Source organism: Stenotrophomonas sp. GW821-FHT01H02A (genome assembly GCF_059422145.1).
Genome location: NZ_JBWKWI010000010.1, coordinates 1 through 112,904 on the forward strand (window position 1 = coordinate 1; position 112,904 = coordinate 112,904).

107 protein-coding genes, 1 other RNA gene and 1 riboswitch are annotated in these 112,904 nt (G+C 67.2%); of the genes, 70 read left to right on the forward strand and 38 right to left on the reverse strand.

The genetic code is table 11. The annotated features are described in order from the left end of the window. Positions 1-73: 73 nt before the first annotated feature. Positions 74-1,642: a BCCT family transporter gene (locus AC07WC_RS14830; protein ID WP_495210682.1), complete on the reverse strand. Its 1,569-nt coding sequence runs from the start codon at positions 1,640-1,642 to the stop codon at positions 74-76. A 232-nt stretch (positions 1,643-1,874) separates the two neighbouring features. Further along, positions 1,875-1,976, forward strand: a riboswitch (TPP riboswitch). A gap of 140 nt (positions 1,977-2,116) precedes the next feature. On the opposite strand from AC07WC_RS14830, the gene thiC reads away from it, so the two are divergent. The 6 genes from thiC to AC07WC_RS14860 all read left to right on the forward strand — a co-directional run bounded on the left by thiC (position 2,117) and on the right by AC07WC_RS14860 (position 11,646). Next, a complete protein-coding gene (gene thiC, locus AC07WC_RS14835; protein ID WP_495210683.1) occupies positions 2,117-3,994 on the forward strand; it encodes a phosphomethylpyrimidine synthase ThiC in 1,878 nt (625 codons plus the stop codon). A 93-nt stretch (positions 3,995-4,087) separates the two neighbouring features. After that, positions 4,088-4,765 (forward strand): ion channel, encoded by a 678-nt coding sequence (locus AC07WC_RS14840; RefSeq protein ID WP_495210684.1) that lies wholly within the window; start codon positions 4,088-4,090, stop codon positions 4,763-4,765. Between the two features lie 250 nt (positions 4,766-5,015). Further along, on the forward strand, positions 5,016-7,349 hold the full coding sequence (locus AC07WC_RS14845; protein WP_495210685.1) for a winged helix-turn-helix domain-containing protein: 2,334 nt from the start codon (positions 5,016-5,018) through the stop codon (positions 7,347-7,349). A gap of 114 nt (positions 7,350-7,463) precedes the next feature. Next, positions 7,464-8,345, forward strand: a complete 882-nt coding sequence (locus tag AC07WC_RS14850; protein ID WP_421099033.1) for a helix-turn-helix transcriptional regulator — start codon at positions 7,464-7,466, stop codon at positions 8,343-8,345. Between the two features lie 68 nt (positions 8,346-8,413). Continuing rightward, entirely contained in the window at positions 8,414-11,266 is a 2,853-nt protein-coding gene (locus AC07WC_RS14855) for a TonB-dependent receptor plug domain-containing protein (protein WP_495210686.1), read from the forward strand. 179 nt (positions 11,267-11,445) lie between these two features. After that, a complete protein-coding gene (locus AC07WC_RS14860; protein WP_495210687.1) occupies positions 11,446-11,646 on the forward strand; it encodes a hypothetical protein in 201 nt (66 codons plus the stop codon). A 62-nt stretch (positions 11,647-11,708) separates the two neighbouring features. Here the strand turns inward: AC07WC_RS14860 and AC07WC_RS14865 are convergent, their stop codons facing one another. Next, complete coding sequence (locus AC07WC_RS14865) at positions 11,709-12,827, reverse strand: HDOD domain-containing protein (RefSeq protein ID WP_495210688.1); 1,119 nt, start codon at positions 12,825-12,827, stop codon at positions 11,709-11,711. Positions 12,828-12,980: 153 nt separating this feature from the next. Further along, positions 12,981-13,517 carry an inorganic diphosphatase gene (ppa, locus tag AC07WC_RS14870; RefSeq protein WP_019183821.1) on the reverse strand — a complete coding sequence of 179 codons (537 nt, stop codon included), beginning with the start codon at positions 13,515-13,517 and terminating at the stop codon, positions 12,981-12,983. A 228-nt stretch (positions 13,518-13,745) separates the two neighbouring features. On the opposite strand from ppa, the gene AC07WC_RS14875 reads away from it, so the two are divergent. The 5 genes from AC07WC_RS14875 (at position 13,746) to AC07WC_RS14895 (ending at position 19,537) form a co-directional block, all read left to right on the forward strand. Further along, entirely contained in the window at positions 13,746-14,240 is a 495-nt protein-coding gene (locus AC07WC_RS14875; RefSeq protein ID WP_495210689.1) for a hypothetical protein, read from the forward strand. 34 nt (positions 14,241-14,274) lie between these two features. Continuing rightward, on the forward strand, positions 14,275-14,751 hold the full coding sequence (locus tag AC07WC_RS14880; protein WP_495210690.1) for a hypothetical protein: 477 nt from the start codon (positions 14,275-14,277) through the stop codon (positions 14,749-14,751). Between the two features lie 108 nt (positions 14,752-14,859). Further along, positions 14,860-15,360, forward strand: a complete 501-nt coding sequence (locus tag AC07WC_RS14885; RefSeq protein WP_495210691.1) for an RNA polymerase sigma factor — start codon at positions 14,860-14,862, stop codon at positions 15,358-15,360. Positions 15,361-15,494: 134 nt separating this feature from the next. Beyond that, on the forward strand, positions 15,495-16,442 hold the full coding sequence (locus tag AC07WC_RS14890; RefSeq protein WP_495210692.1) for a FecR family protein: 948 nt from the start codon (positions 15,495-15,497) through the stop codon (positions 16,440-16,442). A gap of 179 nt (positions 16,443-16,621) precedes the next feature. Then, on the forward strand, positions 16,622-19,537 hold the full coding sequence (locus AC07WC_RS14895) for a TonB-dependent receptor (RefSeq protein ID WP_495210693.1): 2,916 nt from the start codon (positions 16,622-16,624) through the stop codon (positions 19,535-19,537). 91 nt (positions 19,538-19,628) lie between these two features. Here AC07WC_RS14895 and AC07WC_RS14900 read toward each other — a convergent pair whose 3' ends face one another. Continuing rightward, positions 19,629-19,886 carry a DUF2789 domain-containing protein gene (locus AC07WC_RS14900; RefSeq protein ID WP_495210694.1) on the reverse strand — a complete coding sequence of 86 codons (258 nt, stop codon included), beginning with the start codon at positions 19,884-19,886 and terminating at the stop codon, positions 19,629-19,631. Between the two features lie 165 nt (positions 19,887-20,051). Between AC07WC_RS14900 and AC07WC_RS14905 the strand changes: the two genes are divergently transcribed. The 5 genes from AC07WC_RS14905 (at position 20,052) to AC07WC_RS14925 (ending at position 23,084) form a co-directional block, all read left to right on the forward strand. Continuing rightward, positions 20,052-20,636 carry a biliverdin-producing heme oxygenase gene (locus tag AC07WC_RS14905; RefSeq protein ID WP_495210695.1) on the forward strand — a complete coding sequence of 195 codons (585 nt, stop codon included), beginning with the start codon at positions 20,052-20,054 and terminating at the stop codon, positions 20,634-20,636. Between the two features lie 49 nt (positions 20,637-20,685). Continuing rightward, a complete protein-coding gene (locus tag AC07WC_RS14910) occupies positions 20,686-21,078 on the forward strand; it encodes a YbaN family protein (protein ID WP_495210696.1) in 393 nt (130 codons plus the stop codon). A gap of 113 nt (positions 21,079-21,191) precedes the next feature. Then, positions 21,192-21,923, forward strand: a complete 732-nt coding sequence (gene exbB / locus AC07WC_RS14915) for a tonB-system energizer ExbB (protein ID WP_495210697.1) — start codon at positions 21,192-21,194, stop codon at positions 21,921-21,923. 10 nt (positions 21,924-21,933) lie between these two features. Further along, entirely contained in the window at positions 21,934-22,359 is a 426-nt protein-coding gene (exbD, locus tag AC07WC_RS14920) for a TonB system transport protein ExbD (RefSeq protein WP_495210698.1), read from the forward strand. Next, positions 22,356-23,084, forward strand: a complete 729-nt coding sequence (locus tag AC07WC_RS14925; RefSeq protein WP_495210699.1) for an energy transducer TonB — start codon at positions 22,356-22,358, stop codon at positions 23,082-23,084. Before exbD ends, AC07WC_RS14925 begins: the two co-directional genes overlap by 4 nt. 60 nt (positions 23,085-23,144) lie before the next feature. Here the strand turns inward: AC07WC_RS14925 and AC07WC_RS14930 are convergent, their stop codons facing one another. Continuing rightward, positions 23,145-25,172 carry a sodium-translocating pyrophosphatase gene (locus AC07WC_RS14930; protein ID WP_495210700.1) on the reverse strand — a complete coding sequence of 676 codons (2,028 nt, stop codon included), beginning with the start codon at positions 25,170-25,172 and terminating at the stop codon, positions 23,145-23,147. 362 nt (positions 25,173-25,534) lie between these two features. Here AC07WC_RS14930 and AC07WC_RS14935 point away from each other — a divergent pair, with 362 nt between their 5' ends. Beyond that, on the forward strand, positions 25,535-26,038 hold the full coding sequence (locus AC07WC_RS14935) for a hypothetical protein (protein ID WP_495210701.1): 504 nt from the start codon (positions 25,535-25,537) through the stop codon (positions 26,036-26,038). Between the two features lie 97 nt (positions 26,039-26,135). On the opposite strand, the gene AC07WC_RS14940 is transcribed toward AC07WC_RS14935, so the two are convergent. Next, a complete protein-coding gene (locus tag AC07WC_RS14940; RefSeq protein WP_495210702.1) occupies positions 26,136-27,392 on the reverse strand; it encodes a 6-phosphofructokinase in 1,257 nt (418 codons plus the stop codon). 141 nt (positions 27,393-27,533) lie between these two features. On the opposite strand from AC07WC_RS14940, the gene AC07WC_RS14945 reads away from it, so the two are divergent. The 3 genes from AC07WC_RS14945 to AC07WC_RS14955 all read left to right on the forward strand — a co-directional run bounded on the left by AC07WC_RS14945 (position 27,534) and on the right by AC07WC_RS14955 (position 30,388). Continuing rightward, on the forward strand, positions 27,534-28,097 hold the full coding sequence (locus tag AC07WC_RS14945) for an adenylate kinase (protein WP_176988293.1): 564 nt from the start codon (positions 27,534-27,536) through the stop codon (positions 28,095-28,097). A gap of 335 nt (positions 28,098-28,432) precedes the next feature. Then, positions 28,433-29,797: a UDP-N-acetylmuramate:L-alanyl-gamma-D-glutamyl-meso-diaminopimelate ligase gene (gene mpl / locus AC07WC_RS14950; RefSeq protein ID WP_495210703.1), complete on the forward strand. Its 1,365-nt coding sequence runs from the start codon at positions 28,433-28,435 to the stop codon at positions 29,795-29,797. Between the two features lie 12 nt (positions 29,798-29,809). Continuing rightward, a complete protein-coding gene (locus AC07WC_RS14955) occupies positions 29,810-30,388 on the forward strand; it encodes an LON peptidase substrate-binding domain-containing protein (RefSeq protein ID WP_495210704.1) in 579 nt (192 codons plus the stop codon). A gap of 51 nt (positions 30,389-30,439) precedes the next feature. On the opposite strand, the gene AC07WC_RS14960 is transcribed toward AC07WC_RS14955, so the two are convergent. After that, positions 30,440-32,443 carry a bifunctional DedA family/phosphatase PAP2 family protein gene (locus AC07WC_RS14960; RefSeq protein WP_495210705.1) on the reverse strand — a complete coding sequence of 668 codons (2,004 nt, stop codon included), beginning with the start codon at positions 32,441-32,443 and terminating at the stop codon, positions 30,440-30,442. A gap of 102 nt (positions 32,444-32,545) precedes the next feature. Here AC07WC_RS14960 and AC07WC_RS14965 point away from each other — a divergent pair, with 102 nt between their 5' ends. The 5 genes from AC07WC_RS14965 (at position 32,546) to AC07WC_RS14985 (ending at position 35,885) form a co-directional block, all read left to right on the forward strand. Continuing rightward, positions 32,546-33,208, forward strand: coding sequence for a protein kinase family protein (locus AC07WC_RS14965; protein WP_495210706.1), 663 nt, complete (start codon positions 32,546-32,548; stop codon positions 33,206-33,208). Positions 33,209-33,222: 14 nt separating this feature from the next. Next, positions 33,223-33,711, forward strand: a complete 489-nt coding sequence (locus tag AC07WC_RS14970) for a DUF2867 domain-containing protein (RefSeq protein ID WP_495210707.1) — start codon at positions 33,223-33,225, stop codon at positions 33,709-33,711. A gap of 173 nt (positions 33,712-33,884) precedes the next feature. Next, positions 33,885-34,310 carry a hypothetical protein gene (locus tag AC07WC_RS14975; protein WP_495210708.1) on the forward strand — a complete coding sequence of 142 codons (426 nt, stop codon included), beginning with the start codon at positions 33,885-33,887 and terminating at the stop codon, positions 34,308-34,310. Between the two features lie 493 nt (positions 34,311-34,803). Continuing rightward, positions 34,804-35,019, forward strand: coding sequence for a DUF4288 domain-containing protein (locus tag AC07WC_RS14980; RefSeq protein WP_495210709.1), 216 nt, complete (start codon positions 34,804-34,806; stop codon positions 35,017-35,019). 377 nt (positions 35,020-35,396) lie between these two features. Further along, on the forward strand, positions 35,397-35,885 hold the full coding sequence (locus tag AC07WC_RS14985; protein WP_495210710.1) for a hypothetical protein: 489 nt from the start codon (positions 35,397-35,399) through the stop codon (positions 35,883-35,885). Between the two features lie 100 nt (positions 35,886-35,985). Here the strand turns inward: AC07WC_RS14985 and AC07WC_RS14990 are convergent, their stop codons facing one another. Further along, a complete protein-coding gene (locus AC07WC_RS14990) occupies positions 35,986-36,288 on the reverse strand; it encodes a hypothetical protein (RefSeq protein WP_495210711.1) in 303 nt (100 codons plus the stop codon). A 214-nt stretch (positions 36,289-36,502) separates the two neighbouring features. On the opposite strand from AC07WC_RS14990, the gene AC07WC_RS14995 reads away from it, so the two are divergent. Continuing rightward, complete coding sequence (locus AC07WC_RS14995) at positions 36,503-36,865, forward strand: DUF4288 domain-containing protein (protein WP_495210712.1); 363 nt, start codon at positions 36,503-36,505, stop codon at positions 36,863-36,865. Positions 36,866-36,981: 116 nt separating this feature from the next. Here the strand turns inward: AC07WC_RS14995 and AC07WC_RS15000 are convergent, their stop codons facing one another. Beyond that, positions 36,982-37,662, reverse strand: coding sequence for a hypothetical protein (locus AC07WC_RS15000; protein ID WP_495210713.1), 681 nt, complete (start codon positions 37,660-37,662; stop codon positions 36,982-36,984). Positions 37,663-37,746: 84 nt separating this feature from the next. Here AC07WC_RS15000 and AC07WC_RS15005 point away from each other — a divergent pair, with 84 nt between their 5' ends. After that, entirely contained in the window at positions 37,747-38,589 is an 843-nt protein-coding gene (locus AC07WC_RS15005) for an SDR family oxidoreductase (RefSeq protein ID WP_495210714.1), read from the forward strand. Between the two features lie 91 nt (positions 38,590-38,680). Further along, on the forward strand, positions 38,681-39,646 hold the full coding sequence (locus tag AC07WC_RS15010) for a YiiG family protein (protein ID WP_495210715.1): 966 nt from the start codon (positions 38,681-38,683) through the stop codon (positions 39,644-39,646). 42 nt (positions 39,647-39,688) lie between these two features. On the opposite strand, the gene AC07WC_RS15015 is transcribed toward AC07WC_RS15010, so the two are convergent. Continuing rightward, positions 39,689-40,561, reverse strand: a complete 873-nt coding sequence (locus AC07WC_RS15015; protein ID WP_495210716.1) for an ion transporter — start codon at positions 40,559-40,561, stop codon at positions 39,689-39,691. 65 nt (positions 40,562-40,626) lie between these two features. Between AC07WC_RS15015 and AC07WC_RS15020 the strand changes: the two genes are divergently transcribed. Further along, on the forward strand, positions 40,627-41,856 hold the full coding sequence (locus AC07WC_RS15020; protein ID WP_495210717.1) for an acetylornithine transaminase: 1,230 nt from the start codon (positions 40,627-40,629) through the stop codon (positions 41,854-41,856). Positions 41,857-41,928: 72 nt separating this feature from the next. On the opposite strand, the gene AC07WC_RS15025 is transcribed toward AC07WC_RS15020, so the two are convergent. Beyond that, complete coding sequence (locus tag AC07WC_RS15025; protein WP_495210718.1) at positions 41,929-42,540, reverse strand: HAD-IA family hydrolase; 612 nt, start codon at positions 42,538-42,540, stop codon at positions 41,929-41,931. A gap of 112 nt (positions 42,541-42,652) precedes the next feature. On the opposite strand from AC07WC_RS15025, the gene azu reads away from it, so the two are divergent. Continuing rightward, entirely contained in the window at positions 42,653-43,111 is a 459-nt protein-coding gene (gene azu, locus AC07WC_RS15030; protein WP_495210719.1) for an azurin, read from the forward strand. A gap of 63 nt (positions 43,112-43,174) precedes the next feature. On the opposite strand, the gene hemL is transcribed toward azu, so the two are convergent. Further along, the gene (hemL, locus tag AC07WC_RS15035) at positions 43,175-44,464 is read right to left on the reverse strand and encodes a glutamate-1-semialdehyde 2,1-aminomutase (RefSeq protein ID WP_495210720.1); all 1,290 of its coding nucleotides are present in this window, start codon (positions 44,462-44,464) and stop codon (positions 43,175-43,177) included. Further along, positions 44,461-45,105, reverse strand: coding sequence for a thiamine phosphate synthase (gene thiE / locus AC07WC_RS15040; RefSeq protein ID WP_495210721.1), 645 nt, complete (start codon positions 45,103-45,105; stop codon positions 44,461-44,463). Before thiE ends, hemL begins: the two co-directional genes overlap by 4 nt. 72 nt (positions 45,106-45,177) lie before the next feature. Here thiE and AC07WC_RS15045 point away from each other — a divergent pair, with 72 nt between their 5' ends. Beyond that, positions 45,178-45,369 carry a rubredoxin gene (locus AC07WC_RS15045; protein ID WP_495210722.1) on the forward strand — a complete coding sequence of 64 codons (192 nt, stop codon included), beginning with the start codon at positions 45,178-45,180 and terminating at the stop codon, positions 45,367-45,369. 30 nt (positions 45,370-45,399) lie between these two features. On the opposite strand, the gene AC07WC_RS15050 is transcribed toward AC07WC_RS15045, so the two are convergent. From AC07WC_RS15050 to AC07WC_RS15085, 8 genes are all read right to left on the reverse strand, one after another. Beyond that, a complete protein-coding gene (locus AC07WC_RS15050; protein ID WP_088432662.1) occupies positions 45,400-46,245 on the reverse strand; it encodes a SirB1 family protein in 846 nt (281 codons plus the stop codon). Between the two features lie 62 nt (positions 46,246-46,307). Next, on the reverse strand, positions 46,308-46,760 hold the full coding sequence (locus AC07WC_RS15055; RefSeq protein WP_088432663.1) for a DUF192 domain-containing protein: 453 nt from the start codon (positions 46,758-46,760) through the stop codon (positions 46,308-46,310). A gap of 46 nt (positions 46,761-46,806) precedes the next feature. Continuing rightward, a complete protein-coding gene (gene rpiA / locus AC07WC_RS15060; protein WP_088432664.1) occupies positions 46,807-47,454 on the reverse strand; it encodes a ribose-5-phosphate isomerase RpiA in 648 nt (215 codons plus the stop codon). 27 nt (positions 47,455-47,481) lie between these two features. Beyond that, complete coding sequence (locus AC07WC_RS15065) at positions 47,482-47,958, reverse strand: EVE domain-containing protein (RefSeq protein WP_293984626.1); 477 nt, start codon at positions 47,956-47,958, stop codon at positions 47,482-47,484. 8 nt (positions 47,959-47,966) lie between these two features. Beyond that, a complete protein-coding gene (locus tag AC07WC_RS15070) occupies positions 47,967-48,569 on the reverse strand; it encodes a 5-formyltetrahydrofolate cyclo-ligase (RefSeq protein WP_495210723.1) in 603 nt (200 codons plus the stop codon). Positions 48,570-48,648: 79 nt separating this feature from the next. Further along, positions 48,649-48,833: non-coding RNA, 6S RNA (gene ssrS / locus AC07WC_RS15075), on the reverse strand. Between the two features lie 132 nt (positions 48,834-48,965). Then, on the reverse strand, positions 48,966-49,265 hold the full coding sequence (locus tag AC07WC_RS15080) for a cell division protein ZapA (RefSeq protein WP_088432667.1): 300 nt from the start codon (positions 49,263-49,265) through the stop codon (positions 48,966-48,968). After that, positions 49,262-49,483, reverse strand: a complete 222-nt coding sequence (locus AC07WC_RS15085; RefSeq protein ID WP_019183857.1) for a TIGR02449 family protein — start codon at positions 49,481-49,483, stop codon at positions 49,262-49,264. The genes AC07WC_RS15080 and AC07WC_RS15085 overlap by 4 nt, the downstream gene beginning before the upstream one ends. Positions 49,484-49,648: 165 nt before the next feature. Here AC07WC_RS15085 and AC07WC_RS15090 point away from each other — a divergent pair, with 165 nt between their 5' ends. Together AC07WC_RS15090 and AC07WC_RS15095 are read left to right on the forward strand one after the other, a co-directional pair. Continuing rightward, the gene (locus AC07WC_RS15090) at positions 49,649-50,197 is read left to right on the forward strand and encodes a UPF0149 family protein (protein ID WP_088432668.1); all 549 of its coding nucleotides are present in this window, start codon (positions 49,649-49,651) and stop codon (positions 50,195-50,197) included. Between the two features lie 7 nt (positions 50,198-50,204). Further along, positions 50,205-51,530: an aminopeptidase P N-terminal domain-containing protein gene (locus AC07WC_RS15095; protein WP_495210844.1), complete on the forward strand. Its 1,326-nt coding sequence runs from the start codon at positions 50,205-50,207 to the stop codon at positions 51,528-51,530. Between the two features lie 156 nt (positions 51,531-51,686). Here AC07WC_RS15095 and pepQ read toward each other — a convergent pair whose 3' ends face one another. From pepQ to rph, 7 genes are all read right to left on the reverse strand, one after another. Then, entirely contained in the window at positions 51,687-53,015 is a 1,329-nt protein-coding gene (gene pepQ, locus AC07WC_RS15100) for a Xaa-Pro dipeptidase (RefSeq protein ID WP_495210724.1), read from the reverse strand. 82 nt (positions 53,016-53,097) lie between these two features. Further along, positions 53,098-53,448, reverse strand: coding sequence for a PilZ domain-containing protein (locus AC07WC_RS15105; protein ID WP_088432670.1), 351 nt, complete (start codon positions 53,446-53,448; stop codon positions 53,098-53,100). Next, entirely contained in the window at positions 53,445-55,916 is a 2,472-nt protein-coding gene (locus AC07WC_RS15110) for a DUF1631 domain-containing protein (RefSeq protein ID WP_495210725.1), read from the reverse strand. The genes AC07WC_RS15105 and AC07WC_RS15110 overlap by 4 nt, the downstream gene beginning before the upstream one ends. Positions 55,917-56,028: 112 nt before the next feature. Then, complete coding sequence (gene hemW, locus AC07WC_RS15115; RefSeq protein WP_495210726.1) at positions 56,029-57,252, reverse strand: radical SAM family heme chaperone HemW; 1,224 nt, start codon at positions 57,250-57,252, stop codon at positions 56,029-56,031. Continuing rightward, a complete protein-coding gene (gene rdgB / locus AC07WC_RS15120) occupies positions 57,252-57,845 on the reverse strand; it encodes an RdgB/HAM1 family non-canonical purine NTP pyrophosphatase (RefSeq protein WP_495210727.1) in 594 nt (197 codons plus the stop codon). The genes hemW and rdgB overlap by 1 nt, the downstream gene beginning before the upstream one ends. Next, complete coding sequence (locus tag AC07WC_RS15125) at positions 57,842-58,231, reverse strand: VOC family protein (protein ID WP_495210728.1); 390 nt, start codon at positions 58,229-58,231, stop codon at positions 57,842-57,844. The genes rdgB and AC07WC_RS15125 overlap by 4 nt, the downstream gene beginning before the upstream one ends. Next, entirely contained in the window at positions 58,228-58,956 is a 729-nt protein-coding gene (gene rph / locus AC07WC_RS15130; RefSeq protein WP_088432674.1) for a ribonuclease PH, read from the reverse strand. Before rph ends, AC07WC_RS15125 begins: the two co-directional genes overlap by 4 nt. Before the next feature lie 120 nt (positions 58,957-59,076). Here rph and AC07WC_RS15135 point away from each other — a divergent pair, with 120 nt between their 5' ends. From AC07WC_RS15135 to AC07WC_RS15175, 9 genes are all read left to right on the forward strand, one after another. Then, positions 59,077-59,937: a YicC/YloC family endoribonuclease gene (locus tag AC07WC_RS15135; RefSeq protein WP_088432675.1), complete on the forward strand. Its 861-nt coding sequence runs from the start codon at positions 59,077-59,079 to the stop codon at positions 59,935-59,937. Beyond that, positions 59,934-60,599, forward strand: coding sequence for a guanylate kinase (gene gmk, locus AC07WC_RS15140; protein WP_495210729.1), 666 nt, complete (start codon positions 59,934-59,936; stop codon positions 60,597-60,599). The genes AC07WC_RS15135 and gmk overlap by 4 nt, the downstream gene beginning before the upstream one ends. A 112-nt stretch (positions 60,600-60,711) precedes the next feature. After that, positions 60,712-61,011, forward strand: a complete 300-nt coding sequence (rpoZ, locus tag AC07WC_RS15145) for a DNA-directed RNA polymerase subunit omega (RefSeq protein WP_005410877.1) — start codon at positions 60,712-60,714, stop codon at positions 61,009-61,011. A 157-nt stretch (positions 61,012-61,168) separates the two neighbouring features. Next, positions 61,169-63,328 carry a RelA/SpoT family protein gene (locus AC07WC_RS15150; protein ID WP_495210730.1) on the forward strand — a complete coding sequence of 720 codons (2,160 nt, stop codon included), beginning with the start codon at positions 61,169-61,171 and terminating at the stop codon, positions 63,326-63,328. 129 nt (positions 63,329-63,457) lie between these two features. Continuing rightward, positions 63,458-63,850: a RidA family protein gene (locus AC07WC_RS15155; RefSeq protein WP_019183870.1), complete on the forward strand. Its 393-nt coding sequence runs from the start codon at positions 63,458-63,460 to the stop codon at positions 63,848-63,850. Between the two features lies 1 nt (position 63,851). Next, positions 63,852-65,963, forward strand: coding sequence for an ATP-dependent DNA helicase RecG (gene recG / locus AC07WC_RS15160; RefSeq protein WP_495210731.1), 2,112 nt, complete (start codon positions 63,852-63,854; stop codon positions 65,961-65,963). An 87-nt stretch (positions 65,964-66,050) separates the two neighbouring features. Then, positions 66,051-66,986, forward strand: coding sequence for a nucleoside hydrolase (locus AC07WC_RS15165; RefSeq protein WP_495210732.1), 936 nt, complete (start codon positions 66,051-66,053; stop codon positions 66,984-66,986). A gap of 112 nt (positions 66,987-67,098) precedes the next feature. Then, entirely contained in the window at positions 67,099-67,359 is a 261-nt protein-coding gene (locus tag AC07WC_RS15170) for a type B 50S ribosomal protein L31 (protein WP_019183873.1), read from the forward strand. 226 nt (positions 67,360-67,585) lie between these two features. After that, positions 67,586-68,953, forward strand: a complete 1,368-nt coding sequence (locus AC07WC_RS15175; protein WP_495210733.1) for a citrate synthase — start codon at positions 67,586-67,588, stop codon at positions 68,951-68,953. A gap of 103 nt (positions 68,954-69,056) precedes the next feature. Here the strand turns inward: AC07WC_RS15175 and AC07WC_RS15180 are convergent, their stop codons facing one another. Beyond that, a complete protein-coding gene (locus AC07WC_RS15180; protein ID WP_495210734.1) occupies positions 69,057-69,842 on the reverse strand; it encodes an AraC family transcriptional regulator in 786 nt (261 codons plus the stop codon). A 91-nt stretch (positions 69,843-69,933) separates the two neighbouring features. On the opposite strand from AC07WC_RS15180, the gene AC07WC_RS15185 reads away from it, so the two are divergent. Further along, a complete protein-coding gene (locus AC07WC_RS15185; protein WP_495210735.1) occupies positions 69,934-70,695 on the forward strand; it encodes an alpha/beta fold hydrolase in 762 nt (253 codons plus the stop codon). Between the two features lie 28 nt (positions 70,696-70,723). On the opposite strand, the gene AC07WC_RS15190 is transcribed toward AC07WC_RS15185, so the two are convergent. Then, entirely contained in the window at positions 70,724-71,371 is a 648-nt protein-coding gene (locus AC07WC_RS15190; protein WP_495210736.1) for a hypothetical protein, read from the reverse strand. A 140-nt stretch (positions 71,372-71,511) separates the two neighbouring features. Then, a complete protein-coding gene (locus tag AC07WC_RS15195) occupies positions 71,512-73,935 on the reverse strand; it encodes a penicillin-binding protein 1A (RefSeq protein ID WP_495210737.1) in 2,424 nt (807 codons plus the stop codon). Positions 73,936-74,158: 223 nt separating this feature from the next. On the opposite strand from AC07WC_RS15195, the gene AC07WC_RS15200 reads away from it, so the two are divergent. The 13 genes from AC07WC_RS15200 (at position 74,159) to tkt (ending at position 89,859) form a co-directional block, all read left to right on the forward strand. Further along, a complete protein-coding gene (locus tag AC07WC_RS15200) occupies positions 74,159-75,217 on the forward strand; it encodes a pilus assembly protein PilM (RefSeq protein ID WP_019183880.1) in 1,059 nt (352 codons plus the stop codon). Next, the gene (locus AC07WC_RS15205; protein ID WP_495210738.1) at positions 75,217-76,062 is read left to right on the forward strand and encodes a PilN domain-containing protein; all 846 of its coding nucleotides are present in this window, start codon (positions 75,217-75,219) and stop codon (positions 76,060-76,062) included. Before AC07WC_RS15200 ends, AC07WC_RS15205 begins: the two co-directional genes overlap by 1 nt. Then, positions 76,059-76,736, forward strand: coding sequence for a type IV pilus inner membrane component PilO (locus tag AC07WC_RS15210; protein ID WP_495210739.1), 678 nt, complete (start codon positions 76,059-76,061; stop codon positions 76,734-76,736). Before AC07WC_RS15205 ends, AC07WC_RS15210 begins: the two co-directional genes overlap by 4 nt. A 38-nt stretch (positions 76,737-76,774) precedes the next feature. Next, entirely contained in the window at positions 76,775-77,269 is a 495-nt protein-coding gene (locus AC07WC_RS15215; protein WP_495210845.1) for a pilus assembly protein PilP, read from the forward strand. A 20-nt stretch (positions 77,270-77,289) separates the two neighbouring features. Next, complete coding sequence (locus AC07WC_RS15220) at positions 77,290-79,266, forward strand: type IV pilus secretin PilQ (RefSeq protein WP_495210740.1); 1,977 nt, start codon at positions 77,290-77,292, stop codon at positions 79,264-79,266. Positions 79,267-79,405: 139 nt separating this feature from the next. Continuing rightward, positions 79,406-80,449, forward strand: a complete 1,044-nt coding sequence (locus tag AC07WC_RS15225; RefSeq protein ID WP_495210741.1) for an AAA family ATPase — start codon at positions 79,406-79,408, stop codon at positions 80,447-80,449. Between the two features lie 5 nt (positions 80,450-80,454). After that, on the forward strand, positions 80,455-81,378 hold the full coding sequence (locus tag AC07WC_RS15230) for a DUF58 domain-containing protein (RefSeq protein ID WP_495210742.1): 924 nt from the start codon (positions 80,455-80,457) through the stop codon (positions 81,376-81,378). Beyond that, on the forward strand, positions 81,375-81,836 hold the full coding sequence (locus tag AC07WC_RS15235) for a DUF4381 domain-containing protein (protein ID WP_495210743.1): 462 nt from the start codon (positions 81,375-81,377) through the stop codon (positions 81,834-81,836). Before AC07WC_RS15230 ends, AC07WC_RS15235 begins: the two co-directional genes overlap by 4 nt. Further along, positions 81,833-82,840, forward strand: a complete 1,008-nt coding sequence (locus tag AC07WC_RS15240; protein ID WP_495210744.1) for a vWA domain-containing protein — start codon at positions 81,833-81,835, stop codon at positions 82,838-82,840. The genes AC07WC_RS15235 and AC07WC_RS15240 overlap by 4 nt, the downstream gene beginning before the upstream one ends. After that, the gene (locus tag AC07WC_RS15245; RefSeq protein ID WP_495210745.1) at positions 82,837-84,588 is read left to right on the forward strand and encodes a VWA domain-containing protein; all 1,752 of its coding nucleotides are present in this window, start codon (positions 82,837-82,839) and stop codon (positions 84,586-84,588) included. Before AC07WC_RS15240 ends, AC07WC_RS15245 begins: the two co-directional genes overlap by 4 nt. Continuing rightward, positions 84,585-86,288: a BatD family protein gene (locus AC07WC_RS15250; protein WP_495210746.1), complete on the forward strand. Its 1,704-nt coding sequence runs from the start codon at positions 84,585-84,587 to the stop codon at positions 86,286-86,288. Before AC07WC_RS15245 ends, AC07WC_RS15250 begins: the two co-directional genes overlap by 4 nt. Positions 86,289-86,354: 66 nt before the next feature. Continuing rightward, a complete protein-coding gene (locus tag AC07WC_RS15255) occupies positions 86,355-87,698 on the forward strand; it encodes a dicarboxylate/amino acid:cation symporter (RefSeq protein ID WP_495210747.1) in 1,344 nt (447 codons plus the stop codon). 151 nt (positions 87,699-87,849) lie between these two features. After that, entirely contained in the window at positions 87,850-89,859 is a 2,010-nt protein-coding gene (tkt, locus tag AC07WC_RS15260) for a transketolase (protein ID WP_495210748.1), read from the forward strand. 168 nt (positions 89,860-90,027) lie between these two features. On the opposite strand, the gene AC07WC_RS15265 is transcribed toward tkt, so the two are convergent. Then, on the reverse strand, positions 90,028-91,974 hold the full coding sequence (locus AC07WC_RS15265; protein WP_495210749.1) for an acetyl-CoA hydrolase/transferase C-terminal domain-containing protein: 1,947 nt from the start codon (positions 91,972-91,974) through the stop codon (positions 90,028-90,030). Between the two features lie 31 nt (positions 91,975-92,005). Beyond that, positions 92,006-92,563, reverse strand: a complete 558-nt coding sequence (locus AC07WC_RS15270; RefSeq protein WP_495210750.1) for a flavin reductase family protein — start codon at positions 92,561-92,563, stop codon at positions 92,006-92,008. 118 nt (positions 92,564-92,681) lie between these two features. On the opposite strand from AC07WC_RS15270, the gene AC07WC_RS15275 reads away from it, so the two are divergent. Genes AC07WC_RS15275 through AC07WC_RS15285 form a run of 3 tightly spaced genes read left to right on the forward strand, consistent with a single transcriptional unit; the run spans position 92,682 to position 94,787 of the window. Further along, complete coding sequence (locus tag AC07WC_RS15275; RefSeq protein ID WP_495210751.1) at positions 92,682-93,047, forward strand: BlaI/MecI/CopY family transcriptional regulator; 366 nt, start codon at positions 92,682-92,684, stop codon at positions 93,045-93,047. Then, positions 93,040-94,218, forward strand: a complete 1,179-nt coding sequence (locus AC07WC_RS15280) for a M56 family metallopeptidase (protein WP_495210752.1) — start codon at positions 93,040-93,042, stop codon at positions 94,216-94,218. Before AC07WC_RS15275 ends, AC07WC_RS15280 begins: the two co-directional genes overlap by 8 nt. Further along, on the forward strand, positions 94,215-94,787 hold the full coding sequence (locus tag AC07WC_RS15285) for a hypothetical protein (protein WP_495210753.1): 573 nt from the start codon (positions 94,215-94,217) through the stop codon (positions 94,785-94,787). Before AC07WC_RS15280 ends, AC07WC_RS15285 begins: the two co-directional genes overlap by 4 nt. Before the next feature lie 32 nt (positions 94,788-94,819). Here the strand turns inward: AC07WC_RS15285 and AC07WC_RS15290 are convergent, their stop codons facing one another. Together AC07WC_RS15290 and AC07WC_RS15295 are read right to left on the reverse strand one after the other, a co-directional pair. Then, positions 94,820-95,632, reverse strand: a complete 813-nt coding sequence (locus AC07WC_RS15290) for an MBL fold metallo-hydrolase (RefSeq protein ID WP_495210754.1) — start codon at positions 95,630-95,632, stop codon at positions 94,820-94,822. Between the two features lie 10 nt (positions 95,633-95,642). Then, positions 95,643-96,458 (reverse strand): S1/P1 nuclease, encoded by an 816-nt coding sequence (locus AC07WC_RS15295; protein WP_495210755.1) that lies wholly within the window; start codon positions 96,456-96,458, stop codon positions 95,643-95,645. A 122-nt stretch (positions 96,459-96,580) separates the two neighbouring features. On the opposite strand from AC07WC_RS15295, the gene AC07WC_RS15300 reads away from it, so the two are divergent. After that, positions 96,581-97,279: an aspartate/glutamate racemase family protein gene (locus tag AC07WC_RS15300; RefSeq protein ID WP_495210756.1), complete on the forward strand. Its 699-nt coding sequence runs from the start codon at positions 96,581-96,583 to the stop codon at positions 97,277-97,279. 77 nt (positions 97,280-97,356) lie between these two features. Here the strand turns inward: AC07WC_RS15300 and AC07WC_RS15305 are convergent, their stop codons facing one another. Then, positions 97,357-97,986 (reverse strand): OmpW/AlkL family protein, encoded by a 630-nt coding sequence (locus AC07WC_RS15305; RefSeq protein WP_495210757.1) that lies wholly within the window; start codon positions 97,984-97,986, stop codon positions 97,357-97,359. A 200-nt stretch (positions 97,987-98,186) separates the two neighbouring features. Here AC07WC_RS15305 and gap point away from each other — a divergent pair, with 200 nt between their 5' ends. From gap to AC07WC_RS15350, 9 genes are all read left to right on the forward strand, one after another. Beyond that, positions 98,187-99,188 (forward strand): type I glyceraldehyde-3-phosphate dehydrogenase, encoded by a 1,002-nt coding sequence (gene gap / locus AC07WC_RS15310; RefSeq protein ID WP_019183902.1) that lies wholly within the window; start codon positions 98,187-98,189, stop codon positions 99,186-99,188. 179 nt (positions 99,189-99,367) lie between these two features. Further along, positions 99,368-102,052 (forward strand): DUF2339 domain-containing protein, encoded by a 2,685-nt coding sequence (locus AC07WC_RS15315; RefSeq protein WP_495210758.1) that lies wholly within the window; start codon positions 99,368-99,370, stop codon positions 102,050-102,052. Beyond that, positions 102,049-103,416, forward strand: a complete 1,368-nt coding sequence (locus AC07WC_RS15320; RefSeq protein WP_495210759.1) for a DUF3999 domain-containing protein — start codon at positions 102,049-102,051, stop codon at positions 103,414-103,416. Before AC07WC_RS15315 ends, AC07WC_RS15320 begins: the two co-directional genes overlap by 4 nt. 137 nt (positions 103,417-103,553) lie before the next feature. Beyond that, complete coding sequence (locus tag AC07WC_RS15325) at positions 103,554-104,729, forward strand: phosphoglycerate kinase (RefSeq protein ID WP_495210760.1); 1,176 nt, start codon at positions 103,554-103,556, stop codon at positions 104,727-104,729. Further along, positions 104,726-105,367, forward strand: coding sequence for an HAD hydrolase-like protein (locus tag AC07WC_RS15330; protein WP_495210761.1), 642 nt, complete (start codon positions 104,726-104,728; stop codon positions 105,365-105,367). Before AC07WC_RS15325 ends, AC07WC_RS15330 begins: the two co-directional genes overlap by 4 nt. A 213-nt stretch (positions 105,368-105,580) precedes the next feature. Then, on the forward strand, positions 105,581-107,047 hold the full coding sequence (gene pyk / locus AC07WC_RS15335; RefSeq protein ID WP_019183907.1) for a pyruvate kinase: 1,467 nt from the start codon (positions 105,581-105,583) through the stop codon (positions 107,045-107,047). Positions 107,048-107,293: 246 nt separating this feature from the next. Beyond that, the gene (locus tag AC07WC_RS15340; protein WP_019183908.1) at positions 107,294-108,298 is read left to right on the forward strand and encodes a class I fructose-bisphosphate aldolase; all 1,005 of its coding nucleotides are present in this window, start codon (positions 107,294-107,296) and stop codon (positions 108,296-108,298) included. A 127-nt stretch (positions 108,299-108,425) separates the two neighbouring features. Further along, positions 108,426-109,235, forward strand: coding sequence for a gluzincin family metallopeptidase (locus AC07WC_RS15345; protein ID WP_495210762.1), 810 nt, complete (start codon positions 108,426-108,428; stop codon positions 109,233-109,235). Continuing rightward, positions 109,193-109,741, forward strand: a complete 549-nt coding sequence (locus AC07WC_RS15350; RefSeq protein WP_495210763.1) for a M1 family aminopeptidase — start codon at positions 109,193-109,195, stop codon at positions 109,739-109,741. The genes AC07WC_RS15345 and AC07WC_RS15350 overlap by 43 nt, the downstream gene beginning before the upstream one ends. Positions 109,742-109,745: 4 nt before the next feature. On the opposite strand, the gene AC07WC_RS15355 is transcribed toward AC07WC_RS15350, so the two are convergent. Both AC07WC_RS15355 and cysK read right to left on the reverse strand, forming a co-directional pair. After that, positions 109,746-110,345, reverse strand: coding sequence for an O-acetyl-ADP-ribose deacetylase (locus AC07WC_RS15355; protein ID WP_495210764.1), 600 nt, complete (start codon positions 110,343-110,345; stop codon positions 109,746-109,748). Between the two features lie 237 nt (positions 110,346-110,582). Continuing rightward, positions 110,583-111,542: a cysteine synthase A gene (cysK, locus tag AC07WC_RS15360; RefSeq protein WP_495210765.1), complete on the reverse strand. Its 960-nt coding sequence runs from the start codon at positions 111,540-111,542 to the stop codon at positions 110,583-110,585. A gap of 238 nt (positions 111,543-111,780) precedes the next feature. Here cysK and AC07WC_RS15365 point away from each other — a divergent pair, with 238 nt between their 5' ends. After that, positions 111,781-112,764, forward strand: coding sequence for a LysR family transcriptional regulator (locus tag AC07WC_RS15365; protein ID WP_495210766.1), 984 nt, complete (start codon positions 111,781-111,783; stop codon positions 112,762-112,764). Positions 112,765-112,904 lie beyond the last annotated feature (140 nt).

The following is a 112,904-nucleotide window of genomic DNA, read 5'->3' on the forward strand; positions in this document are numbered from 1 at the left end:
CGTGTCCCGCCAACCCACCCGCCCCGGCCCGCCCACCGATAGCCCGGAAGGCGGGACGCTCCAAGCGTTTAGCTCAAGGCGCTCGAGCCGCCTCATCGCGCGTCTCTTCCTGCGCCGCGATCTCCCGCTCGATCCACTCATCCATCAACCGCCGCGCACGCTGCGCACGGCGCCGCTGCAGCGCATGCTCCATGTCCAGCACCCGGTACAACGACCACATCACCGCCAACATCAACAGCGCAAACGGCAACGCCGCGATCGTGATCATCCCCTGCAGCGCAGTGAGCCCACCGGCCAGCAACAGCACGCCCGCGATCAGCGCGATCGCCACGCCCCACACCATCCGGCGCGCCAGCGGCGGATCGCCGGATTCCTCGGTCGACATCGTCGCCAGCACCAGTACCGCCGAATCGGCCGAGGTCACGAAGAAGATCATCAACAGCACCAGCGCGATCACCGACAACACCGTCGGCATCGGCAGGCTGTCGAACATCGTGAACAACACCGTCTCGTACCCATTGCCCAATGCCTGGGCCAGGTCCACGTGGCCGAAGATCTGCGACCACAGCGCAGTGCCGCCGAACACCGAGAACCACAGGAAGCCGAGCACGCTCGGCGCGATCACCACGCCCAGCACGAACTCGCGGATGCTGCGCCCGCGCGAGACCCGCGCGATGAACGAGCCCACGAAGGGCGCCCACGCAATCCACCAGGCCCAGTAGAAGATCGTCCAGTCGGCCACCCAGGTGCTGCCCGAGAACGGCGACATGCGCAGGCTCATCGTCACCAGGGAATTGAGGTACGAACCGATGGTCGTGGTGAACGTATCGAAGATGAAGCCGGTCGGCCCCAGCACCAGGATCAGCGCGAGCAGCAGGGCGGCCAGGCCAAGGTTGAAGTTCGACAGCCACTTGATGCCGCGGTGCACGCCACTGGTGGTGGAGGCCATGTACAGCACGAAGGCCACCGCGATGATGGTCAGCTGCACCGGCACCGAGGCACGCAGGCCGAACACCCGCTCAAGACCGGCGGCGATCTGGATCGTGCCGAAGCCCAGCGTGGTGGCGACGCCGATGGCCGTGGCCACCACCGCGGCCACGTTGACGATCGTGCCCATCCAGCCACGATGGTGCGCGCCGATCAGCGGCTGCAGCAGGTCACTGATCAGTCCGCGGCCATTGCGGTTGAACTGGAACCACGCCATCGCCAGGCCGATCAGGGCATAGATCGCCCAGGGATGCAGGCCCCAGTGGAAGAACGCATACCGCATCGATGCGCGTGCCGCCTCCATGCTCTGCGGCGCCAAGCCCTCCGGAGGCTTCACGAAGTGCGAGATCGGTTCGGCCGCGCCCCAGAACACCAGGCCGATGCCCATGCCGGCGGCGAACAGCATCGACATCCAACTGGCGTTGGAAAAATCCGGTTCGGCATCTTCGCCGCCGATGCGCAGCGAGCCGAAGCGGCCGAAGGCCAGATACATCAGGAATGACAGGGTGATGAACACCACCAGCAGGTACAACCAGCCGGTGCTGCGGATGATGGTGGACAGGCCGCTCTGGACCACGTCGTTGAAGGGGCCCGGCGCGAGGCCGGCGATCAGCACCAGCAGTGCGACCAGTGCAATGGAAATGCGGAACACCATGCAGGCGTGTCTCCGATCAGTAGGGGCGAGCCGAGGCTGCAATCTCCAGCGGCACAGCGGCAGCGACTGGGGCGGAACAAGCCGGTCGAGGCCGGTCAGCGCTTCACCCCCCTGACCGCACCGCATACCGCGCTGCAGCATGGTAGTGCATCGGGCGTCGGTGCTTTGTTCACACGCTAGGCGATCCACATCCGCCCGGTGCGCCCGGCTGCATCGCTTTGTGCTCTAATTCGCCCCGAAGCGGGGGTACCGCGGCCCAGTGGCCAAGGTTGAGACAGTCCCTTCGAACCTGATCCGGTTGATACCGGCGTAGGGAAGCTTCGCATCTGCAGATGCATTGCGTGCAGGGTCCCCATGCCCGTCAACCGCCCGTGATCCGTCCGTCGAGCGCCGCCGTTTCGTCCCTCCCATGCGAATCCCTCGCATAGCACCGCACAGTCCCTGTGCGTGGATTGAACCTAGGACGATGCCTCGATGAACGCACAGCCCTCCGCCCTGCAGCAACAGGCCCAGCAACTCTCCAGTTCCGTCACCCGGCCGATTCCCGGCTCGCACAAGATCCACGTGCAGGGCTCGCGCAGCGACCTGCAGGTGCCGATGCGCGAGATCACGCTGACCCGCACGCCCACCCTGTTCGGGGGCGAGGAGAATGCGCCGGTCACCGTTTACGACACGTCCGGTCCATATACCGATCCCGCTGTCGCCATCGATCTGTCGCGCGGTCTTCCCGCACTGCGTGCGGCCTGGGTGGCCGAACGCGGCGACACCGAAGTGCTGGATGGCCTGAGCTCGGCTTTCGGCCGTTCGCGCGAAACCGATGCGCGGCTTGATGCCGTGCGTTTCCCGGCGCGGCTGCAGCCGCGGCGCGCGTTGGCCGGTGCCAACGTCACCCAGATGCATTACGCGCGCCGCGGCATCATCACCCCCGAGATGGAGTTCGTGGCGATCCGCGAGAACCAGCGCCTGGAGGCCATCCGTGACGCCACATTGCTCAGGCAGCATCCCGGCGAATCGTTCGGCGCCTCGATCCCGACGGTCATCACGCCCGAGTTCGTCCGCGACGAGATCGCGCGCGGGCGTGCGGTGCTGCCCAACAACATCAATCACCCGGAAAGCGAGCCGATGATCATCGGCCGCAACTTCCTCACCAAGATCAACGCCAACATCGGCAACAGCGCGGTGTCATCGGGCATCGCCGAAGAAGTGGAAAAACTGGTGTGGGCGATCCGCTGGGGCGGCGATACCGTGATGGACCTGTCCACCGGCAAGCACATCCACGAAACCCGTGAGTGGATCGTGCGCAACTCGCCGGTGGCGATCGGCACCGTGCCGATCTACCAGGCACTGGAGAAAGTCGATGGCCGTGCCGAGGCGCTGACCTGGGAGATCTTCCGCGACACCCTGATCGAGCAGGCCGAGCAGGGCGTGGACTACTTCACCATCCATGCCGGGGTGTTGCTGCGCTACGTGCCGCTGACCGCCAAGCGCGTGACCGGCATCGTCTCGCGCGGTGGCTCGATCATGGCCAAGTGGTGCCTGGCGCACCACAAGGAGAACTTCCTCTACACGCACTTCGAGGACATCTGCGAGATCATGAAGGCGTACGACGTCACCTTCTCGCTGGGCGATGGCCTGCGCCCGGGGTGCATCGCCGATGCCAACGATGCCGCGCAGTTCGGTGAGCTGGAAACGCTGGGCGAGTTGACCAGGATCGCGTGGAAACACGATGTGCAGACCATGATCGAAGGCCCCGGCCACGTGCCGATGCAGCTGATCAAGGAGAACATGGACAAACAGCTGCGCGAGTGCGGTGAAGCACCGTTCTATACGCTGGGCCCGCTCACCACCGATATCGCGCCGGGTTACGACCACATCACCAGCGCGATCGGTGCGGCCATGATCGGCTGGTACGGCACCGCGATGCTCTGCTATGTCACCCCGAAGGAGCACCTGGGGCTGCCCAACCGCCAGGACGTGCGCGACGGCATCATGGCCTACCGCATCGCCGCGCACGCCTCGGACCTGGCCAAGGGCCACCCCGGTGCGCAGGTACGCGACAACGCCCTGAGCAAGGCGCGCTTCGAGTTCCGCTGGGAGGACCAGTTCCACCTGGGGCTGGATCCGGAGAAGGCCAAGGAGTTCCACGACGAGACCCTCCCCAAGGACGCGCACAAGCTGGCGCACTTCTGCTCGATGTGCGGGCCGCACTTCTGTTCGATGAAGATCACCCAGGACGTGCGTGACTACGCGGCCGGGCAGGGCATGGAGGCGCACCAGGCGCTGGAGGCCGGCATGGCCGAGAAGGCGGTGCAGTTCCGTGAGCTCGGCGCCGAGGTCTATCGCCAGGAGTGACGTGCCGGCCGGGGCGGTACGCGCTGCCCCGGCCATCATCCAGTGCGCGCATGATTCCGGCTAAGCTCGGCGCGACCAGGCAGGGGGAAGATGATGGCGATAGCACGCAGCACCAAATGGCTGGCCATCGCGCGCCGGCATCCCTCGGCGTGGTTGCTGGCCGTGCAGCTGCTCGGCGTGCTGCTGTACCCGGCGATGGACGAGGCCGGTGCCAGCCGCGCGCTGTTCGGCGCGTTCGGGATCGCCGTGCTCGGCCTGGCGTTGTGGGTGGTGCGGCGCAGTCCGCTCGGGATGTGGGTGGCGTTGCTGCTGGCGATCCCCTCGGTGGTGTTCTCCGTCTCAGGGGCCCTGTTGGAGCGCCCCGCCCTGGTCACTACCGCGCAGCTGCTGGAGTGCCTGCTGTACTTCTATACGGCCGGCAGCCTGATCGCTTACATGCTGCAGGACCACAAGGTCACCCGCGACGAACTGTTCGCGGCGGGGGCCACCTTCACCTTGCTGGCCTGGGCGTTCGCCTTTGCGTTCGCGGTCTGCCAGCAGTGGTACCCGGGCAGTTTCGTGGCGACCAGCGAGAGCGAACTGCGGACGTGGATGGAGTTGCTTTATCTGAGCTTCAGCTTGCTGTCCGGCGTCGGACTGAGCGATGTGGTGCCCATCCATGCGCAGGCACGCGCCCTGGTGATGCTGGAGCAGTTCGCAGGCGTGATGTACGTAGCGCTCGTGGTCTCGCGGCTGGTGGGGCTCACGATGATTCGTCGTATACAAAACTGAATCCCACATAAAAAATTCGCGCCCGAAGGCGCGAATGCTGAATCTATTTATGTGAGTTCGTCGGCGAGAGAGAGCCTGATGTTGGCCACACGCACAGGTGCGGTTAACCCACATAGGCTAGTATTCGCGCGCTTCAGTGTTTTTGCGCTTTGCGCTGATGCCTTGTGCGGAATCTGGCGGTTCGTTCGGTCGTTGTCGATTGTGATGAATGCTGCGTTCCAGTAGTCCTGCATTCACTCGTGTCACCGGAATGATCATCAACGACAGTGAGCGACCGTCAGCCGATGTAGTTCGAATCGGCGATTGCACCGTCATTCTTTCCTCGCGGGAAGTGATGGTGGTGGGCGTGCGTCGTCCGCGTCGGCTCACGCCGAAGGCGCTGGGCGTGCTCAAGGCACTGATGCGTTCCCCGGGCGCAGTGGTCACGCGTGATGAGCTGTTCGCCGAGGTGTGGCCCGATACGCTGCCCACCAACGATGTCCTGACCCAGGCCGTCACCCAGCTGCGTAAGGCCTTCGCCACCGACGAAGAGGCTGGTACCGCCTATATCGAAACCATTGCCAAGACCGGTTATCGCCTGCTGGTCCCGGTCAGTGTGGTCGAGGAGGTGCGCGGCCTGGCGGCGCTGGATGGCATACCCCCCGACCCGGTGGACGATGCCACAGTGTTGCCGCCGGTGACGCCGCCCCCGCGCAAACGCGTGGACAGTCCGCTGCGGCGGCAGTGGCGCCGCACCCGGCGCTACATCCTGCTGGCCATCGGCGTGGCGATGTTGATCGCCCTGCTGGTCATGGCCGCCTTGCTGATCCAGCGCGAACAGCCTGCCTCGGCACTGGACGCGGCGGTCGAAGACGGCACGCGGGTGATCGGCAGCCCGCAACGCCCGTATCGGTTGATCACCGCGACGGCCGGGTTCGAGACGTATCCCACGCTGTCGCCGGATGGCTCGCAGGTCGCCTACGAGGCCGACGTTCCTTCCCGCAAGGGCAGCGTCATCAAAGTGCAGACGTCCGGCAACGCACCCGCACGCGTGCTGATGGAGACGCCCGCCACGTATTCGGACCGGTTCCCGAACTGGTCACCCAACGGGCGGGACATCGCGTTCGCCCGGTTTGGCCCGGACGGCAGCTGCGAAGTCATCATCGCCAGCGCCACCGGCGGGGCGCTCCGGCATGTCACCCGCTGCGATGGGACCGAGCTGCTCAGTTTCGACTGGACGCCGGACGGTCGTGGCCTGCTGTTCGGCTCCCTGTCCGGCAAGTATGCGCACCGCGGCATCCGTACCCTGACCATCGCCAGCGGCAGCTGGACCGCGCTGGATTACGAGATCGATCCGGACAGTTTCGAGTACGCACCGCGTTATTCGCCCGATGGGCGCTGGATCGTGTTCGTGCGCAACCCGCAGGTCGGTGATCTGTGGCGCATCCCGGCCGAGGGGGGCAAGCCCGAACAGCTGACCAACGATTCGGCCGAGATCCGCGGCTGGGCCTGGCGCAGCGACAGTCGCCACATCGTGTTTGGCCGCCGCGTGGACAGCGAAGCGCGGCTGTATGAACTGGATACCCGCACGCGCACGCTGCGCGACCTCGGGCTCGACGATGCCCAGTCCCCCGCGTTGTCGCGCAGCAACAACATGCTGGCCTTCATGCACCGTCGTGCCCAGTTCGGCCTGTTCAAGGTACCGATCGGTCCCAACGGTCCCGGTGCTCCCGAGCGGCTGTTCGCCTCGGGCGGGCGCGATGCCCAGCCGGTGATCGCGCCGGACGGCCGCCAACTGGTTTTCAGCTCCAATCGTTCCGGCAGCTATGCGCTGTGGTGGGCCGACCTGCAGCGTCCTGAATCGCTGCGGCCGATCGAAGGCCTGCGCCCGGAAACCCGCCAGATTCCAGACTGGTCGCACGACGGTCGCCATCTGCTGGTACTCGGGCGGGATGAGCATGCCAATCCGGCGATCTTCGAAGTGTCGCCGCGGGACGAACAGACGGTGCGCCTGACAGTGCCGGTGGCGCAGCCGCTGCAGGCCCTGTACGGGCAGCAGCCGGAACACCTGCTGGTGGTCGAGCGGGACCCGGATGAGCGCATGCGGTTGTCGCTGTTCGATCGCAGTGTCTCGCCCTGGCGCCTGCTGGGCAGCATCGATGGCGTATCCCAGGCCCGGTATGACGTGGCCGGCCAGCGTGTGCTGTTCACCCGCTTGTCGGCCAGTGGCCTGTGGTCGGCCGATGCCATGCTCACCCCGCAGAGCGTCCGCCAGGTGCGGGGCGATCAGCCGTCGCGGTGGCGCTACCGCGCATGGGCCGTGTCCGGCGACGGGCAGATCGATTACCTGGCCAATCGTGCCGACTGCGCGACGGTGTTCGCCCGCCTCAGTGCCAGGTCCGCTGACAACACCTACTGTCTCGATGCCGATCGCCTGGGTACCGGCAATGGATTCAGCGCAAGTCCGGACGGACGTGCCGTGTATGTAGCGCTGGCGGTGGCCGATGGGTCCGACATCGGCCTCATGAGCCTGCCCCAACCGACCGCCCCGTTCTTCCCGGCCTTCTCCAACCTGCTGTTTATGAAGGGAAAAGATCCTTCGTAAGTTCTTCGTGAGGTTCTCGTGGCGAATTCGGATCAATCTCGCCCAGACGTCCTGAGAGCAGTGACCTGATTTGGCAAAACTGCACGCCAGCAAAGGCAAACACACGGTGCAGTCATGCGTCAGCTCTCCCTGGCCGATCGCGGTCAATCTCTTTCCCTGGACAAGGCCATCGACGACGGTGCGCTGCCCAACTGCCTGGGCGTTGCCCGGCTCGGCAGCCTGCAGACCGCCGGCACCACGTTCACGGTCTGGATGCAGGTGCGTGGCAGTGCCTGGGTGGAATCCAAGGAGGGCAAGTTCCGTCTGCGCCAGCGTGAGTGGATCGCCTTCGAGAAAGATTCCAAGCCGATGGTCCAGGCCGGGCGCGATGGGCTGTGCATCGGCTTGAGCCTGTCGCCGGATGCGCTGCGCGCGCTTGGCGAACTGGCCGACTGCAACCTGTATGCCGGCCGCGGCACGATGACGCGCGGCGAGATGCGGGTTGCGATGCGCCTGTGGCGCGATGCGCTGACCAGCGACCGGCCGATGCAGGGCCTGCGTCCGGCGCTGCTGCATCTGGCTGCCCTGCAGCAGGGCATGGCCACCGGCGTACAGCGTTGCCCGGGCCGTTCGCGCAGCCGCAAGCGCCAGGTGTTCGGTCGCATGCAGCGCGCGCGTCTCTATCTGGAAGGCAACAGCCACCGCGTGGTGCGCATCGGTGAGCTGGCCGAGCTCACCAACTTCTCCAGCTGGTATCTGTCCAAGACGTTCCAGAGCCTGTATGCAGAGAGTCCGCAGTCGCTCTCCGCGCGGCTGCGGCTGGAGCGCGCGGCCGATCTGCTGCGTGATACCGACATGATGGTGGGCGAGGTGGCGGCTGCCAGCGGGTTTGACAACTGCTGCAGCTTCGCGCGGGCGTTTCGGGCCCGTTTCGGGTTGTCTGCGTCACGCTACCGTGAGGCGGGTGCGAACCTGTCGCCAGAATCGGCAAAGTCTTCGGTTGCATCACGCAAATAATTAACTGCAACGCAATCGTAACTTTCCGAGGCGGTTTAACACGCTACTAACGTACCTCGGAGAGATAAATGAATTTTCGTACTCCTGCAGTGCGGCTGGGCCTTCTGCCCGCCGGCATTGCGCTTGCGCTGACGCCGACCTTCGCCTCGGCGCAGGAAGCTGCTGCCGGCACCACTGACCTGGATCGCATCTCGGTCACCGGCTCGCGCATCCGCGGCGCCAACATGGAGACCCAGCAGCCGATCCTGACGATGACGCGTGAAGCCCTGGAAAAGCAGGGTTTCTCGAACGTCGCAGACGTGCTGAACAACCTGACCTCGGCCGGCTCGCCGGCCATCTCGCGTTCGGAGTCGCTGGCATCGGGCGAGAACGTGGGCGGCTACTACGTCGACATCCGTAACCTGGGCGCCCAGCGCACCCTGGTGCTGATGAACGGCAAGCGCCTCGGCGCATCCACCTCCGGCCTGCAGGATCTGAGCCAGATCCCGATGTCGGCCGTCGAGCGCATCGAGATCCTGAAGGACGGCGCGTCCTCGATCTACGGTTCGGACGCCATCGCCGGCGTGGTCAACGTGATCACCCGCAAGAACATCGACGGCGGCGAAGCCAGCGTCCGCGTTGGCCAGTACGGCAACGGCGACGGTGACGAGCAGCAGTACTCGATGACCCTGGGTGCCAAGGGCGAGCGCGGCAGCCTGACCCTGTCGGCTGAATACTCCAAGCAGGATCCGGTGTGGGCCAAGGACCGCTGGTACAGCCGTGACGGCTCGCTGGGTCCGAACTCGACCAGCGACGACTGGAGCCCGATCAGCCAGAACGGCAGCTGGTGCAACCCGACCCTGAACGACTGCACCAAGGGCACTGCCGTGTGGCAGACCCTGAACCCGGGCGGCGACCCGAAGAACGCAGCCGATTACCACGAGCTGACCGCCGACGAATTCGCCAACGCCAATGAGCAGATGACCCTGCTGACCGGCGTCAAGCGCAAGTCGGTGTACATCAACGGCACCTACGACTTCACCGACTCCATCAGCCTGAACACCGACCTGCTCTACAACGAGCGTCAGACGTTCCAGCAGATTGCCGGCTACCCGTACCAGTCCGCTGCATCGAACATCAACACCCCGCTGTCCGGTTCCAGCGCGTTCAACCCGCTGAGCCAGGACGTCAGCTTCCGCCGTCGCCTGTGGGAAGTGCCGCGTACCACCGACAGCCAGCTGAAGACCCTGCGCTTCGCACCGACCGTCAGCGGCTTCTTCGAGCTGGCCGGCAAGACCTTCGACTGGGACGTCGGCGCCCTGTGGAACCGCAATGAGTCGATCAAGACCCAGCGCGGCGACATGAGCCTGATCGCTTCGCAGCAGGCCCTCGGCCCGTCGTTCATCGACGCCGGTGGCGTTGCCCGTTGCGGCACCGCCGCCAACCCGATCCTGGGCGATTGCCGTCCGTGGAACCCGCTGCTGCCGTACGGCGTCTCGGGCCAGGGTTCGCTGGCTGACCAGGAACTGCAGGACTTCCTGTTCCCGACCTTCACCACCCGCGGCGTGACCAAGACCACCAGCTTCACCGCCAACCTGGCCGGTTCCATCGTGACCCTGCCGGCCGGTGACCTGGGCTTCGCCATGGGCGTTGAACACCGCAAGGAAGAAGGCAACTACGTGCCGGACGCCTTCGCGCAGTCGGGCCGTTCCACCGGCCTGGGCCAGAAGCCGACCCAGGGTGAGTACGATCTGAACGAGGTCTACCTCGAACTGAACGTGCCGATCCTGGCCGACATGGCGTTCGCCAAGGAACTGACCTTCAACGTTGCCAGCCGTTATTCGGACTACAGCAACTTCGGTGGCACCACCAACAGCAAGTTCGGCCTGACCTGGCGTCCGATGGACGAGCTGCTGGTCCGCGGCACCTATGCCGAGGGCTTCCGCGCCCCGACCATCAGCGACCTGTACGGTGGCCTGAGCTCGAGCTTCGAGTCGTACATCGATCCGTGCGGCGTCACCGCACCGGGCAGCGTTGCCGGCAACGGCCCGTGCTCGGCCGCAGGCGTTCCGGCCGACTACGTGCAGATCGGCCAGGGCAACAAGGTCTGCTCGACCCTGCCGTGCCAGTCGGGTGACCAGTTCATCTCCGGCGCCAACCCGAACCTGAAGCCGGAAACCTCCAAGAGCAAGACCGTCGGTCTGGTCTGGAGCCCGCGTTGGGTGCAGGGCCTGGACCTCTCGCTGGATTGGTACCGCTACGAGATCAACGACATGATCATCGAGGACAGCGTCGACCGCATCCTCCGTGATTGCTACGTGCTGGGTAACTCGGCCCGTTGCGAAGGCGTTGTCCGCGCTGCGGATGGCCACGTCAGCGCGCTGACCTACGGCACCGCCAACCTCGGCAAGATGGTCACCGAAGGTTACGACCTGGGCGTCAAGTACCGCCTGCCGGAACTGGCCATCGGCCAGTTCAGCATCGATTGGCAGACCAGCTACCTGTCCAAGTACGACGAAGCCGGTGAAAACAGCAACGGCGACCCGATCATGATCGGCATGGTTGGCCAGTCGGGCGACACCACGCTGTTCCGCGTGCGTTCGAACCTGGGCGTCAACTGGGCGATGGGTGACTTCGGTGTCAACTACACCGCGCGTTACTACTCGGGCCTGAGCGAGTCGTGCATCTCGATCGGCTGCACCGATCCGGATCGCTTCGCCAACGGTGAAGCCGCTCCGCTGCGCAAGACCGGCTCCAACACCTTCCATGACCTGCAGGTCAGCTGGCAGGCACCGTGGGACGCCACCATCGCAGTGGGCGCCAACAACGTGTTCGACCACAAGGGTCCGCTGATGTACTCGGCACCGAACTCGAGCTTCGCCTACTACGGCGGCTTCGATATCGGTCGCTTCCTGTACATGAAGTACACCCAGCGCTTCTGATCCATCGAAGCAGTGGCGTAAAAAAAGGAGGGCGGACCGCAAGGTCCGCCCTCTTTCCGTTTAGGGGTAAGGGAATTCTGAGTTTGCGCCGATGGTGATCGGCATCACGTTCTACCCGGATTCCGGGTTGATGCCGTCAATCAGTCCAATGACGGACGATGTGAGAGAACGATATGAAAATGACGTTCGCCCAGAAGCTCTCTGCGGTTCTCCTCGGCACCCTGGCCGTTGCCGGTAGTGCGTCGGCCGGCCTGATCATCTGCAAAGGCGGCAGGTACTGCGAACAACTGCGCATCGAATGCATCAACGCAGGCGAGCTGCCTGCCGCCTGCGAAGTGATGTGGCGCAACTGCGTGCTGGACGCCTGTCCGCAACGCTGAAACGACGATGGCGCGTCATCATGACGCGCCATCTGCGGAGTGGTTCCCCTGGCCGGTCGAGCTCAGGCGTCGCTGGCGACCAGTCCCATCAGCGCATTGGCATGCTCGCGCCACTGCGGCAGCTTGTTGAGCACGCCGGCACGCTGCAGATACTCCTCGTCGACCGGATCGCCATTGATCAGCGCCAGCGCCACGTGGACCGCACCGGTCACCCAGAAGCTGCGCGTATTGGACTTCTGTGGCTGCAGGTGGAAGGCCACGGCTTCGATGATCGGCATCGGCAGGCCCCACAGGCCCAGCAGATAGGCACCTGCCTCGGCATGGCCGGGGCGATCGTCGCCGGCATCCTCCGGCGTGCGCTCGTTGCGCACGCCCGGCAGCAGCAGGCCGATATCGGCCAGCAGGGCAGCGGTGGCGCCCAGTTCGGCGCTGGAGTCGGGCAGCAGCTTGGCGGCCAGGCGTGACGCCAACAGCGCGCGCTGCTGCAGCGAGTTGCGCTCGGCGCCGGACAGCGGCTGTGCGGAGAACACTTCGCTGGCCAGGACCAGGTCGCGCAGGGTCGACAGCCCCAGCCGGGTCACGGCGGTGCGCAGGTCGGAAATGATCCGGCCATTGTTGAAGAACGCCGAATTGGACAGTTGCAGCACCTTGGCCGCGATGGCCGGGTCGGCAGCGACCAGCTTGGCCACATCGGCGGTGTTGGTGTCGTCGTCGTGTTCCAGCGCCTGGGTGAGCGTCAGGTACAGATGCGGCGGCGAGGGCAGCTTCTCGATCCGGCCGATGGCGCTGCGCAGGCGCGCGCTGTCGAGCAGTTCGCGCAACTCTTCCAGGCTGGTCAGGGCTTCCAGCAGCACCTCCGGGGCCAGCGGCATCGGCAGGAAGCGGTGGGCAACGCCGATCAGGCGCGCCGGCGGCGGACGGTTGCCGTGTTCGGCATCCACCAGCGCGATGCGGATGGTTTCAGGACGCAGTGTGCGGATCTGGCCGAGCAGCGTGGTGGCGTTGAGATCGGGCAACTGCGGGCACACGATCACGGCATCCACCGGCGAGCCGGCGACGATGCCCATGGCGCTCTGGCCATCGATGGCGGTCAGTGGTTGCCACTCTTCCCCAAGATCGGCAATGAATTCCAACAGCTCAGCCGACAGGCTGGCTTCGTCCCCAACAAGCAGAATGCGCACGACACGGTCCCCTGGCTGACCACGGTGAAACGCACCGTGGACGGTGTGAAGAGACGCAATGTACCCAATCCGGCACGAATAGTGATGTGCCGCATTGAAAAAACGTGATGCACATCGCTCCGGCAGCGGATGCCGGAGCGGTGCAGGTCAGTCTCAGGCGATGTTGCCGAGGTAGCGCTGGTGGGCTTCGACCAGGATCTTCTTGGCTTCGGCGGCGCCGCCCCAGCCATCGAGCTTGACCCACTTGCCCTTTTCCAGGTCCTTGTAATGCTCGAAGAAGTGGCCGATGCGCTCCAGCCAGTGGCTGGACACCTGCTCGATGTCTTCGACGTGGGCATAGCCACTGAACACCTTGGAGATCGGCACCGCCAGGATCTTCTCGTCGCTGCCGGCCTCATCGCTCATCTTGAGCACGCCGACCGGACGGCAACGCACCACCGAGCCGGGAACCAGCGGCAGCGGCAGCACCACCAGCACGTCGGCCGGATCGCCGTCGCCGCACAGGGTGCTCGGCACGTAGCCGTAGTTGCACGGGTAGCGCATCGGGGTGGACAGGATGCGGTCGACGAAGATCGCGCCGGTTTCCTTGTCCACTTCGTACTTCACCGGCTCGGAATCCTTCGGGATCTCGATGATGACGTTGATTTCTTCCGGCGGGTTCTTGCCCGGCGAAACGAGTTCCAGACCCATGAGTGTGCTCCAGCTGAGAGGGGGTAGGGCGCAAAGTCCGCCATTTTATGCCTTTGCCGCCCAACGTGCAGCGGCCGCGTCGCCGGCCGGCCCATCCTCCGGCCGGGAACGCTGGGCAAACCACCACGGCACGGCACCACTCATCCTGACCCCATCCCGGGCAGACCCCCGATGGTTGTGCCTGGCCGGGCGGTCGACCATGGCCATGAACCCGCTTGGAGCCTGGTGATGACCCTGATGAATCGAATGACCTGCCTGTCGATGGCCCTTTCCTTGTCCACGCTGGCCGTGGTCGGCGAGACCCGCGCCCAGACCGGTCCCTATGTGGATCTGGTCGACTTCCCCTACACCGAGGCCAACTGGGATCGCTTCTACACGCTGCAGGATCACCTGATCCGGGAGTTCCACACGTTGTGCGGCGCCAGCTACTGCCAGGGCGCGTACGCCAACCACATCCTGCTGCAGGTCCGGTGTTCCGTGGAGGCGGCCAGCGGAAACGTCGAGGCCTGCGCGCTGGTGATCGGGGCCGGCAATCTCGAGGTGGACGGAACCACCGGCAGCGTGGTCCCGGACAGCCGTACCTGGGCCTGCGAGGCGCCGCTGGGACCGCAGACCCACGTGGAGGCCCTGCATGCCGCGCTCGAGCGACGTGACGCGTTGGTCCTGCCGCTGCCGGGCTCCAATCACTCCATCCACGACGCGCTGTTTGATTGCCTCAACTGAGTACGCCTCTTCCAACACCCTACAGGAGACACCCATGAAACCGATCTACTCGAGCGTTCTGGTGATGCTGGCGGCCTGCAGCGTCCCACTGGATGGCCGCGCCGCAGCGACGTTCGTCGATGCGCGGACCTACCCGACCCAGGCCGCCGGCTGGGAGCGCTTCCTGGCAGTGGAAGCGCGCCTGGTCCGTGGCTTCGATGACATCTGCGGCGATACCTTCTGCGAAGGCGATTATCACAACCTGCAGGCGTTGCGTTTCCGCTGCTCGGTCGAGGCGGCCAGCGGCCGGGTGGAGGAGTGCGTGTGGACCTTCACCGGCAGCATTGCGCAGGTGGATCCCGCTCAGGGCCACATCGTGGTCGATGCCCGGACCTGGGCCTGCGGCGCACCGCTGGCCCCCGGCACGCCGCTGCCTGTCTTGCTGCAGACCCTGGAGCAGGGTGAGGCGCTGCACGCCTGGTTGCCCGGTACTTCCACCAGCCTCTACGACGGGCTGATGGGCTGCCTGTAGGGCAACCGCAGCCCGTCAGGCAAACGTGACTGATTCTCATTTGCGGAGTAGCATGCCGCGCCTTACGGGTTGCCGCGTCCCTGCGGTCCCGCTTCGTGCAACCGGCCCATGTCTTCCAACGCCACCACCCTTACCGAGCTGTTGATCCGTGAACGCCCGGCGCTGTTGCGCCTGGTGCAGCGCATTCTGGGCAGCGATGGCGGCGCGGAGGATGTGATCCAGTCGATCTGGTTCAAGGCGCGCGGCGTCGACAGTGGCGCGCCGATCAGCAATCCCCGGGCCTACCTGTATCGGTTGGCGGCGAACCTCGCCACCGACCACGGCCGTGAACGCACCCGGCGCACGCGCCTGTTGGCCGAGCATTACCTGTGGGGGCCGGACGAGGTGCTCTCCACGGAAGAACAGGCGATGGCGCAGGACGAACTGCAGCGTGTGCTCGAGGCTGCCGAGCATCTGCCGGAGCCGACCCGCACGATCTTCCGCCTGAACCGCCTGCAGGGCATGACCCAGGTCGAGGTCGCCCGATGCCAGGGCGTGTCGGTGACGACCGTCGAAAACCACGTGCGCAGCGCCTTGCAGCGACTGGCCTGGGCGCGCAGCGGACGCTGAGCGGTACGCATCCGGGCTTGGGGAAGCCCGTTTCCCGTTCGTCTTGATCATAATGCCGTCCCTTCCGGCATCTTCTTCGTCCGCGCGTGACTGCGCACCCATCGCCAGCCATGAGCCCGCACGAAACGCCTCAGATGTCCCGACCCTTGCCGCCCTCCGACCCTGTTGCCGTCCAGGCCCGTGTCTGGATTGCCTGGCTGGCATCCGGTGCGGTGGAGCCGGTGCAGATGCAGGCGTTCGAGCAGTGGCTGGCCGAGCCGGAGAACCGCCGCACCTTCGAATACGAACGCCAACTCTGGCGCAGCCTCGGGCCGCGCCCGGCGCCGGCGGCTGCAGCTGCACGGCAACGGCGCGCGCGCTGGCCCGCCGTCGGGATGGCGACGGCCGCCCTGCTGGCACTGGCCTGGGTGGCACCGGAAGCATGGCTGCGGCTGCAGGCCGATCATCGCAGCGGGACCGTCATCCAGTCCGTGGCGCTGCCCGATGGCAGCCGCGCCGTGCTGGATGCCGACAGCGCCATCGCGGTCCGCTATGACGGACACGTGCGCCGCATCGCGCTGCTGCGCGGACAAGCCTGGTTCCACGTGACCTCCGATCCCGCGCGTCCGTTCCAGGTCGACGCGCAGGGCGGTGTGATCGAGGATATTTCCACGGCGTTCGCGGTCGCGCGCGAGGATGACCACGTGGATACCACGGTCGAACAGGGCCGGGTCCGGGTCGCGGCGGCCGATCGCGGCGGCTGGACTTACCTGGACGCGGGCCAGCGGGCGCGCTTCGCACCAGGCGGACGGGTCACGCGGCAGCAAGACGTCGCGCTGGATCGGATCGCCGCGTGGCGGCAGGGCGAGCTGCTGCTCGACGCGACCGGCGTCGAGGATGCGATCCGGCGCATCGCCCGTTACCGGGCCGGCGCGACCTTCGTGCGCGGGGATCTGTCAGCGTTGCCCGCGATCAACGCGGCCTTCCGCATCGACCGGCCGGAGCAGGCCCTGGATGCGTTGGCGGTCAGCGCCGGACTCAGCGTGACCCGGTTGCCGATGGGCGTGGCGATCGTCGCGCCGGCCAAGCCCACGCCGCAGTAGCGCCGCAGTGGCTGCCGGCTTGGGTCTGCAGGCCAGGACCCGCATTGGTCTTGGGGGCGCGCCCTGTTCATTCGTCTTATCCGGCATAACGTACCCGCCGCCGCCACGTACGTCCGCTGCATCCGCACTTCGTGCGGATGACCCGCCTCTGCGGCACTGATCTTTCGACAGGTTCTTCCATGCGTACTCCCACCCGCGCGGGCCATCGCCCGCGCCCGTCACGTCTCTGCATCGCCCTGCTCACCGCCGGCCTGGCCGCCGCGCCGGCATTGCCGGTGCTGGCCCAGTCCAGCCCGGCGTCCACTGCGGCAACCTTGCGTTTCGATATTCCTGCCCAGCCGTTGTCCGATGCGCTGCGCACCTACATGCGGCAGTCCGGGGTACAGGTCGCGTATCCGTCGGCACTGGCCGAGGGCGTGACCTCCACGGCGGTGGCCGGGCAGATGGACGCACAGGCGGCCTTGCTGCGCCTGCTGCAGGGCAGTGGGCTGAGCATGCGCCAGGTCGGACCGGCGGCGGTGACGCTGGAGCGCGCTGCGATGGCGGCCAGCGACGACGGCCTGATCGTCACCGACGCGCTGAGCGTGGCCGGTGATCGCATCGAAGGCGGCAGTGACGCCGAGCGCGCGCTGGACGTGTACCGCACGGCCGGTTCCAGCGCCTACATCGCCCGCGCCACCATCGAACGGTTCCGTGGCACCTCCACCGCGGACATCGTCAAGGGCGTGGCCGGTGTCACGGCAGGCGATCCGCGTACCGCCAACGCGCTGGACGTGAACATCCGTGGCATCCAGGGCCAGAGCCGCATTCCGGTGATCATCGACGGCGGGCAGTCGACCATGGATACCTACCGCGGCTACGCCGGCCAGTCGCAACGCACCTATCTCGATCCAGACCTGATCTCCAACATCACCATCACCAAGGGCCCGAGCCTGGGCGTCAACGCTTCCGGCGGCATCGGTGGCGTGGTCGAGATGGAGACGCTGAAGATCGAGGACGTGCTGCGCGATGGCCGCGACGCCGGGCTGCGCGTGCGCACCGGCATGGCCAACGCCAGCGCCAACAACGTGCCTGCCTACGACGCCGCACCGCGCACCGACCGCAGTGCGCTGGGCAGCCAGTTCTTCAACATCGCCACCGCCAAGCATTGGGACCGTTTCGACCTGGTCGCCGCATACGCATGGCGCGAGAACGGCAACTACTTCTCGGGCAAGCATGGCTATGACGATTTTCCACAGACCCGGCGCACGCTGGCGCCGTTGAATCCGCCGGACACCGAAGTGTTCAACACGTCCTCGCGCTCGGAATCGTTCCTGCTCAAGGGTACCTGGCGCATCGACGATGACCAGACGCTGGAAGCGGGCTATCGCCGTTACGAGGGCACTGCCGGCGAGATCATGGCCTCGCAGATCATCCGCGTGGATCGCGACCGCGTGCCGCAGTGGGATCCGGGCCATGTCGACATGGATGCCTACAACCTGCGCTACCGCTTCAATCCGGACAGCGAGCGGATCGATCTGAAGGCCAACCTCTGGTACACCGACGCCGACAGCCTGATGTACAACGGCCTGACCGGCATCACCCCGTGGTACTTCGATCGCCGCACCGAGTGGTACGACGGCCCCTCGTTCAACACCGATCCGGGCTACAAGGATGCCTATCGCAATGAGCTGACCCAGACCCGGCTCGGTTTCGACGTGGGCAACACCACGCATCTGGACGGCAGGGCCGGGCTGTTCACGCTGGACTACGGGCTGTCCTTCAGCGACGAGGACGTCGGGCCCGGACCGCACTCGCCGGTCATGCACGATGACCTGGTCAACAACCGCTTCCTGCGCAACGCCGAACGCAAGGAATACAGCGCGGTGGCCTCGGTCAAATGGCAGCCGGACGAGCATTGGGAAGTGGTGGTCGGTGGCCGCTACAACCGCGTCAACGTGCATGACCGCAATCGCCTGGCCACGCCGGACACCTATGCCGTGATCGGCCAGTACCGCTACACGCAGCTGCTCGATGGCAACCCGAATCTGCCGGCATGGCGCGCCAAGCGCATCGCCATGCTGAACTGGTACCCGGACGCCAATGCCCAGTTCACCGAGGCCTCGCTGCTGGCGTCGCCTTACGAGAAAGGCACGGTGGGCGACATCACCGGCTGGAACTTCTACGACGCTGATGACGCCGAGGACCTGAGCGTGCCGGTCAGCTGGACCTGGTCGCAGCCGATCCGGCGCCGCGACAGCGCGTTCATGCCCAGCGCCAGCGTTGCCTACCGCTTCGACGAAGACACGATGGTCTACGTCAAGTATGCCGAAGGCGTGAAGCTGCCGAGTCTGTTCGAAACCACCCTGGGCCTGTTCACCGCGGCCAAGCCGACCGGTGAGCTCAAGCCGGAGCGGGCAGGGACCTGGGAAGTCGGGGCGAGCACGGTACGCCACGGCCTGTTCACCGACGGCGACCAGGCCGGATTCAAGCTGGCCTACTTCAACACCCGCATCGATGACCTGATCACGCGCGACTACCGCACCCTGTCGGCCGGCCTGATCCGCAACGTGGACCGCTTCAAGGTCTCCGGCGTGGAGTTCCAGTCCAGCTATGACAGCGGCACCCTGTTCGCCGATCTGTCCGCCCATTACTACATCCAGGCCAAGACCTGCGCGCCGGACATCGCCGCCGAGCGCCGCGTCTACGGTATCCAGCGGAAGATCGAAGAGCTGAAGAACACGCCGGACTGCGTGGATGGGGGCTTCGAAGGGTCCTACAGCAACACCCAGAACCCGCCGCGCTACAACGTCAACCTGACCCTGGGCTCGCGTCTGTTCGAGCAGCGCCTGAGCGTCGGTACCCGGGTGATCCACAACGCCGGCCCGACCAGCACGCTGGACAAGGAATGGAACGTCGGCCTGTCGGCGATCCAGCAGCTGTACCGCCCGGCGACCATCGTGGACCTGTTCGCCAGTTGGCAGGCCAGCGAACAGTTCGCGGTGGATCTCAACGTGGACAACCTGACCGATCGCTACTACCTCGATCCCTTGGCGCTGGGCGTGATGCCCGCACCGGGCCGGACCGTGCGGCTGGCGCTGACCTACCGCTACTGATGCCCAGGCACGCAGGGGCCGGCATTGCCGGCCCCTGCGTGCATCCGGCCTGCCCATGCGGCGCCGGCCGGCATCAGATTCCCACGTACGCTCAGCCGGCGTTGGCCTGCGCGGTCGCATCGGCGTGCAGGGCTTCGCTGAGCTCATCGACCACAATCGCCCACTCCGCATCCGAGCGCAGCTGCTCGGTCAGGAACTGGCGCTGCCCGTCATTCCAGTACGGCGCTTCGATCTGGCGGATATCGTTGGACAGCTGGTGGTCGCGGATGAAGGCGGCGATCGCCTCCTCGCTGGCGTCCAGCCCGAGCTGCAGGAACAGATTGGTCATGCGTGGTTCGGTGGTGATCATCGTGTCATTCCAGTGGCAGGGCGTGGCCCGTATTATCGGGGCAAGGCCGTGACGGTGGCATGTGACGGACGCAACGCTCCCCGCGCGACAATGGGCTTGGGGTTGCAGCCGTGACAGACGTCTTCAACAGAGAACCGTGTCCCACTCCCCCATCCAAGCATTGCCATGATCGTCATCGATACTCCCCAAGCCACCCGCAGCCAACGCCTCAAGATCGCCACCCGCGACAGCCACGGCGCGCTGGACAAACGCATCATGGCCGGCGACATCTTCGCCAGCCGCGACCTGTTCGCCCGTTTCCTGCGCGTGCAGTACCGCTTCCACCGCGATATCGACGCGCTGTACGGCAACCCCGCGCTGGATGCAGTGCTGCCCGACCTGGGGGAACGCCGCCGGCTGCCGCTGATCGCGCGCGACCTGGCCGACCTGGAGCAGACCCTGCCGCAGGGCTCCACGCCCCTGGATGGCGACCTGCCACTGCCGGCCGCACTCGGCTGGCTGTACGTGGCCGAAGGCTCCAACCTGGGCGGTACCGTGCTGTACAAGATGGCGGCCCGGCTGGGCCTGGACAGCAACTTCGGTGCCCGCCACCTGGCGGCCCACCCCGATGGTGCCGCGCGGCATTGGCGCGAGTTCACCGCGGCACTCGATGGCGTTGCGCTCACCGAGGCACAGGAGCAGCAGGTGATCGATGCGGCCGATACTGCCTTCCGCAGCGTGCACGGCCACGTTGAAGAGGAGTTTGCATGACCGTTGCTTGCCCCGGCCCCGCCGTGCCGGGCCTCCACGGCCATCCGTGATGCGCTGGCTCTGGTTCGGCCTGGGCTGGATCATGGTGGCGCTGGGCGTCATCGGCGCGCTGCTGCCGGTGATGCCGACCACGATTTTCCTGATCCTGGCCGTCGGCTGCTTCGCCCGCAGCTCGCCGAAGTTCGAACGTCGGCTGCTCGAGCATCCCCGTTATGGTCCACCGCTGCGCCTGTGGCGCGAGCAGGGCGCGATCAGCCGCAAGGGCAAGGCGTTCGCCGGCGCCGGCATGGCAGTCGGCTTCGTCATGTTCTGCTGGGGCGCGCATCCGTCCTGGCCGCTGTTGCTGGGCGTCGGCCTGTTCTTCGCCGCCAGTGCCGCGTATGTACTGTCGCGGCCTGCACCGCGGCCATTGGCCACGCCGGATCGCCCGTCCGAGCCCTGAACGAGCTGCCTGACGGCGCCTGGTTCCACTGCCTCACTTTCGATGCTTCTCCGCCCTTTACCTGCCTCCGGCCCTGCGCGGCGCCGCGATGCTCCTGACAGACGACCCCGCCCATGACCCTGCCGATCGATGTTCCTGCCGCCGTGGCGGCACTGCCGCATGACCTGACCCCCTGGGGCATGTACCAGGCCGCCGACGGCGTGGTGCAGACCGTGATGATCGGACTGGCACTCGCCTCGATCGCTACCTGGACGGTGCTGGTCGCCAAGACCTGGGAGCTGGCCCGGCAGCGTATGCGGTTGCGGCAGGCCCGCGCGCTGCTGCTGCAGGCCGCGCATCTGCCGGTGGCGCAGACGCACCCGCTGCTGGACGCTGGCGCGGCGCATGACCTGATCGATGCGGCCCGGACCGAGCTGCGCCTCTCGCAGGACGCGCCCGATCCGACCGGGATCAAGGAGCGCGTCGCCTCGCGGCTGGAGCGCATCGAACTGGCGCATGCACGGCAGCTGCGCACCGGGGTCGGCCTGCTGGCCAGCATTGGTGCGATCGCCCCGTTCGTCGGCCTGTTCGGTACGGTGTGGGGGATCATGAACAGTTTCATCGGCATCGCCCACGCCAACACCACCAACCTGGCCGTGGTCGCGCCGGGCATTGCCGAGGCGTTGCTCGCCACGGCGCTGGGCCTGGTCGCAGCGATTCCCGCGGTGGTGATCTACAACCACTTCACCCGCGTGCTGGCCGGCATCCGCGGCCTGCTCGGTGATCTCTCCGCGGGTGTACAGCAACTGGTGTCGCGCGATCTGGATCGGCTCGGCAGCGCGCCTGCCGCGCGCGACGCGCGCTGAGGGGGCGATCATGGCGATCAAGACCGCCCGGCACGATGACGACGCGCTGCAGGAGAGCCACGAGATCAACGTCACGCCCTTCATCGATGTGATGTTGGTGCTGCTGATCATCTTCATGGTCGCCGCGCCGCTGGCCACCGTGGACACACCGGTGGACCTGCCGGCCAGCACCGCGCAGCCGCGGCCGCGCGAGGCCGAGCCGGTGTTCCTCTCGGTACAGGCCGATCTGTCACTGAGCGTCAACGACATGCCGGTCGGCCGTGATGGCCTGAAAGCCGCACTGGAGCGACTGACCGCCGGTGACCACGAGCAGCGCATCTACATGCGCGCCGATCAGGCGGTGCCCTATGGCGAGCTGATGCAGGCGATGAACACCCTGCGCACCGCCGGGTATCGCAAGGTCGCGCTGGTCGGCCTGGAACAGCGCCGCGAATGAGCCGCGACACAGCCGCGACGCTGCGCTGGGTGGGCAGCCTGGTCCTCGTGTTGGCCGTGCACGGCGCGCTGATCGGTGGCGCGCTGTGGTGGCAGCAGCGCACCCCGTTGCTGGTCAGTGACACGCCGGTGGAAGCGGTGATGGTGGAACTGGCGCCGGTGCCGGAGGCGCCGACCGCACCCCCGAAGGACATCCCGCCGGGGCCGCTGCAGCAGGAACAGCATCGTCCCGAGCCGACGCCGGTGCCGAAGATCGATCTGCCGCCGGATGACAGCCCCGACGCGCAGGACGTGGTGCGGCGCGAGAAGCCGCGCGAAGAAGACCCGACCGACCAGCACAATGTCGAGCAGACGCTGGCACCGCCGGCGGTGTCCGCACGCGCGGCCGAGCGCTATGCCGCCACGCAGACCGTGGCCGGTCGCCAGGGCAGCGCAGCGGTTACCTGGCAGGGCCTGCTGCTCGGCCATCTGGAACAGTACCGGCGGTATCCGCGCCAGGCCGAGCGCCTGCGCCAGCAGGGCGTGGCCTACGTGCGCTTCTCGGTGGACCGGCAGGGAAATGCCTCCAACATCCGGCTCGGCCAGAGCAGCGGGCATCCGCTGCTGGACGAGGAAACCCTGGCCACGGTACGCCGCGGCAGCCCGTTGCCCGCTCCCCCCGCCGAGGTCATCGGCGATCCGGTGGAGGTCATGGTGCCGGTGACGTTCTTCATCCGGCGGCGTTGACGGCGGGTGGTGGGGCGCGGCACGGACGTGCTGGCATGAGGCCAGCACGTCCGCGGTGACTCAGAGCAGCGGCACCAGCAGCAGCGCGACGATGTTGATGATCTTGATCAGCGGATTGATCGCCGGACCGGCGGTGTCCTTGTACGGGTCACCGACGGTATCGCCGGTTACCGCGGCCTTGTGCGCCTCGCTGCCCTTGCCGCCGAAGTGGCCATCCTCGATGTACTTCTTGGCGTTGTCCCAGGCGCCGCCGCCGGTGGTCATCGAGATCGCCACGAACAGGCCGGTGACGATGGTGCCGATCAGCAGGCCACCGAGCGCGCGTGGCCCGAGCAGGAGGCCGACCACCACCGGCACCGCGACCGGCAACAGCGAGGGGATGATCATTTCGCGGATCGCCGAGCGGGTCAGCATGTCCACCGCGCGGTCGTACTGCGGTTTGCCGGTACCTTCCATGATTCCGGGGATCTCGCGGAACTGGCGGCGCACTTCTTCCACCACCGCCCCGGCCGCGCGGCCCACGGCCTCCATCGCCATCGCACCGAACAGGTAGGGAATCAGGCCGCCGATCAGCAGGCCGATGATCACCTCATGGTTGGACAGGTCGAAAGCGAAGGTCACCCCCGGATTGGCGGCCTGCAGGTTGTGTGTGTAGTCGGCGAACAGCACCAGCGCGGCCAGCGCCGCCGAACCGATCGCATAGCCCTTGGTCACCGCCTTGGTGGTGTTGCCGACCGCATCCAGAGGATCGGTGATGTCGCGGATCTCCGGCGGCAGTTCGGCCATCTCGGCGATACCGCCGGCGTTGTCGGTGATCGGACCGTAGGCATCGAGCGCGACGATCATCCCGGCCATCGAGAGCATCGCCGTAGCGGCGATGGCAATGCCGTACAGCCCACCGAAGGAGTGCGCCAGCCAGATCGCCACGCACACCGCGATCACCGGCAGGGCGGTGGATTTCATCGAGACACCGAGGCCGGCGATGATGTTGGTGCCATGCCCGGTGGTGGAGGCCTGCGCCACGTGCTGCACCGGCTTGTACTGGGTGCCGGTGTAGTACTCGGTGATCCACACGATCAACCCGGTCAGCACCAGCCCGATCAACGCGCAGAAATACAGGTTCAGCGCGCCATGCGCGTTGTCCGGCATGAGCTGCGTGGTGATCGGGTAGAACGCGATCGCCGCCAGCACGCCGGACACGATCACGCCCTTGTACAGCGCACCCATGATCGAGCCGCCCGGCTTCACCTTGACGAACAGCGCGCCGACGATCGAGGCGATGATCGAGACACCCCCCAGCACCAGCGGATACAGCACCGCGTTGGTACCGGCCTCGGCGATCATCAGATTGCCGAGCAGCATCGTGGCGATCACGGTGACCGCGTAGGTCTCGAACAGGTCGGCGGCCATGCCGGCGCAGTCGCCGACGTTGTCGCCCACGTTGTCGGCGATCACCGCCGGGTTGCGCGGATCATCCTCGGGAATGCCGGCCTCGACCTTGCCCACCAGGTCCGCGCCGACGTCGGCGCCCTTGGTGAAGATGCCGCCGCCCAGTCGCGCGAAGATCGAGATCAGCGACGAGCCAAACGCCAGCCCGACCAGCGCATGCAGCGTCTGCGCGACATCCAGGCCCAGCTTCAGCAGCAGCGCGTAATACCCGGCCACGCCGAGCAGGCCCAACCCCACCACCAGCATGCCGGTGATCGCACCGCCGCGGAAGGCGACGTCCATGGCCGCACCCAGGCCGTTGCGGGCGGCCTCGGCCGTGCGCACGTTGGCACGCACGGAGACGTTCATGCCGATGTAGCCGGCCGCGCCGGAGAGCACGGCGCCGATCGCGAAGCCGATCGCGGTGTACCAGCTGAGGAAGATGCCGACCAGCACGAACAGCACGGCACCGGCGATGGCGATGGTCAGGTATTGGCGGTTGAGATAGGCGCGCGCGCCTTCCTGGATGGCGGCGGCGATTTCCTGCATGCGGGCATTGCCAGCCGGTTGCCGGAGGATCCAGCGTGCCGACACGATGCCGTAGAGAATCGCGAGGATGGCGCAGAACAGCGCCAGAGAAAGCCCGTAACGTTCCAGCATGTCCCCTCCCGGGTGATGGAATGACATCCAGTGAACGGATGAACTTCTCCACGCGGGGGCACAACGGGCTGCAACCATGAACCAACCCGTTCAGACCGTGCCCGGTCGTCAAGCGTGTGGCGGTGTTCAGCAATCCCTGGTGGGCCGAGTATGCGGGCAAATCCTCGCTGCATGCCAGCAAGGATTACAAACCGCATGCGTGAGGCCGAACTGTCAGTGACATGGGGAACGCCGACCAGTGGCATGGGTAGTGCCGGCCGCTGGCCGGCAACCACGCAGATCCGGACGACGGGCCGTCTTTGCCACGCCGTTCAGCCACCCACTGGCAGCCTCGGCCCATCCCCAGCCGTTGGAGTCCTGCCATGCCCCCCCGTCATCTGTTGTGGCTGGCCCTGTTGCCCGCCGTGTCCTCTTTCGCCGCCGAGACCCCCGAACTGCAGCGCGCCGCGGGCACCCCGCAGGCGGTGGGCGCGGCCCACACCCTGCGCCAGATTCCCGAAGCCTGCGCGCGGCTGGAAGGCGTGTTCACCGGCGAAGCGGCCCAGCCGTACAAATTCGCCGTGGTGCGTACCAGCGAGCAGTGCCAGCCGCGGGCCCGCTTCGTCGACTACGACAAGGCGCAGCCCAGCGAAGCCAAGGGCTGGAAACTCAACGATGTGATCCGCGTGCCGAATGCGTCATGCCCGGCGCAGCAGGCCGTCGTCCGTGTGTGGCGCATGCCGGTCACCACCAAGCCCGAGCTGGATGGCCAAGGCCAGTCGCGCATCTACCTGGAAGATGCCAAGAAGCAGGCCGCGGCCGGCAAGATCGCCCAGGTGCCGATGTTCGCCGCGCAGATGAAGGTCGAAGGCAAGGCCTGCAACTGACCTGACCACACACCGGTAGTGCCGGCCGCTGGCCGGCTCCCCGGACGCTGCCGGGGACACCGCGGTGCCGGCGAGCGGCCGGCACCCGTCTGGTCGATTACGCCTCGAACGCGGGCAGCTTCTTCTTGACCGCCACGTTCTTCAGCGTCACGTACTTCGGCAGTCCATCGGGCCCGTACGGCAACGGTGCTTCCCCCTTGATCAGCGGGGCCAGGTAGGCGCGGGCTTTCTCGGTGATGCCGAAGCCATCGCGCCGGATGAAGCCGGCCGGCATCTTCTTCTCGTGATTGGCCACCTTGTGCAGCGGCGCGGCCTCGATCTTCCAGCGATACGGTTTATCGCTGGTGCGCACGATCACCGGCATCACCGCGTTCTGGCCCTTCAGCGCGAACTGCACCGCGGCCTTGCCAACCGCCTGCGCCTGTTCCCAGTCGGTCTTCGAGGCGATGTGCCGCGCCGAGCGCTGCAGGTAGTCGGGCAGGGTCCAGTGGACTTTGTAGCCCAGCGCATCCTTGATCCGGGCCGCCAGCTGCGAAGCGACGCCGCCCAGCTGGGTATGCCCGAACGAATCGGTGCCGCCGCCGGCATCGGCGACGAAGCGTCCATCGGCGGTCTGGATGCCTTCGGAAGCGACCACCACGCAGTAGCCCACGCGCTTGACCACCTGTTTCACCTTGGCCAGGAACGCGGCCTCGTCATAGGCCCGCTCGGGCAGCAGGATGATGTGCGGGGCGTCGTCGGCGCCCTGGCCGGCCAGGCCTGCGGCCGCGGCAAGCCAGCCGGCGTGGCGGCCCATGGCCTCGTAGACGAACACTTTGGTCGAGGTCTCGGCCATCGCGGCCACGTCCAGCGCGGCTTCGCGCACGGAGACGGCGGTGTATTTGGCCGCCGAGCCGAAGCCCGGGCAGGTGTCGGTCACGGCCAGGTCGTTGTCGATCGTCTTGGGCACGCCGATGCAGGTCAGGTCGTAGTCGAAGGCCTTGGCCAGCTGGGAGACCTTCCAGGCGGTATCGGCCGAATCATTGTCGCCGTTGTAGAGGAACCAGCGCACGTCATGGGCGCGCAGCACCTCGAGCAGGCGCTCGTACCTGCCGCGGTCGGCCTCCAGCGATTTGAGTTTGTAGCGGCACGAGCCGAACGCACCGCCCGGGGTGTGGGCGAGGGCGGCGATGGCGGCGGCAGTCTCCTTGGAGGTGTCGATCAGGTCTTCGCGGAGCGCGCCGAGGATGCCGTTGCGCGCGGCCAAGACCTTGATTCCTTTGGCCCTGGCCGTGCTGATGACCGCCGAAGCGGTGGCATTGATGACGGCGGTGACGCCGCCTGACTGGGCGTAGAGCAGGGTACCGTTGGGCATGGTGCGACCTTGGTCTGGGGGAAGGACATTGCAGAGACATTACCGGTATGGGGTAAAGTGCGCGTATTGCGGTGCAGCGTGATTGTGGACAATCCCGGGGCGCGCGCCCTTCCATTTTCTTACCAAGTTGGAGTCAGGTTGATGCGATTGGTTCTGTTGGGACCGCCCGGTTCGGGCAAGGGGACACAGGCGACGCGCCTGAAGGAACACCTGTCGATTGCGCACATTTCCACCGGCGACCTGCTGCGTGCCGAAGTGGCCGCCGGCACCGAGCTGGGCAAGCAGGCCAAGGCCGTGATGGATGCCGGCAACCTGGTGTCCGATGACATCCTGCTGGGCATGCTCGAGTCGCGCCTGGGCCAGGACGACGTGGCCAAGGGCTTCATCCTCGACGGTTACCCGCGCAACGTGGCCCAGGCCAACGCGCTGGACGCCCTGCTGGCCAAGATCGGCCAGCCGCTGGATGCCGTCGTGCAGCTGGACGTGCCGACCGAACTGCTGGTCGAGCGCATCGCCGGCCGCGCTGCCGAACAGGGCCGCGCCGATGACAACCCCGAGTCCGTGCGCCAGCGCCTGCAGGTCTACAACGACCAGACCGCGCCGGTGGTGGATTTCTATGCCGGCCGCGGCACGCTTGCACGCGTGGATGGCGTGGGCGAACTGAACGACGTGGAAGCGCGCATCCGCGCCGCGATCCAGGCCTGATGCCGGTCGGTGCCGCTACGGCGGCACCGTGCCCGCAAGGCGTTTGCCGGGCCCCGGAAACACACACGCCCGGCCCCCGAAGGGACCAGGCGTGTGGTTTGAAGGTGCCAGCGAGCGGGCTTGCTCAGAGCCCCGCAGCATGAGCCCCCCTGGGGATGGCCTCTTGGGGAGTAGGACCAATGGGGTACTGCGGCTGGCCAGTCGAATTGTGTCCATCTTCACAGAATGGCGCTATCGGGAATTCCCCGACACCGCGCTGGACTTTTCCGATAGTCGACTAGGAGTTGTCTGACGGCGATCTCCATCGACGATGGTGATCGGCGACAATCGTACGCATGAGCACGATCCACATCCTTGGCATTGCAGGCACTTTCATGGGCGGCGTGGCCGCGCTGGCACGCGAGAAGGGCCATACGGTCCGCGGCAGCGACCAGGCGATCTACCCGCCGATGTCCACCCAGCTCGAACGCCTGGGCATTGCCCTGGCCCCGGGCTACCGCGCCGACAGCGTGGCGCCGGACTGCGACGAGGTGGTGATCGGCAATGCGCTGTCGCGCGGCAATCCCGCCGTGGAAGCGGTCCTGGACGCCGGCCAGCGCTACATCTCCGGGGCCCAGTGGCTGTCCGGGCAGGTGCTGCCGGGCCGCGACACCCTGGCCGTGGCGGGCACCCACGGCAAGACCACCACCACCACCATCCTCACCTGGCTGCTGCACAGCGCCGGGCGTGAGCCGGGCTTTCTGATCGGGGGCGTGGCGGAGGATTTCGGCGTGTCCGCGCGCATCGGCAGCGGCCGCGAGTTCGTGGTCGAGGCTGACGAGTACGACACCGCGTTCTTCGACAAGCGCAGCAAGTTCGTGCACTACCGGCCGCTGGTGGCGATCCTCAACAACCTCGAATACGACCACGCCGACATCTTCCCGGACGTGGCCGCGATCCAGCGTCAGTTCCACCACCTGATCCGCACCGTGCCCGCGCGCGGGCGCCTGATCGTCAATGGCGAAGATGCCTATCTCGCCGAGGTGCTGGCGATGGGCTGCTGGACCCCGGTGGAGCGCTTCGGCTTCGATCCTTCGCTGGAATGGCATGCAGAGCTGGTCGAAGCCGACGGCAGCGTGTTCGTGGTGCACCATCGCGGGCAGCGCGTCGGTGAAGTGCGCTGGTCGCTGCTCGGTCGCCACAACGTGCTCAACGGGCTGGCCGCGCTGGCCGCCGCGCATGCAGTGGGCGTCGAACTGGCCTCGGTGATCCCCGCGCTGGCCGCGTTCCGCAGCGTCAAGCGTCGGCTGGAAGTGATCGGCCAGGCGCGCGACATCACGATCTACGACGACTTCGCGCACCACCCGACCGCGATCCGCACCACCCTCGATGGTCTGCGTGCCAGGGTCGGTGATGCTCGCATCGTGGTCGCGATGGAACCGCGCAGCAATTCCATGCGGCTGGGTGCACACGCGCAGGCGCTGGCCCCCTCGCTCGATGGCGCCGACGCCGTGGTGTTCCTGCATCGCCCGGAGCTGGCCTGGGATGCCGCTGGCGTGATCGCCGCGGTGCGCGGTGAGGCCCATGCGGTGCCTGATACCGATGCCCTGCTGGCCCAACTGGCTGCGATCACGGTGCCGGGCGACCACGTGGTGTTCATGTCCAACGGCGGTTTCGACGGTGCGCCGCGGCGTTTCCTGGCGCAGCTGCAGCAACCCTGAGCGTCCCTGGCCATGATGGATACCGCGTCACTGCCCCTGTTTCCGCTGCACACGGTGCTGCTGCCGGGCGCTGCGCTGGGCCTGCGGGTGTTCGAGCGCCGCTATCTGGACATGCTGCGCGAATGCAGCCGTGCGGGCACCGCGTTTGGTGTCTGCCTGATCCTGGACGGGGAGGAGGTCGGGGCACCCGCACGGCCGGCCGCTTATGGGGTCGAAGCGCGCATCGAGGATTTCGACGTGGGCGCCGATGGCGTGCTGGTGCTGCGCCTGCGTGGCCAGCGCCGCTTCCACGTGGATCGCACGCGCGTACGCGACAACGGCCTGATCATCGCCGATGTTACTTGGTGTGCGGCCGACAGCGACGATGAGCTGCAACCCGAACACGCGCTGATGGCGACTGTGCTGGAGCACATCATCGAGCAGGCCGGTGCGGCCTTCGCCCCGGTCAGTCCGGCGCAGATGGAGCAGGCCAGCTGGGTCGGCTGGCGCCTGGCCGAACTGCTGCCGCTGCAGGACGCGCAGCGGCTGCACCTGTTGCAGCAGGATGACCCGCACCAGCGGATGCAGGCATTGCTGGACTGGATGCCGTAACGCGGGGCGTCGCTTCGCTGCCCCAACGGCCGGGGCATCCCCGGCGCTATCTCATTCCGCGGCGGGCATGCGCACGCGCAGCACCGGCATCTGCGTATCCGGATGCGTGTCGACCTGCTGCGGCAGGCCATCCAGTGCCTGGCGCACCGCATTGAGCGACGGGTCGATGCCACGCATCGGCCGCCACATGCCGATCAGGCCGAAGTGCTGCTGGTAGTGCAGGGTCTGTGCGCTGCCCAGCCACAACGGCTCATCCACGGGTGCCGACAGCCGGGCCGGGGCCGGCCACAGGCGCAGCGCGAAGATCTCGTTGGGTGCATTGCCCGCACGCAGCATCAGCAGCGATTCGACCTGGGTGTCCAGCGTGGCCGGCAGCACCGGCACGGTGTCCTTGTCGCCGGATTTGTCGAGCATCAGCAGCGCCTGCTCCCAGCCCGCCTGCGGCTGCACGCGCCAGCCCTGGCTTTCCAGACGGCGCTGCAGCGGTGCCAGCGGTCCCGCCACCTGCACGTCCAGCGGCCAGCGCTGATCGTCATCGAATTCATTGCGGCGCGAGGGCAGGTGCTGCCACTCGGTCGACCACCACGCCTGCGCATCCAGCGGCGCCGGGGTCGGTTGCGCCGGTTCGAAACGCGCCAGTTTGATCGGAATGTTGCGCGGCGCGTACCAGAGCGCGGCCACCGCGAAGGTGCCGTAGAACAGCCACGCCACCGGCTTGACCCAGAACGAGCGGTTGAAGCGGCGGCGGTAGGCGATGCCCAGCACCAGCAGCCAGAACAGGCCGAACAGCATGCCGCCGATCACATCGCTCAGCCAATGCGCGCCAAGGTAGATGCGGGCGAAGCCGATCAGGCTGACGATGATGCCCGACAGCAGGTAAGGCCACACGCGGGTGCGCCCGGGCAGTTCGCGCGCGATCAACACGGCGAAGAAGCCGAAGGTGATCGTGGCCATCGTCACCGACACCGACGGGAAGCCGAAGCCGCTGCTCGCATCCGGCGGGCGGACCACGTCCACCGTCGCGCCGAGCAGCTTGCACAGGGCCAGGCCGAAGGCCAGCGCAGCCAGCCAGTGGCCGGCGGCCATCCAGCGCCGACGCCAGACCAGATAGCCCATGCCCGCCGCCGTCGCCGGCAACAGGACCTGCCACGCGCCCAGCGAGGCCAGCGCCGCCATCGGGTAATCGGCCAGCGGATTGCGCAGGGCCAGCATGGCGTGATGCACGGCCAGATCGATGCTCAGCGGTTTGCCATGGGCGACCACCGCCATCAGCAGGGCGAACCAGCCCCAGCCGAGCAGCAGCAGCATCACCGCCAGCATCGCCAGCGGGACCGACTCACGCCGCTGCGGGTCGAACACCGCCACCGAGTAGCGGCCCAGGGTCGGGTGGCGCTGCGACCAGTTCAGCAACGTGGCCAGCCAACTGTCCATGCGCGAGGCCGACCAGCGGTAGCCGTACAGCACGATCGCCCAGACCAGGCCCATGATCACACCGAGCAGGCCCAGCACCATCACCAGCCGCCCGGCAACCGCGGCAACCGCGTCGTAGGCCTCGCCAAGCACCCAGCCGGGCGCCAGGAACAGCACCGCCCAGGACAGACTGGCGATGCAGCTGGCCTGGATATAGCGCGACAGCGGCATCTTCATCATGCCGGCGATGGCCGGCACGAACGGACGGATCGCGCCGACATAGCGCGCCACCAGGATGCTCTTGAACGCATTGCGGCGGAACATCGTCTCGCCGCGATCAAGCAGTTGCGGGTACTTGCTGAACGGCCAGAAGCCGCGCAGGCGATCGCCCCAGCGCCGGCCAACCCAGTAGCTGATGCCGTCACCGGCAAACGCGCCCAGGGCTGCGCATGCCACGGCGTACGGCCCGGAGATCTGGCCCAGGCCAATGAACACACCGACGGCGAACAGCAGCGGCAACGCGGGCACGATCGCGCCCAGCACGATGACCGCATCGCAGAAGGCGATGAGGAAGATGACCGCGCCGGCAAGCACGGGGTGAGCTGAGATCCACGCAAGCGTGGCATCGATCCATGACGAGTCCATCGGGGGATTATAGGGGGGGCAAAGTGACTGACTGCCGGCCAGACGCCGGCAATGTGCGGCATCTGCAGTGAATGAACGCGATCAGCCGCCTAGAATGGCGGCATGACACGCCCTGCCGACGCCGCCCCGACCGCCCTCAAAGCCGACAGTTTCGGCCGCATCCTGCTGATGGAGCGGGACGGCCAGCGCTTCGTGCGCCGTGATCTGGAGGCCACCCCCTGGTGGCTGCGCCTGCCCGCATGGTGGTTGGCGCGGCGCGAGGCACGCGCGCTGGCGCATCTGGATGGCATGCCCGACACCCCGCGCCTGCTGGACTGGAACGGGCGCTGGCTGGACCGCAGCTTCATGGCCGGTGATGCCATGTACCAGCGTCCGCCGCAGGGCGACCTGGCGTACTTCCGTGCCGCCCGCCGATTGCTGCAGCAGGTGCACCGCCATGGCATCGCGCACAACGACCTGGCCAAGGAAGCCAACTGGCTGGTACGCGAAGACGGTTCGCCGGCGCTGATCGATTTCCAGCTGGCGGTGATCGGCAACCCGCGCTCGCGCTGGATGCGCTTGCTGGCCCGCGAAGACCTGCGCCATCTGCTCAAGCACAAGCGCATGTACTGCCGGCAGTACCTGACGCCGGTGGAGAAGCGGCTGCTCAAGCGCACCTCGTGGGTGCGCGATCTGTGGTTCCGCACCGGCAAGCCGGTCTACCGCTTTGTCACCCGGAAGATCCTGCACTGGGAAGACAACGAAGGGCAGGGGCCGAAGCCGTGACGGCAGCGCGGGTAGTGATCGCGCCGCCAAGCGCGGCCAGCGTGCTGCGCGCGCAGTTGCCCGGTGCCGGCTTCGTGCATGCCTGCCAGGCCAGCACCCGGCGCAACGGCCGCAGCGCGCTGCAGGCCTACCGGGACATGGCGGCGACCATCCCCGGCTGGTTCGACGGCCTGATGGCGCTGCGCAACCGCGGCATGCGCCTGCTCGGCATGAAGGACCTGGGTTCGTTGCGCGCGGTGCAGGAAGCCGCAGCACCGCGACCAGGCCAATGGCTGGGCATCTTCACCCTGCAGTCGCTGGACGACGATGCCATCGTGCTGGAAGACAACGACCGCCACCTGCGTGTGCAACTGGCCCTGCAGCGGCAGGGCGACGTGCTGGAAGTGGCCACGGTCGTGCATACCCATAACACGTATGGGCGGATCTACATGCTGCCCGTGGCGGCGCAAAATCGTTCGCAGTTACGACGCACGAAACAGGCTGTCTACGCTGAGCTTCCCTGACAGGAATGGCAATCAGACCTGGACGTACACAAAGGATGGCAAGCCATCCACCGTCACAACAAGCAACGATGCCGGTGTGTTATAGGTTTTGATTTTCGAAGAATGGTTGACGATGGGGGCGGGAAATCGAGCTCATACATTTCAGCGGAACAATATTTTTTTGAGGTGCCATGATGAAGGTGAGTCGCTTGATCCTGATTTGTTTTGTTTTTTTGACATTTTTTGGGTGTGCAGCTCCACCTCGTTTTGACGTCTGCAAGTATCGCGGAAACTCAAGTTCTGAAAGAATATGCTCTGTTTCCTATATTTACGTAATGTCACACCCCGAGGTGTTTGATGGCCGGGATGTGGAGTTCATGGCTTGGGTTCGCGTTGCCAGTGGGGCTACCCTTGTTTTTCCAACGAGGGAGGCCATGGAAGATGGTGAATCCGTTTCTTCCATGGTGATTTATGGCGAGGATTTTGCCGCTAGTGTTCCTCAAAGAGATGGTGCTGGGCGAGTTCTCGTCCGGGGTAAATTTTATTTATCTGGAGGGAAGGTGGATCCTTTGGATGTCGAGCGTCTTGGCGTAATTCAGAATGCTAGGATATTGCCTTAGATATTCTCTTGAAGCTGCTTTGGCAGTGCCGGTTCCTGCCAGCAAATCGATAAGAACGACGGTGCATGTTAAAGGGGGTGTTCGGGCATCTTGCATTTGATGATGCCAAGGGCCTTGGTAGACCAGGCAAGCCCGTTACGAGGTGGCCTGGCCGATTTGGAGTAAGTCATGCCGCGAAGGGTGCTGCTGATTCTGATCGAGCCTCACTCCCGCATTTGTGCCGTGGGGTTGTGCGCGTTGATATGTATCCACCTTTTGTAGGCGTAGCGCAATGGATTGCGTTTCGGAAACTACGCATGCTGCATATAGATCTGCAATGTCTCAGGCTGTAGTGGTTACTCGAAACCGTAATGAAAGCACTCGCCCGTTGTGCGGCTTCCAGGACCATGCGGGTATCGTATGTGAGGTGCGTCATCGAAAGTTGCCTTCGCGGTGAGTCGTTCGCGGCCCCGACGCAGTAATTCCTGCGCCAGGGAAAAAATAGGGGTGATCCATGTGGTACTGCGCGCACGCCATCTTCTACTACGGAAGCGAGGGCCAAGAATCGTTCCTGTTGCATGAAAACGTCTACCTGATCCGCGCGGACAGCGACGAGCAGGCGCTGACGGAGGCAACGGCCCTGGCCGCCGGATACGAGGATCTGAGCGGCCGCCTGATGGGGGAAGACGGCAAGCATCCCTCTACCGGTTCGCCGGAATCCGCAAGCTGATATCCGTCGCAGCAGATCATGACGCCGCAGACGGCGGGTTGCCCTCGGGCGTTGAGGTCACCTACTCGGTCATGGCCGTGGACACGCTGGACCAAGTGCGGCGTCTTGCCCGCGGCGATGCCATCGGAGCTGTTCGTCGGTCGACAAAAGGAGCACGACAAGAGTCTTGGAGTTCAACACGACTACGATGTCGTTGATCGAGCATCTTCAGGCGCCAGTTTGCAGGTGGCAGAGGAGACTCAGATTCGCGCGCATGGCGGTCTGCGAAAGGAAGGGGGAGGGTTGGTCAACAAACGTCATGAAATGCGACAAACTCGCTACCAGATCGCAGGTGGTAGGCAGCCGCCTGCTCTTGGGACACGAATTAGGAGGGGCAAGTGATGCCTGTGCGTTCAAAGCAGAAATGGGACATCGGAAGCGTATTTCTACTTCCGCTTGAGGATGGTGATTCGTGTGTTGGCCAGGTGATCGGGCGTGAGGCGCACGTTCTGAATAGTGCGGTGATTGCGCTGTTTGATTTCAAGGGTGCCTGGGCCGATGGAAATATTCCTTCGCTGGGATTGGATGGCTTGTTTTCGGCACTTTTTGTAACCCGCGACCTGCTGGATTCAGGTCGTTGGAAGGTGATCGATGTTGGTGACACTGGTGGCGTGGTCGAAGCGGCTCCATATGAGACGCTGCGCAAGAGCGGATTCATCGGCGCCAAAGTTCGAGGCTCGGGTATTGTGGAAGAGTTTGTAAATGCCTTCTACGGTCTTGCGCCTTGGGATGATTGGTATGTGCCGGACTATCTTGATGCCTTTTTGATTTCGGCTAACAAGAAGCCGACTGATCGTCTTGTGTACTCGGGAAGGCACTCGATGTAGATGGCGGTGGCATCGGATACGAGATCTTTTTCGTAGCGTTGAGCATGCTCGACTCCTTCCGGCATTGATTTCAGGAGGCGCCATGGAGGTTCATGTGGAATCAACGGATGTGGCTGCGACGCTGGCGATGTACAGGTGCCTGCTCGCCGATAGTCATGACGAGGCGCGTATCGCTGACGCCATGGTGTTCTGTTGGCAGACCCTTGATCCAGGGAATGTCGCAGCCACGGATCTGCGCGCCGATCTTTTCGATGCCTGCGCTGGGCAGCTCCGCGAACTTTTGCAGTCGGTTGAAGAAACCTGCGGGCCGTGGAGTGCGACTGCCTTCTGGAAGCGCTACATCGAGTGGGCTGACTACGCGACCCTGCTCAGCATCGAAGATCAAATGGAATTCGCGCAGCATGATCCCGCTATATCGAGCCCGCGTTCTCCGTGTTCGCGTTCACCGGAGGGCAGGAGATGCGGGCAGAGGCTATGACCGTGCTCGCCAGTTGTGCGGCTTCCAGCACCATGCGGGCATCGTATGTGAGGTCCGTCATTGAAAGCCGCCTTCGCGTCGAAGCAGTTGTGGCCCGCACGCGTTGATTTCAGCACCAGGCAATTGATCGGGGTGATCCATGTGGCACTGCGCGCACGCCACCTTCTACTACGAATGCGAGGGGCAGGAATCGTTCCTGGTACATGAGAACGTCTACCTGATCCGCGCGGACAGCGACGAGCAGGCGCTGGCGGATGCAACGGCTCTGGCCTCCGAGTACGAGGATCTGAGCGGCCGCCTGATGGGGGACGACGGCAAGCCATCCCTCTACCGGTTCGCCGGAATCCGCAAGCTGATATCAGTGGAGACTGACGAGCACACTGCTGAGGGACGCCTGCACTCCGGTGTGGAAGTAACGTACTCGGTCATGGCCGTGGACACGCTGGACCAAGTGCAGCGTCTTGCCTGCGGTGATGCCCTCGACGTTATGTACCAGGAGTAGAGTCGAGCTTGCTCGACTGAGTCACCAGGAGCAGTCGAGCAAGCTCGACTCTACTGCAGGTGCCGCGTCTTGCGCACCGCCCGGGCCATGCCCGGCGGGCACGCAACGTTCCTGCACTACGGCGCCGCCGGCACCACCTGCTGGCCGATGAAATTGCGCTTGCCATCGAAGTCATAGCCGATCTGCAGCTGGCCGACATCCGGGCAGGCATGGCAGTCGCGCAGCGGCGTGCGGTACAGCAGGCGGATGCCGCCCCCATCAAGCGGTGCGGTACCGGCCGCCTGTGCGGGTGCGAACGGGGTGGCCTGCGGATGCGCGGCCAGCACCGCCTGCACGTCCGGGTCGGCACGCAGGGTGTCGTCCAGCTGCACCGCGTCGACATCGATGCGCTTGCCAGCGGCATCCACCAGGCGCGTGCCTTCGTTGGTGTTGGCGCGGAACGGGTATTCCACCGTGGCCACGCCCAGGCCATCGTGTTCATGCCAGGCCGTCACGTAGGCCAGCTCGCCGCCGGTGGACAGCTGCTCGGCAGCGGCGACGGCATCGGCGCTGGCGCCGGTGGACTTCATCGTTTCAGCCAGGCACGCGCGCGTGGCGTTGTTCTCGCCCTGGCGGCACGCGTTGAGGTCGCCATCCCAGACCACCGACTCGCTCCAGCGCAGTGAACCATCGGCCGCCTTGTTGGCGGCAGGCGCATCGCCCGTGGCGGGTTCGGTGCGGGGTTCCGGCGCACGGCCCTGGCAGGCGGTGAGCAGGGCCAGGCCCAGAGCAGGCAGCAGCAGACGGGAACGGCGCATGGCGTATACCTCGTGCGTGTGACCGGGGCGCCAGTATCGTCAACGCGCGGTGAACTCCGCGTCGGCGCGGCATACTAGCGGCTCATGGCATACGCTGGAGTGTGGAACGTGGGCAGTCTGCAGGGCAAAACCCTTTTCATCACCGGTGCCTCGCGTGGCATCGGCCTGGCCATCGCACTGCGCGCGGCGCGCGACGGCGCCAACGTGGCCATCGCCGCGAAGTCGTCGGTGCCCAACCCGAAGCTGCCCGGCACCATCCACGGCGCCGCTGAAGCGGTGACCGCCGCCGGTGGCCAGGGCCTCGCGCTGAAGTGCGACATCCGCGAAGAGGACCAGGTGCGCGCGGCGGTGGCCGCCACGGTCGATACGTTCGGTGGCATCGACATCCTCATCAACAACGCCAGCGCGATCTGGCTGCGCGGCACACTGGATACGCCGATGAAGCGCTTCGACTTGATGCAGCAGGTCAATTCGCGCGGCAGTTTCCTGTGCGCGCAGGCCTGCCTGCCGCACCTGCTGCAGGCGCCCAACCCGCACATCCTGACCCTCGCGCCGCCGCCGAGCCTGGACCCGAAGTGGTGGGGTCCGCACACCGGCTACACGCTGGCGAAGATGGGCATGAGCTTCGTCACGCTCGGCCTGGCCGCCGAGTTCGGCCCGCAGGGCGTAGCAGTCAATGCGCTGTGGCCGCGCACCATCATCGCTACCGACGCGATCAACATGATTCCCGGCGTTGATCCCGCCGGCTGCCGCACGCCGCAGATCCTGGCCGATGCCGCGCACGCGGTGCTGACCCGGGAGGCCGCTGGCTTCAGCGGTCAGTTCCTGCTTGACGACGAGGTGCTGGCGCAGGCCGGCATCACCGATCTGAGCGGCTATGCCGTCGATCCGTCGCGCCCGTTGCTGCCGGATCTTTTCCTGGATTGACGCGCGCCGGGTGCACGCCGTGTGTCTGCGATGACAAACGCTGCACAGACCCGGCTGCTATGGTGCGTGCCCCATTTGCACGGACACACGCATGTCATCCCGCACAAGGACCGCGCCGCTTGCCGCCGCCATCGCACTGATCAGCCTGCTCGGCGCCTGCAGCAAGGGGCCGGGCAGCATCGCCGACACCCAGGGCGTGGAAAAGGTGAACGCCTACATCGCCTGCTTCAACGCCGTTGAACAGCCGATCCACGAAGGTTTCCAGCAGTACATCGGCTGGATGCAGGATCCGGAGGCTGGCCCGACCGGCAGCGAGAAGCACGTGCGTGGGCCGGGGACGGTGCTCTCGCATCGCGTGGATGCGTGCAACGCGCCGATGGTGGCCGCGCTGGCGATGACGCCGGCGCAGCCCGAACTGGATCCGGCGGCGCGCGACTACCAGAAGACCTTCGTCGACCTGTATGCCTTGATCGAGCAGGCTGACCGGTACTACAGCCGCGAGGACTATCTGCGCGATGACCATGCCGGGATGCGTGCCCAGCACGCGCCGTTGATGAAGGCCTACATGGCCTTCTTCGACGCCGGCACCGCGCTCGATGCCGCATTGGAAAAGCGCGAGGACGAACGTCGCGCCGAACAGCTTGCGCAGATCGAAGCCGCCGAAGGGCGCTCGCTGGCCTACTACCAGATCAGGATCCTCGGCGATGGCAAGCAGCTGACCCAGCTGCTCAACACCGAGACCCCGGACCTGGCAGTGGCACGCACCCGGCTCGCCGCGTTCCAGGCCTTGCTGCAGCAGGCGCAGGATGACAAGGTCGGTAAGGGCGACGCGATGTGGGGGCACGTGGAGCGTGCCGCCGATGCGCTGGCCCGCGATGCCGGCCGGCGCATCGAGCGCGTGGAATCCAGCAAGCCGTATACCCGCAGCGAGCAGATGCTGATGGAGAGCGGTGGGCGGATCAACAACCCGCAGGGCTCGGCCGAAGCCTTGCTGGTCAGCTACAACGACCTGGTTGACATGAGCAACCGCATGGCGCGGTCCAGCGGCGCGCGCTGAGCGGGCGTGGGGCGGGTTGCCATGCGGCCCGCCCCATGATGATCAGACGTTGAAGACCGGTGGCAGTTTGTCGCCGCAATGGCGGCAGTGCACCGCATCCGGTTCGTGGCCTTCCAGCCCGCAGTGCGGACAGCCGCGCGCATCCCGGCGCGCGGCGTGCTCGGCATCGCGCATGGTGTTGGCCAGTTCGGCGGTGTAGATGCCGGTCGGCACCGCGATGATGCTGTAGCCGATCAGGATCAGCACCGAGGTGACGAAGCGGCCGAGCACGGTCTGCGGCACGATGTCGCCGAAGCCCACCGTGGCCATGGTCACCACCGCCCAGTACATGCTGCTGGGGATGCTGGTGAAGCCGTGATTGGGGCCTTCGATCACGTACATCATGGTGCCGGCGATGATGGTGATGGTGATCACCGTGAACAGGAACAGCAGCACCTTGCGGCGGCTGCGCCACAGCGATTCCATCAACACGCCGCTTTCTTCGATGTAACGGGTCAGCTTGAGGATCCGGAACACCCGCAGGATGCGCAGCGCGCGCACCACCAACAGGCTCTGCGCGCCGGGGATGAACAGCGACAGGTAGGTCGGCAGGATCGAGGCCAGATCGATGATGCCCCAGATGCTGAATGCGTAGCGCAGCGGGCGTTTGACCACCACCAGCCGCAGCAGGTACTCGGCGGTGAACACGATCGTGAAGCCCCATTCCAGCACGTACAGCCAGTCGGCATAGGTCGCGTGGAAGCGCTGCACGCTGTCGAACATGACCACCACCACGCTGGCGATGATCGCGTAGACCAGCAGCAGGTCGAAATTGCGCGAGGGCCGGGTGTCGTGGCGGTAGATGATGTCGAACCACTGGCGGCGCCAGCCGGACTCGGTGGCGGGGTTGAGCTGGGGGGCGGTGAACGGTCGCATGGCCCGCATTGTGCCCCACCGGCCCAAAGCGCGAGAATGGGATCTTTCCCGAGCCCCTGACTGCCATGACCGCCGCTGCCACCGATCCGCTGTTGTCCCTGTCGCATTACTACCTGCCGGTCTACAAACCGCGCCAGGTGGTGCTCGAGCGCGGCCAGGGCGCGCGCGTCTGGGACAACCAGGGCCGCGAGTTCATCGATCTGGCCGCCGGCATCGCCGTGTGCGGCCTGGGCCATAACGATCCGGACCTGAAGGCCGCGCTGATCGAGCAGGCCGACAAGCTCTGGCACACCAGCAACGTGTTCTACAGCGAACCGCCGCTGCGCCTGGCCGAGGAGCTGGTCACCGCCTCGCGCTTCGCTCAGCGGGTGTTCCTGTGCAACTCCGGCGCCGAAGCCAATGAAGTGGCGATCAAGCTGGTCCGCAAGTGGGCCTCCTCGCTGGGCCGCCCGGCGCACCAGCGCGTGATCGTGACCTTCCGCGGCAGCTTCCACGGCCGAACCCTGGCCGCGGTCACCGCGACCGCCCAGCCGAAGTACCAGGAAGGCTACGAGCCGCTGCCCGGTGGGTTCCGCTATGTCGACTTCAACGATGAGGTCCAGCTGGAAACCGCGATGGCCGCCGGCGACGTGGCCGCGGTGATGCTCGAGCCGATCCAGGGCGAGGGCGGCGTGATGCCGGCCAAGCCGGGCTTCCTGCAGCGCGTGCGCGAGCTGTGCGACCAGCACAACGCGCTGGTGGTGCTGGACGAGATCCAGGCCGGCATGGGCCGCACCGGCACCCTGTTCGCACACTGGCAGGACAACATCAAACCGGACATCGTCACCCTGGCCAAGGCGCTGGGCGGTGGCTTCCCGATCGGCGCGATGCTGGCCGGCCCGAAGGTCGCCGAGGTAATGCAGTTCGGCGCCCACGGCACCACCTTTGGTGGCAACCCGCTGGCCGCTGCCGTCGCCCGCGTGGCGCTGCGCAAGTTGTCCTCGCCGGAGATCGCGCGCAACGTCAGCCGTCAGTCGCAGGCGCTGCGCGATGGCCTGGGCAAGATCAACGATGAGTTCAAGGTGTTCAGCCAGGTCCGCGGCCGCGGCCTGATGCTGGGTGCGGTGCTGGACAAGGACTTTGCCGGCCAGGCTGGCCCCATCCTCGACCACGCCGCCGAGCACGGCCTGCTGACCCTCCAGGCCGGCCCGGACGTGCTGCGCTTCGTGCCGTCGCTGAACATCACCGATGAAGAGATCGCCGAAGGCCTGAAGCGCCTGCGCGCGGCAGTGCAATCCTTCATCGCCTCGCGGTAACCAACGGCGGTAGAGCCGACCGTTGGTCGGCTGCTGTTGTTCTGTGCGAGCGCAGCCGACCAACGGTCGGCTCTACGTCAGGGCGTACCGCTTCAACACCTTGCCGATGCTGCGACTGTCGGTGGCGGTTTCCGCCTGCAATCCCGCCTGACGCGCACCGCGCACGTTGGTGAACAGGTCATCGATGAACAGTGTGCGCCCGGCACGTGCGCCCAGCAGTGCCACCGCCTGCGTGAATACCGCCGGGTCCGGCTTGCGCCCACCCAGCGCACCGCTGCACAGGATGCGGCCGTGCAGGGCGTCTGCGAGGCTCGGCAGCAGCTGTGGAATCGTCTGCGCCATCAATGCCCCGTTGTTGGTCAGGATGCCGATCGGCAACGTCCGTGCGATCCGTTCGATGCGCTCGATCACGCCCGCGTCCGGTGCGCACGCGGCGATGCGCGCGGCCTGCCACTGCGCAACGCTGATCGGGGAATGCAGCGCTTCCCCCAGTTGCTGCAGGTAGGCATCGGTCGCCATGCCGGTGTCGTATGCGCGTTCCAGTCCACTGTCGAACAATGCCGCCTGTACCTGCGCAGCGCTGCAGCCGACGCTCGCGGCCAGATGGCGTACACGCAGGTGCCGCGCATAGCGCACCAGTACGCCGTCGAAATCCAGCAGCAGGCACTCGATCACGCGCGGCATGGGGGAGTCTCGTCCAGGTCCAAGGCTGACCGTAACCCAGCCGGTGCCTGCACTGCGACATCGCGTCGCACGTCGCCTGCACGGGCGGTCACTAGAATCGCGGGACTGCCTGATGGAGATCGCCGTGAAACTGCTTGCCCCCGTGTTGCTTGCCGGCCTGATGCTGGCCCCGGCCGCCCATGCGCGCGTCTGCGCGATCGCCATCGACAGCACCGACCAGATGAGCTTCAGCCAGAAGGAACTCCAGGTCGCGGCCGACTGCACCCAGGTGAAGCTGACCCTGCGCCACACGGGCAAGCTGGCTGCGACCACGATGGGCCACAACTGGGTGCTGACCCGTGCGGTGGATTACCAGCCGGTGGCGATGGCCGGCATGCGCGTGACCCTGGCCGACAGCTACCTGCCCAAGGGCGATGCCCGCGTGCTGGCGCATACCCCGGTGATCGGCGGCGGGCAGACCACCAGCGTCACCTTCTCCACCGCCAAGCTGACCAAGGGAGGCGACTACACGTTCTTCTGCTCGTTCCCCGGTCATTTCGCGATGATGAAAGGCCGCTTCGTCTTCGGTTGAATAACGGGGACGGAGGTAGTTATTAATTACCCCCGTCCCCTTTTTTTCACGTCCCCTTTTTTTTCAGCCTTTCACGACCTCGAAGGCTTCGCGCGCGGCGGCGATCGTCGCGTCGATGATGCTGTCGTCGTGGGCACTGGACAGGAAGCCGGCCTCGTACGCCGAGGGGGCCAGGAACACGCCGCGCTCCAGCATCGCGTGGAAGAAGGTGTTGAACGCGGTGATGTCGCAGGCGGTCGCCTGGGCGTAGGTTTCCACCTTCTGGTCGGTGAAGAACAGGCCGAACATGGCGCCGACCTGGGTGGTGGTCACTGCAACGCCGGCCTCGGCGGCGGCAGCTTCCAGACCGGCACACAGGCGCGCAGCGGCAGCACTCAGGCGATCATGGAAGCCCGGTTCCTGCACCAGTTCCAGCATCGCCAGGCCGGCCGCCATCGCCACCGGATTGCCGCTCAGCGTGCCCGCCTGGTAGATGGGACCGGCCGGAGCGATCTGCGACATCAGTTCGCGGCGACCGCCGTACGCCCCCACCGGCATGCCGCCGCCGATGATCTTGCCGAAGGTGGTCAGGTCCGGGGTAACGCCGTAATGCGCCTGCGCGCCGCCGAGGGCGACGCGGAAGCCGGTCATCACTTCGTCGAAGATCAGCACCGTACCGTACTGCGTGCACAGCTCGCGCAGGTGCTGCAGGTAGCCTTCGCGCGGCGGAATGCAGTTGGCATTGCCGACCACCGGCTCGATGATCAGGCCGGCGATGTGCTCGCCCTGTTCGGCGAACAGCGCGGTGGCCGCTTCGACATCGTTGTAGGGCAGGGTCAGGGTGAGCTCGCTCAGGCCGGCCGGCACGCCCGGCGAGGTCGGTACGCCCAAGGTCAGCATGCCGCTGCCGGCCTTGACCAGGAACGAGTCGCCGTGGCCGTGGTAGCAGCCTTCGAACTTGACGATGCGGCTGCGGCCGGTGGCACCGCGCGCCAGCCGGATCGCCGACAGCGTGGCCTCGGTGCCCGAGTTGACCATGCGCACCATTTCGCAGGACGGCACCAGCCGGGTCAGCGTTTCGGCCATGATCACTTCCGCTTCGCACGGCGCACCGAACGACAGGCCGTTGCCGATCGCCTGCTTGACCGCCTGGCGCACCGCGGTGTGGTTGTGGCCGACGATCATCGGGCCCCAGGAGCCGACGTAATCGATGTAACGGTTGCCGTCCGCGTCGTACAGGTACGCGCCATCGGCGCGCTGCACGAAGAACGGCTCGCCGCCGACCGACTTGAACGCGCGTACCGGCGAGTTGACGCCGCCCGGCAGCAGCTTCTGGGCGCGGGTGAACAGGGCGTGGGACTGGTCGTGGTTCATGCGGTCGTATCCTGGAAGCAAGCGAGGTAGGCGTGCAGCGTGGCGACCGGGTCGGGCGCGGCGTACACGCTGCTGATGACGGCGACCAGATCGGCCCCGGCAGCGATGAGCGGTGCCACATTGTCCGGGCTCAGCCCGCCGATCGCCACCCGCGGCACGCCCAGTGCGGCGCTTTGCCGCAGCAGGTCCGGCGGGGCGCGACGGGTGGTGGCCTTGCTGGTGCTGGGGAAGAAGGCCCCGAAGGCGACATAGCTGGCGCCAGCGGCGGCCGCGCGCTCGGCCAGTGCCAGCGTGTCATAGCAGGACGCGCCGATGAGGGCATCCGGGCCGAGCAGGGCGCGCGCCCTGGCGATATCGCCATCGTCCTCGCCCAGGTGCACACCAGCCGCGCCGACGGCCTGGGCCAGGGCCACGTCGTCATTGATGATCAGCGGCACCGCGTACTGCTGGCACAGGCCCTGCAGCGCAGCGGCCTGGGCGTGGCGCAGGGCGGCATCGGCGGTCTTGTTGCGGTACTGCAGCCAGGTTGCCCCGGCCGCCAGCAGCGGCTCGGTGCGCGCCAGCAATCGTGCGGTATCGGGCTCGTCGGGGGTGATGAGGTAGACGCCGCGGGGCGGCGTGGGGGCTGAAGCGTGATTCATCAATGGCTACCGGTAGCGCAACGGGAGTGGGACAATGAGCGCTGTCAGCTCTTGTCCTGCCGTGATTATCCGATGACCGACGCTACCGCCACCACCTTCCGCACCTGGATGTGCGTTGTCTGCGGCTTCCTGTACCGGGAAGAAGACGGGCTGCCGGAAGAGGGCATCGCCCCGGGCACGCGCTGGGAAGACATTCCCGAGACCTGGACATGCCCGGACTGCGGCGTGACCAAGGACGATTTCGAGATGGTCGAAGTCGCCTGAGGCACCGCCGGGCATCGCCTGGCGGCCCCTTCAATGCAGGCGCGGCACCGCGCCACCCAGCCCGACCAGCTTCTCGCGCACGAACTGCGCGTCGCTGGCCTTGGCATTGCGCTTGAGATACAGCCCCAGGTCATTGCGCGCGCCGGCCTCGTAGTCCAGCTGCAGGTAGGCCATGCCGCGATCACGCAGGGCATCGTCCTGTTCCGGGGCGAGCTTCAGCAGGCGATCGGCACTGCGCGCGGCGCGGTCCCATTCGCCACGTTCCACATACACACCGTGCAGGTTGCGCAGCATCCGCATCAGGATCGCGCGCGCCGGGGCCGGGTCCAGGATCTGCGCCAGCACGTCGTCGTCGGGCACTTCACCGCCAAGATGCGAGCGGGCGCGTTCGCGCAGTTCTTCCACACCGAGCGGGCGGCCCCCGTTGAACGGGTCCATCACCAGCACGCCGTCGTTGAGCGGCAGGCGCACCAGGAAATGCCCGGGGAAGGAGACCCCGTCCAGCGGGATGCCGAGCCGGCGCGAGACTTCCATCTGCACCAGCGCCAGCGAAATCGGGTTGCCCAGGCGGCGTTCGAAGACCTGGTTCAGATAGCTGTTGCGCGGGTCGTAGTACTCGCCGTGGTCGCCGCTGTAGCCCAGCTCGTCGAACAGGTGGCGGTTGACCGCGGCGATCTTCAGCGGCCACATGTCGATCGTGGCGATCTCGGTGCGCAGGTGGTCGGCGTGGCTCTGCAGGACCGCGTCATAGACGGCGGGGTCCAGGTCCGGGTACTCGTCCCGCGCGATCAGCAGCGCGGTCGGCAACAGCGGCAGCGCCTCGTCATCCAGCTCGGCCAGCGAATCCCACGTCGGCAATGTGATCTGCCCCTGCATGGGACAAGACTGGCGACAAACGCGCCGCGATTCAAGGGCGCAGCGCGTTTATCAGGACCCTTTTATTTACCGTCGGCGATGCCGGGCCCGAACTTCAGTTCGGTACCGTCCTTGAGCGCCATCTTTTCGGCCTGCCCGGCGTTGAGTTCCAGCACGTAACGGGCCGGGTCGCTGCTGGGGTAGGGCGGGCAACGGTCACCGGCCGAGCACGGCGGTACGTCGCGCTGCTGGCTGACCAGGCGGCGCTCGGCATCGAAGTAGAGGATGTCCAAGGGGATCTTGGTGTTCTTCATCCAGTACGCCTGCAGCTCCTCGCGTTCGTGGATGAACAGCATGCCGTGGTCGTCGGGCATCTGGTCGCGGAACATCAGCCCGCGGGCGCGGGTATCGTCGTTGGTGGCCAGTTCAACGTGGTAACGGTTGCCGTCCAGTTCCACCCAGTGACGGGCGTTGGTGCTGGCACAGCCGGCCAGGGTGAACAGCAGGAGCAGGGGCAGCAGGCGCAGCAGGGACATGGGCGTACCTCGTTGGGGCAGCCGGCGCGGGCGCCGGCCACGGGGGTCAGATCACGATCGGCGGTTCACCGCCGATGATCACCACATCGGCCGGGCGGCGTGCGAACAGGCCGACGCTGACCACGCCCGGCAGCTGGTTGAGCTCGCGCTCCAGCTTGACCGGATCGGTGATCTCCAGGTGGTGGATGTCCAGGATCACGTTGCCGTTGTCGGTGACCACGCCCTCACGCCAGGCCGGCTGGCCGCCGGTCATGTCCATGATGCGGCGGGCGACCAGGCTGCGTGCCATCGGGATCACTTCCACCGGCAGCGGGAACCTGCCCAGCACCTTGACCTGCTTGCTCGGGTCGATGATGCACACGAAGCGGTCGCTGGCCTCGGCGATGATCTTCTCGCGGGTCAGCGCGGCACCGCCGCCCTTGATCAGGTTCTTGTTGCCGTCGCATTCGTCGGCGCCGTCCACATACAGCGAGAGATTGCCGGTGTGGTTGAGCTCGAGCACCTCGATGCCGTGCTGCTTCAGGCGCGCGGTGCTCTGGTCCGAGCTGGAGACGGCGCCCTTGATGCGGTGCTGGATCCTGGCCAGGGCGTCGATGAAGTAGGCGACGGTGGAGCCGGTACCGACGCCGACGATCATGCCGTCTTCGACGTATTCGATGGCTTTTTCAGCGGCCAGGCGCTTGGCTTCGGACATGGCGGGCAACTCGTTGAGGAAAGTGGGTCAGTGCTTTTCCAGCGACAGCAGCAGCTTCCACTGCGCGGCGGTCACCGGGAGGATCGAGAGGCGGTTGCCGCGGGCGGTCAGCGGGAACCCTTCGCCCAGCGCATCGGCGTGCAGCTTGATCTCGTCCAGCGAAATGGTGTCGCGCAGTTTGCGCTCGAAAGCCACGTCCACCAGCATCCAGCGCGGTTCTTCGCGGCTCGCCTTGGGGTCGTAGTAATCCGATCCGGGATCGAACTGGGTGTCGTCCGGGTAGGCCTCGCTGGCCACCGTGGCCAGCCCGACGATGCCCGGCACCTTGGTGTTGGAGTGGTAGAACATCACCCCGTCGCCGACCTTCATGCCATCGCGCATGAAATTACGCGCCTGGTAGTTGCGGACGCCGTTCCAGGGCTCACGGCCCACGCGCTGCAGATCATCGATGGAAAAGGCGTCCGGTTCGGACTTCATCAGCCAGTAGCGCTTGCGTGCGGTCATGCGTGGATTTATCGCGGTAGGTAACGGCCATCGGCCGCTACGGGAACAAGGGTGGTCGCTTCGGTGCAGATCGCATCCACCCCGACGTCCCACGGTTGGACCGGCAGGTCATCGACCTGCTGGACCGAGAAGCCGACCCCGACCAGCCACGGTGGTGCCGGGCGCTGGTGGCGGAATGCGAAGCTGCGATCATACCAGCCGCCTCCCATGCCCAGCCGGCGGCCCTGCGCGTCGAAACCGACCAGCGGCGCCACGACCAGCGCCATCTGCTCCGGCGCGAGGGTGTCGTCCAGCGCAAGGTCGGGCTCGGGAATGCCGAAGCGGTTGGTGGTCAGGGCCTGCCCCGGGCGCCACGGCGCGAAGCGCAGCGTCTTCCCGTGCAGGACCGGCAGGCAATAGGTCACGCCGGCGGGCACCTGCATCTGCCAACGGTGCAGCGCGATCTCGCCATCCATCGCCCAGTAACCGGCGACATGGCCCTGGGTCGGGGCGAACGACAGTGCAAGCAGCGCATCGGCCAGATGGTCAGCGGCGGCCAGGCGCACGGCGGCGGGGAGATCACGGCGGCGTTGGCGCAGCTGCTGGCGCAGTGCGGAGCGCGGGTCGGTCATGCCTGGGTCCGGAGCGTGCGGGGAAGGCGGATAAAACAAGAGCGACGTTCCAAGGGAACGCCGCTCTTGCTGGAATATTGCATTCTCCGCCGTGACGATGCATGCGAAACGACCTTGAACCCGGGGTTCAAGTGGGTACGCTGGGGTTCCATCGGGCTTCCCGCTACAAGGCGGACTTGCACTCCCGGCGCCGTCGCGCACCCGTGGTCGTAATTAAGGGACAAGGCGAATGTTTGCACACGCCGTCGTTCACAGCAGAGAACGCGACGAGGATTATAGCCCTCTTGGGCGATTCGACCAGTCCGTTCGTCGGTCGAATTGCACATCAATTCAGATCGATGAAGGCCATGCGATGCACTTGTGCAATCGAGCAGGCCGTGGAACCTGTGGCGTGGATCAGCCGCCGTTGTCGAAGGCGCGGTCCAGCCGGCGGTTGAGATCGCCCAGCGTCTGCTGCAGCGCGATCGCCTGCCGGGCATGCTCATCGCGCAGCTGCTGCAGCTCGTGGGCCAGGTTCAACGCGGCCAGGACGGCGACGCGGTCGACCGCGGCCATCCGGTTGCTGCCACGGATCTCGCGCATCTTGGCGTCCAGCAGCCGGGCGGCGGCGGTCAGGCTCTCGCGTTCCTCGGCGCCCACGCCCACCGTGTATTCACGATCCAGGATGCGGACACTGACCGGTTCGGTCTGGCTCATGTGTGCTGCTCCAGGGATTTGAGGCGGGTGATCATCGCTTCGACCCGGGAGCGGGCCTGCTCGTTCTTGGCCAGCAACTGGGAGCGCTCGGCCACCAGCTGCTCCTGCTGATGGCGCAGGCTGCGGTTCTCGTCGGCCAGGCGCTGGTTGCGCTCAAGCAACGCCTCCACGCGGGCGGCGAAGGCCTGCAACTGGGCGATGGCGTCGGCGGGTTCCATGACCGGCACGATAGGCAAGGGCGGATGGGGCGGTCAAGCGAATAATCACGGGGGCTGCGGGCCGCCCGGCCGGCGAGCCGGGACCCGGCCGGGGGGAGGACCACCGCAACCCGGCGGACACGGGTGGATTGCTACACTGTGGCGCTCACAAACCGTAGCCTCAAGATGACCGAACTCCCGAGTGTCGACGACGTAAACCAGGCCAGCCAGGCCCTGGGCCTGGGCGCCAGCGCTGCTGAACTGCACGGCGGCCTGTGCGGCTGGCTGTCCGCCGGCGGTGCGCCGGTGCGTGAATGGCCGGCCCGCGTGCTGGCCGATGACAACCTGCCCACCCCGGCCGAAGGTGACGCCCTGGCGCGCCTGCTCGATGCCAGCGTGGCGCAGCTGGAAGACCGCGATTTCGCCTTCGAACTGCTGCTGAGCGATGCCAGCGACACCGCTGCACAGGCCGATGCGCTGTTCACCTGGGCACGTTCGTTCCTGGGCGGCTTCGGGCTGGGCTCGGGCCAGAACCGCCCGGCCCTGTCCGAAGAGGGCGATGAAGCCCTGACCGATCTGGCCAAGCTGGCCCAGGCCTCCAGCGAAGACTTCGAAAGCGGCAACGATGATGACGAAGACGCGCTGGCCGAGATCGAAGAGTTCATCCGCGTGGCAGTGCTGCTGCTGCACGGCGACTGCGTCATGGCGGCGCGCCATCGGCAGCGCCTGAACTGAGATGGATATCCGGCAGCTGACCGGCATCTCCGCCGCCGAATACACCCGCCGCCGCCAGCAGTTGATGGAGATGGCCGGCGACGACGCGATCCTGGTGCTGCCGGCCGCCGCCGAGCGGGTGCGCAGCCTGGATACGCATTATCCGTTCCGGCAGGACTCGGATTTCTGGTACCTGAGCGGCTTCCCGGAACCGGAGGCCGTGCTGGTGCTGATTCCAGGCCGCCGCCATGGCGAGGTGATCCTGTTCTGCCGCGAGCGCGACGCCGACCGCGAAGCCTGGGATGGCGCGCGTGCCGGTCAGGAAGGCGCGGTCTCGCAGTACGGCATGGATGATGCGTATCCGATCGACGATCTGGACGACATCCTGCCCGGCCTGCTGGAAGGGCGCTCGCGGGTGTACTACCACTTCGGTCGCGATGCCGAGTTCGATCTCAAGCTGATCGGCTGGGTCAACCGCGTCCGCTCGCAGGTGCGGCACGGCGCGCAGCCGCCGCACGAATTCCTGGAACTGGGTCACCTGCTGCACGAACAGCGGCTGTTCAAATCGACCGCCGAAATCGCGTTGATGCAGCACGCCGCCGACATCAGTGTGCAGGCGCACCGTGCCGCGATGCATGTCGCGCGGCCGGGCATCCACGAGTACGAACTGCAGGCCGATCTGGAGCGCGTGTTCCGCGCCAATGACGCGTGTGCGGCGTACAGCAGCATCGTCGGTGCCGGTGCCAACGGCTGCATCCTGCATTACCGCGACAACAACGCGCGCGCGCAGGACGGCGAACTGGTCCTGATCGATGCTGGCGCCGAGTACCGCGGCTATGCCAGCGACATCACCCGCACCTTCCCGGTCAACGGCCGCTTCACCGCCGAGCAGCGGGCGCTGCATGACCTGGTCGGTGCGGCGCAGGCGGCGGCACTGGCCCAGGCACGCCCGGGCAATGCGTATGAGGCCGGTCATCTGGCCGCGGTGGAAACCTTGACCGAAGGCCTGCTGCGGCTGGGCCTGCTCAAGGGCATGCTGGAAGAGAACATCGCCGAAGCGCACTACCAGCGTTTCTATCGGCACAAGACCGGGCACTGGCTCGGCCTGGACGTGCACGACGTCGGCGATTACCGCCTGGCAGGGGATTCGCGGATGTTGGAGCCGGGGATGGTGTTCACCATCGAACCGGGGCTGTACGTCTCACCGGATGACCGCAGCGTGGAAGCGCGCTGGCGCGGTATCGGCATTCGTACCGAAGATGATGTGCTGATCACCGAGGACGGCCATCAGGTGCTGACCGCTGCACTGGCGCGCAGTGCCGATGAGATTGAAGAAGAAATGGCCAAGCGCTGATCCGCTTCAGGGTGCAGCCACCCGTGGGTGGCTGCGCGGTGCGTGACGAAGGCACCGCTGGCCGTGCGGTGCATCACACAGGGAGTGCCGGCCAGCGGCCGGCGCTACCGCGATGCCGCGCAGGTACCGACCGTGGGTCGGTACCTGCATCGCCGCTCAGTTCGCGGCGGCGAACACCGGGCGGGTCAGGTTGTCGGCATCGCCTTCGGTGCACAGCACCTCGTCCTCGATGCGCACGCCGCCATACGGACGGAAGAAGTCCACGCGGTCCCAGTTGATGCTGGCGCCGTTGCCGGCCTGCTTCACTTCGTCCAGCAGCATGTCGATGAAGTACACGCCCGGCTCGATGGTGACCACCATGCCCGGCTCCAGCACGCGGGTCATGCGCAGATACGGGTGACCCTGCGGGCGCTCGATGCGGCCACCGCGGTCGCTGGCCGCAAAACCCGCCACGTCATGCACCTGCAGCCCGATCAGATGGCCCAGGCCATGCGGGAAGAAGGCTGCGCTCACACCGGTGGCCAACGCCGCTTCCGGCGAGACGTTGAGCACGCCGAAATCCTTCAGGATGCCCATCAGCGACAGGTGCGCGTCGATGTGCAGCTGCTTGTAATCCACCCCGGCACGCACACCGGCCCCCATCTGCTGCTGGGCAGCGTCGACCGCATCGATCAGGGCCTGGAACTCGTCGTGGCCGCTGGCCGCGTAGGTGCGGGTGATGTCGCTGGCATAGCCGTGGGCGCTGGCACCGGCGTCGATCAGGAAGCTGCGCAGCGGGGTCGGCGCGCTGCGGCCCAGGTCGGTGTAGTGCAGCACGGCGGCATGTTCGTTGAGGCCGATGATGTTGCCGTACGGTAGTTCATTGGCATCCTGGCCGACCGCGTGGCAGTACGCCATGTGGATCTCGAATTCGCTGGCGCCGGCGCGGAACGCAGCTTCGGCGGCACGGTGACCGCGCACCCCAAGCCGCTGCGCTTCGCGCATCAAGGCGATTTCATACGGGGTCTTGTAGCCGCGCTGCCAGTCCAGGTAATCGATGACCGGCGCCGGGTTGTTCGGCACGAACGCACCTAGTGCGCTCTGCGGTTCGCCGAGGATCGCGCAGCGGGCGGCGTCCTTGGGCAGCAGCGCCAGCGCATCGTCGGGCGTGCGGATGATCTCGATGTCGACATGCTCGACCCACCAGCCATTCGGCGCATCCGGCACCACATGCCAGTAATCGAACGGCTGGTAGAAAATCACTTTCGGGCGCTGGCCCGGGGTGTATACCAGCCAGCTGTTGGGCAGCTTGGTCAACGGCAGCCAGGCTTTGAAGTTCGGGTTCACCGCGTACGGGTAATCGCGGTCGTCGAAGGCCTGGTAATGCAGGGTGCCGCTGGGGATCACCAGATGATCGAAGCCGCCACGGGCCAGCGCGTCGTCGGCGCGCTGGCGCATCACGCTGGCGTGGTGGGAATACAGGGCGCCGAGGTCTGGCTGGTTCATGACAGGAAGCTCACTGGCAGTGCGGAATGCAGCCCTAGATTCTGCCGCAATCCGCTGGCGGGTGCTGTGCCGGAACCGGCGCTCAGACTGCCGAAGTTTCCTCGGCGATCCAGTGGCGCAACTGCTCGCGTGCATCGCGTGCCAGGGTCAGGAAGCGGAAGCCTACCCAGGCCTGGCCGGGTGCATGGGTCTGCTCGCTCCACAGCAGGTGCACGCCCACGTCGATCAGCAGCGGCTGCCCCTGCGGCCCGGGAATGGTGAACTGCAGCTGGTACAGCGCATCGTCCTGCATCGGCACCGAGGCCAGCATCAGCATGCCGGTCTCGGAGACATTGCCGAGCCGGCCGATCACGGTCTCGGCCATCAGGTCGGTGACGGGCACCAGCTCGGTCACCTGGCGGCGCGGCGCGCGGCGGGTATCGGGCGTGGTCATTCGGCGTTCTCCGCAGGGCTGCCGGCCAGCGAGCGCAGCGTGCGCAGGGTGGCCTGCCAGGCACGGTCGATCAGCCGCCCCTTGTCTTCGGTGACGATCCGCACCTGCCCATGCGCCATCAGCCGTGCCAGTGCGTCCAGCGAGTGCTCGCCAACCTTCTGCCCGCGCTGATTGACGAACAGGGCGTTGTCGGTGATCAGGCTGTACCACGACAGCCGTTGACGGCGCACATCGCCCTGCTGGTTGGTGGTGAACTCGAACCAGGTCCCGAACGGCAGGGTGCGCAGCTGGCGGTAACAGTCGTCTTCGGCGGTGCTGCGCGCGAGCGGGGCGACCTTGCGCGGGTCGCCGGCATCGGCCTGCTCGCCCAGCCGGGTGCGTGCACGCAGGCGTGCGGTGAGCTCGGTGCGCGAGCTGCTGTCATCCTCGCCGCCCGGCGTGGACAGGCGCCGCGCGATCGCGGCGGCTTCATCCTGGTGATAGCCGACCTGCAGCAGAGCGGACTCGACCTCGTTGCCCAGTGCGTCATCGCGCGCGGCGGCGCCCGGCGCCAGGCAGGTCACCTCGGCGATCCGGGCGGTTTCCTGCTGGCGCTGCTGCCACTGCGGCGAGGTCTCGCCGTTGCGCAGCAGGGTCAGGGTCAGCACGTCCGACCACGCCTGTTTGAGCAGTGCCTGCACGAAACGTGGCGGCGCGGCCTGTGCGCACAGCTGCTCGATGCTGGTGCTGGCCTGCTGTTTGGCCGCCTCCAGCCGTTCCTTGCCGCGGGCGGCTTCCACATGCCGGCGCTCGGCAAGCTCGGCCTTGTGGGCCAGCGCGCGGAAGTGCTGCTGGATCTCCTCGTTGGCGGTGTCGAACACCGCCACATCGCCGTCGTAGTCGTTGACGACCTGATCGACGGCGAGGCCGAGCTTCTGCACCAGCTGGGGGTCCACGTCCTCTTCGCCCAGCCAGTTGGCGCCGGCCTCGGCCACCGCATTGAGCAGTTCGCGTGCGGGGTGTTGGTCGCGCACGAAGAAAGCCGGGTCGGACAGGGCGGCGCGGGCGACCGGCACCTGCAGGCGGGTCAGCAGGTCGGCGGACACGGCATCGGGCCGCACCTCACGTTGAATCTGCCCGTACAGCATGTCGAGCAGATCGAAGGTGTCGCTGTCCTTGACGGTCAGGGCGGCCTGCGCGCCATGGTCGGCACGGACCTGGGCGAGCAGGGCGTTGTGCAGGTCGGCCATGCTGCGGCGGGCACCACCGGGGGCGATCGCCTGGCTCTGCAGTTTGGCCAGGGTGGCATGCACGGCGTCGGCGGGAACCGCCAGCGCTGCGGGAACGTCGGGGGCGAGAAACGCGTTGTCGGCGGCGGGCGTGGGCAGCCCGGTTGTCGCGGCGACGGCCTGCGCGGCGATGGCGTCGCCCCCTGGCACGGTGCCGGCGGCGTGCGCCTGGCGGGCGGCACCGAGCAACTGGTGCAGCGCCGACATCGCTGGTGCACCGAGATCGGTTGCCGCAGGCGGGGCGTTGGTGGCCGGCGCCGATGCAGACGCGGAGGCTGATGGACCTGGCGCTGCAGCGTCACCGTTGGGCGTGCCATGGGCCGGCCCAGCGGCCGGCGGCGCCATCGCCTCCTGGGTCATCGCCGCCCAACCGGCGCTGGGGGCGCTGCCGTTCCAGCCGGTCAGGGGCCGCGCGGCCGCGCCGCCACGCGCGCCGGGCAGGCCGCGCTCGGGCCCGGTGATGATCCGGCGCGTGGTGGCCGAGCGCGCCAGGTAGGGGGTGTAGACCAGCCCGGGCAGTACTCCTTCATGGGCGAGCAGGATGTTGGCGCGCTCCAGCAGTTCGCCCAGCCGCTCCAGCAGTTGGCGGTCGAACACGCGGTACAGCGCCAGCTGCGTTTCCAGCCCGAGCGCGAACTGCTCGCCCAGTTCGCGCACGATCCGGCACAAGGCCTGCGGGCCGAACGGCAGGTCATCGACATCGAAGGCCGGGCCGGCGGCGAGCACGCCGAAACGCTGGCCCAGCAGCTGCAGGGCGGTGGCCGAGCGCTGGGCTTCGCGACGGATGATGTCGACCAGCACGATGTCGCGGTCCACGTCGGTGTCGTTGACCAGGGTCAGGGTGGTGGCCGACACGGACACCTCGGTCGGGACGATGCGCTGGGTGTGGCGCGGGCCGCGCAGGGTGGCCAGGCTGTCGCCCAATGCGCCCAGGAAACGCGGGCCGAACTGCGCGTTGACCTCATGCAGCTGCCGGGCCTGGGCGAAGATGTCGGCCTGGATCTGGCTGTTGTGTGCGCGCTCGGCGTCGCGGAACAGCTCGCGCTCCAGCTCCACGATGGTCAGCTTGAGCGGCGCGGTGAGGGTCTGCACCGCCAGCCCGTGCAGCGCGGCCAGCAGGCGGCGCACGCGCGGCGGCGCGGCCACGTCCGCAAAGGGGGTCATGTCGGGCTGGGACGACGAAGGTGCGGGCGCAGACATCCGATGTTCTTCCAGCTCCCCTGAGAACACGGAATCTAACGGTTTCGCCCGGTCCCTGCCAGAAGCGACACGCTCGGGTGGTCCTGGCGCCGGCCAGCGGCCGGCACGGCGCTCAGGGCAGGAACAGCTCGACGACGTCGTTGGTGAAGCGCCGGCCCAGTTCGGTCGGCGTGGCGCGATCCCCGGTGACGGTCATCCAACCCTTGGCGACGGCGACACCCAGCGGCGTGGCGATCTGCGCGCGGTCCAGGCCGGTGCGCGATTCGAAATCCTTCAGGCCGAAGCCCTCATGCAGGCGCAGCAGGTTGAGCATGTACTCGAACGGCAGGCGATCGGCGCTGATCACGTCGTCGCCGCCGATCGAGACCAGGGTGCCGGCGGTGTCCATGAAGGTCTGCGGGTGCTTGTGCTTCCAGCGGCGCAGCACGTGCTGTTCGGCACCGCTGCTGATCTTGCCGTGCGCACCGGCGCCGATGCCCAGGTAATCGCCGAAACGCCAGTAATTGAGGTTGTGCTGGCTCTGCCGCCCCGGCTTGGCGTAGGCGCTGACTTCGTACTGCGCGTAGCCGGCTTCGGCCAGCAGCCGCTGGCAGTGCTCCTGGATGTCCCATGCCGAATCCTCGTCGGGAATCCCCTGCGGCGGCCGCGCGAAGAACACGGTGTTCGGCTCCAGCGTGAGCTGGTAGTGCGACAGGTGCGTGGGCTGCAGCGCGAAGGCCCGCTCCAGGTCATGCTCGGCCTGGGCCAGCGTCTGCTGCGGCAGCGCGTACATCAGGTCGATGTTGAAATTGTCGTAGCCGGCGTCCTGCGCCAGCTTCACCGCCCGCTCGGCCTCGCCACTGTCGTGGATGCGGCCCAGGCGCTTGAGCGCCTCGTCGTTGAAGGTCTGGATGCCGAAGCTGATCCGGTTCACCCCGGCGGCGCGGTAGCGGTCGAAGCGGCCGTGCTCGGCGGTGCCCGGGTTGGTTTCCAGGGTCACTTCCAGGTTCGGCGCGAAGCGCAGCCGGGCCGAGGCTGCCTGCAGGAAGCGATCGATCGCTTCGGGCGGGAACAGGCTCGGCGTGCCGCCACCGAAGAACACGCTGCTCACCACCCGTCCCCAGACCAGCGGCAGGTCCTGGTCCAGGTCGCGGATCAAGGCATCGATGTAGGCCTCGAACGGGAGCTCGCCCTTGGCCGCGTGCGAGTTGAAATCGCAGTACGGGCATTTGCGCACGCACCACGGCAGATGCACGTACAGCGCCAGCGGTGGCGTCACCAGCCGCGGGGCGTGGTCGTGATCGTGATCGCCGGAGCAGGCTTCGCCGGGCAGGTGGGAGCAGTGGTCGTGTGGCATCAGAGCAGGGCGGGCAGTTTCTGCCTGAGCAGCTGCAGGGCTTTGGCGCGGTGGCTCATCGCGTTCTTCAGGTCCGGCGCCATTTCGGCTGCGGTCTGGGCCAGCACCGGGTCCAGGAACAGCGGGTTGTAGCCGAAGCCGTGGCTGCCCCGCAGTTCATCGAGGATCACGCCTTCCCAGCTGCCTTCGCAGATCAGTGGCTGCGGATCATTGGCGTGGCGCAGCAGCACGATCACCGCGTAGAAGCGGGCGCTGCGGCGCTCGGCCGGCACCTCGCGCATCGCCTCCAGCAGCTTGGCGTTGTTGGCCGCATCGTTGGTCGGGCTGCCGGCATAGCGCGCGCTGTACAGGCCGGGCGCGCCATCGAGCGCATCCACGATCAGGCCGGAGTCATCGGCCAGTGCGGGCAGGCCGGTGCTTTCGCAGGCGTGACGCGCCTTGATCAGGGCGTTCTCGACGAAGGTCAGGCCGGTTTCCGGTACGTCGCTGACGCCCAGTTCGCCCTGCGCCACGATCTCCAGCGGCAGACCACCGAGCATGGCCTGCAGTTCCTTCAGTTTGCCGGCGTTGCCGCTGGCCAGTACCAGTTTCATTGCTTGGGCTCCAGCAGGTCCCACGTATTGCCGTACAGATCGCGGAACACCGCGACCGTCGCGTAGACCTCTTCGCGTGGGGTTTCGAGGAAGTCCACGCCACGCGCGGTCATCGCGGCGTGGTCGCGCCAGAAATCATCGGTGTTCAGGAAGAAACCGACCCGGCCGCCGGTCTGGTTGCCGATCCGTGCGCGCTGTTCATCGGTGCTGGCGCGTGCCAGCAGCAAGCCTGCCGCGTTGCCGTCGGCCGGCCCGACCACCACCCAGCGCTTGTCGCCCTGGTCGATGTCCTGGAGCAGGCTGAACCCCAGCGCGCCGGTGTACCAGGCGATCGCCTCGTCATAGTCGGCCACCACCAGGGTGGTCAGGGCGATGCGACGGTTCATGCCTGGGCCAGGGCCGCCTGCTGGGCGGCAAAGAGATCCTTGATGCCCTTTTCGGCAAGCACCAGCAGCGCGTCCAGTTCATCGCGGCGGAAGGCATGGCCTTCGGCGGTGCCCTGCAGTTCGATGAAGCCGCCGCCGTCGTTCATCACGACGTTCATGTCGGTATCGCAATCGCTGTCTTCGGCGTAATCCAGGTCCAGCACCGGGGTGCCGCGGTACACGCCGACCGACACCGCCGCCACCGCCCCGAAGATCGGGTTGCGCTTGATGTCGCCACGCTTGATCAGGAAGTTCACCGCGTCGACCAGGGCCACGTAGGCGCCGGTGATGGCCGCGGTGCGGGTGCCGCCGTCGGCCTGCAGCACGTCGCAATCGAGCGTGATGGTGCGCTCGCCGAGCGCGCCGCGGTCGATGCAGGCGCGCAGGGTGCGGCCGATCAGGCGCTGGATCTCCAGCGTGCGGCCACCCTGCTTGCCGCGGGCGGCTTCACGGTCGTTGCGGGTGTGGGTCGAGCGCGGCAGCATGCCGTACTCGGCGGTCACCCAGCCTTCGCCCTTGCCACGCAGGAAGCCCGGCACGCGGTTTTCCACGCTGGCCGTGCACAGCACGCGGGTCTCGCCGAAGCTGACCAGGACCGAGCCCTCCGCGTGACGGGTGAAGGCGCGCTCGATGCGCACTTCGCGCAGCTGGTCGGCCTGGCGGCCACTGGGACGGGAATCAGTCATGCTCAAGTTCCGGTAAGACGGGGGATGCGGGGCCACGCCCGGGCCGGAGACCGGCGGGCGAGGAGGCTCTAAGGAGACCGCTAGGGTACCATTTGCACTTTGAGAGCACCGGAAACCCGCATGATTCGAAGCATGACCGCCTATGCCAACGGCGAGCGCGCCACCCGCTGGGGGACGCTCGCCTGTGAGCTGCGCTCGGTCAACCACCGGTTCCTGGAGGTCGGCGTGCGCCTGCCCGAGGAACTGCGTGCGTTGGAGCCGCAACTGCGCGAGCGCGTCGCTTCCCGCTGCAGCCGCGGCAAGATCGATCTGGTCATGCGCCTGCGCGCGCCGGAGGTCACCGGTGCGCTGGTGGTCAACGATGCGCTGCTGGGCCAGCTCGGCGAGCTGGCGACCCGGTTGTCCTCGGGTTTCCCCAGCCTGCAGGTGAGCTTCACCGAACTGCTGCAGATGCCGGGCGTGATGCAGGGCGAGGCGGTCGATGCCGCCGCCCTGCATGCCGAGGCCCTGGCCCTGCTGGATACCGCCCTGGATGGCTTCGTGGCCGCGCGTGAGCGTGAAGGCGACAAGCTGGCCACCGCGATCCAGGAGCGCGTGGACAGCATCGAGCGCATCGCCGCCGAGGTCACCACCCTGATCCCGCTGATCCGCGAGGGCCAGCGCACCAAGCTGGCGGCCCGCCTGGCCGACCTGCCACACCCGGTCGATCCCGGCCGGGCCGAGCAGGAGCTGGTCATGTGGCTGCAGAAGCTGGACGTGGATGAGGAGCTGGACCGCCTGGGCAGCCACATCGCCGAGATCCGTCGGGTCTTCAAACAGCGCGAGCCGGTCGGCCGCCGCCTGGACTTCCTGCTGCAGGAGTTCAACCGCGAGGCCAACACGCTGGGCTCCAAATCGGTGGACAGCCGCACCTCCAATGCCGCCGTCGAGCTGAAGGTGCTGATCGACCAGATCCGCGAACAGGTGCAGAACATCGAATGAGCAGCCAGACCCCGCCCGTCGGCGCGCCCGCGCGCGGCACCCTGTACATCGTGGCCGCGCCCTCCGGGGCCGGCAAGAGCAGCATCGTCAACGCCACCCTGGCCCGCGACCCGCAGATCGCCCTGTCGATCTCGTTCACCTCGCGCGCCACCCGCCCGGGTGAAATCAATGGCGAGCACTACCACTTCGTCAGCGCCGAGGAGTTCGAGCGGATGATCGCCGCCGGCGACTTCTTCGAGCATGCCTGGGTCCATGGCGACTGGAAGGGCACCGCGCGGCAGTCGGTCGAGCCGCAGCTGTCGGCCGGCCAGGACGTGCTGCTGGAGATCGACTGGCAGGGCGCCCAGCAGGTCCGCCAGCTGGTCCCGGGCACGGTCACCGTGTTCATCCTGCCGCCGTCCAAGCAGGCGCTGCAGGACCGGATGCGCAAGCGCGGGCAGGACAGCGAGGCGGTGATCGCCCAGCGCCTGGCCGCCGCGCGTGAAGAGATGCTGCACTTCAACGACTTCGACTACGTGATCGTCAACGAAGTCTTCGAGACCGCGGTGGACGAGCTGTGCGCCATCTTCACGGCCAGCCGCCTGCGCCGGGAGGCCCAGAAGGTCCGCCATGCGGGCCTCATCCAGGCCCTGTTGACCCAGGACCCGGCCACAACCGACTGATTCTCAACGGGGTGCTAGCCGGTTGGCTTGATTTTGTCCAGCCCTGGCCGGTACAATCCGTCCCCTTTCCCTCATTCGATTGAGCAGCCCTCACCGGCTGCCGGGAGCCCGCATGGCCCGCATCACCGTAGAAGATTGTCTGGAAGTCGTGAACAACCGTTTCGAACTGGTCATGATGGCGTCCAAGCGCGCCCGTCAGCTGGCCAATGGCGTCCAGGCCACCCTGGACAACAGCGAAACCGAAGACAAGCCGACCGTGCTGGCGCTGCGCGAAATTGCCGCCCGCAAGATCGACAACGCCCTGATCGACGAAGTCGAGAAGGCCGAGCGCGAGCGTGCCGAGCGTGAAGCACTGGAATGGGCCGCTGCCGAAGTCGTCGCCGACGAAGACATGTCCAAGAACGACGACTGATCGCCTCGCGCGTGCGTTGTTGTTGCTGCGAACAGCCCGCCTTCCGGCGGGCTGTTTCGTTTGGGTGGCCGGGCGATCCGGTTCGCGCGTGTTGTTGCAGGTGAAACTCCCTGTTCAGGGGTTTGCCGATATCACGCCGCTGGCATAGTCTTTGAGCATGAACCCAGGCCCCACTGCCAAGGTCGCCACGCCCGCCGGCGCGGCCGTACCCGACTATGTCCTCCAGCTTGAGCGCGCAGCGCACTATCTGCCGCCCGATCAACTGCCGCTGCTGCGCCGCGCCTGGGAAGTAGGCGCCGCCGCGCATGCCGGCCAGACCCGCAAGTCGGGCGAGCCCTACATCACCCATCCGGTTGCCGTGGCCCAGGTGCTGGCCGAGCTCGGGCTGGACGTGGAGGCACTGATCGCGGCGATCCTGCACGACACCATCGAAGACACGCCGCTGACCCGCGAGGAGCTGGCCGCCGAGTTCGGCGAGGCCGTGGCCGAGCTGGTCGATGGCGTCACCAAGCTGGACAAGCTGAAGTTCCGCGACCGCCAGGAAGCGGCCGCGGAGAGCTTCCGCAAGATGCTGCTGGCGATGTCGCGCGACCTGCGCGTGATCATGATCAAGCTGGCCGACCGCCTGCACAACATGCGCACGCTGGGTGCGCAGAGCCGCGAGGCGCGCGGCCGGATCGCGCGCGAGACGCTGGAGATCTACGCCCCCATCGCGCAGCGGCTGGGCATGAGCCTGGTCAAGAGCGAGCTGCAGAACCTGGGCTTCAAGGCGCTGTATCCGTGGCGCCACGCGATCCTGGAAAAGCACATCCGCAGCCAGCCGGTGGTCCGCCGCGAGGCCATGGCGCAAGTGGAAGTGCAGTTGAGCCAGCGCCTGGCCAAGGAAGGGCTGGAACACCGCCTGGTCAGCCGCATCAAGACGCCGTGGAGCATCTATAACAAGATGCGCGACGAGAACAAATCCTTCGACCAGGTGATGGACGTGTTCGGGTTCCGGTTGGTGGTGCGCAACGTGCCCAACTGTTATCACGCGCTGGGCTCGGTGCATGCCACGTTCAAGCCGCTGGACGGGCGCTTCCGCGATTTCATCGCGATCCCCAAGGCCAATGGTTACCAGTCGCTGCACACGGTGCTGTTCGGGCCGTACGGCTCGCCGATCGAGGTGCAGATCCGCACCGAAGAGATGGACCTGATCGCCGAGCGCGGCGTGGCCGCGCACTGGACGTACAAGTTTGGCGGCGATTCGCCCAACAGTGCGCAGAGCCGTGCGCATGCGTGGATCGTGGAGTTGATCGATTCGCAGCGGGCGGCGGGTTCCTCGCTGGAATTCCTGGACAACGTCAAGGTGGACCTGTTCCCGGACGAGGTCTATCTGTTCACGCCCAAGGGCAAGATCCTGGCGCTGCCGCGCAATTCCACCGCGCTCGATTTCGCGTATGCGGTGCATACCGACGTCGGCAACATGGCGGTGGCTTCGCGGGTCGACAAGAAACTGGTGCCGCTGCGCACCAAGCTGGTCAGTGGCCAGACGGTGGAAGTGATCACCGCCCGTTCGGCCACGCCCAAGCCGCAGTGGCTGGAGTTCGTGGTCAGTTCGAAGGCGCGCACGGCGATCCGGCACCAGCTCAAGCAGCTGGAGCACGAGGACGCCGTGCAGCTCGGCCATCGGATGCTGGACCGCGCGCTGGAGGCGATGGACAGTTCGCTGGAGCGGTTGCCGAAGGGGCGCCTGGATGCGTTCCTGGCCGAGCACCGGTATCCGCGCCTGGAGGCGTTGCTGGCCGAGGTGGCGCTGGGCAACTGGATGCCGAACCAGGCGGCGCAGGCGTTGATGGCGTATGCGGAGCTGCGCGGTGGGGCGCATTCCAGGCATTCGCAGGAGAAGATCCTGATCAACGGCAGCGAGCGCGGGGTGGTCAGCTTCGCGAACTGCTGCCAGCCGATTCCGGGCGACGACATCATGGGCTACCACACGGCCGGCAAGGGCATCGTGGTGCACCGTCTGGACTGCCCGAACCTGGCCGAGCTGCGCAAGTCGCCGGAGCGGTGGGTGCCGATCGGGTGGGATACGACGGTGTCGGGTGATTACGATACGTCGCTGATCGTGGAAGTCGAAAACGGGACCGGCGTGCTGGCGCAGTTGGCGGCGGCGATCGCGCAGAGCCATTCCAACATCGAGCGGGTGGATTATCTGGACCGCGATTTCAATGCGGCGGTGCTGTGCTTCAACGTGCAGGTGCGTGACCGGAACCATCTGGCCGAGGTGATGCGGCGTCTGCGGCGGTTGTCCGTGGTGCAGTCGGTTCGCAGGCAGTAAACCGCGCTCCGTACGACAACGGTCGGCTCTACCATGGCGTTTGGCTTCGATCGCGGCTTCGGGTGTCTCTTCGGGAGGGCGGGTCCGGCGGTACAATGGAGGACCCCCTATTTGTTCCCTGGAGCTTCCATGTCCCGCCAGATCATCACCAGCGCCAACGCCCCGGCCGCGATCGGTCCGTATTCGCAGGCCGTGCGCGCCGGCAACACCGTGTACTTCTCCGGCCAGATCCCGCTGGACCCGGCCACCGGTGACATCGTCGGTGCCGGCGACATCGAGGCGCAGGCCCGTCGCGCGTTCGACAACCTGAAGGCCGTGGCCGAAGAGGCCGGCGGTTCGCTGGACCAGATCGTGCGTCTGGGCCTGTACCTGACCGACCTGGGCGAGTTCGCCAAGGTCAATGCAGTGATGCAGGACTACTTCAAGGCGCCGTTCCCGGCGCGTTCGACCATCGAAGTGTCCGGTCTGCCGAAGGCGGCCAACTTCGAAGTCGATGCGGTGATGGTGCTCGACCAGGCCTGACGTGGCGCGGTCACGGGCTCCTGCACCGGCGCTGGCCGCGGCCGGGGAGGCATCGTTGTCGATGCTCTCCGGTATCGGGCCGGCGGTGGCGACCAAGCTGGCTGCCCGTGGCCTGTCGTCGCTGCAGGATCTGTGGCTGCACCTGCCGCTGCGCTATGAAGACCGTACCCGGCTGACCACCATCGCCCAGTTGCAGCCGGGCGTGGCGGCGCAGGTGGAAGGAAGGGTGAGTGCGGTCGAGCGCGGGTTCCGCTATCGGCCGGTACTCAAGGTCGCGATCGAAGATGATTCCTACGGCACCCTGGTGCTGCGGTTCTTCCACTTCCGCGCCCAGCAGGTCTCGCAGTTCGCCGTGGGCACGCGCATCCGCTGCTACGGCACCGCCAAGCCCGGCCATCTCGGGCTGGAGATCGTCCATCCCAGCTACCGGGTGATGGGCAGCAATGACGATGACGAGCTCGGCGACAGCCTCGACCCGGTCTATCCGGCGGTCGAGGGGGTCGGGCCGGCGACGATGCGCCGGTTCATCGGGCTGGCGCTGGATCGGTTGCCGGAAGAATCCACGCTGGAACTGCTGCCTGCCGGCTGGTTGTCCGGCCTCGGCCTGCCCTCGCTGCGCAGTGCGCTGTTGACCGTACATCGGCCTCCGCCGGATGCGGATCTGGCGGCGCTGGCCGCGGGGCGGCATCCGGCGCAACGGCGGCTGGCCATGGAAGAACTGCTGGCGCACCACCTCAGCCTGCGTCGTCAGCGCATGGCGTTGCAGGCGCATCACGCACCGTCGCTGCGCGGGCAGGGCGCGCTGGTGGCACAGCTGCGTGACAGCCTGCCGTTCCAGCTGACCGGTGCGCAGCAGCGCGTGTTCGAACAGATCCGCAAGGACCTGGCCAAGGCGCATCCGATGCTGCGGCTGGTGCAGGGCGATGTCGGCTCGGGCAAGACCGTGGTCGCTGCGTTGGCGGCGATGCTGGCGGTGGAGCGTGGCAAGCAGGTCGCGCTGGCCGCGCCGACCGAGCTGCTGGCCGAGCAGCACATGAACAATCTTCGCGCCTGGCTGGCGCCACTGGGCGTACGCACTGCGTGGCTGGCCGGCAAGGTCACCGGCAAGGCGCGCGCCAACGTGCTGGCCGAGGTCGCCTCCGGCCAGGCGCAGGTGGTGGTCGGCACGCACGCGCTGATGCAGGACAGCGTGGTGTTCAAGGACCTGGCGCTGGCGATCGTCGATGAGCAGCACCGCTTCGGTGTGCATCAACGCCTGGCCCTGCGCGACAAGGGCGCCGACGGGCGCAGCGTGCCGCATCAGCTGGTGATGACGGCCACCCCGATTCCGCGCACGCTGGCGATGTCCGAGTATGCCGATCTGGACGTCTCGGCCATCGACGAACTGCCGCCGGGACGCACGCCGGTGCAGACCGTGGCGCTCAACAATGACCGTCGCCCCGAGCTGATCGAACGCATCGCGGTGGCGTGCCGCGAAGGCCGCCAGGTGTACTGGGTCTGCACACTGATCGACGAGAACGAAGAGCTCGATGCCACGCCCGCCCAGGCCACGTTCGAGTCGCTGCAGGCGCTGCTGCCGGGCGTGCGCGTAGGGCTGGTGCACGGACGGCTGAAGGCGAGCGAGAAGCTGGCCACGATGGTCGCCTTCAAGGCTGGCGAGATCGATCTGCTGGTGGCCACCACGGTCATCGAGGTGGGTGTGGATGTCCCCAATGCGTCGCTGATGATCATCGAAAATGCCGAGCGCCTCGGCCTGGCCCAGTTGCACCAGCTGCGCGGCCGGGTAGGGCGTGGCTCGGCGGTGTCGCGCTGCGTGCTGCTGTACCAGGCGCCGTTGTCGAACATGGCGCGCGAGCGGCTGGAGACGATGCGGCAGACCAACGATGGCTTCCTGATCGCCGAGAAGGACCTGGAGCTGCGTGGCCCCGGCGAGCTGCTGGGCACGCGGCAGACCGGCCTGGCCGGTTTCCGCATGGCCGATCTGGCCCGCGATGCGGATCTGCTGCCGGGCGTGCATGAGCTGGCCGAGCACCTGCTGGCGGAGGCGCCTGACGTGGCCGACCAGGTGGTGCGGCGCTGGATCGGCACGGCCGTGCGTTACGCGTCGGCATGATGCCCTGCCGCAAGGGGCCGATGGCACCGCCTTGTATTTGTCATGGCAGGGTGCGAAAGTCCCTTGCCGATTATCAAGACGGCAACGATGAGCAAGAAGATTCCGCTGTTGATCGACACCGACCCGGGTGTCGATGATGCCCTGGCCCTGTTGATGGCCTTTGCCGATGAGCGCCACGATATCGTCGGCCTGACCATCGCCGCCGGCAACGTGGGCCTGGACCACACGGTCCGCAACGCCCTGAAACTGTGCGAAGTGGCTGGCCGCGACGATGTGCCGGTCTATGCCGGCACCGCCGACCCGCTGCTGCACCCCTCGGTCGATGCGGCCCATGTGCATGGCGCCGATGGCTTCGGCGACGTCAACCTGCCGGCCGCCAAGCGCCAGGCCGAGGCCGAGCACGCCGCGCTGGCGATCCTGCGCCTGTCGCACCAGTACGCCGGTGAGCTGTTCCTGGTCGCACTCGGCCCGCTGACCAACCTGGCCCTGGCCCTGAAGCTCGACCCGACCCTGCCGCAGCGCGTGAAGCGCTTCCTGGTGATGGGCGGGGCGGTGACCTGCCACGGCAACATCACCCCGGCGGCCGAGTTCAACATCGCCTTCGACCCCGAAGCGGCGCACGTGGTGTTCACCGGCTTCCCGCACATCGAAGTGGCCGACTGGGAAGCCACCGTCGCGCACGGCCTGCTGCATGCGGATGTCGAGAAGTGGCTGGCGGCCGACACCGACAAGGCCCGCTTCTACGAGCTGATTTCGCGCCAGACCCGCCTGTGGTCCGAAGACAGCCGTGGCGAGCGCTGGTACGCCGCCGATGCCCTGGCCATGGCCTGGGCGCTGCAGCCGGAAGGCGCGCTGCGGGTCGAATCGCGTCCCCTGAACGTGGAACTGGCCGGTGTGCACAGCCGGGGTGCTACCATTGTCGACTGGAACCGCCAGACCGGGCAGCCTGACAACACCCAGCTGCTGATGGCCTACGACCAGGGTCGCTTCGAGGCCCAGGTGAGGGCGGCACTCGGCGTCTGACGACGCCGCTGCGGCGGACCTTTCGCACGGTTGATGGACCCGGCTTGCCCTTTGCGGCGGCCGGGACTATAATGCCGCTCTTGACCACCAGCCCTTATTACGGTGCGCGCCCATGAAGGCCGATATTCATCCTGCTTACCGCGACGTGGTTTTCCACGACGTTACCTCTGATTTCAAGATCCTGACCCGTTCGACCATGTCCACCAAGGACACGATCAAGTGGGAAGACGGCAACGAGTACCCGCTCGTCAAGGTTGAAATCTCCTCGGCTTCGCATCCGTTCTACACGGGCAAGCACAAGGTGATCGACACCAGCGGCCGTATCGACAAGTTCCAGAAGCGTTTCGGCAAGCCGGCGCCGACCGCAGCCTGAGCTGTCAACGCAGCTGCATGAAAACAACGGTCGCCTTGGCGGCCGTTGTTTTTTGTCGTTTCCGGATTGCTGAACGCCAGGTGAGGCCCATGCGCCCCGCCGACGGAACGCTGTGTCCGCGCCTCGGCGCAGAGCCTTGCGGGCGCTGCAATGGCGCCTCCGGCGCGGCGCCGGGCAGGTCTCTACGACTTCCGTCCTAGGGCGTCGAAAATGTTGCTGTGCGATAATGGCGGGATCCACGATAACGATCGTGGACTTCCTTCACGTGCCTGACCCATGCGCTTGGGCGGGCGCCTTCCCTCGAGGAGCGCACACAGTGTCCGATCTTGATCAGGTCACGCTCAACGCCGGCGACAAGTCGGTTGTTCTGCCAGTCATCAAACCCACGCTCGGCAACGATTGCGTCGATATCTCGAAGCTGACCAAGGAAACCGGTCTCTTCACTTACGACTCCGGCTTCACCGCCACCGCCAGCTGCAAGTCCGCCATCACCTACATCGACGGTGACAAGGGCGTGCTGCTGTATCGCGGCTATCCCATCGAGCAGCTCTCGGAAAAGTCGAGCTACGTCGAAGTGGCCTACCTGCTGATCAATGGCGAGCGTCCGAGCGCCGAGCAGCTGAAGGCCTTCACCGACGAGCTGGCGGCCGAGGCCGATGTGGATCCGTCGATCAACACGCTGATCGGCAGCTTCGCCAAGGATGCCCATCCGATGGCGATCCTGACCGCTGCCATCGCGCAGCTGTCGGGCATCTACCACGCCTCGCTGGACCTGTCCGACGCCGAGCAGCGCCGCCATGCCGCCGTGCGCCTGATCGCCAAGGTGCCGACCCTGTCGGCCCTGATCTACCGCCACGGCAAGGGCCTGCCGGCCAACAAGCCGGACACCTCGCTGGATTACGTCAGCCGCTTCCTGAAGCAGACCTTCGAGTCGGCCGATGGCTCGTATGAGCTGAACCAGGACGTGGTCAAGGCGCTGGACCTGCTGTTCATCCTGCACGCCGATCACGAGCAGAACGCCTCGACCTCGACGGTGCGCCTGGTTGGTTCGACCGGCGCCAACCCGTACGCGTCGGTCGCCGCTGGCGTCACCGCGCTGTGGGGTCCGGCCCATGGCGGTGCCAACGAAGCCGTGCTGAAGATGCTGGAAGAGATCGGCTCGGCCGACAACGTCGAGTCCGCCGTGCTCAAGGCCAAGGACAAGACCTCCGGCTTCCGCCTGATGGGCTTCGGCCACCGCGTGTACAAGAACTTCGACCCGCGCGCCAAGGTCATCGGTGAGATGACCGGCAAGGTGCTCAAGCAGCTGGGCGTGCAGGATCCGCTGCTGGACGTGGCCGTCAAGCTGGAGCAGGCCGCGCTGCAGGACGACTACTTCGTCGCCCGCAAGCTGTACCCGAACGTCGATTTCTACAGCGGCATCATCTACAAGGCGCTGCAGATCCCGACCGAAATGTTCACCGTCATGTTCGCCCTGGGCCGTACCTCCGGCTGGGTCGCACATTGGCTGGAACAGCAGGTCGATCCGGAAATGAAGATCGGCCGTCCGCGCCAGGTCTACACCGGCAGCGACGTGCGCGACTACCAGGGCTGATCGTCCCGGTAGGTTGTGATGAAAACGCCCCGCATCGCGGGGCATTTTTTTGCGTGCCCCGCCGCGCGTCGGCCACCGGCATCGGCGCGCGCGGATAGCGGCGCTACGCTGCCCGGCGCGTCCCCACATAGCGACGGGGCGAGTCACCGAGCACGCGCCGGAACGCTGCTGAAAACGCACTCGGGCTGGCATAGCCCAGGTCCAGTGCGACCCGGGTGATCGGCTGGCCGTCACCGAGCCGTTCGATCGCGGCAAGCAGGCAGGCCTGTTGGCGCCATTCGGCAAAGCTCACGCCGGTTTCCGTGCGGAACTGCCGCGTGAACGTGCGCCGGCTCATGCCCGCTTCGGCGGCGACCTGGTCGAGTCCGGTCGCGATCGAGGGTGCATCGAACACCTGCTGGCAGGTGCGGACCAGGCGCGGGTCGGTGGGCAGTGGCGCGTGCAGTGACAGCGGCTCCATCGCGGCGATCTCCGCGACCAGCAGCTGCATCAGCCGGCCGGCGCGACCGCTCTCGTCGTACATCGCCGGCAGATCGACCGCATCGTCCAGCAGATGCCGCAGCAGTGGCGAGACGCCATGGACGCCGCAGCGCGCGGGCAGCTGGACCGCGGCGACTTCCTCGGCGGCCACGAACACATTGAGCATCGTGACCGGACCACGCATCGTCATCCCATGCGCGATGCCTGCGGGCACCCAGCACGCGCGCTGTGGGGGTACCAGCCAGCGCCCCTCGGGCGTGTCCAGGCTGATGGTGCCGCGCGCGGCGAAGGCGAACTGGCCGCGCCGGTGCGCATGCTCCGGGAAGGTCGCTCCGGCGGCGTAGTCGTTCGCGGTGACCACCACGGCGCGCGGGAGATCTTCGTACGGGTCGAGCAGGGTGTTGCGCATGGCCCGGATTCTATCGTCTTTGACCTGTCATCGAAGGCGGGCCGGATACCGCCGCCCTACCATCCCCGGCCTCCCTCCTGACGGTACAGCCATGCCCAATACCTTTCACCGCGTCGGCACCGGCGTGCATGCCGTTCTCGTCCTGCATGGCTGGTTCGGCGACGCGCACGCGTTCGCGCCGATCGAGCCGTGGCTGTCCGGCGAGGTGTTCAGCTACTTCTTCATGGATTGCCGTGGCTATGGCGGCATGCGCGAGGCGCACGGTGACTACAGCATCGACGAGATCGCCAACGATGCGCTGGCGCTGGCCGACACGCTGGGCATCGAGACCTTCAGCCTGGTCGGCCATTCCATGGGCGGCATGGCCATCGAGCGGATCGCGGTGATCGCGCCGGGCCGCGTGCGTGCGCTGGTCGCGGTTGCGCCGGTGCCCTGCGGCGGCATCACCTACGCGCCACCGGCACGACGCCTGCTGGAAGCCGCAGCCGGCGATGCAGGCATCCGCCGCGGCATCATCGATCGCAGCACCGGTGGGCGGCTGCCCGGTGCGTGGCTGGACTGGAAGGCGCAGTACTCGCTGCGGCACGCCTCGGCCGAGGCGTTCGCGGCTTATTTCCCTGCGTGGGCCGACACCGACTTCAGCGCCGGGATCGTTGGCCGACACCCGGTAAAGGTCCTGGTCGGCGAGCACGATCCGGTCTTCAAGATCGCCTTGATGGAACGAACCTATCTGCGCCGTTATGCGCATGCGTCTGTCGAGGTGATCCGCAACGCCGGGCATTACCCGATGAATGAAACACCGCTGGCCCTGGTGGCGGGCATCGAGAACTTCCTGCTCCGGTCCGGCGGTTGATGACCGGCCGAACGGGACAGGGCGGGGCTCATCGGCTGCCGAGGTATCCCTCGATCTCGCCGTCGGCCAGCAGCTCGCGCAGCTGCGCCGCCGATGCCCGTCGCATCGGCTTCTCGTCGATCGCCGACAGCGGCGGCTGGCGCAGGCCATCGTACGGCAGCACCGCGATGTCGAAGGTCAGGTCCTCGGCGCTGAACACCCAGACCGGCGCATCCAGGCTGCGCTCACGGTCCAGCCGCAGCCGGCGCGTGCGTGATTCGGCCGGGATGCCGTGCTCATCGAGATAACGCTGCACCGCATCGGCGTCGTCGCTGTGCACCTGCAGCTGCACGGGGCTGTTGGCATCGGCGGTGCCGTCCAGCACCGGGCCGCACAGGCGCGGTGAGAACGCCTGCAGGAAATCCATCGCGCGCAGGGCCGCCTCGCGACGCTGGCGCAGTTGCGCGCCGTGGTCGGCACCGGCGAACAGCCGCTGGTACTCGCGCAGGGCGTCTTCGATCTCGGTGTTGCGGGGCAGCGAGGCATCGTCGTGGATGCCGAGCCGGGTGGCGGCCTTGAGCTTGGCCTGGTGATAGTCGCGGATGCCGCCTTCGGCCATCAGGCGGGCGGCCTCATGCGCCAGCTGGTGGCGGCGTTCCCGGGTCTGCGTGGCTGCATGCTGACGGGCTCGATGCATGACCGTTACTCCTTGGCGACCTGCACGGCAATGTACACCGGCGATGTGACAGGCGGGTAGAGCCGCGCCATGCAAACGAAACAGGCCGGGCAGTGCCCGGCCTGTGCTCCGCTGCGGTGCCGGACGGAACCGGCGTGCCGTCAGAAGATGTCGAACGCAGCGTCGTCGGCCTGCGGCGCATGGCTGTTGAAGTCGTACTCCTCCAGCTTCTCCATGTCCTCGACCTTGACCCATTCGGTGGCGCCGTTGAGCGTGGCCTGGACCATGCCCGACGGCGGATCGTTCTGCGCGATCGGGGTGTCCTTCAGCGCGACGCGCATGTACTCGATCCAGATCGGCAGGGCGGCGCGGCCGCCGTACTCGCGGTAACCGAGCGAGCGGAAGTCGTCGCGGCCGACCCAGACGGTGGTTGCGTACGGGCCGCCGAAACCGGAGAACCACGCGTCGCGGTGATCGTTGGTCGAGCCGGTCTTGCCGCCCACGTCCTCGCGGCCCAGGACCTTGGCCGCGGTGCCGGTGCCGCGCTGGACCACGTCGCGCATCATCGAGTTCAGCTGGTACGCGGTACGCGCATCGATCGCGCGCGGGGCGACCTTGGCATCCGGGTTGACCGGTGCCGGTGCCTCGGCCGCGGCGGTGGCCTGCTGCGGCTTGGCCGGCGCGGTGGTGGCGGCCGGTGCGGAGCCGAAGTTGAAGCCATCCACGACCTGGCTGACCGCTGCGCCGCTGGTGCCGGCGCAGTCGCGGCAGGCCACCGCCGGGTTTTCCTTGAAGACTTCCACGCCGTCACGATCGGTGACGCGGTCGATCAGCCAGGTGTCCACGCGCGAGCCGCCATTGGCGAACGCGGCGTAACCGCGGGCCACCGAGAGCGGGGTCAGCGAGGCGGTGCCCAGCGACATCGACAGGTTCGGCGGCAGTTCGGCCTCGGCGAAGCCGAACTCGCTGATGTACTTGCGCGCGTAATCCACGCCCATGCCATCGAGCAGGCGCACCGAGACCAGGTTGCGCGACTGCACCAGGGCTTCGCGCAGGCGCATCGGGCCGCGGAAGCCGCCGCCGTCGTTCTGCGGCGACCAGGTCTTGCCGCGGCGGTCGCGGAACACCACCGGTGCATCGAGCACGATCGAGGCCGGGTTGAAGCCCTTGTCGAACGCTGCTGCGTAGATGAAGGGTTTGAAGCTCGAGCCCGGCTGGCGGCGTGCCTGGGTGGCGCGGTTGAACTTGTTGCCGGAGAAGCTGAAACCGCCGACCAGCGCCTTCAGCGCGCCGTTTTCGGCGTCCAGCGAGACCAGTGCGGCCTGGCCGCGCGGGATCTGGTCGAGCAGCCACTCGCCTTCCTTCTCGCCGGCGCGCACGCGCACGATGTCACCGCGGGTGACCAGCTTGGCGGGGGTCTTGTTGGTCCAGCGGGCGGCGCTGGCCGGCAGCACGATTTCGCTGCGGTTGCCCAGCACCACGGTGGCGCTGCCATCGGCCCCGGTGGCGGCAACGATCGCCGGCAGCAGGCCGGTCTGCGCCGGGATGCCGGACAGCGTGGTGGCCAGGGCGGCGGCGTCGGCGTCGGCCGGGACCTCCACGCGCTGCTCCACGCCGTGCCAGCCGTGGCGGTGGTCGTAGGCCAGCAGGCCGTCGCGCACCGACAGGTTGGCTGCGGTCTGCAGTTCGGCGTTGATGGTGGTGGTCACGTGGTAGCCCTTGTTGACCACGTCGCCGCCGAAGCGGGCGATCATCTCCTGGCGGACCAGTTCGGCCACGTAGGGGGCTTCCACCTGCAGCGGCGGCTCATGCGCGGTGGCGTGCATCGGCACGGCCTTGGCCGCGTCGGCCTCGGCCTGGGAAATGAAGCCCAGGCTGGCCATGCGCTGCAGCACATAGAAGTCGCGGCGCTCGCGGGCGCGCTCGGGGTTGCTGAGCGGGTTGCCGCTGGAGGGGAACTTGGGGATGCCGGCCAGCGAGGCCATCTCGTCCAGGTCCAGCTCGCCCAGCTTCTTGCCGTAGTAGAACTCGGCCGCGGCGGCCACGCCGTAGGCCCGGTTGCCGAAGAAGCTCTTGTTGAGGTACAGCTCGAAGATCTCGTCCTTGCTCAGCTCGCTCTCGATCTTGCGCGCCAGCAGGATCTCGGCCAGCTTGCGGGTATAGCTGTACTCCGAGCTCAGGAAGAACTGGCGGGCGACCTGCTGGGTGATGGTCGAGCCACCGGGCACGCGCTTGTCGTTGGTGGTGGCCAGCAGCCACACCGCGCGCCCGATGCCCTTGTAATCCACGCCGCCGTGCTCGTAGAAACGCGCGTCCTCGGTGGCCAGGAAGGCCTGCTTGAGGCGCTCGGGGACGTCCTTCATGGTGATGGGGGTGCGCCGGGTCTCGCCGAACACCGCCATCAGCTTGCCATCGCTGGCATAGACGTACATGGGCTCCTGCATCTCCACGTCGCGCAGGGTCTGCACGTCCGGGAGCTTGGAGGAGACGGCGTAGTACAGGCCGCCGGCAACCGCCGCGCCGATCAATGCCAGAACCAGGAACACGACCAGCATCCAGCGCAGCCAACGGCGAAGACGTGTCATCAGTGACAGATTCCGATTGCGAATTTCGTGGTCGCAGAGTATAGATTACGCAAGGGAACGGCTGGGGGTGTTCCTGGGGAGAGCAGTCGATCACCGTCTGGGGACGCGTGAAGCGAGCACTGGTGCTCGTTTTACAGCTTGACGGTTGCGATTTGCAAAAAAAACGTTATTAATGCGCGGTCGCAGGTTCTGCGTCCAAGTGCCCATCGGCAGGGGAGAAACCGTGGGGCTTATCCCAAAAAGCCAGTCGCCTCTTATCGGCGTCGATATCAGCTCGACTGCAGTAAAGCTGTTGCAGCTATCCCGCAGCGGCAATCGTTTCCGCGTGGAACATTACGCTGTGGAACCACTTCCGCCGAATGCGGTGGTGGAAAAGAACATCGTGGAGGTCGAAGCGGTCGGGGAGGCCATTCGACGTGCCGTGAACCGCTCCGGAACCAAGGCACGGCATGCCGCCGCGGCCGTGGCCGGCTCGGCCGTGATCACCAAGCTGATCCCGATGCCCGCCGATCTGGACGAGAACGACATGGAAGCCCAGGTCGAGCTCGAGGCGGTCAACTACATCCCGTACCCGATCGAGGAAGTGAATCTCGATTTCGAGGTGCTGGGCGCGATTCCGAACAACCCCGAAATGGTCCAGGTGCTGTTGGCCGCCTCGCGTTCAGAGAACGTCGAGCTGCGTCAGTCGGCACTGGAGCTGGGCGGGTTGGTGGCGCGGGTCATGGACGTGGAGGCCTTCGCGGTCGAGAACGCCTTTGCCCTGGTCGCCAGCGAGCTGCCGGTGGCCAGTGATGGCGTGGTCGCACTGGTGGACATCGGCGCCACCATGACCACCCTCAACGTCCTGCGTGGTGGCCGCAGCCTGTACAGCCGCGAACAGGTGTTCGGCGGCAAGCAGCTGACCGACGAAGTGATGCGCCGGTACGGGCTGACCTACGAAGAGGCCGGCTTGGCCAAGCGCCAGGGTGGGCTGCCGGAAAGCTACGAGATGGAGGTTCTCGAGCCGTTCAAGGAAGCCACGGTCCAGCAGATCAGCCGTCTGCTGCAGTTCTTCTATGCGGGCAGCGAGTTCAACCGGGTCGACCACATCGTGCTGGCGGGTGGCTGTGCCGCCCTGACCGGGTTGCCGGACATGGTGGAAGAGCAGCTGGGCGTGGCCACCGTGGTGGCCAACCCGCTGGCACAGATGACGCTGGGCCCCAAGGTGCAGGCACATGCCCTGGCCCAGGATGCCCCGGCGCTGATGATCGCCACCGGTCTGGCGCTGAGGAGCTTTGACTGATGGCGCGCATCAATTTATTGCCCTGGCGCGCCGAGCGGCGCAAGCAACGCCAGCGCGACTTCTACGCCATGCTCGGTGCGGCCGCCATCGGCGGATTGCTGCTGTCGCTGTTGATCTGGTTCTACTACGACCGGCAGGTCAGCGGGCAGGGGGATCGCAATACCTTCCTGCAGGCCGAGATCGACAAGGTCAAGGAGCAGAACAAGGAAATCGAGCGCCTGGACCGCCAGAAGGATCGCCTGCTGGCCCGCAAGGCCGTGATCGAGGAACTGCAGGCCAAGCGCTCGCAGATGGTGCATCTGTTCGATGCGCTGGTGCGGACCATCCCGGACGGGGTGGTGCTGACCACGCTCAAGCAGGAAGGCGACGTGCTGACCCTGGAAGGGCGCACGCAGTCCAACGCACGCGTCAGTGCCTACATGCGCAACCTGGAAAGCTCGGGCTGGATGACCAACCCGGAGCTGTCCATCATCGAGGCCAAGGCACCGGAGCGTGACAAGGCCGGGGCCGCCAGCGGGCCGGTGGCGGACATCAAGTCGCTGCCGTACATGTTCGTGGTCAAGGTCAATCTGCCGGCCCAGAGCAGCGTCACCGAGCTGGCCGCCGACGGCACCGTGATCGAGCCGACCGCCGATCCCGCGCCGCCGGGCGCCACCCCGGTTCCACCGGTGGCCCCGTTGTCGCCGGCACCGGCGCCTGACGCACCGGCCTCGCCCGATGCCGCCGATCCGGCCCAGCCGGCCGGCAGCAGCCGCATCGTGCCGCCCACGCCCACGCCCACGCCCTCCGCGCAACCTGCACAACCGGCGGCGCCGGCCCCGGCCCAGAAGGGGGCCGCCGCATGAGCCAGAAGATCAATCTCAAAGAGCTGGACTTCAACAACATCGGCAACTGGCCGCAGAAGGCCAAGGTCGTGTTCTGCGCGCTGCTGGCACTGTTCATCGTGATCATGGCCTGGTTCCTGCTGATCAGCGGCAAGCGCGATGACCTGGCCTCGCTGGAAAGCCGCGAGACCCAGCTGCGTGCGGAGTTCGAGAAGGAGCAGGGCCGTGCGGTCAACCTGGAGCCGCTCAAGCAACAGTTGACCCAGATGGAGCAGGTGCTGCAGCAGATGCTGCGCCAGCTGCCCAGCAAGACCGAAATGCCGGACCTGATCATCGACATCTCGCAGACCGCGTTGTCCAGCGGCCTGTCCAACGAGCTGTTCCAGCCCGGTGCCGAGCAGCCCAAGGAGTTCTACGCCGAGAAGCCGATCGCCCTGCGCATGGTGGGCAGCTACCACCAGTTCGGCGCGTTCGTCAGCGGCGTGGCTTCGCTGCCGCGCGTGGTCATCCTGACCATGCACGACATCAACCTGAAGCCAAAGGATCCCAAGACCGGCATCACCGCCCGCAACGGTGCGCTGGAGTTGTCCGGAACGGTCAAGACCTACCGTTATCTGGATGACGTGGAGATGGAGGCCCAGGAGAAGGCTGCCGCCGAGAAAGAAAAGGCTGCCAAGAAGGGAGGCCGGAAATGAGCCGCCTGACCTCGACCGCACGGGTATGCGGCCTGTTGATGGTGGTCCTGCTGGCCGGCTGCGCACGCGGCGTGACCAGTACGCCCGGCGACGCACCCAACCTGGAAAAGTGGGTGGCCGACGTGCGCGCACGCCCGGCACCGCCACTGGAGCCGCTGCCGGTGATGCAGCAGTTCGAGACGTTTGAATATTCCGCGCAGGGGATGCGCGACCCGTTCACCGACGCCTGGACCAATCCGCAAGGGGGATCGGGACTGCGCCCGGATCCGAACCGCCGCAAGGAGCCGCTGGAAGATTTCCCGCTGGACAGCCTGGACATGGTGGGTTCGATCGGCCGTGGGGGCGGTCTCGTCGCGCTGGTGATGGCACCGGACAAGGTCACCTCTCGGGTGCGTCCGGGCGTCTATCTGGGGCAGAGCGACGGGCGGGTGACCGGGGTCTTCGAGGACCGGATTGAGCTGATTGAACTGGTGCCGGATGGCGCGGGTGGCTGGCTGGAACGGCCGGCAACGCTCGCGCTTGAAGATCAATGAATGATTATGGGGATAGCACGATGACCTTTTCCAACGCCATGCGGCTGCGTTCCGTCCGGCGCCAGAAGTTGCTCCACCTGTGCGCGCTGGGAGTCGCGCTCATGGTGGCCAACGGCACGCTGATGGCGGCCACGCCCAGCGGCGCCGTGCCGAAGCCGGCGGCCACGACGGCGCCGGCGACCGCACCGGCCTCGCTGTCGGTGTCCAAGATCGATTTCAAGCGCGGCGACGACGGTGCCGGCCGGCTGATCCTGCAGTTCGACGGCCAGGGTGCCAGCCCGGACCTGCGCAGCCAGGGCAACAGCGTCGTCATCGACGTCGGCAACGCGCGCCTGCCCGAGAACCTGCAGAAGTCGATCAACGTGACCGACTTCGCCACGCCGGTGCAGCGCATCGATCCCAAGCCCTATGGCGGCGGTACCCAACTGGTGCTCAACACCAATACCGCATTCGAGTCGCTGGCTTACCAGAGCGGCAACGAGTACGTGGTCGAGATCAGCCCGCGCCAGGCGGCCCCGGCCACCGGTGCGATCACCGCCACCAGCGTCAGCCAGGCGGCGGCAGCGCTGGGCCAGCGCGGTTACAGCGGCAAGCCGGTGACCTTCAACTTCCAGGACGTGCCGGTGCGCACCGTGCTGCAGTTGGTGGCCGAGGAATCCAACCTCAACGTGGTCGCCTCCGACAGTGTGCAGGGCAACGTGACCCTGCGCCTGATCAACGTGCCGTGGGACCAGGCGCTGGACATCGTGCTGCGGGCCAAGGGCCTGGACAAGCGCCGCGATGGCGGCGTGATCTGGGTGGCGCCGCAGCCGGAGCTGGCCAAGTTCGAGCAGGACAAGGAAGACGCACGCATCGCGATCGAGAACCGCGAGGATCTGGTCACCGATTACGTGCAGATCAACTACCACAATGCCGCAGCGATCTTCAAAGCGCTGACCGAGGCCAAGGGCATCGGCGGCGGCAGCGGTGGCAGTGGCGGCAGCTCGCAGGAAGACAGCGGGTTCCTGTCCTCGCGCGGCCGCATCGTGGCCGACGAGCGCACCAACACGCTGATGATCAGCGACATCCCGAAGAAGGTCGCGCGGATGCGGGAACTGATCAACGTGATCGACCGCCCGGTCGACCAGGTGCTGATCGAAAGCCGGATCGTGATCGCCACCGATACCTTCGCGCGTGAGCTGGGGGCCAAGTTCGGCATCAGCGGCAGCCGCCAGGATGTGTTCTTCGGCGCCAACACCGACCAGAACCACGCCAACATCACCGATCGCGGTACCAAGGACACGGAGTACCAGAAGGCGATCAACGAGTGGGTGGCCGGTGGCCGCACCGGTGCGATTCCGGTCCGCGGACCGACCAAGTTCGCCGATGGCCTGAACTGGAACCTGCCGGTGGCCGCGATCAACAACCCCGGTTCGCTGGCGCTGTCGATCCTCAACGCCGGCTACCTGCTGGACGTGGAACTCTCGGCGATGCAGGCCGAATCGCGCGGCGAAGTGATCTCCAACCCGCGCGTGGTGACCACCAACCAGCGCGAAGCGGTGATCAAGCAGGGTAAGGAAATCGGCTACGTCACCATCAGTGGTGGCGGTGCGGCCGGTGCCGCGGCCCAGCCCAACGTCCAGTTCAAGGAAGTGGTGCTGGAGCTGAAGGTCACCCCGACCATCACCAACGACAACCGTGTGTTCCTCAACATGGCGGTCAAGAAGGATGAAGTGGAGCAGTACATCCTGCTGGAAGGCTATGGCCAGGTCCCGACCATCAACCGCCGCGAAGTGAACACCGCGGTGCTGGTGGACGACGGCCAGACCGTGGTGATCGGTGGCGTGTATGAGTTCACGGACCGCACCAGCATCAACAAGGTGCCGTTCCTGGGCGACGTGCCGTTCCTGGGCAACCTGTTCAAGAAGCGCAGCCGCAACAAGGACAAGGCCGAACTGCTGGTGTTCGTCACCCCGAAGGTGCTGCGCGTGGCCAAGTCGAACCCGGCCGTCAACTGAGTCGCATCGCGATTGCAGCGCAGAAAGGGCCGCCTCGTGCGGCCCTTTCTGCGTTCAGCCAATCTTGATGTCGCAACCGCGGCTGTCCTGCCATCATGGCGATGGAACCTCTGCCCACCGTGGAGGTCACATGGATGCCATGAACCTGCCGCCCCCCATGCCCGATACCCCCATGCCCGCTCCGGTGGAGCACGACCGCCTGCACGATGCCTTCCGCACCCTGCACGATGCCTTCCGCACCCTGCGCGACGGCCTGTCGTCCGAGATCGTCGGCCAGAGCGCGCTCGTCGAGCGCCTGCTGACCGCGTTGCTGGCCGATGGCCACCTGCTGGTCGAGGGTGCCCCCGGCCTGGCCAAGACCACCGCGATCCGCGCGCTGGCGGCCCGGCTGGATGCGGATTTTTCGCGGGTGCAGTTCACCCCCGACCTGCTGCCTGCCGACCTGACCGGCACCGAGATCTGGCGCCCGCAGGAAGGCCGGTTCGAATTCGTGCCCGGTCCGATCTTCCATCCGATCCTGCTCGCCGACGAAATCAACCGTGCCCCGGCGAAGGTGCAGTCCGCGCTGCTGGAAGCGATGGGCGAGCGCCAGGTGACCGTGGGCCGCCATACCTATCCGCTGCCCTCGCTGTTTCTGGTGATGGCCACGCAGAATCCGATCGAACAGGAAGGCACCTTCCCACTACCCGAAGCGCAGCTGGACCGCTTCCTGATGCATGTACGGATCGGCTATCCCGATTCGGATGCGGAGACCGAGATCCTGCGCCTGGCCCGTGAGCGTGCCCGCGAGGCGTTGTCCACGCCGGCCGCCGCGCCGGCGCGCATGCCGTTGAGCGATGTGTTCGCCGCGCGCAAGGCGGTGCTGTCGCTGCACGTGGCGCCGGCGCTGGAGCGCTACCTGATCGAGATCGTGCTGGCCTCGCGCGACGCCGCGCGTTACGACCCGGCGCTGGGCCGGCGCATCGCCTGGGGCGCCAGCCCACGTGGTTCGATCGCACTGGAGCGCTGCGCGCGGGCGCGCGCCTGGCTGGCCGGTCGCGATTTCGTCACCCCGGAGGATGTGCGCAACGTCGCTCCCGATGTACTGCGCCATCGCGTGCTGCCCAGCTATGAGGCCACCGCCGAGGGCTGGGATGGCGAGCGTCTGGTCGCCGAGCTGCTGGCCCGCGTGCCGGCGCCCTGAGCGCGATGGAGACGTCCGTGCACACGGCCACGCCGCTCGAGGGCGATGGCCTGCGGCCGAGTCTGGCCGAGCTGGTGGCGCTGCGCCGCAGCGCGCATCGCGCACCGCCGGCACGCCGTGGCCGTCTCGGTCATGCCGGCAGCGCGCCCTCGCCGGCGCGCGGGCGGGGCATGGAGTACGCCGAATCCCGCGACTACGTGCCGGGCGATGACGCGCGGCATATCGACTGGCGCGTCACCGCGCGCACCGGGCGTGCCCATACCAAGTTGTTCCAGGCCGAGCGCGAGCGGCTGACGCTGCTGGTCGCCGATACCGACCCGGTGCTGTATTTCGGTACCCGGGTCCGCTTCAAATCCGTGCAGGCCGCGCGCGTCGGCGCCGTCGCAGCGTGGTTGGCGCAACGGCAGGGCGACCGCCTTGCCGCCGTGCGCGGCAGCACCCAGGAACCACCGATCGCCCCGGCCGGGGGCACCCGTGGTGTGCTGCGCGTACTGGATGCCCTGACCCGGTGGTATGCAGAGCCGCCTGCCGAAGACGCCGGCCTGGACCGCGCGCTGGAGCAGGCGGCACGGTTGCTGCGTCCCGGTGCACGCGTGGTGGTGCTGGCCGATCCGGCGCGCGCGTCCACCATCAGCGGTGCGCGCTGGGCCGCGCTGGCAATGCACCATGAAGTGGTGGTGATGCTGCTGGTCGATCCGCTGGAGCTGGCGCCGCCCACCGACGCGCTGCCGTTCCTCTCGCAGGGCCGTCGCGTGCTGCTCGATCTGGGCAGCCCCGCGGTGCGTGAGCACTGGCGCGAACGCTTCGTCGCGCCGCTGGAAGCGTTGCAGAACAACCTGGCCGCCCGCCGCATCCAGGTGCATGTGGTGGCCACCGACGACGCCAGCGACAGTTGGCTCAGTCAGCTTCCGACCGCGGTGGTGGCATGAGCGCCGCCGCATCGCTGCCGCTGCGCGATGTGCAGCTGCCGCCGTCACCGCCGTGGTGGCCACCCGCGCCAGGCTGGTGGCTGGTGTTCGCCGTGATCGTGCTGGTGGTCGCGGCGATCTGGATCTGGCAATGGCGCCGGCGGCGTGCGCGCCAGCGCTGGCTGGATCTGTTCGACGCACAGGTCGCCCAGGCCGGTTCGCCGGTGCTGGAGGTGGCGGCGATCGCCGAGCTGTTGCGCCGCGCGGCACGCCAGTACCAGCCCGGTTCGGAACGCCTGCAGGGCAGCGAGTGGCTCGCCTTCCTGGATGAGAAGAACAGCCGCGCGTTTTCCGAGGGCGACGGCGCGCTGCTGCTCGACGGCGGCTATCGGCCGAGCGTCGATGCCGAGGCGGTGCAGCGGCTGCGCGTGTTGGCACGCCGCCGCTATCTGTCGTTGCTGACGGAGCGCCGCCGATGATGGCGATCACGTTGCCGACGTGGTTGAGCTGGGTCGACAGCCTGGCCTGGCCATGGATGCTGCTGGCGCTGCCGTTGCCGATCCTGATGCGCTGGTGGCCAGCGCGTGCTGGCGCGGGTGCCGCGCTGCGGGTGCCGTATGCCGCCGATCAGCTGCAATCGCTCGGCGCTGCCTCCGGCGGTACGGGGCCACGACTGGGGCGCGTACTGCTGTGGCTGGCCTGGGCCTGCCTGTGCGTTGCCGCCGCACGACCGCAGCAGCTCGGTGACGCGGTGACGCCCCCGCAGCAGGGCCGGCAGATGATGCTCGCAGTGGACGTGTCCGGCAGCATGAGCGAGGCGGACATGATGCTCGGCAACCAGGTGGTGGAGCGACTGACCGCGGCCAAGGCCGTGCTTGCCGACTTCCTCGACCGCCGCGTCGGTGATCGGGTCGGCCTGCTGATCTTCGGCGAGCGTGCCTACACGCTGACGCCGTTGACCGCCGACCTCACCAGCGTGCGTGATCAGCTGCGCGACAGCGTGGTCGGCCTGGCCGGGCGCGAGACCGCGATCGGCGATGCGATCGCCCTGGCGGTCAAGCGCCTGCGCGAACAGCCGGAAGGCCAGCGCGTGCTGATCCTGCTTACCGATGGCGTCAGCAATGCCGGCGTGCTTGAACCGCTGCGCGCGGCCGAGCTCGCCCAGGCCGAAGGGGTGCGCGTCTACACCGTGGCCTTCGGCGGCGATGGCGGCATCAGTCTGTTCGGTGTACAGATCGCGCCGGGCGAAGACCCGGTCGACGAAGCGACCTTGAACAAGATTGCCGAACTCACCGGCGGCCGCTCGTTCCGCGCGCGCAATACCGATGAGCTGGCTGGCATCTATGCCGAGCTGGAACGCCTGGAGCCGGTCAAATCGGCCGGCCCGGCGGTGCGGCCACGGATCGAGCGCTATGCGCCGGCGCTGGCCCTGGCCCTGCTGCTGGCCGGGCTGGCTTGGCTGCTGCCGAGGCGCTGGACATGAGCGCGAGCTGGAACGCCCTGCATTTCGTCCGCCCCGACGCGTTGTGGGCACTGCTCGCGCTGCCGCTGCTGGTGGCGATCTGGTGGCTGCGTCGGCGGCGCAGCAATGTGTGGCGGCAGACCGTGGACGCGCATCTGCTGCGCCACCTGCTGGTCGGCCGCGACCGCCGCGCCTGGGGCGCGTTGATCCTGTTGCTGCTTGGCACGGTGCTCGCGATCGTGGCGCTGGCCGGTCCTTCGTGGCGGCAGGTCGCCCAACCGCTGTGGCAGACGCCCTCGCCACTGGTGGTGGCACTGGATCTCTCATCGCGGGTCACCGCGACCGATCTGCCGCCGTCGCGGCTGCTGCAGGCACGCGCCAAGCTGGCCACGCTGCTGCGTGAGCGCCAGGGCGGCGAAGTCGCGCTGCTGGTGTATGCCGATGATGCCTACACGGTGGCGCCGCTGACCGACGACATGGCCAATGTCGCCCTGTATCTGGATGCGCTGGCACCGGACGTGATGCCACGCGATGGCCAGCGCGCCGACCGTGCGCTGGAGACGGCGGTGAAGCTGCTGCAGCAATCCGGGGCGCGCGGTGGCGATATTCTCCTGCTGACCGACCGCGCCGATGCAGAGGCCGAGCGGGCCGCTGCATCGGCGCGCGCGCAGGGCTTCGTGGTCTCCGTGCTCGGGTTGGGCACGCCGCAGGGCGCGGCCTACCGCAACGGCGAGGGCCAGATCGTGCCGGCGCAGCTCGAGGAGGGCAGCCTGCGCGGTGTGGCCAGCCGTGGCGGCGGTCGCTATGCGCGTATCGCCTCCGACGACAAGGATCTGGCCACGCTGGACGTGCTGACCCCGCGGGTCGGCGCCGACGACAGCCGGGAAGGGCAGGGCCGCAGCTGGCGCGATGAAGGTTTCTGGCTGTTGCCGCCGCTGATGCTGCTCGCCCTGCTCGCCTTCCGGCGGCGCGGAGCACTGGCGGTGCTGGCAATGATGGCGGCGCTGCCGATGACGATGCCGATGACGGTCCACGCCGCCGAGGGAACGTGGTGGCAACGCGCCGACCAGGTCGACCAGCAACGCCTGTCCACCGGCGTGGATGCGTACCGCAAGGGCGACTTCAAGGCCGCGCAGCAGCAGTTCGAGGGCATCGATACCGATGCAGGCCTGTACAACCTGGGCAACGCGCTGGCGCGTCAGGGCCAGTACGACGCCGCGATCGAGGCCTACGACCGTGCGCTGAAGAAGCATCCCGGCATGGCCGATGCGGTGGCCAACCGCGCCGCGGTCGATGCGGCGCGCAAGCGCAGGCCGCCGCAGAACAACGACCAGAAAGACAACCAGCAAGACGGCAGGAATCCGCCGCCCGGCACGCCGGACCCCGGCAAGAACCCCGGCCAGGGCCAGAACGGGGGCGCATCGCCGCCGCAGGACAAGGGCACACCGGGACAGTCACCGCCGCCTGCATCGGGGGATCCAAAGGACGGCCAATCAAAGGACGGGACATCGCCGCCGCAGGCCGCCGACAGCCAGGCGCAGGCCGAGGCCGACGCGGCCCAGCGCGAGCGCATGCAGCAGGCGATGCAGCGGCAGGGTCAGAACGACGGCAACGACAAGGCCCAGGGCCAGGTCGGCGGCACCCCGCAGCAGCGCGAACAGCAACAGGCGGTCGAGGCCTGGATGCGGCGCGTACCGGATGATCCGGGCAGCCTGCTGCGGGCCAAGTTCCAGCTGGAAAACGAACGCAGGAAACGGGAAGGGCGATGACACACTCCACGATACAGCGCTGGTTGCGCGCCGGGCTCGCCCTGCTGCTGTGCGCGAGCATGGCCGTGCAGGCCCAGACCCGTGCCTGGCTCGACCGCGAGCAGATCACCGACAGCGACACTGTCACCCTCAACATCGAATCCGATGCGGGCGGCGGTGCGCCGGACTATGGTCCGCTGCGGACCGACTTCGATCTCAGCAGCCAAACCAGCAGCCGCCAGGTGCAGTGGAGCAACGGCGCGATGACGTCGCGCGCATTGTTTGCGGTGGCGCTCAGCCCGAAACGCAGCGGTACCCTGCAGATTCCCGCGCTGCAGGTTGGCAGCAGCCGTACCCAGCCGCTCACCCTGCAGGTCGGCGCCAGCAGCGCCTCCGCACCGGCCGCGGCCAGTGGCAACGCGGCCGCCTTCCTCGAAACCGAGGTCGATGATCCGACGCCCTATGTGCAGCAGAGTGTCGGCGTGGTGGTGCGCCTGTTCTATGCCGCGCAACTGCTCAGCGGCGAACTGGTGCTGGATACGCCGGCCGGTGCCTCGCTGCAGCGGGTCGGCGAGGACCGCAGCCTGGTCCGTGAGGTCAACGGCCGCCGCTACAACGTGGTGGAACGGCGGTTCCTGCTGATTCCCGAGCGTAGCGGGCCGTTGGTGCTGCCGGCGGCGCAGTTCAACGGGCGCAGCGCGGGCGGCTTTTTCAATGACATGTTCGGTGGCGATGGTCGCCTGCGTGCCGCGTCGGCCGAGCGCACGCTGCAGGTCCAGGCGCAGCCCGCGTCCGCTCCGCAACCGTGGCTGCCGCTGCACGGGCTGCGCCTGCGTTACACCGCCGCGCCCACCACCGGCCGCGCCGGTGAAGCGGCCACCATCGTGGTCGAGGCCGTGGCCGAGGGCGCGACCAAGGCACAGTTCCCGGAGCTGCCGGTGCCCAATGTCGGGCCCGGCGCGCAGGTCTTCGCCGAGCCGCCGCAGTTTGATGAGACCTTCAACGGCAACACGCCGCGGCTCACGTTGACCCGGCGCTTTGCGATCGTGCCGCGCCAGGCAGGGCCGCTGACCGTGCCGGGGCTGCGCATGGCCTGGTGGGACGTGGCTTCCGGCCAGGCCCGCACCGCCAGCCTGCCGGACCTGCCGCTGGATATCGCCGCCGGCGTCGCCGGCAGCGCCGCACCGAGCCTGCCGGTGGACACCACCTCCGCGCTGCCGGGCGAACCGGCATCGGCGTCCACCGACCTGCAGCTGCCGCCGACACCGGCCGCACCACGGCCATGGGGCTGGATCGCACTGTCGGCCGGCCTGGCCCTGCTGTGGCTGCTGACCCTGGTCTGGGGCTGGCGCCGACGCGGTCGTCCGGTGGCCGCGCCGAGCGGCCACGGCGCAGCGTCCGTCGGCTCGGCCGCAGGCAGCTACACCCGTGCCGACCTGCGCCGGGCCATGGACGTCGGCGGCATGGACGAGATCATCGCGGTACTGGCGGCGATGGGGGGTGTGCAGACCCTGGAGCAGGTGCTGGAGCGTCTCGACGACGCCGCGCAGCGCCAGGCATTGGTGCAGATGCAGGAGGTGCGCTGGGGCGGGCAGGGCGGCGATGTCGGCCAGGCCCGGCAGCAACTGCGCCGCGCCTTCCATGACGGACCGCACTGGCGGGCACCTGCGACCCCGCCGAACAATGGCCTCGCGCCGTTGTACCCATCTGCGCATTCATAAAAAGGCGTGTCGGTCAGGGCGGCCGCCTTTGCTAAGCTGATTTCATTTTTTGAGGAACGCCGCTCCATGACTGAGGCCGCAACGACCCGGCAGAAACTGCCTTTGCATTGGAAAATGGGCATTGGCTTCATCGTCGGCCTGGTCCTCGGGCTGACCGTCCATGCCCTGGGTGGCAGCGTCGACGGCCTGCATGCCGCAGCCAAATGGGTGATGGACTACGTCACCACCCCGGCCTCGGGCCTGTTCCTCAATCTGATCTTCATGCTGATCGTGCCGCTGATTTTCTCGGCGCTGATCATGGGCGTGTCGGAAATGGGCGACATCCGCGCCCTCGGCCGCATCGGCTGGAAGACGCTGGCCTACACCATCCTGCTCTCCGGCATCGCCGTGGGCATCGGCCTGGTGCTGGTCAACGTACTCAAGCCCGGCGCCGGTGTGGACCCGGTCGTGGCCGCGCAGATGCTCACCGAGAATGCCGAGCGCAGCAAGGAAATCGTCGCCGGCATCCATGGCACGCCGAAGGGCATGGACATGCTGCTGTCGATCGTGCCGAGCAACGTGGTCGAGGCGGCCTCCAGCAATGGCGCCATCCTCTCGCTGATGTTCTTCGCGCTGATGTTCGGCATCGGCATGGTGCTGACCGACGAAGAGAAGGTCGCCCCGCTGCGTCGCGCCATCGAAGGCATCTTCGAAATCTCGATGACCCTGATCAACCTGGTCATCCGCCTGGCCCCGTACGCGGTGGCCTGCTTCATGTTCAACCTGGCCGCGTTGTTCGGCTTCGAGCTGATCATCCGTCTGGGCGCGTACGTGGGCGTGGTGGTGCTGGCGCTGGGCCTGCACATGGTGGTGACCTACGGCGTCGCGGTATGGCTGTCCGGCCGTTCGCCGCTGGCGTTCTTCCGCGACACCCAGGAGGCCACCGTGATGGCCTTCTCGACCGCCTCCAGCAACGCCACCCTGCCGACCGCGCTGCGCGTGGCCGACCAGATGGGCCTGCCGCAGAAGGTCTCGCGCTTCGTGCTGACCGTGGGCGCCACCGCCAACCAGAACGGCACCGCGCTGTTCGAGGGCGTGACGGTGATCTTCCTGGCGCAGTTCTTCGGCGTGGACCTGAGCATCGGCCAGCAGTTCATGGTGATGGCGGTCTGCATCCTGGGCGGCATCGGTACCGCCGGCGTGCCTTCCGGCTCGCTGCCGGTGGTGGCGATGATCTGCGCCATGGTCGGCGTCAACCCGCTGGGCATCGGCCTGATCCTCGGCGTGAACCACTTCCTGGACATGTGCCGGACCGCGCTGAACGTCACCGGCGATCTGGCCCTGACCACCCTGGTGGCCAAGGGCGAGGTGGACGATGGCCCGGTCGTGGCCACGGTCGCCCCGGCGCCCGCTCCGGCCCCGCGCGACTGAGCCTGCGCAGCCTGCTGGTCCCGCGACGCCCCGCCTTGTGCGGGGCGTCGTCGTTAAGCGCCTGGCCTGTCTCCGGCCTGACCCCGCCGATCACCTGTGGGACAATGGGCTGCCCGCAGCTCCGCGGGAGCCTCCCGACTCCGACAGAACCATGACGCAGCCTACCCGCCGCCAGTTGGCCAATGCCATCCGCTTCCTTGCCGCTGATGCGGTCGAAACCGCCAAGTCCGGTCATCCCGGCATGCCGATGGGCATGGCCGACATCGCCGAAGTGCTCTGGAACGACTATCTCCGTCACAACCCGAAGAATCCGAAGTGGTTCAACCGCGACCGCTTCGTGCTGTCCAACGGCCACGGCTCGATGCTGCAGTACGCGCTGCTGCACCTGAGCGGCTACGACCTGCCGATCGAACAGCTCAAGCAGTTCCGCCAGCTGGGCAGCAAGACCGCCGGCCATCCGGAACACCATGAAACCCCCGGCGTGGAGACGACCACCGGTCCGCTGGGTCAGGGTCTGGCCAACGCCGTGGGCTTCGCCCTGGCCGAGAAACTGCTGGCACAGCGCTACAACCGCCCGGAACACGAGATCGTCGACCACCGCACCTGGGTGTTCCTGGGCGATGGCTGCCTGATGGAAGGCATCTCGCATGAAGCCGCCTCGCTGGCCGGCACCTGGGGCCTGTCCAAGCTGGTCTGCTTCTGGGACGACAACCACATCTCCATCGACGGCAACACCGATGGCTGGTTCACCGACAACACCCCCGAGCGTTTCGAAGCCTATGGCTGGAACGTGGTGCGCGGCGTCGATGGCCACGACCCGGAAAGCATCAAGTCCGCCATCGACAGCGCGCTGTCGCAGTTCGACAAGCCGACCCTGATCTGCTGCCGCACCACGATCGGCTTCGGTTCGCCGAACAAGGCCGGCAAGGAATCCAGCCACGGCGCCCCACTGGGCAAGGATGAGCTGGAAGCGACCCGCAAGCAGCTGGGCTGGCCCTATGGCCCGTTCGAGATCCCGGAAGAGATCTACGCCGGCTGGCGCGCGGGCGGCACCGGCACCCTGCGCCAGGCCGAGTGGGAGCAGCAGTTCGACAAGTACGCGGCGCAGTTCCCGGCCGAAGCCGACGAACTGATCCGTCGTTCGCACGGCGAGCTGCCGGCCGACTTCATCGCCAAGGCCGATGCCTACATCGCCCAGGTCCAGGCCGACGGCCAGACCATCGCCTCGCGCAAGGCCTCGCAGCTGGCGATCGAAGCCTTTGCCCCGCTGCTGCCGGAGCTGGTGGGTGGCTCTGCCGATCTGGCGCACTCCAACCTGACCCTGTGGAAGGCCAGCAAGTCGGTCGCCACCGATGACCCGAACGCCAACTACGTGTACTACGGCGTGCGCGAGTTCGGCATGACCGCGATCGCCAACGGTCTGGCCCTGCATGGTGGGTTCATTCCGTTCGACGCCACCTTCCTGGTGTTCAGCGATTACGCCCGCAACGGCGTGCGCATGAGCGCGCTGATCCCGGCCCACGCGATCCACGTGTACACGCACGATTCGATCGGCCTCGGCGAAGATGGCCCGACCCACCAGCCGGTGGAACACCTGGCCTCGCTGCGCTACATCCCGAACAACGATGTGTGGCGTCCGTGCGATGCGGTCGAATCGGCGGTCAGCTGGAAGTCGGCGATCACCCGCAAGGACGGCCCGAGCTGCCTGGTGTTCAGCCGCCAGAACCTGCCGCACCAGCCGCGCAGCACCGAGCAGGTCGCCCAGATCGCGCGCGGTGGCTACGTGCTGGCCGACGCCGAAGGCGGCGTGCCGGACGTGATCCTGATCGGCACCGGTTCGGAAGTGGGCCTGGCCGTGACCGCCAAGGCGGAACTGGATGCCGCCGGAATCAAGACCCGCGTGGTGTCGATGCCGTCGACCGACGTGTTCGAGCGCCAGGACGCCGCCTACCGTGAGTCCGTGCTGCCCAATGCCGTGCGCAACCGCGTGGCCGTGGAAGCCGGCGTCACCGGTTTCTGGCGCCAGTACGTGGGCCTGGACGGTGCGGTGGTCGGTATCGACACCTTCGGTGCCTCGGCCCCGGCGGAAGCGCTGTACAAGCACTTCGGCATCACCGCCGACCATGTCGTGGCCGCAGCCAAGGCGCAGCTGGCGAACTGATCGTCGCTGGAGTGCGTCGAGCCCTGCTCGGCGCCAGCAAACGGAAGGCCGGCGAAAGCCGGCCTTCTGCGTTCTGGAGTCATGGAGGGCGCGATCCTCTGCAATCCGCCCTGGCCTGGCGCGCGCCGACCCGCGGCCGGTACTGCCCGCGTGCCAGGGCACTGCGCATCATGCGGTGCGCGCCAACCCCAGCCGCAGCAGGCGTGCTTCGATGCGCTCACCCATCGTCTGCGGCGCCTCCAGCCCCATCCGCTGCAGATAGGCCTGGTCGCCATCGCCGGCCGGTTGCGTCAGCGCCGACAGCACCGTGCGCAGCTTGGCGATCGGCGTCTGCGTGTTCTGCTTCAGCCAGCCCAAGGCTTTGACCAGGTGCTGCTCGACCTCGGTGAAATCACTGCCCAGCGGGTAATCCGGCAGCAGGCCGGACTGGCGGAACGGTGCCAGCGCCGCGCTGACCGCCGCGGCGGTGTTGCGCTGTCCATCGCCGGACGGTGTGAAACCGGTCGCCAGCTTTTTCGACGCTTTCGCCTGGTCCAGCAAGGCGGCCTGGAACTGTGCATCGGTGATCGCGGCCATCGCGATCACGCAGTCCTCGTCGGTCATGTTGCGCAGGTCGGCGATGCCGTACTCGTTGATGTACAGGTCGCGCAGGTGCCGCGGGATCGTGGTGTGCCCGTAGTTCCAGCGCACGTTGGAGTGCAGCACGCCCTTGTCGTCGCGGGTGGCGCGGAAGATCAGCGCACTGCGTGCGCCGGGCAGGGCATGCGCCATCGCCACGAAGTTGTACTGGCCGCCCACGCCGGAGACCACGCGGCCGTCTTCCAGCGCATCGGAAACGGCAGCGCCGAGCGCGGTGGCCATCATGCAGGAGTTGAAGAAGCGCGCATCGCGACGCTGCATCCGCTCCAGCGTTTCATCGCCGCCGTAGAGCTGGTTGATCTCGCTGATCCGGCGCATGCCGATCGCGCTGCGCTCGTCATCGGGCAGGTCGCGCAGCCACTGGTAGAACTCCGGCGAGCCCAGGTAGAACGCGCCGTGCAGGTACTCGCCCTCGGCCTCGAGGGTGGCGTAATCGGTGGTCCACGCGGTGCCGTTCTCGATCCGCTGCAGCAAGGCCAGATCATCATGCACCTTGCGCCGGATCACCCCGGTCTGGACCAGCCGGCGGAAGCCTTCGTTGAGCATCTCACTGCAGCCGTACAGGCCGATCTCGAACGGCTCCAGGCCACCGCATTCAAGCACCGTCGGATGGCTGGCCAACGCCGGGTCCAGCGCCTGCAGGATCTGCCGGTAGCGTGCGTTGTCGGTATGCCGCAGCACCAGCGCGTGGCTGAGCGCATCGGCCAGGGTGCCGATGCCGATCTGCAGGGTGCCGCCATCGCGCACCAGCGTGCTGGCGTACAGCCCGATGGCATAATCGGCATCGCTGACCGGTTGGCGCGGCAGGCCGAACAGGTCCGGATACGGGCCCGGTGGCGTGATCACCAGATCGAAGAACGACACATCCACCGTGGCCGAGCCGGCCAGATAGGGCAGCTGCGGATCGATCTCGGCAATCATCAACGGGCGCGGCAGGCCGCGTGCGGCCATCGCATCCAGGGTGTCCTGGGTGATGTCGTTGTTGCACGACAGCGACAGCCGCCGGTCGTTCGCGCGCATCGCCACTTTCTGCACGATCGCATGCGGCGCGCGCTGCGCCACCGCATCGGCGGCATGGGTGTAGTTGAGACTGGTGTAGCTGCGCTGGGCCTGCGAGGAGTTCAGCAATGCCCCGGACTGCATGTAGAACTCTTCCACCTGCACATGCGCTGGCAGCTGGTCGCGCACCATGGCATCGGCGTAGGCCAGGCGCGGGAAGTCCGCACCGAAATGACGCTCGGCGAACGGCTTCATGAAGCGGGCTTCCAGCCCGGCACCGCCACGCGGCGGATTCAGCGACAGCGCGGTATACAGCTGCAGCGGTCGCGAGGCATCGTTCTCCACCCGGGCATACAGCGCGTTGAGCAGCCGGTGCGGCTTGCCCAGGGCGAGCGGGGCGCCGATGCGCAGGGGGCCATCGACCCGCTGCAGCAGCCACTCGGCGGCGGCGTCCAGGTCGGTCAGGTGTTCGGTCATGCGGCGCTATCCTGCGAAATCATGCGGGTCATTACAGCATTTCCGGTTTGAACAGACGGCGACGCGAGACTTCATCGCCGGAGACCATGAACTGGCCATCGCCCCGGTAATGCACCGTGCGCGGCACTTTCGGGGAACGTGCGACATGCGCCTTGACCACCTCCCAGATGAACAGGCCGTGCCGTTTGATCTGGCTGCGGTCCGCCAGCCGGCACTCGAAGCTGGCATGGCACTGGGCGATCAACGGGGCAGCGACCTCACTGGCGGCGACCGCGTCCAGACCGAAGTGCGCGAACTTGTCGATTTCCACACCGCTGCTGTTGCCGATCCCCACCACCGTATCGAGCATCTCCGCGGTGGGTACATTGATGACGCATTCGCCACTGCGGCGGATCATCTCGAAGCTGTGGTTGCCGGTGGAGATCATGGTCGCCAGGCGCAACGGCGTGAACTCCAGCACCATGTGCCAGCCCAGGGTCATGATGTTGCGCTGGCCTTTCCAGGCCGAGCTGATCAGCACGATCGGGCCGGGCTCCAGGAAGCGGCGTACATCGTCCACCGGGTAATCGAATTTTCGGTAGCGTCTCATCGAGGGCTCCGTGGGGCATGCGTCGATGCTGGCAGCGGTGGGATGAACCGGTTGTAGAAGGGGTTGACACCTGTTTCGATTACAGGCGTAATCGAAGAGTCGATTACGGATGTAAATGATGAGCCAGATCAGTGAAGCCGAAGCGGTCGTCATGGAAGTGCTGTGGCGCAGCCACCCACTGGGCGCTGATGAGGTGGTGGCCGCACTGGCCAGCCGCGACTGGGCCGAGCCCACCATCAAGTCCCTGCTCAACCGGCTGCTGACCAAGGGAGCGATCAGCGCCAGTCGCGACGGCCGCCGCTATCTGTATTCGCCGGTGCTGCAGCGCCAGGCCTGGGTGGCCGAGCAGAGCGAGGGATTCCTGGAGCGGGTGTTCGACGGCCGCGTTGCGCCGCTGGTCGCGCATTTCAGCCAACGCGGCGAGCTCAGCGCACGGGATATCGCCGAGCTGAAGCAGCTGATCCGGGAGCTGGGCCATGACTGAGCTGCTCGACGGACTGCTGCAGGCCAGCGTGTGGTTGGCGCTCGCGGCCGTGGTGCTGGCCGCGGCACGGCCGCTGCTGCTGCGCCTGGGGGGCGCAGCGCTGGCCTACCGCAGCTGGTGGCTGCTGCCATTGGTGCTGATCGCTGCTTACCTGCCGCTGCCGCGGCTACCGATCACCGAGACGGCGCCGGTGATGGTGATGGCCACGGCGCTGCGCGCGCCTGCCGTGCCGCCCGATGCCCCGCAGTGGCCGCTGCTGCTGTTGACGGTGTGGCTGCTGGGCGCGGTGGCGATGGCCGGCATCAGCTGGCGCGCGCAGCGCCGCTTCGAGCATGCCCTGGGCGCGCTGCAGGCGCGCGCGGATGGCAGCTGGCAGGCCAGTGGCGATCCGGGCCTGCCGGCGCTGGTCGGCTTGTGGCGGCCGCGGATCGTGGTTGGCCCGGACTTCGAGCAGCGCTTCAGCCCCGCCGAGCAGGAGCTGATCCTGCGCCACGAACACAGCCATCGTCGTCATGGCGATCCCTGGGCAAACGCCGCGCTGGCCGCGCTGCGGTGCGTGTTCTGGTTCCACCCGTTGCTGCCGTGGGCGGCGCGCCGGTTCCTGCGTGACCAGGAGCTGGCCTGCGACGCCCGCACGGTCGATCCGCATCCGGCACTGCGCCGGCTCTACGCCAACGCGCTGCTCAAGGCGCAGTTGGCCCACCCGGTTGCACCGATGGCCTGCCACTGGCGCAGCCAACCGATGTTGAAGGAGCGGATTGCCATGTTGAAGGAACACAAGCGGAACACATTGCCGTGGTTGACCGGGCAGGTGCTGGTGGTCGGGTTGTGCGTGGGCCTGGGCACGGTGGCCTGGGCGGGGCAGGGCAGCGCGGTCGCCGCCGATCGCGATGCGACCGCGCACAAGATGCCGCCGCCGTCCTACCCGAAAACGGCGGCCGAGCAGCGCATCGTCGGCAAGGTCGTGGTCAGGGTGGACGTGGATGACGAAGGCAGGGCGACCGATGTACGCGTGCTTGAGGCGAGCCCGGCGGGTGTATTCGACGACGCGACGGTCGCTGCCGCGAAACAGTGGACTTTCGAACCGGCGATCCGGAATGGCAAGGCGGTGGCCTCGGCGCTGAAGATTCCGGTCACCTACGCCATGGATGATGAGGTGCCAACGCCATGAGGCAGTCATCCGTCCTGGCAGTGGCGGCGCTGTTGATGGCTGGCTGTGCCACCCATGAGACGCTTACGTCAGTGGACACGCGGGCGGAGAACGTGGGTCACCAGCGCTTGGATCCGGCCACCGGTACGGGGGCTGCGCAGGTGGCGAGCTACCAGCTGAAGGCTGCGGAGGGTTACCGGATGCCGCAACTGAATGCAGGTCCGGACCCCGTGCTGGGCGATCGCGATCCGCGCAGTGAGCTTTCGCCCACGACAGTGTGCCTGCAGTTGGTCATCGATGCGCAGGGTCGCGTGGAGCGAAGTCTGCCGGTGCAGGACCGCGACGAATGCGCCGCTGGCAATGCCCCTGAGAATGCGCCGTTGCTGCAGTCCGCGCAGGATGCGGTGGCGGCCTGGCAGTACGTGCCCGCAGCGGTGTGTCACTTCGCGGAGGGGAAGGTTCCAGCGGATCGGGGCGATTGCAAGGGTGCCGCGCGCATCGAACCTGTCCCGGTGAGCCTGCTGTATACCTTCACCTTCGAAATCGTGAAAGGCAAGACGACCGTGCGCAGCGGGACGCCGGCGAAGTAGCGAAGCAGTGCGCCCACGACGCGGTGAGATGCCTATCCGTCGCGAACGGCGCCGCCCTGGATGTTCGCTTTCACTGAGGGTTCCATCAATTTAGGCTCGGCCAGCGTGGCATCGCGTGCCTGGCGCGTGGCGACGAACTCGGCTTCGCTGACGCCGTCATGCAGGTGGATATTGTGCGCGCGCTGCGCGCCGATGGTGGTTTCGTTGGCGACCTCGCGGCCACCGGGGCCGTAGTCGTGACAGATGAACACACGCGTTGCGTCCGGCAATGCCAGCAAGCGCTGGATCGAACGGTACAGCTGCGCCGCATCGCCGCCCGGGAAATCGCAGCGTGCGGTGCCGCCGTCGGGCATGAACAGCGAGTCGCCGGTGAACAGCGCATCGCCGATCCGATAGGCGACGCTGTCGCTGGTGTGCCCCGGCACCGCGATCACCTCGGCGTCGATATCACCGAGCGTGAAGCGCTCGCCATCGGCGAACAGATGATCGAACTGCGAGCCGTCGGTCGGAACATCCAGCGCGTAACGAGGGGCGAAGGTGCGCTGCACCTGCACGATGCCCGCGCCCATGGCCAGGGTCGCGCCCGGCCACTGGCGCTTGAGCCAGCGCCCGGCGCTGATGTGGTCGGCGTGGGCGTGGGTGTCCAGCAGCCAGCGCACCTGCAGACCGTGCTCGCGCACATGGGCCAGCAGCGGCTGCAGCGGCCCGGCACCGAGCGCGTCGGTGTCCGGGTCGTAATCCAGTACGGGATCGATCACCGCCGCCTGCAACGTCGCCGGGTCATGCACCACGTAGCTGAACGTGTGGCTGTCCGGGTGGAAGAAACTGGCGACGTGCAGTGACATGGTGCGGACCTCAGCGTTTGCCCAGGGTGTCGTTGAGCAGCACCGCCAGGCGTTCACCGGCCAGGCGCAGCTCGCGCTCGGCGACCGGGCGATAGGTCGCCGCATAGCTGGGGCCCAGCGTACGCTTGTCCGGGTAAACGCCAGGTGCAATGGCGATCCGGCAGCTGGCTTCGGCCCATTGCACGGCATCGGCATCGATGTTGGAGCGCTTCGCGAACGCCGGCTTTGGCAGGGCCAGCAGGCGCTTGAGGTACTGCTCGTCATCCAGCTTCTGCTCGTTCAGCATGCCGCTGTCCCACAGCGAGTGCAGGTTGGTACCGCGATTGTTGAACTGCACCTGGAAATCGTTGCCACCTTTGTCGTGGCCGTAGCCGGCATGCATCGGCTGGTGGATGTCACCGGCGAAGTGCACCACGAACTTCAGTGCCTGCGCGCGTTCGGCATCGGACTTGCTGCGGTCACCGAGGATCGCGGTCTGTGCTTTCAGCGCCTCGACCACGCAGTTGCCATTCCTGCAGTGCTTCTGCACTTCGTAGTGGCAATCGTCTTCGCCGATGTTGACGTAGTGCCAGCCGGCCGAGCGCTTGCCCAGGCCGGGGTCCTTGGCGCGCAGCTGATCGGCCCACGGGGCGATGCCGTGCAGTGTCGGATCCGGCTCGGCGGCGAGCAGACGGTCGACCTCGGCCTGGGTCTGCGCGGTCAGCCGGGTTTCGGCAATCCGGGCGACCAGCCGGTGGCCTTGCGCGCCCCAGGCCAGGGCATCGGTGGAAACAAGGGTGAGGGCCAGCGCAAGGGCGGTGGCTGGAAGCAGGGAGGGCATTTTCATCCGCGGCATTCTAGCGGGCTGACCGTGCGCGGGCTTGCCAGGATCTGGCCGGCTGCAGCGCCGGTCAGCTTCGGCTAGGCTCGCCGGGTGCCCGGCTTCGGGCGGACGCAGGAGGTAATCCCATGAGCCACATCATTGGCCTGATCGGCGGCATGAGCTGGGAAAGCTCCGCCCACTACTACCGCCTGATCAACGAGCAGGTGCGCGACACGCTGGGCGGGCTACATTCCGGGCGGATCCTGCTGTGGTCGTTCGATTTCGCCGAGATCGAGGCGCTGCAGCATGCCGGCGACTGGGACAGTGCCACGCAGCGGATGATCGATGCGGCCCAGCGGCTGCAGGGTGCCGGTGCCACCGCCATCGTGATCTGCACCAACACCATGCACCGCATGGCCGACGCAGTGCAGGCGGCGATCGCGATTCCCCTGCTGCACATCGCCGATCCCACGGCCGACGCAATCAAGGCCGCCGGGTTGCGGCGCATCGGCCTGCTCGGCACCGCGTTCACGATGGAGCACGATTTCTACAAGGGTCGGCTCACGCAGGCGCATGGCCTGGAGGTGCTGGTCCCGGACGCCGACGATCGCGCGGCGGTGCACCGGATCATCTACGGGGAGCTGGTGCAGGGCCAGGCGCTGCCGGCATCGCGCGAGCTGTTCCGTGCCGTGATGCAGCGACTGGTGGAGCGCGGCGCGCAGGGCATCATCCTGGGCTGCACGGAGATCATGCTGCTGGTCGGGGCGCAGGATGCAACGGTGCCGGTGTTCGATACGACCACGCTGCATGCGCGGGCGGCGGGACAACATCTGTTGGCGGGGTGAATCCAAAAAAACCCCGGCCGAAGCCGGGGAACTGTCTTGCTGCGAGGGTGTTGCCTTGTTGGGTTCTGATCCGCCGATCAGAACTTGAACACGTATGACACGCCGTAGGCGAGCGGGTCGATGTTGACGGTGCCAAGCTTCTCGCCGTCGAGCTTGACCTTGCTGTCGATGTCGATCCAGCGCACGTCGACGCGCAGCGAGCCCTTGTCATTGATCGCGAAGTCCAGGCCCGCATGCGCGGCCAGGCCCCAGGAGTCGTCCATCTTCAGCTTGCTGCCGGCCAGCGCGCCGCTGGTTTCCTCGCTGAAAAAGGTGGTGTAGTTGATGCCGGCGCCCAGGAACGGGGAGACCTTGCCCTTGCTGTTGAAGTGGTACTGCAGCGAAACCACCGGCGGCAGGTGCTTGGTGCTGCCGACGCGGCCGAGGCCGTCGATGTTGATGTCGTGCTTGAACGGCAGCGCGGCCAGGATCTCGATGCCGAGGTTGTCGGCGATGAAATACTCACCGGTGATGGTCGGCTTGATGTCATTGTCGACATCGACCTTCAGGGTGCCGCCGGCCAGCGAGCCGTTGTTGGACTTCGGGGCGACCTGGTGTACGCCGGCACCGATCGTCCAGTCGCCCTTGGACTGGGCCATGGCGGGGGCGGCGGCCAGCGCCAGGCTGGCGGCCAGGCAGGAGAGCAGGAGGGGGGAGGTCTTGCGCATGAGACGGTCTCGTGGCGGGTGGGAATGGCCCCAGTTTTCCCGCACGCGCCGCTTCGCGCCTTGATCCGGATCAATCCGGGCATTTGCCGTTGTAACCGGTTCCCATTCGGCTTCGGCGGGCCTGCCCGGGCCTGGCCCTGCTAGAATGAACACCCCTTTCCATCGGCGCCGCACCGTCGCGGCTGCAGGAGCTTGTGAACATGGCAATCAAGGTTGGCATCAACGGTTTCGGTCGCATCGGGCGCAACGTGCTGCGTTCGGCCGTGCTGAACTTCGGCAATGACATCGAAATCGTCGCCATCAACGATCTGCTGGAGCCGGACTACCTGGCGTACATGCTGAAGTACGACTCCGTGCATGGCCGCTTCAAGGCCGATGTGGAGGTCTCCGGCAACGACCTGCTGGTCAACGGCAAGAAGATCCGCCTGACCCAGGAACGCGATCCGGCCAACCTGAAGTGGGACGAGGTCGGCGTGGACGTGGTGATCGAGTCCACCGGCCTGTTCCTGACCAAGGAAACCGCGCAGAAGCACATCGACGCGGGCGCCAAGAAGGTGATCCTGTCGGCGCCGTCGAAGGACGACACCCCGATGTTCGTGTTCGGCGTGAACGACAAGACCTACGCCGGCCAGGCGATCGTCTCCAATGCCTCGTGCACCACCAACTGCCTGGCCCCGCTGGCCAAGGTCATCAACGACAAGTGGGGCATCAAGCGCGGCCTGATGACCACCGTGCACGCGGCGACCGCCACCCAGAAGACCGTCGATGGCCCGTCCAACAAGGACTGGCGCGGTGGCCGTGGCATCCTGGAAAACATCATTCCGTCCTCCACCGGTGCGGCCAAGGCCGTCGGCGTGGTGATCCCGGAATTGAACAAGAAACTGACCGGCATGAGCTTCCGCGTACCGACCTCGGACGTGTCGGTGGTCGATCTGACCGTCGAGCTGGAGAAGGAAGCCACCTACGCCGAGATCTGCGCTGAAGTGAAGGCACAGAGCGAAGGCGCGCTGAAGGGCATCCTGGGCTACACCGAAGACAAGGTCGTGGCGACCGACTTCCGCGGTGAAACCCACACCTCGGTGTTCGACGCCGATGCCGGCATCGCGCTGGATGGCACCTTCGTCAAGCTGGTGTCCTGGTACGACAACGAATGGGGCTACTCCAACAAGTGCCTGGAAATGGTCAAGGTCGTCGCGGCGTAAGCCAGCGCGTTCCCTGCGTCATTCCACAGACCCTGGCCCCGTGCCGGGGTCTGTCGTTTCAGGCGGGTGTGGCGGGGCCTTGATCCCGCGCCTGCCGCCGATCCATTAGCATGGCCCGCGTGCCGCCGGCACTGTACCTGCCGGGTGCAGCCGTGGCGACCTCTTGAGGATGGCCTGGAATGGAAGCTCTGATTGTCCTGCTGGTGCTGGTACTGCTGGCGATCCCGCTGCTGCTGATCGTGGCGCTGGTGATGATCGCCGGCCTGCGCCGACGCGTCGCCGCGCTGGAGCAGCGCGCCGCCGGGTCTGCCTGGGAGACCCCGCCGGCACCGGCCGAACCCGAACGGCCACTGCGCTGGACGGATAGTGAATCCGTGGGCACCGTGGCCGCGCCGCTGGACTTCGCCATGCAGCCCGGCGGCGAAACGCCCGTCGAGACCGCGGACACCGTGGCGGCACCCGCCGCGGCGGCCGCCATGCCGCCACCGCTGCCGTTCGCCGCATCGATTCCGCCCAGGCCCGCGCCGCCGGTGGCACCGGTTGAACCCCAGGGGCCCGGCATCGGCGAGCGCCTCGTCGGCACCCTCAAACAGTGGTTCACCGAAGGCAACGTGCCGGTCAAGATCGGCATGCTGGTGTTGCTGGCCGGTGTGGCCGCGCTGCTCAAGTACGCCAGCGACCAGGGCTGGTTGAACGCACCGATCGAGCTGCGCCTGGCCGCCATCGCGGTCGCCGCGCTGGCCGGGCTGGTATTCGGCTGGCTGCAGCGCGATACCCGGCGCCTGTTCGCGCTGGCGCTGCAGGGCGGGGCGATCGGCATCCTGTTGCTGACCATTTTCGCCGCGTTCAAGCGCTATGACCTGATGCCGGTCGCACCGGCCTTCGCGCTCAGCGTGCTGCTGATCGCCGGCATGGGCGTGCTGGCGGTGGTGCAGAACTCGCGCACGCTGGCGGTGCTCGGCATCCTGGCCGGATTCATGGCGCCGATATGGCTGTCCACCGGCAGCGGCAACCACGTCGCGCTGTTCTCCTATTACGCCGTGCTCAATGCGGCCATCCTGGCGATTGCCTGGTGGCGTCCGTGGCGCGCGCTGAACCTGCTGGGCTTCGCCTTCACCTTCGGCATCGGGACGGCCTGGGGCGTGCTCCAGTACAGCGCCGACAAGTTCGCCAGCACCGAGCCCTTCCTGCTGCTGTTCTTCGTCTTCTACCTGCTGATTCCGATCCTCTATGCGCGCCGGCAGAGCGCGGAGAAACGCGATCTGGTCGATGGCAGCCTGGTGTTCGGCACGCCACTGATCGCCTTCTCGCTGCAGGCCGGGCTGCTGCATGACGACCGTCTGCTGCTGGCGTTGTGCTCGCTGGTGTTGGCGGCGTTGTACGCCGGTCTGGCCTGGGCATTGATCAAGCGTGAGCGCTACGCCGCGCTGGGCCAGTCGCATGCGGTGCTGGCGGTTGGCTTCGCCACGTTGGCGGTGCCGCTGGCGCTGTCTGCACGCGCCACCGCCAGTGTGTTCGCACTGGAAGGCGCCGCCTTGGCCTGGCTGGGCCTGCGCCAGCAGCGCTGGCTGCCGCAGGTCACCGGTGCCTTGCTGACCCTGGGGGCCGCGTTCGGCTTCGTGGTCGGTGCGGATTACTGGCACCTGGACGCCACCGCCATCGCCAACCCGACGTTCATGAGCGGGCTGCTGCTGGCACTGGCCGGTTTTGCCGCGGCCTTCAGTTACCGCCGCGCGCAGCAGGATGCGCCCGCCATCGTGTACTACCTGTGGGGCCTGCTGTGGTGGCTGGGCAGTGTCAGCCACGAGATCCTGCGCTTCGTCACCCACCGCATCGAGCCCGATGCGCTGCTGATCGCCGCGGCGGTGACCGCGTGGCTGGCCGCCGAGGTGCATCGCCGCTGGCCGGCGCGCGCGCTGGTGCTGACCACGCTGGCGATGGTGCTGGCCGCCTTCCCGTTGGCACTGTGGCAGGCCGACGTGCATGACCAGCCGTTCGCCGGCTACGGCGCGCTGGCGTGGGCGGTGTTCGCGCTGCTCGGCGTACGCAGCCTGTGGTGTCTGCGTGGGGGCGAAGACCGCACGTCGCTGGCGGCACAGTTCCTGTGGTGGCTGCTGTGGCCGTCGGTGGTGTCGCTGGCCTGCCTGTGGCTGGCCGATCGCTTCGCGCTGGCGCAGGGCTGGGGCTTGGCCCTGATGCTGCTGCCGTGGCTGCTGGTCACCGCGGTGGCGCTGCTGCGCTGGCGCTGGCTGGCGGTGCCGCTGGGCGAGCGCTTCGATCCGATGCGTACGCCGCTGCAGAGCACCTTGTTCGCGGTGCTTGGCGCGAGCTGGGTGGGCCTGTTGCTGGTCCCGGCCGGGGCCGCGCCGCTGCCGTGGCTGCCGCTGCTCAACCCGGTGGAGCTGGCGCAGTTCGCCGTTCTGGTCCTCGCCGCGCGCTGGCTGTGGTCCGCGCAGGCGCCGCAGGGCCTGCGTGCGATCCGCATTCCGGTGCTGGCGATTGCCGGCTTCGTCGCCCTGACCAGCATCACCCTGCATGCGGTGCACCACTGGGGCGCGGTGCCGTGGAACGAGCGCTTGTGGTCCTCGACCCTGGCCCAGACCAGCCTGACCGTGGTCTGGAGCGTGCTCGGCGTGATCAGCTGGGTGTGGGGCTCGCGTCGCGGGCAACGCGTGCTGTGGCTGGTCGGCGCGGTGCTGATGGGCGTGGTGCTGGCCAAGCTGGTGCTGATCGACCGCCAGCACCTGGGCAACCTGCTTGGTATTTCTTCCTTCATCGCCTACGGCCTGCTGTGCACGGTCGTGGGCTATCTGGCACCGGCACCGCCACGCGCGCCGGACTCCGCCGTGGAGCCGCAACCTTGAAGACCTTCCGCCCGCTGATCCTGCTTGCCGCGCTGGCGTACCCGGTGCTGGCCCAGACCGCAGATGACCGCCAGGCGTACCGCCAGCAATGGCCGCTGCAGCTCGCGCAGCCACAGGCCGGTGCGTACCGGTTGACGCTCGACGACGGCGTGTACCGCACCGCGGTGTCGCCGCGCCTGGCCGATGTGCAGGTGTTCAATGCCCAGGGCCAGGCACTGCCCTCGGCGTTGCTCGCGGCGGACCAGCCGCTGGCCCAGGCGCCGCAGTGGCAGACGCTGTCCTGGTTCCCGCTGCCACCGATGGCGGGCACCTCCGGCGATGACCTGCAGCTGTTCACCGAACGCAATACCGACGGCAGCGTGCGCCGGGTCGAAGCGCGGCTGGGGCGGGGTGGGGCGGCCGGGCAGCCGGCGGGCTGGTTGATCGACGCCAGTGCCCTGAAGACCGGCGTGCAGGCGCTGCGCCTGGACTGGCAGACCCAGGCGCCCCTGCAGGCGCGCGTGCGGGTGGAGATGAGCAACGATCTGCGTGATTGGCTGCGCATTGCCGATGACGTGCCGCTGGTCGACCTGCAGCACGAAGGCCGCCGCCTGCAGCAGCGCCGCATCGAGATCGCGCGCCAGGCCAAGTATTTCCGCATCCTGCCGATCGGCGCCGATGCCTTGCCGGCGCTGTCCACCGTGCAGGCCGAGCTGGCGCCGACTGCGCAGGCGATCGCGTGGCGCTGGCAGTCGTTGGCCGGGACCGCCGGCAAGCCCGGCGAGTTCGAGTATCACCTCGACGGGCGCTTCCCGATCGCGCAGGCGGATATCGCCACCGCCGACAACAGCGTGGTGCAGTGGACGCTGTTGAGCCGCGATGATGCCGACCAGCCGTGGCAGGTCCGCGCGGGCCCGTGGGTGGCCTATCAGCTGCAGGACGCCGCCGACCGCCGGCAATCGCAGACCCAGCCGCTGACGCGCAGCACGCGTGACCGTTACTGGAAACTGATCGCGGGCCAACCGCAGTCGATGCCCGCGCCGACGCTCAAGCTCGGTTACCAGCCCGAAGCGCTGGTGTTCCTCAGCCAGGGCGATCCGCCGTACGCGGTGGCCGCCGGCAGCGTGCGCGCCGAGCGCCAGGACGCACCGGTGGCCACCGTGATCGCCCAGCTGCGCGAGCAGCATGGCGCGCAGTGGCAGCCGGCGCAGGCCACCGTGCAGGGCGCGCCGGAAGTGCTTGCCGGCGATGCCGCGGTGGTACCGCAGCGCGACTGGAAGCAGTGGCTGCTGTGGGCACTGCTGGTGATCGGCGTGCTGATCGTCGGCGGATTCGCGGTGAGCCTGCTGCGCCAGCCGCGTTTTAACGGGGACGGGGGTAGTTAAGCCCGCTTAACTACCCCCGTCCCCATTAATAACTACCTCCGTCCCCGTTAAGAGGTTTGCGGTGCACCGTCGCAGCCGGGACAATGACGGTCTGCGCCGCGTGGCGCCCTTCCTTCTTCAGAGCCAAAGAGTTGCTTATGTCCATCGTTCGCATGACCGACCTCGATCTCTCCGGCAAGCGCGTGCTGATCCGCCAGGATCTGAATGTGCCGGTCGACAACGGCCAGATCACCTCCGAACAGCGCATCACCGCATCGCTGCCGACGCTGAAGCTGGCCCTGGAGAAGGGCGCTGCCGTGATGGTGACCTCGCACCTGGGGCGTCCGAAGGAAGGCGTGTGGAGCGAGGCCGAGTCGCTGGCCCCGGTGGCGCTGCGCCTGTCGCAGCTGCTGGGTGTCGAGGTGCCGCTGGTGCGCGATTGGGTTGACGGCGTGCAGGTCGCGCCGGGGTCGATCGTGCTGCTGGAAAACTGCCGCATGAATGTCGGCGAGGCCAAGGACGATGAAGCGCTGGCGAAGAAGTACGCCGCGCTCTGCGATGTGTTCGTGATGGATGCCTTCGGCACCGCGCACCGTGCACAGGCCTCCACCCATGGCGTGATCCGCTTCGCTCCGGTCGCCGCCGGTGGCCCGTTGCTGATGGCCGAACTGGACGCGCTGGCCAAGGCACTGCTTGCCCCGGCCCCGCCGCTGCTGGCGATCGTGGCCGGCAGCAAGGTCAGCACCAAGCTTGAGCTGCTTTCCAGCCTGGTCGGCAAGGTCGACCAGCTGATCGTCGGCGGTGGCATCGCCAACACCTTCATCGCGGCCGCGGGCCATTCGGTCGGCAAGTCGCTGTATGAGCCGAACCTGTTGGACACCGCCAGGAAGATCGTCGCCGATGCCAAGGCGCGCGGCGCCGACATCCCGCTGCCGACCGATGTCGTCGTGGCCAAGCAGTTCCTGCCGGACGCCGAAGCCACGGTGAAGGCCGTCGCCGACGTGGCCGAGGATGACCTGATCCTGGATATCGGCCCGGACACCGCACAGCACTACGCCGGGCTGATCGCCAAGGCCGGCACCGTGGTCTGGAACGGCCCGGTCGGCGTGTTCGAGTTCGAGGCCTTCAGCCATGGCACCGAAGCGCTGGCCCGCGCCATCGCGGCCTCGCCGGCGTTCTCGATCGCTGGCGGTGGCGACACCCTGGCTGCGGTCGACAAGTACGACATCGCCAATGACGTGAGCTACATCTCCACCGGCGGCGGTGCGTTCCTGGAGTTCCTGGAAGGCAAGACCCTGCCGGCCGTCGCCGCGCTGGAGGCCCGCGGCTCGTGAGCCGCGATGTGCTGTTCTTCGATCTCGACGGCACGCTGATCGATTCGGCCGTCGGGATCACCCAGTGCGTGGCGCATGCGCTCACCCGGATGGGCCAGCCGGTTCCGCCGCAGGCCGAGCTCCGGCGCTGGATCGGGCCATCGCTGCGCACCAGCTTCGCCCCGTTGTTCAGCGATCCGGCCCAGGTCGAGCAGGCGGTGACGTATTACCGTGAGCGCTTCGACGTGGTCGGCTGGCGCGAGCATGCGGTCTACCCGCGGATCGGCCAGGTGGTGCAGGCGCTGAAGGACCGCGGCCATCGGCTGGCGATCGTCACCGCCAAGAACGAACCGCATGCGCGGCGCATCGTCGAGCACCTGCCGTTCGGTGACTGCTTCGAGGACGTGATCGGGGCCACCCCGGACGGCAGCCGCAGCGAGAAGCCGCAGCTGGTCGCCGAGGCCCTGCACCGGCTGTCGTTGACCCCGGCGCAGTGCTGGATGATCGGCGACCGGCGCATGGATATCGAAGGCGCGCGCCATCACGGGCTGCGCAATATCGGCGTGTTGTGGGGTTTCGGCGGTGCCGACGAGCTCACGGCGGCCGGTGCGGCGCACCTGGCGCAGGCGCCGGATGAGTTGCTCACGCTGATCGATTGAGGCACCCGGCGGCGTCCCGTACGCTGCCGCATGTCCTGCGCAAAGCCCCGCCGGGGCTGGCGCTGGCCGACGGGCAGCCAAACGGCTGTCCGTCCGGCCGTCTCGCGCTGTCTGCAGGACAACAGCGAAACCCAACTGTGCCAATGCTGTAAACGTATTCATGGGACGTGAAGGGTGTGCTAATTTCGCTCCTTTAACGGGAGCCCATTAACCATGATTGAGCGTCAGCGTCGCACCAAGATCCTCGCCACCCTCGGACCGGCCACCGACCCGCCGGGCGTGCTGGAGGATCTCTTCCGCGCCGGCGTGAACGTGGTTCGCCTCAACTTCAGCCACGGTGACCCGTCCGGCCAAGCCAAGCGTGCCGCCGACGTGCGTGCCGCCGCCGCCCGCGTGGGCGTGGAAGTGGGCATCCTGGCCGACCTGCCGGGCCCGAAGATCCGCATCGAGCGTTTCGCCGAAGGCAAGATCAAGCTCAAGGCGGGCGACCGCTTCGACCTGGTCGCCTCGCCGAACGCACCGGCCGGCGACACCACCCAGGTCGGCGTGAGCTACCTGGGCCTGCCGCAGGACGTGACCGCCGGTGACATCCTGCTGCTCGACGATGGCCTGATGCAGCTGCAGGTCACCGAGGTACAGGGCGAGCGCATCATCAACACCGTGCTCAACGATGGCGTGCTGTCCGACCGCAAGGGCCTGAACAAGCAGGGTGGCGGCCTGTCGCTGGGCGCGCTGACCGAGCGCGACAAAGAGCTGATCGGCATCGTGGCCAAGATCGGCGTGGACTTCATCGCCGTCTCGTTCTGCCGCAACGCGCAGGACATGAACGACGCGCGTGAGATCGCCGAGTCGCATGGCTGCTACGCCGCGCTGGTCTCCAAGATCGAGCGCACCGAAGCGATCGACAACCTGGAAGAGATCGTCGACGCCAGCGACGTGGTCATGGTCGCCCGCGGCGATCTGGGCGTGGAAATCGGCGACGCCGAACTGCCGGGCCTGCAGAAGAAGATCATCAAGGCCTCGCTGGCGCAGAACAAGGTGGTGATCACCGCCACCCAGATGCTGCAGTCGATGGTGGAAAGCCCGATCCCGACCCGCGCCGAAGTGCTGGACGTGGCCAACTCGGTCATCGACGGTACCGATGCGGTGATGCTCTCGGCCGAAACCGCCGCCGGCATGTACCCGGTCAAGGCGGTCGAAGCGATGGCCCGCATCTGCCTGGGTGCCGAACGCCAGTTCCAGACCGAGACCGATTTCGGCGCCTCGCCGCGCAACCTGGAACGTGCCGACCAGGCGATCGCCATGGCCACCATGTTCCTGTCCCAGCACGTAGGCGTGCGCGCGATCGTGGCGATGACCGAATCCGGTGGCACCGCGCGTTACCTGTCGCGTTTCCGTGCCTCGGCCCCGGTGTTCGCAGTGACCCGCCATGACGGCGCGCGCCGCCAGATGGCGCTGATGCGCGATGTGTTCCCGATCAACTTCGACAGCCGCGGCCTGACCCCGCGCGAAGCCGCGCGCGGCAGCATCCGCCTGCTGTTCGAAGCGAACCAACTGCAGGGCGGTGACCGCGTGGTCTTCACCAGCGGCGAGCACATGGAAACCCATGGCGCCACCAACACGCTGCGCCTGCTGGAAGTGGGCGAAGACGGCCGTGCCAGCGGCCTCGGCGAACTCTAAGGGTACGCGTCATCGCATACGCGCTGTCGTCCCACGGTTTGCGCTGCAAACCGTGGGCCACTTCTTACCATCTCCCAGACCCCCGCCGCGTCGCGGCCGCCCCCTCACTCAGGGGGCTTTCCCCCATACATATTCGATCGCCTGGGCCCGTTTTCGGATGGAATCGTTTCCAGATTCCGTGGACGGCCAGTTCACGGGAGGCGGGGTCTATAATTGGCGTTTTCCCGCACCCGCCACAGGAAGTACATGAGCATCGAACAGCTGGCTGAAACCGCACAGGCCATGGTCGCCCCGGGCAAGGGCATCATCGCGATCGACGAATCCACCGGCACCATCGGCAAGCGCTTCGCCAGCGTCGGCCTGGAGAACACCGAGGAGAACCGTCGCGCCTACCGCGAACTGCTGCTCACCACGCCCAAGCTGAACGAGCACATCTCCGGCGCGATCCTGTACGACGAGACCATCCGTCAGTCCACCAAGGACGGCGTCCCGTTCGCCAAGTACATGGCCGCCCAGGGCATCATTCCGGGCATCAAGGTCGACAAGGGCGCGCATGCCCTGGCCGGCTGCCCGGGCGAGCTGGTCACCGAAGGCCTGGACGGCCTGCGCGAGCGCCTGCAGGAGTACTACAAGCTGGGTGCGCGCTTCGCCAAGTGGCGTGCGGTCATCAACATCGGTGAAAGCATCCCGTCGGGCACCTGCATCGAATCCAATGCCCATGCGCTGGCCCGTTATGCCGCGCTGTGCCAGGAATGCGGCCTGGTGCCGATGGTCGAGCCGGAAGTGATCATGGACGGCGACCACGACATCGAGACCTGCTACGAAGTCACCGAAGCGACCCTGCGTTCGCTGTTCGACGCGCTGTACCAGCAGAACGTGCTGCTGGAAGGCACCATCCTGAAGGCCTCGATGGTCATCTCCGGCAAGGGCTGCGAAGAGCAGGCCGACGTCGAGGAAGTGGCCGAGTCGACCGTGATGTGCCTCAAGAGCACCGTGCCGGCGATCCTGCCGGGCGTGGTGTTCCTGTCCGGTGGCCAGAGCGATGAGCAGTCCACCGCGCATCTGAACGCCATGAACCAGATGGGCAACCTGCCGTGGCCGCTGAGCTTCTCCTACGGCCGTGCCATGCAGCAGGCCGCGCTGAAGCTGTGGGCCAAGGACACCAAGGCCAATGTCGCCAAGGCGCAGCAGACGATCTACGACCGCGCCAAGGAAAACGGCCAGGCCGCACTGGGCAAGTGGAACGGCTGATCCACGCCTGACCGCAGTCAATGAAAACGCCGGCCTCGTGCCGGCGTTTTTGTCTGCGCGATACAGCGGTGCGCAAATGCGCGCGTGCTCTGGCACGATGCGATCCACCTTCGCGTGGATGGATCCCATGTTCGTTCGTCTCTATGTCCCGCTGTGCGTGGTGCCATTGCTGCTGGGGAGCGCACCGGCGCACGCAGTGGTGCCGCGCGGCTTCGATGTACTGCATTACGACGTCGCGCTGGTGCCCGACATCGCCCACAAGCGCGTCACCGGCCAGCAGACACTGCGGTTCAAAGCCGAGCAGGAGCTGCGCACAGTGACGCTGGACAGCGGCGCGCTCGATGTGACGGCCGTGATGCAGGGTGATCGCGTGTTGGCGTTCGCGCAGGATGACGCGAAGGTGCAGATCACACTGGCCGAACCGCTTGCGCGGGGAGCGACCGCCAGCGTGACGATCCGCTATCACGGCGCACCGCCCTACGGCCTGGAGTTCGCGCCCGAGCGCGACGAGGTCTACACGATCTTCTCGACCAGCCAGTGGATGCCCTCGGTGGACGCCCCCGACGAGCGCGCCACGCTGGCGCTGTCCGTGACCCTGCCGCCCGGCCTGTTGGCGGCGGGCACCGGCCGCGCGCTGCCGGTGCGCACGCTTGCCGATGGACGCATCGAACATCGCTGGCAGCTGGATACGCCGATGCCGGGTATGTCTACGGCTTCACGGCGGGCCGCTATCAGGAAGCCACGCAGCAACATGGCGCGACCGGCTTGCGGTTCCTGTCCAAGGAGCGTTCGCCCGAGCAGCTGCGGCGCGTGTTCAGCGCCACGGGCGCGATGTTGGATTTCTTCGCAGAGCGAGCGGGACTACCGTATCGCGGCGACTATCATCAGGCGCTGGTGGCCCGCACGATCGAGCAGGAAATGGCCGGGCTGTCGCTGATGTCCGAGCGCTACGGCCAGCAACTGCTGGAGGATCCCGGCCAGACCGCGTTGATGGCGCACGAGGCTGCGCATCAGTGGTGGGGCAACCGGGTGACCTGCGCCGGCTGGGAGCATTTCTGGCTCAACGAGGGCATGGCCAACTTCATGACCGCCGCCTACCTCCAGCAGGCGCAGGGAGAGGCGGCCTACCAGGCGCAGGTGGCGATCTGGCGCACGCGGCTGGACGCGTTGCGTGCCAAGGGCGCGGATCACGCGCTGGTGTACGCGGACTGGAGCGCGCCGACCGGCGATGACCGCGCGGTGGTGTACCAGAAGGGCGCGTACGTGCTGCACCTGCTGCGCAGCGACATGGGTGAGGCCGCGTTCTGGCGCGGCATCCGTGCGTACACGCAGGCCAATGATGGACGCTCGGTGGTGACCGCCGATTTCCAGTGTGCGATGGAAACCGCGGTCGGCCGCTCATTGCAGCCGTTCTTCGCGCGTTGGGTCTATGGCGTGGGCTGACGCCTCAGTGCGCCGCCGCCGGCGGCAGCCCCAACGGCAGCGGCGCGAAGATCGCCGACGTCGAGGGTTCGACCGGCTGGCCTGCTGCCGCGAGCGCTGACTGGTAGGCCTTGTACGTTGCTGCGTTGTACGCGACCAGGATGATCCGGCGCGGCTGCTGGTGCGAGCGCTGCCAGGTCAGGGTCTCGGTGGCGGCGATGTGCGCGGCCTGGTGCAGCGGATAGCCGAACACCCCGCAGCTGATCGCCGGGAAGGCGATCGATTCCAGATCCAGCTTTTCGGCCAGCTGCAGCGATTTCCCGTAGCAGTTGGCCAACAGCGCCGGCTCATCGCGCAGGCCGTCCTGCCAGACCGGGCCGACCGTGTGGAACACATGCCTGGCCGGCAGCTCGAAGGCCGGCGTCTCGCGCACTTCGCCGGTCGGGCAGCGCATGCCGGGGCGGATCTCCGGCAGGGCGCGGCACGCGTCGAGCAACTGCGGGCCCGCCGCACGATGGATCGCGCCGTCCACACCACCGCCGCCCAGCAGGGACTCGTTGGCCGCATTGACGATCGCATCCACCGCCAGGGTCGTGATGTCGCCCTGCCACACTTCGATCTTCATGCGTACCGCTCCTTACTCACTGTTACCGGGTCCATACAACGGAATGACGTGCCTGACCTGCACGGTACCCGGCAGGACATCTAGGCTACGTCATCGTCGTCTCAGGCAGTGCGCCCCGGCGAGCGCTGGCTGACCTTCACACGATGCCGCCGGATCGCTTCACCGCAGATGAAGCGCCCCAAGCAGAACGCCCGCCGGTCAGGGCGGGCGTTTCGTGCTTCCGGAGCAACGGACGGATCAGGGCAGACCGGCCAGCCAGTCGTCGTCGGAGCCTTCGTTGATGTCGGCGAACAGCGGGGTGGAGAAGTAGCGCTCGCCGGTGTCGGGCAGCATCGCCAGGATCACCGACCCCGGCGCGGCCTTGGCCGCGATGTCCAGCGCGCTGGCGGCGGTGGCACCGGCCGAGATGCCGACGAAGATGCCTTCCTCGGCCGCCAGCCGGCGCGAGGTTTCGATCGCCCGTGCATCGTCGATGGTCAGCAGTTCGTCGTAGACGCCGCGGTTGAGTACCTCCGGCACGAAGTCCGGGGTCCAACCCTGGATCTTGTGCGGCTTCCACTCATCGCCCTTGAGCAGAGCGGCGCCCTCGGGCTCGGTGGCGACGATGCGGGTCTCCGGGCGGGCAACCTTGAGCATCTCGCCGACTCCGGTCAGGGTGCCGCCGGTGCCCCAGCCGGTCACGAAGTAGTCCAGCCGCTTGCCGGCGAAATCGCGCAGGATCTCCGGCGCGGTGGTGTTGCGGTGATAGGCCGGGTTGGCCGGATTGGCGAACTGGCTGGCCAGGAACCAGCCATGCTCCTCAGCCAGTTCCTTCGCCCGGCGCACCATGCCCGAGCCACGCTCGGCGGCCGGGGTCAGGATCACCTTGGCGCCATAGGCACGCATCAATTTGCGGCGCTCGATCGAGAAGGTCTCCACCATCGTGGCCACGAACTTGTAGCCGCGCGCGGCCGCGACCATCGCCAGCGCGACGCCGGTGTTGCCGGAGGTCGCCTCCACGATCGTATCGCCCGGCTTGAGCAGGCCCTTGGCCTCCGCGTCGAGAATGATCGCCAGTGCCAGCCGGTCCTTGACCGAGCCGCCCGGGTTGAACGACTCGACCTTGGCATACACGGTGACGTGCGCGGGGGCGAGACGGTGCAGGCGCACCACCGGGGTGTTGCCGATGGTGTCCAGGATGGAGTCGTACAGGGCCATGGAGATGCTCCGGAGGTGTCGGTGCCGCCCGGGGGCCGTGCGGCGGGGAAGGGTCGGGCGGTGGCGGCGCAGGGCGCCCGCACGTGATCCGGCCCGGGGTCGGTCAGACCGTAGCGCCGGCATATGACCGCGCGAAATGACCTGATTACCTTCTTAAACAACGTTTGGTTATAAGCTGGTGACGGCATTTGCCCTACAGTCGGATGGCCCCCCTCTCCATGCGCCGTATCGCCCGCCCATGACGCTGACCCAACTTCGCTATCTGGTCGCCATCGCCGACGCCGAACTGAACATCACGCTGGCGGCGTCCCGTGTGCACGCCACCCAGCCCGGCCTGTCCAAGCAGCTCAAGCAGCTGGAGGATGAACTCGGCTTCCTGCTGTTCGTACGCAAGGGCCGCAGCCTGGAGGCGGTGACCCCGGCCGGGGTGGAAGTGATCGGCCGCGCCCGCGCCGTCCTCGGCGAAGCGAACAACATCCGTACCTATGCGGCCAACCAGCGTCGTGAAAGCCAGGGCCAGCTGGTGCTCACCACCACCCATACCCAGGCGCGCTTCGTATTGCCGCCGGCGGTGGCGCGGATCAAGCAGGCCTACCCGCAGGTCAGCGTGCACCTGCAGCAGGCGGCCGAAAGCGATGCGCTGGACCTGCTCAGCCAGGGCGATGCGGACATCGCGATCATCAGCACCGCCGGCGGTGAGCCCAATGCCGGGCTGGCGATTCCGCTGTACCGCTGGCGCCGTCTGGTGCTGGTGCCGCGCGGGCACGCGCTGGACCGTCCGGGCGCAGCGCCGGACCTGCAGGCGCTCGCCAACTACCCGCTGATCAGTTACGAGTCCTCTACCCGCGGCAGCTCGTCGCTGCAGCGCGCCTTCGCGGGCGCCGGGCTGACCCCGGACATCGCCCTGACCGCGCTCGACGCGGACCTGATCAAGACCTACGTGCGCACCGGACTGGGCGTGGGCCTGTTGGCGGAAATGGCCGTCAATGCGAGCGACGACGATCTGCGTGCGTGGCCGGCCCCGGCCCCGATCGACGAGTGCATCGCCTGGGCGGTGCTGCCGCGCGACCGCGTGCTGCGCAATTACGCGCTGGAACTGGTGCACGTGCTGGCCCCGCAGATCGATACCCGCGACCTGCGCCGGGTCATCGACGGCAACCAGGACGCGAACTGGCCGCTGCCGCCGACCTGGGAATCGCTGACGCAGACCATCACCGTCTGACGACGGTGATGGTCTGCCCGCGCATTCCCCCTCTTCCCCGCGCCGTTGGCGCGCCCCCTTCAACAGAAGAAAAGGCCACTGCGACGGTTGGTCGCAGGGTTTCGGGCTGCCCGGCCCACGGTCGGGCGCTACCATGACGG

Coding starts and splice junctions, on each gene's coding strand:
- AC07WC_RS14830 (WP_495210682.1), bottom strand. CDS start 1,642: ATGGTGTTCCGCATTTCCATTGCACTGGTCGCACTGCTGGTGCTGATC.
- thiC (WP_495210683.1), top strand. CDS start 2,117: ATGAACGCACAGCCCTCCGCCCTGCAGCAACAGGCCCAGCAACTCTCC.
- AC07WC_RS14840 (WP_495210684.1), top strand. CDS start 4,088: ATGGCGATAGCACGCAGCACCAAATGGCTGGCCATCGCGCGCCGGCAT.
- AC07WC_RS14845 (WP_495210685.1), top strand. CDS start 5,016: ATGATCATCAACGACAGTGAGCGACCGTCAGCCGATGTAGTTCGAATC.
- AC07WC_RS14850 (WP_421099033.1), top strand. CDS start 7,464: ATGCGTCAGCTCTCCCTGGCCGATCGCGGTCAATCTCTTTCCCTGGAC.
- AC07WC_RS14855 (WP_495210686.1), top strand. CDS start 8,414: ATGAATTTTCGTACTCCTGCAGTGCGGCTGGGCCTTCTGCCCGCCGGC.
- AC07WC_RS14860 (WP_495210687.1), top strand. CDS start 11,446: ATGACGTTCGCCCAGAAGCTCTCTGCGGTTCTCCTCGGCACCCTGGCC.
- ppa (WP_019183821.1), bottom strand. CDS start 13,517: ATGGGTCTGGAACTCGTTTCGCCGGGCAAGAACCCGCCGGAAGAAATC.
- AC07WC_RS14875 (WP_495210689.1), top strand. CDS start 13,746: ATGACCCTGATGAATCGAATGACCTGCCTGTCGATGGCCCTTTCCTTG.
- AC07WC_RS14880 (WP_495210690.1), top strand. CDS start 14,275: ATGAAACCGATCTACTCGAGCGTTCTGGTGATGCTGGCGGCCTGCAGC.
- AC07WC_RS14885 (WP_495210691.1), top strand. CDS start 14,860: ATGTCTTCCAACGCCACCACCCTTACCGAGCTGTTGATCCGTGAACGC.
- AC07WC_RS14890 (WP_495210692.1), top strand. CDS start 15,495: ATGTCCCGACCCTTGCCGCCCTCCGACCCTGTTGCCGTCCAGGCCCGT.
- AC07WC_RS14895 (WP_495210693.1), top strand. CDS start 16,622: ATGCGTACTCCCACCCGCGCGGGCCATCGCCCGCGCCCGTCACGTCTC.
- AC07WC_RS14900 (WP_495210694.1), bottom strand. CDS start 19,886: ATGATCACCACCGAACCACGCATGACCAATCTGTTCCTGCAGCTCGGG.
- AC07WC_RS14905 (WP_495210695.1), top strand. CDS start 20,052: ATGATCGTCATCGATACTCCCCAAGCCACCCGCAGCCAACGCCTCAAG.
- AC07WC_RS14910 (WP_495210696.1), top strand. CDS start 20,686: ATGCGCTGGCTCTGGTTCGGCCTGGGCTGGATCATGGTGGCGCTGGGC.
- exbB (WP_495210697.1), top strand. CDS start 21,192: ATGACCCTGCCGATCGATGTTCCTGCCGCCGTGGCGGCACTGCCGCAT.
- exbD (WP_495210698.1), top strand. CDS start 21,934: ATGGCGATCAAGACCGCCCGGCACGATGACGACGCGCTGCAGGAGAGC.
- AC07WC_RS14925 (WP_495210699.1), top strand. CDS start 22,356: ATGAGCCGCGACACAGCCGCGACGCTGCGCTGGGTGGGCAGCCTGGTC.
- AC07WC_RS14930 (WP_495210700.1), bottom strand. CDS start 25,172: ATGCTGGAACGTTACGGGCTTTCTCTGGCGCTGTTCTGCGCCATCCTC.
- AC07WC_RS14935 (WP_495210701.1), top strand. CDS start 25,535: ATGCCCCCCCGTCATCTGTTGTGGCTGGCCCTGTTGCCCGCCGTGTCC.
- AC07WC_RS14940 (WP_495210702.1), bottom strand. CDS start 27,392: ATGCCCAACGGTACCCTGCTCTACGCCCAGTCAGGCGGCGTCACCGCC.
- AC07WC_RS14945 (WP_176988293.1), top strand. CDS start 27,534: ATGCGATTGGTTCTGTTGGGACCGCCCGGTTCGGGCAAGGGGACACAG.
- mpl (WP_495210703.1), top strand. CDS start 28,433: ATGAGCACGATCCACATCCTTGGCATTGCAGGCACTTTCATGGGCGGC.
- AC07WC_RS14955 (WP_495210704.1), top strand. CDS start 29,810: ATGATGGATACCGCGTCACTGCCCCTGTTTCCGCTGCACACGGTGCTG.
- AC07WC_RS14960 (WP_495210705.1), bottom strand. CDS start 32,443: ATGGACTCGTCATGGATCGATGCCACGCTTGCGTGGATCTCAGCTCAC.
- AC07WC_RS14965 (WP_495210706.1), top strand. CDS start 32,546: ATGACACGCCCTGCCGACGCCGCCCCGACCGCCCTCAAAGCCGACAGT.
- AC07WC_RS14975 (WP_495210708.1), top strand. CDS start 33,885: ATGAAGGTGAGTCGCTTGATCCTGATTTGTTTTGTTTTTTTGACATTT.
- AC07WC_RS14980 (WP_495210709.1), top strand. CDS start 34,804: ATGTGGTACTGCGCGCACGCCATCTTCTACTACGGAAGCGAGGGCCAA.
- AC07WC_RS14990 (WP_495210711.1), bottom strand. CDS start 36,288: ATGCTGCGCGAATTCCATTTGATCTTCGATGCTGAGCAGGGTCGCGTA.
- AC07WC_RS14995 (WP_495210712.1), top strand. CDS start 36,503: ATGTGGCACTGCGCGCACGCCACCTTCTACTACGAATGCGAGGGGCAG.
- AC07WC_RS15000 (WP_495210713.1), bottom strand. CDS start 37,662: ATGCGCCGTTCCCGTCTGCTGCTGCCTGCTCTGGGCCTGGCCCTGCTC.
- AC07WC_RS15005 (WP_495210714.1), top strand. CDS start 37,747: ATGGCATACGCTGGAGTGTGGAACGTGGGCAGTCTGCAGGGCAAAACC.
- AC07WC_RS15010 (WP_495210715.1), top strand. CDS start 38,681: ATGTCATCCCGCACAAGGACCGCGCCGCTTGCCGCCGCCATCGCACTG.
- AC07WC_RS15015 (WP_495210716.1), bottom strand. CDS start 40,561: ATGCGACCGTTCACCGCCCCCCAGCTCAACCCCGCCACCGAGTCCGGC.
- AC07WC_RS15020 (WP_495210717.1), top strand. CDS start 40,627: ATGACCGCCGCTGCCACCGATCCGCTGTTGTCCCTGTCGCATTACTAC.
- AC07WC_RS15025 (WP_495210718.1), bottom strand. CDS start 42,540: ATGCCGCGCGTGATCGAGTGCCTGCTGCTGGATTTCGACGGCGTACTG.
- azu (WP_495210719.1), top strand. CDS start 42,653: ATGGAGATCGCCGTGAAACTGCTTGCCCCCGTGTTGCTTGCCGGCCTG.
- hemL (WP_495210720.1), bottom strand. CDS start 44,464: ATGAACCACGACCAGTCCCACGCCCTGTTCACCCGCGCCCAGAAGCTG.
- thiE (WP_495210721.1), bottom strand. CDS start 45,105: ATGAATCACGCTTCAGCCCCCACGCCGCCCCGCGGCGTCTACCTCATC.
- AC07WC_RS15045 (WP_495210722.1), top strand. CDS start 45,178: ATGACCGACGCTACCGCCACCACCTTCCGCACCTGGATGTGCGTTGTC.
- AC07WC_RS15050 (WP_088432662.1), bottom strand. CDS start 46,245: ATGCAGGGGCAGATCACATTGCCGACGTGGGATTCGCTGGCCGAGCTG.
- AC07WC_RS15055 (WP_088432663.1), bottom strand. CDS start 46,760: ATGTCCCTGCTGCGCCTGCTGCCCCTGCTCCTGCTGTTCACCCTGGCC.
- rpiA (WP_088432664.1), bottom strand. CDS start 47,454: ATGTCCGAAGCCAAGCGCCTGGCCGCTGAAAAAGCCATCGAATACGTC.
- AC07WC_RS15065 (WP_293984626.1), bottom strand. CDS start 47,958: ATGACCGCACGCAAGCGCTACTGGCTGATGAAGTCCGAACCGGACGCC.
- AC07WC_RS15070 (WP_495210723.1), bottom strand. CDS start 48,569: ATGACCGACCCGCGCTCCGCACTGCGCCAGCAGCTGCGCCAACGCCGC.
- AC07WC_RS15080 (WP_088432667.1), bottom strand. CDS start 49,265: ATGAGCCAGACCGAACCGGTCAGTGTCCGCATCCTGGATCGTGAATAC.
- AC07WC_RS15085 (WP_019183857.1), bottom strand. CDS start 49,483: ATGGAACCCGCCGACGCCATCGCCCAGTTGCAGGCCTTCGCCGCCCGC.
- AC07WC_RS15090 (WP_088432668.1), top strand. CDS start 49,649: ATGACCGAACTCCCGAGTGTCGACGACGTAAACCAGGCCAGCCAGGCC.
- pepQ (WP_495210724.1), bottom strand. CDS start 53,015: ATGAACCAGCCAGACCTCGGCGCCCTGTATTCCCACCACGCCAGCGTG.
- AC07WC_RS15105 (WP_088432670.1), bottom strand. CDS start 53,448: ATGACCACGCCCGATACCCGCCGCGCGCCGCGCCGCCAGGTGACCGAG.
- AC07WC_RS15110 (WP_495210725.1), bottom strand. CDS start 55,916: ATGTCTGCGCCCGCACCTTCGTCGTCCCAGCCCGACATGACCCCCTTT.
- hemW (WP_495210726.1), bottom strand. CDS start 57,252: ATGCCACACGACCACTGCTCCCACCTGCCCGGCGAAGCCTGCTCCGGC.
- rdgB (WP_495210727.1), bottom strand. CDS start 57,845: ATGAAACTGGTACTGGCCAGCGGCAACGCCGGCAAACTGAAGGAACTG.
- AC07WC_RS15125 (WP_495210728.1), bottom strand. CDS start 58,231: ATGAACCGTCGCATCGCCCTGACCACCCTGGTGGTGGCCGACTATGAC.
- rph (WP_088432674.1), bottom strand. CDS start 58,956: ATGACTGATTCCCGTCCCAGTGGCCGCCAGGCCGACCAGCTGCGCGAA.
- AC07WC_RS15135 (WP_088432675.1), top strand. CDS start 59,077: ATGATTCGAAGCATGACCGCCTATGCCAACGGCGAGCGCGCCACCCGC.
- gmk (WP_495210729.1), top strand. CDS start 59,934: ATGAGCAGCCAGACCCCGCCCGTCGGCGCGCCCGCGCGCGGCACCCTG.
- rpoZ (WP_005410877.1), top strand. CDS start 60,712: ATGGCCCGCATCACCGTAGAAGATTGTCTGGAAGTCGTGAACAACCGT.
- AC07WC_RS15150 (WP_495210730.1), top strand. CDS start 61,169: ATGAACCCAGGCCCCACTGCCAAGGTCGCCACGCCCGCCGGCGCGGCC.
- AC07WC_RS15155 (WP_019183870.1), top strand. CDS start 63,458: ATGTCCCGCCAGATCATCACCAGCGCCAACGCCCCGGCCGCGATCGGT.
- AC07WC_RS15165 (WP_495210732.1), top strand. CDS start 66,051: ATGAGCAAGAAGATTCCGCTGTTGATCGACACCGACCCGGGTGTCGAT.
- AC07WC_RS15170 (WP_019183873.1), top strand. CDS start 67,099: ATGAAGGCCGATATTCATCCTGCTTACCGCGACGTGGTTTTCCACGAC.
- AC07WC_RS15175 (WP_495210733.1), top strand. CDS start 67,586: ATGGCGGGATCCACGATAACGATCGTGGACTTCCTTCACGTGCCTGAC.
- AC07WC_RS15180 (WP_495210734.1), bottom strand. CDS start 69,842: ATGCGCAACACCCTGCTCGACCCGTACGAAGATCTCCCGCGCGCCGTG.
- AC07WC_RS15185 (WP_495210735.1), top strand. CDS start 69,934: ATGCCCAATACCTTTCACCGCGTCGGCACCGGCGTGCATGCCGTTCTC.
- AC07WC_RS15190 (WP_495210736.1), bottom strand. CDS start 71,371: ATGCATCGAGCCCGTCAGCATGCAGCCACGCAGACCCGGGAACGCCGC.
- AC07WC_RS15195 (WP_495210737.1), bottom strand. CDS start 73,935: ATGACACGTCTTCGCCGTTGGCTGCGCTGGATGCTGGTCGTGTTCCTG.
- AC07WC_RS15205 (WP_495210738.1), top strand. CDS start 75,217: ATGGCGCGCATCAATTTATTGCCCTGGCGCGCCGAGCGGCGCAAGCAA.
- AC07WC_RS15210 (WP_495210739.1), top strand. CDS start 76,059: ATGAGCCAGAAGATCAATCTCAAAGAGCTGGACTTCAACAACATCGGC.
- AC07WC_RS15215 (WP_495210845.1), top strand. CDS start 76,775: ATGGTGGTCCTGCTGGCCGGCTGCGCACGCGGCGTGACCAGTACGCCC.
- AC07WC_RS15220 (WP_495210740.1), top strand. CDS start 77,290: ATGACCTTTTCCAACGCCATGCGGCTGCGTTCCGTCCGGCGCCAGAAG.
- AC07WC_RS15225 (WP_495210741.1), top strand. CDS start 79,406: ATGAACCTGCCGCCCCCCATGCCCGATACCCCCATGCCCGCTCCGGTG.
- AC07WC_RS15230 (WP_495210742.1), top strand. CDS start 80,455: ATGGAGACGTCCGTGCACACGGCCACGCCGCTCGAGGGCGATGGCCTG.
- AC07WC_RS15235 (WP_495210743.1), top strand. CDS start 81,375: ATGAGCGCCGCCGCATCGCTGCCGCTGCGCGATGTGCAGCTGCCGCCG.
- AC07WC_RS15240 (WP_495210744.1), top strand. CDS start 81,833: ATGATGGCGATCACGTTGCCGACGTGGTTGAGCTGGGTCGACAGCCTG.
- AC07WC_RS15245 (WP_495210745.1), top strand. CDS start 82,837: ATGAGCGCGAGCTGGAACGCCCTGCATTTCGTCCGCCCCGACGCGTTG.
- AC07WC_RS15250 (WP_495210746.1), top strand. CDS start 84,585: ATGACACACTCCACGATACAGCGCTGGTTGCGCGCCGGGCTCGCCCTG.
- AC07WC_RS15255 (WP_495210747.1), top strand. CDS start 86,355: ATGACTGAGGCCGCAACGACCCGGCAGAAACTGCCTTTGCATTGGAAA.
- tkt (WP_495210748.1), top strand. CDS start 87,850: ATGACGCAGCCTACCCGCCGCCAGTTGGCCAATGCCATCCGCTTCCTT.
- AC07WC_RS15265 (WP_495210749.1), bottom strand. CDS start 91,974: ATGACCGAACACCTGACCGACCTGGACGCCGCCGCCGAGTGGCTGCTG.
- AC07WC_RS15270 (WP_495210750.1), bottom strand. CDS start 92,563: ATGAGACGCTACCGAAAATTCGATTACCCGGTGGACGATGTACGCCGC.
- AC07WC_RS15275 (WP_495210751.1), top strand. CDS start 92,682: ATGAGCCAGATCAGTGAAGCCGAAGCGGTCGTCATGGAAGTGCTGTGG.
- AC07WC_RS15280 (WP_495210752.1), top strand. CDS start 93,040: ATGACTGAGCTGCTCGACGGACTGCTGCAGGCCAGCGTGTGGTTGGCG.
- AC07WC_RS15285 (WP_495210753.1), top strand. CDS start 94,215: ATGAGGCAGTCATCCGTCCTGGCAGTGGCGGCGCTGTTGATGGCTGGC.
- AC07WC_RS15290 (WP_495210754.1), bottom strand. CDS start 95,632: ATGTCACTGCACGTCGCCAGTTTCTTCCACCCGGACAGCCACACGTTC.
- AC07WC_RS15295 (WP_495210755.1), bottom strand. CDS start 96,458: ATGAAAATGCCCTCCCTGCTTCCAGCCACCGCCCTTGCGCTGGCCCTC.
- AC07WC_RS15300 (WP_495210756.1), top strand. CDS start 96,581: ATGAGCCACATCATTGGCCTGATCGGCGGCATGAGCTGGGAAAGCTCC.
- AC07WC_RS15305 (WP_495210757.1), bottom strand. CDS start 97,986: ATGCGCAAGACCTCCCCCCTCCTGCTCTCCTGCCTGGCCGCCAGCCTG.
- gap (WP_019183902.1), top strand. CDS start 98,187: ATGGCAATCAAGGTTGGCATCAACGGTTTCGGTCGCATCGGGCGCAAC.
- AC07WC_RS15315 (WP_495210758.1), top strand. CDS start 99,368: ATGGAAGCTCTGATTGTCCTGCTGGTGCTGGTACTGCTGGCGATCCCG.
- AC07WC_RS15325 (WP_495210760.1), top strand. CDS start 103,554: ATGTCCATCGTTCGCATGACCGACCTCGATCTCTCCGGCAAGCGCGTG.
- pyk (WP_019183907.1), top strand. CDS start 105,581: ATGATTGAGCGTCAGCGTCGCACCAAGATCCTCGCCACCCTCGGACCG.
- AC07WC_RS15340 (WP_019183908.1), top strand. CDS start 107,294: ATGAGCATCGAACAGCTGGCTGAAACCGCACAGGCCATGGTCGCCCCG.
- AC07WC_RS15345 (WP_495210762.1), top strand. CDS start 108,426: ATGTTCGTTCGTCTCTATGTCCCGCTGTGCGTGGTGCCATTGCTGCTG.
- AC07WC_RS15355 (WP_495210764.1), bottom strand. CDS start 110,345: ATGAAGATCGAAGTGTGGCAGGGCGACATCACGACCCTGGCGGTGGAT.
- cysK (WP_495210765.1), bottom strand. CDS start 111,542: ATGGCCCTGTACGACTCCATCCTGGACACCATCGGCAACACCCCGGTG.
- AC07WC_RS15365 (WP_495210766.1), top strand. CDS start 111,781: ATGACGCTGACCCAACTTCGCTATCTGGTCGCCATCGCCGACGCCGAA.